The organism is Streptomyces sp. NPDC023541, assembly GCF_055559995.1.
On record NZ_JBVHJO010000005.1, the window covers coordinates 164,674 to 276,820 of the forward strand.

At 72.3% G+C, this 112,147-nt stretch carries 105 protein-coding genes, 1 pseudogene and 1 riboswitch (1 of these 107 cut by a window edge); of the genes and pseudogenes, 43 read left to right on the plus strand and 63 right to left on the minus strand.

What is annotated here, in order from left to right; genetic code table 11:
- The 3 genes from ACZ3X1_RS14285 to ACZ3X1_RS14295 all read left to right on the plus strand — a co-directional run.
- Positions 1-130: the final stretch of a ribonucleotide-diphosphate reductase subunit beta gene (locus ACZ3X1_RS14285; RefSeq protein ID WP_356812456.1), read on the plus strand. It extends 821 nt beyond the left edge of the window; 130 of the gene's 951 nt are visible here — the last part of the coding sequence; its start codon lies off the left edge, out of view; it ends in the stop codon at positions 128-130.
- An 84-nt stretch (positions 131-214) separates the two neighbouring features.
- On the plus strand, positions 215-460 hold the full coding sequence (locus tag ACZ3X1_RS14290; protein ID WP_356812455.1) for an acyl carrier protein: 246 nt from the start codon (positions 215-217) through the stop codon (positions 458-460).
- A 106-nt stretch (positions 461-566) separates the two neighbouring features.
- The gene (locus ACZ3X1_RS14295) at positions 567-1,796 is read left to right on the plus strand and encodes a cytochrome P450 (protein ID WP_390075641.1); all 1,230 of its coding nucleotides are present in this window, start codon (positions 567-569) and stop codon (positions 1,794-1,796) included.
- Between the two features lie 67 nt (positions 1,797-1,863).
- Here the strand turns inward: ACZ3X1_RS14295 and ACZ3X1_RS14300 are convergent, their stop codons facing one another.
- The 5 genes from ACZ3X1_RS14300 to ACZ3X1_RS14320 all read right to left on the minus strand — a co-directional run bounded on the left by ACZ3X1_RS14300 (position 1,864) and on the right by ACZ3X1_RS14320 (position 8,648).
- Positions 1,864-3,441 (minus strand): MFS transporter, encoded by a 1,578-nt coding sequence (locus tag ACZ3X1_RS14300; protein ID WP_467279850.1) that lies wholly within the window; start codon positions 3,439-3,441, stop codon positions 1,864-1,866.
- Positions 3,438-4,340 carry an ACP S-malonyltransferase gene (locus tag ACZ3X1_RS14305; protein WP_362625248.1) on the minus strand — a complete coding sequence of 301 codons (903 nt, stop codon included), beginning with the start codon at positions 4,338-4,340 and terminating at the stop codon, positions 3,438-3,440. The genes ACZ3X1_RS14300 and ACZ3X1_RS14305 overlap by 4 nt, the downstream gene beginning before the upstream one ends.
- Before the next feature lie 25 nt (positions 4,341-4,365).
- Positions 4,366-6,090 (minus strand): thiamine pyrophosphate-binding protein, encoded by a 1,725-nt coding sequence (locus ACZ3X1_RS14310; protein ID WP_467279852.1) that lies wholly within the window; start codon positions 6,088-6,090, stop codon positions 4,366-4,368.
- Entirely contained in the window at positions 6,087-7,328 is a 1,242-nt protein-coding gene (locus ACZ3X1_RS14315; RefSeq protein WP_356812449.1) for an aldehyde dehydrogenase family protein, read from the minus strand. Before ACZ3X1_RS14315 ends, ACZ3X1_RS14310 begins: the two co-directional genes overlap by 4 nt.
- Before the next feature lie 78 nt (positions 7,329-7,406).
- The gene (locus tag ACZ3X1_RS14320) at positions 7,407-8,648 is read right to left on the minus strand and encodes an MFS transporter (RefSeq protein WP_467279854.1); all 1,242 of its coding nucleotides are present in this window, start codon (positions 8,646-8,648) and stop codon (positions 7,407-7,409) included.
- Between the two features lie 169 nt (positions 8,649-8,817).
- Between ACZ3X1_RS14320 and ACZ3X1_RS14325 the strand changes: the two genes are divergently transcribed.
- Positions 8,818-10,086 (plus strand): helix-turn-helix domain-containing protein, encoded by a 1,269-nt coding sequence (locus ACZ3X1_RS14325; protein ID WP_390075652.1) that lies wholly within the window; start codon positions 8,818-8,820, stop codon positions 10,084-10,086.
- Here ACZ3X1_RS14325 and ACZ3X1_RS14330 read toward each other — a convergent pair.
- Positions 10,076-10,720 (minus strand): 4'-phosphopantetheinyl transferase family protein, encoded by a 645-nt coding sequence (locus ACZ3X1_RS14330; protein WP_467279857.1) that lies wholly within the window; start codon positions 10,718-10,720, stop codon positions 10,076-10,078. The genes ACZ3X1_RS14325 and ACZ3X1_RS14330 overlap by 11 nt on opposite strands.
- 1,144 nt (positions 10,721-11,864) lie before the next feature.
- Between ACZ3X1_RS14330 and ACZ3X1_RS14335 the strand changes: the two genes are divergently transcribed.
- Positions 11,865-13,628 (plus strand): acetyl/propionyl/methylcrotonyl-CoA carboxylase subunit alpha, encoded by a 1,764-nt coding sequence (locus tag ACZ3X1_RS14335; protein WP_467279859.1) that lies wholly within the window; start codon positions 11,865-11,867, stop codon positions 13,626-13,628.
- A 130-nt stretch (positions 13,629-13,758) separates the two neighbouring features.
- Here ACZ3X1_RS14335 and ACZ3X1_RS14340 read toward each other — a convergent pair whose 3' ends face one another.
- Positions 13,759-14,709: a DeoR/GlpR family DNA-binding transcription regulator gene (locus ACZ3X1_RS14340; RefSeq protein ID WP_356812444.1), complete on the minus strand. Its 951-nt coding sequence runs from the start codon at positions 14,707-14,709 to the stop codon at positions 13,759-13,761.
- A gap of 175 nt (positions 14,710-14,884) precedes the next feature.
- Positions 14,885-16,324 (minus strand): NAD(P)H-quinone dehydrogenase, encoded by a 1,440-nt coding sequence (locus ACZ3X1_RS14345; protein WP_467279862.1) that lies wholly within the window; start codon positions 16,322-16,324, stop codon positions 14,885-14,887.
- Between the two features lie 198 nt (positions 16,325-16,522).
- Here ACZ3X1_RS14345 and ACZ3X1_RS14350 point away from each other — a divergent pair, with 198 nt between their 5' ends.
- The 3 genes from ACZ3X1_RS14350 to ACZ3X1_RS14360 all read left to right on the plus strand — a co-directional run bounded on the left by ACZ3X1_RS14350 (position 16,523) and on the right by ACZ3X1_RS14360 (position 19,604).
- Positions 16,523-16,960 carry a gamma-glutamylcyclotransferase family protein gene (locus tag ACZ3X1_RS14350; RefSeq protein ID WP_356812442.1) on the plus strand — a complete coding sequence of 146 codons (438 nt, stop codon included), beginning with the start codon at positions 16,523-16,525 and terminating at the stop codon, positions 16,958-16,960.
- Positions 16,961-17,115: 155 nt separating this feature from the next.
- Entirely contained in the window at positions 17,116-17,922 is an 807-nt protein-coding gene (locus ACZ3X1_RS14355) for a purine-nucleoside phosphorylase (RefSeq protein WP_356812441.1), read from the plus strand.
- A 35-nt stretch (positions 17,923-17,957) separates the two neighbouring features.
- A complete protein-coding gene (locus tag ACZ3X1_RS14360; protein ID WP_467279866.1) occupies positions 17,958-19,604 on the plus strand; it encodes a phospho-sugar mutase in 1,647 nt (548 codons plus the stop codon).
- Between the two features lie 294 nt (positions 19,605-19,898).
- On the opposite strand, the gene ACZ3X1_RS14365 is transcribed toward ACZ3X1_RS14360, so the two are convergent.
- The 3 genes from ACZ3X1_RS14365 to afsQ1 are packed head-to-tail and all read right to left on the minus strand — an operon-like array spanning position 19,899 to position 22,700.
- Positions 19,899-20,546, minus strand: a complete 648-nt coding sequence (locus ACZ3X1_RS14365; RefSeq protein ID WP_356812489.1) for a hypothetical protein — start codon at positions 20,544-20,546, stop codon at positions 19,899-19,901.
- A complete protein-coding gene (locus ACZ3X1_RS14370; protein WP_356812439.1) occupies positions 20,539-22,026 on the minus strand; it encodes a sensor histidine kinase in 1,488 nt (495 codons plus the stop codon). The genes ACZ3X1_RS14365 and ACZ3X1_RS14370 overlap by 8 nt, the downstream gene beginning before the upstream one ends.
- Positions 22,023-22,700 (minus strand): two-component system response regulator AfsQ1, encoded by a 678-nt coding sequence (gene afsQ1, locus ACZ3X1_RS14375; protein WP_063754818.1) that lies wholly within the window; start codon positions 22,698-22,700, stop codon positions 22,023-22,025. Before afsQ1 ends, ACZ3X1_RS14370 begins: the two co-directional genes overlap by 4 nt.
- A gap of 200 nt (positions 22,701-22,900) precedes the next feature.
- Here afsQ1 and ACZ3X1_RS14380 point away from each other — a divergent pair, with 200 nt between their 5' ends.
- Positions 22,901-23,596 carry a SigE family RNA polymerase sigma factor gene (locus ACZ3X1_RS14380; RefSeq protein ID WP_356812438.1) on the plus strand — a complete coding sequence of 232 codons (696 nt, stop codon included), beginning with the start codon at positions 22,901-22,903 and terminating at the stop codon, positions 23,594-23,596.
- Between the two features lie 152 nt (positions 23,597-23,748).
- Here the strand turns inward: ACZ3X1_RS14380 and ACZ3X1_RS14385 are convergent, their stop codons facing one another.
- Positions 23,749-24,450 (minus strand): uridine kinase family protein, encoded by a 702-nt coding sequence (locus ACZ3X1_RS14385; RefSeq protein ID WP_467279874.1) that lies wholly within the window; start codon positions 24,448-24,450, stop codon positions 23,749-23,751.
- A 50-nt stretch (positions 24,451-24,500) separates the two neighbouring features.
- Between ACZ3X1_RS14385 and ACZ3X1_RS14390 the strand changes: the two genes are divergently transcribed.
- Complete coding sequence (locus tag ACZ3X1_RS14390) at positions 24,501-24,860, plus strand: hypothetical protein (RefSeq protein WP_356812437.1); 360 nt, start codon at positions 24,501-24,503, stop codon at positions 24,858-24,860.
- A 161-nt stretch (positions 24,861-25,021) separates the two neighbouring features.
- Here the strand turns inward: ACZ3X1_RS14390 and ACZ3X1_RS14395 are convergent, their stop codons facing one another.
- The 3 genes from ACZ3X1_RS14395 to deoC are packed head-to-tail and all read right to left on the minus strand — an operon-like array spanning position 25,022 to position 28,315.
- Positions 25,022-25,918, minus strand: a complete 897-nt coding sequence (locus ACZ3X1_RS14395) for an aldehyde dehydrogenase family protein (RefSeq protein WP_356812436.1) — start codon at positions 25,916-25,918, stop codon at positions 25,022-25,024.
- Positions 25,911-27,347 (minus strand): aldehyde dehydrogenase family protein, encoded by a 1,437-nt coding sequence (locus ACZ3X1_RS14400; RefSeq protein ID WP_362625233.1) that lies wholly within the window; start codon positions 27,345-27,347, stop codon positions 25,911-25,913. The genes ACZ3X1_RS14395 and ACZ3X1_RS14400 overlap by 8 nt, the downstream gene beginning before the upstream one ends.
- Before the next feature lie 5 nt (positions 27,348-27,352).
- Positions 27,353-28,315, minus strand: coding sequence for a deoxyribose-phosphate aldolase (deoC, locus tag ACZ3X1_RS14405; RefSeq protein ID WP_030964387.1), 963 nt, complete (start codon positions 28,313-28,315; stop codon positions 27,353-27,355).
- Positions 28,316-28,635: 320 nt separating this feature from the next.
- Here deoC and ACZ3X1_RS14410 point away from each other — a divergent pair, with 320 nt between their 5' ends.
- From ACZ3X1_RS14410 to ACZ3X1_RS14430, 5 genes are all read left to right on the plus strand, one after another.
- A complete protein-coding gene (locus ACZ3X1_RS14410; protein ID WP_467279879.1) occupies positions 28,636-29,343 on the plus strand; it encodes a hypothetical protein in 708 nt (235 codons plus the stop codon).
- Positions 29,344-29,421: 78 nt separating this feature from the next.
- Positions 29,422-30,039, plus strand: coding sequence for a class F sortase (locus ACZ3X1_RS14415; RefSeq protein WP_467279882.1), 618 nt, complete (start codon positions 29,422-29,424; stop codon positions 30,037-30,039).
- Positions 30,040-30,075: 36 nt separating this feature from the next.
- Positions 30,076-30,723, plus strand: a complete 648-nt coding sequence (locus tag ACZ3X1_RS14420) for a PH domain-containing protein (protein WP_356811408.1) — start codon at positions 30,076-30,078, stop codon at positions 30,721-30,723.
- A gap of 102 nt (positions 30,724-30,825) precedes the next feature.
- Positions 30,826-31,395, plus strand: a complete 570-nt coding sequence (locus ACZ3X1_RS14425) for a VanZ family protein (protein ID WP_467280048.1) — start codon at positions 30,826-30,828, stop codon at positions 31,393-31,395.
- A gap of 38 nt (positions 31,396-31,433) precedes the next feature.
- Positions 31,434-31,634 (plus strand): PspC domain-containing protein, encoded by a 201-nt coding sequence (locus ACZ3X1_RS14430; RefSeq protein ID WP_030851215.1) that lies wholly within the window; start codon positions 31,434-31,436, stop codon positions 31,632-31,634.
- A 9-nt stretch (positions 31,635-31,643) separates the two neighbouring features.
- Here ACZ3X1_RS14430 and ACZ3X1_RS14435 read toward each other — a convergent pair whose 3' ends face one another.
- From ACZ3X1_RS14435 to ACZ3X1_RS14445, 3 genes are all read right to left on the minus strand, one after another.
- Positions 31,644-32,411: a hypothetical protein gene (locus tag ACZ3X1_RS14435; RefSeq protein ID WP_362625225.1), complete on the minus strand. Its 768-nt coding sequence runs from the start codon at positions 32,409-32,411 to the stop codon at positions 31,644-31,646.
- A 127-nt stretch (positions 32,412-32,538) separates the two neighbouring features.
- Positions 32,539-32,787: a hypothetical protein gene (locus tag ACZ3X1_RS14440; protein WP_030964396.1), complete on the minus strand. Its 249-nt coding sequence runs from the start codon at positions 32,785-32,787 to the stop codon at positions 32,539-32,541.
- Positions 32,788-32,926: 139 nt separating this feature from the next.
- The gene (locus ACZ3X1_RS14445; protein WP_030663837.1) at positions 32,927-34,075 is read right to left on the minus strand and encodes an adenosine deaminase; all 1,149 of its coding nucleotides are present in this window, start codon (positions 34,073-34,075) and stop codon (positions 32,927-32,929) included.
- 113 nt (positions 34,076-34,188) lie between these two features.
- Here ACZ3X1_RS14445 and ACZ3X1_RS14450 point away from each other — a divergent pair, with 113 nt between their 5' ends.
- Entirely contained in the window at positions 34,189-34,923 is a 735-nt protein-coding gene (locus ACZ3X1_RS14450) for an alpha/beta hydrolase (RefSeq protein WP_390075664.1), read from the plus strand.
- A 105-nt stretch (positions 34,924-35,028) separates the two neighbouring features.
- Positions 35,029-35,397 (plus strand): cupin domain-containing protein, encoded by a 369-nt coding sequence (locus tag ACZ3X1_RS14455; protein ID WP_356811412.1) that lies wholly within the window; start codon positions 35,029-35,031, stop codon positions 35,395-35,397.
- A 269-nt stretch (positions 35,398-35,666) separates the two neighbouring features.
- Here the strand turns inward: ACZ3X1_RS14455 and ACZ3X1_RS14460 are convergent, their stop codons facing one another.
- Entirely contained in the window at positions 35,667-36,707 is a 1,041-nt protein-coding gene (locus ACZ3X1_RS14460) for a hypothetical protein (RefSeq protein WP_467280049.1), read from the minus strand.
- A gap of 92 nt (positions 36,708-36,799) precedes the next feature.
- The gene (locus tag ACZ3X1_RS14465; RefSeq protein ID WP_467279886.1) at positions 36,800-37,720 is read right to left on the minus strand and encodes a LysR family transcriptional regulator; all 921 of its coding nucleotides are present in this window, start codon (positions 37,718-37,720) and stop codon (positions 36,800-36,802) included.
- Positions 37,721-37,840: 120 nt separating this feature from the next.
- Here ACZ3X1_RS14465 and ACZ3X1_RS14470 point away from each other — a divergent pair, with 120 nt between their 5' ends.
- Positions 37,841-39,124, plus strand: a complete 1,284-nt coding sequence (locus tag ACZ3X1_RS14470) for an MFS transporter (protein WP_390075667.1) — start codon at positions 37,841-37,843, stop codon at positions 39,122-39,124.
- Positions 39,125-39,213: 89 nt separating this feature from the next.
- A complete protein-coding gene (locus tag ACZ3X1_RS14475; protein WP_356811415.1) occupies positions 39,214-39,927 on the plus strand; it encodes a L,D-transpeptidase family protein in 714 nt (237 codons plus the stop codon).
- A 2-nt stretch (positions 39,928-39,929) separates the two neighbouring features.
- Here ACZ3X1_RS14475 and ACZ3X1_RS14480 read toward each other — a convergent pair whose 3' ends face one another.
- A complete protein-coding gene (locus ACZ3X1_RS14480; protein ID WP_467279889.1) occupies positions 39,930-41,180 on the minus strand; it encodes an MFS transporter in 1,251 nt (416 codons plus the stop codon).
- Between the two features lie 293 nt (positions 41,181-41,473).
- Between ACZ3X1_RS14480 and ACZ3X1_RS14485 the strand changes: the two genes are divergently transcribed.
- Positions 41,474-42,484 (plus strand): sigma-70 family RNA polymerase sigma factor, encoded by a 1,011-nt coding sequence (locus ACZ3X1_RS14485; RefSeq protein ID WP_467279891.1) that lies wholly within the window; start codon positions 41,474-41,476, stop codon positions 42,482-42,484.
- Here ACZ3X1_RS14485 and ACZ3X1_RS14490 read toward each other — a convergent pair.
- From ACZ3X1_RS14490 to ACZ3X1_RS14555, 14 genes and pseudogenes are all read right to left on the minus strand, one after another.
- Positions 42,371-42,706 (minus strand): STAS domain-containing protein, encoded by a 336-nt coding sequence (locus ACZ3X1_RS14490; protein WP_467279895.1) that lies wholly within the window; start codon positions 42,704-42,706, stop codon positions 42,371-42,373. The genes ACZ3X1_RS14485 and ACZ3X1_RS14490 overlap by 114 nt on opposite strands.
- A 96-nt stretch (positions 42,707-42,802) precedes the next feature.
- Positions 42,803-43,201 (minus strand): Uma2 family endonuclease, encoded by a 399-nt coding sequence (locus ACZ3X1_RS14495; RefSeq protein WP_467279897.1) that lies wholly within the window; start codon positions 43,199-43,201, stop codon positions 42,803-42,805.
- A 15-nt stretch (positions 43,202-43,216) separates the two neighbouring features.
- Positions 43,217-43,393, minus strand: coding sequence for a hypothetical protein (locus ACZ3X1_RS14500; protein WP_467279899.1), 177 nt, complete (start codon positions 43,391-43,393; stop codon positions 43,217-43,219).
- A 97-nt stretch (positions 43,394-43,490) separates the two neighbouring features.
- Positions 43,491-44,768: a thymidine phosphorylase gene (locus tag ACZ3X1_RS14505; protein ID WP_467279901.1), complete on the minus strand. Its 1,278-nt coding sequence runs from the start codon at positions 44,766-44,768 to the stop codon at positions 43,491-43,493.
- 100 nt (positions 44,769-44,868) lie between these two features.
- The gene (locus ACZ3X1_RS14510) at positions 44,869-45,267 is read right to left on the minus strand and encodes a cytidine deaminase (protein WP_030764376.1); all 399 of its coding nucleotides are present in this window, start codon (positions 45,265-45,267) and stop codon (positions 44,869-44,871) included.
- Positions 45,264-46,526 carry an ABC transporter permease gene (locus ACZ3X1_RS14515; RefSeq protein ID WP_356811422.1) on the minus strand — a complete coding sequence of 421 codons (1,263 nt, stop codon included), beginning with the start codon at positions 46,524-46,526 and terminating at the stop codon, positions 45,264-45,266. The genes ACZ3X1_RS14510 and ACZ3X1_RS14515 overlap by 4 nt, the downstream gene beginning before the upstream one ends.
- Positions 46,523-47,638: an ABC transporter permease gene (locus ACZ3X1_RS14520; protein ID WP_030822807.1), complete on the minus strand. Its 1,116-nt coding sequence runs from the start codon at positions 47,636-47,638 to the stop codon at positions 46,523-46,525. Before ACZ3X1_RS14520 ends, ACZ3X1_RS14515 begins: the two co-directional genes overlap by 4 nt.
- Entirely contained in the window at positions 47,635-49,293 is a 1,659-nt protein-coding gene (locus ACZ3X1_RS14525; RefSeq protein WP_356811486.1) for an ABC transporter ATP-binding protein, read from the minus strand. Before ACZ3X1_RS14525 ends, ACZ3X1_RS14520 begins: the two co-directional genes overlap by 4 nt.
- 231 nt (positions 49,294-49,524) lie before the next feature.
- The gene (locus ACZ3X1_RS14530) at positions 49,525-50,583 is read right to left on the minus strand and encodes a BMP family lipoprotein (protein WP_467279904.1); all 1,059 of its coding nucleotides are present in this window, start codon (positions 50,581-50,583) and stop codon (positions 49,525-49,527) included.
- A 229-nt stretch (positions 50,584-50,812) separates the two neighbouring features.
- Positions 50,813-52,057, minus strand: coding sequence for an amidohydrolase (locus ACZ3X1_RS14535; RefSeq protein WP_356811487.1), 1,245 nt, complete (start codon positions 52,055-52,057; stop codon positions 50,813-50,815).
- Positions 52,058-52,193: 136 nt separating this feature from the next.
- Complete coding sequence (locus tag ACZ3X1_RS14540) at positions 52,194-53,387, minus strand: hypothetical protein (RefSeq protein ID WP_467279906.1); 1,194 nt, start codon at positions 53,385-53,387, stop codon at positions 52,194-52,196.
- Between the two features lie 208 nt (positions 53,388-53,595).
- Positions 53,596-54,504 carry an N-acetylneuraminate synthase family protein gene (locus ACZ3X1_RS14545; protein ID WP_362625338.1) on the minus strand — a complete coding sequence of 303 codons (909 nt, stop codon included), beginning with the start codon at positions 54,502-54,504 and terminating at the stop codon, positions 53,596-53,598.
- Between the two features lie 426 nt (positions 54,505-54,930).
- A pseudogene (locus ACZ3X1_RS14550) lies at positions 54,931-55,302 on the minus strand (acylneuraminate cytidylyltransferase family protein); the annotation flags it as partial.
- Positions 55,299-56,666, minus strand: coding sequence for a DUF6716 putative glycosyltransferase (locus ACZ3X1_RS14555; protein ID WP_467279908.1), 1,368 nt, complete (start codon positions 56,664-56,666; stop codon positions 55,299-55,301). The gene ACZ3X1_RS14555 and the pseudogene ACZ3X1_RS14550, both read right to left, overlap by 4 nt.
- Before the next feature lie 177 nt (positions 56,667-56,843).
- On the opposite strand from ACZ3X1_RS14555, the gene ACZ3X1_RS14560 reads away from it, so the two are divergent.
- Together ACZ3X1_RS14560 and ACZ3X1_RS14565 are read left to right on the plus strand one after the other, a co-directional pair.
- Positions 56,844-57,824: a glycosyltransferase family 2 protein gene (locus ACZ3X1_RS14560; protein WP_467279910.1), complete on the plus strand. Its 981-nt coding sequence runs from the start codon at positions 56,844-56,846 to the stop codon at positions 57,822-57,824.
- On the plus strand, positions 57,824-59,158 hold the full coding sequence (locus ACZ3X1_RS14565; RefSeq protein WP_467279912.1) for a polysialyltransferase family glycosyltransferase: 1,335 nt from the start codon (positions 57,824-57,826) through the stop codon (positions 59,156-59,158). The genes ACZ3X1_RS14560 and ACZ3X1_RS14565 overlap by 1 nt, the downstream gene beginning before the upstream one ends.
- 6 nt (positions 59,159-59,164) lie before the next feature.
- Here the strand turns inward: ACZ3X1_RS14565 and leuE are convergent, their stop codons facing one another.
- Both leuE and ACZ3X1_RS14575 read right to left on the minus strand, forming a co-directional pair.
- Entirely contained in the window at positions 59,165-59,818 is a 654-nt protein-coding gene (leuE, locus tag ACZ3X1_RS14570) for a leucine efflux protein LeuE (protein WP_467279915.1), read from the minus strand.
- Positions 59,819-59,863: 45 nt separating this feature from the next.
- Complete coding sequence (locus tag ACZ3X1_RS14575) at positions 59,864-61,444, minus strand: acyl-CoA mutase large subunit family protein (protein WP_467279917.1); 1,581 nt, start codon at positions 61,442-61,444, stop codon at positions 59,864-59,866.
- Between the two features lie 179 nt (positions 61,445-61,623).
- Here ACZ3X1_RS14575 and ACZ3X1_RS14580 point away from each other — a divergent pair, with 179 nt between their 5' ends.
- Positions 61,624-62,496, plus strand: coding sequence for a L,D-transpeptidase family protein (locus tag ACZ3X1_RS14580; protein WP_356811430.1), 873 nt, complete (start codon positions 61,624-61,626; stop codon positions 62,494-62,496).
- Between the two features lie 344 nt (positions 62,497-62,840).
- On the opposite strand, the gene ACZ3X1_RS14585 is transcribed toward ACZ3X1_RS14580, so the two are convergent.
- Both ACZ3X1_RS14585 and ACZ3X1_RS14590 read right to left on the minus strand, forming a co-directional pair.
- Positions 62,841-63,887 carry a hypothetical protein gene (locus tag ACZ3X1_RS14585; protein WP_467279919.1) on the minus strand — a complete coding sequence of 349 codons (1,047 nt, stop codon included), beginning with the start codon at positions 63,885-63,887 and terminating at the stop codon, positions 62,841-62,843.
- Positions 63,887-64,639: an RNA polymerase sigma factor gene (locus tag ACZ3X1_RS14590; RefSeq protein WP_467280050.1), complete on the minus strand. Its 753-nt coding sequence runs from the start codon at positions 64,637-64,639 to the stop codon at positions 63,887-63,889. Before ACZ3X1_RS14590 ends, ACZ3X1_RS14585 begins: the two co-directional genes overlap by 1 nt.
- Before the next feature lie 340 nt (positions 64,640-64,979).
- Here ACZ3X1_RS14590 and ACZ3X1_RS14595 point away from each other — a divergent pair, with 340 nt between their 5' ends.
- The 9 genes from ACZ3X1_RS14595 to ACZ3X1_RS14635 all read left to right on the plus strand — a co-directional run bounded on the left by ACZ3X1_RS14595 (position 64,980) and on the right by ACZ3X1_RS14635 (position 71,627).
- Positions 64,980-65,585, plus strand: coding sequence for a 2-oxo-4-hydroxy-4-carboxy-5-ureidoimidazoline decarboxylase (locus tag ACZ3X1_RS14595; RefSeq protein ID WP_467279921.1), 606 nt, complete (start codon positions 64,980-64,982; stop codon positions 65,583-65,585).
- Between the two features lie 152 nt (positions 65,586-65,737).
- Entirely contained in the window at positions 65,738-66,118 is a 381-nt protein-coding gene (sdhC, locus tag ACZ3X1_RS14600) for a succinate dehydrogenase, cytochrome b556 subunit (RefSeq protein WP_078628202.1), read from the plus strand.
- Positions 66,119-66,123: 5 nt separating this feature from the next.
- A complete protein-coding gene (locus ACZ3X1_RS14605; RefSeq protein WP_362625187.1) occupies positions 66,124-66,606 on the plus strand; it encodes a succinate dehydrogenase hydrophobic membrane anchor subunit in 483 nt (160 codons plus the stop codon).
- 23 nt (positions 66,607-66,629) lie between these two features.
- The gene (sdhA, locus tag ACZ3X1_RS14610; protein ID WP_356811433.1) at positions 66,630-68,384 is read left to right on the plus strand and encodes a succinate dehydrogenase flavoprotein subunit; all 1,755 of its coding nucleotides are present in this window, start codon (positions 66,630-66,632) and stop codon (positions 68,382-68,384) included.
- Positions 68,384-69,142: a succinate dehydrogenase iron-sulfur subunit gene (locus ACZ3X1_RS14615; protein ID WP_356811434.1), complete on the plus strand. Its 759-nt coding sequence runs from the start codon at positions 68,384-68,386 to the stop codon at positions 69,140-69,142. The genes sdhA and ACZ3X1_RS14615 overlap by 1 nt, the downstream gene beginning before the upstream one ends.
- A 182-nt stretch (positions 69,143-69,324) precedes the next feature.
- Positions 69,325-69,876, plus strand: coding sequence for a hypothetical protein (locus tag ACZ3X1_RS14620; RefSeq protein ID WP_356811435.1), 552 nt, complete (start codon positions 69,325-69,327; stop codon positions 69,874-69,876).
- Positions 69,877-70,032: 156 nt separating this feature from the next.
- Positions 70,033-70,437, plus strand: coding sequence for a hypothetical protein (locus ACZ3X1_RS14625; RefSeq protein ID WP_356811436.1), 405 nt, complete (start codon positions 70,033-70,035; stop codon positions 70,435-70,437).
- Positions 70,438-70,458: 21 nt separating this feature from the next.
- Positions 70,459-70,866 (plus strand): thiol-disulfide oxidoreductase DCC family protein, encoded by a 408-nt coding sequence (locus ACZ3X1_RS14630; protein ID WP_467279926.1) that lies wholly within the window; start codon positions 70,459-70,461, stop codon positions 70,864-70,866.
- A gap of 11 nt (positions 70,867-70,877) precedes the next feature.
- Positions 70,878-71,627, plus strand: coding sequence for a TetR family transcriptional regulator (locus ACZ3X1_RS14635; protein WP_356811439.1), 750 nt, complete (start codon positions 70,878-70,880; stop codon positions 71,625-71,627).
- 72 nt (positions 71,628-71,699) lie between these two features.
- On the opposite strand, the gene ACZ3X1_RS14640 is transcribed toward ACZ3X1_RS14635, so the two are convergent.
- Entirely contained in the window at positions 71,700-73,025 is a 1,326-nt protein-coding gene (locus ACZ3X1_RS14640) for a metallophosphoesterase (RefSeq protein WP_467280051.1), read from the minus strand.
- Between the two features lie 5 nt (positions 73,026-73,030).
- A complete protein-coding gene (locus ACZ3X1_RS14645; protein ID WP_356811440.1) occupies positions 73,031-73,300 on the minus strand; it encodes an SCO4848 family membrane protein in 270 nt (89 codons plus the stop codon).
- 178 nt (positions 73,301-73,478) lie between these two features.
- On the opposite strand from ACZ3X1_RS14645, the gene ACZ3X1_RS14650 reads away from it, so the two are divergent.
- Positions 73,479-74,672 carry a D-alanyl-D-alanine carboxypeptidase family protein gene (locus ACZ3X1_RS14650; protein ID WP_467280052.1) on the plus strand — a complete coding sequence of 398 codons (1,194 nt, stop codon included), beginning with the start codon at positions 73,479-73,481 and terminating at the stop codon, positions 74,670-74,672.
- Positions 74,673-74,839: 167 nt separating this feature from the next.
- On the opposite strand, the gene ACZ3X1_RS14655 is transcribed toward ACZ3X1_RS14650, so the two are convergent.
- The 4 genes from ACZ3X1_RS14655 to ACZ3X1_RS14670 form a co-directional block, all read right to left on the minus strand.
- Positions 74,840-75,769 carry a YihY/virulence factor BrkB family protein gene (locus tag ACZ3X1_RS14655; protein WP_467279930.1) on the minus strand — a complete coding sequence of 310 codons (930 nt, stop codon included), beginning with the start codon at positions 75,767-75,769 and terminating at the stop codon, positions 74,840-74,842.
- Positions 75,770-75,947: 178 nt separating this feature from the next.
- Positions 75,948-76,544, minus strand: a complete 597-nt coding sequence (locus ACZ3X1_RS14660; RefSeq protein WP_362625176.1) for a 2'-5' RNA ligase family protein — start codon at positions 76,542-76,544, stop codon at positions 75,948-75,950.
- A 97-nt stretch (positions 76,545-76,641) separates the two neighbouring features.
- A complete protein-coding gene (gene trpS, locus ACZ3X1_RS14665) occupies positions 76,642-77,655 on the minus strand; it encodes a tryptophan--tRNA ligase (protein WP_362625174.1) in 1,014 nt (337 codons plus the stop codon).
- Between the two features lie 183 nt (positions 77,656-77,838).
- Positions 77,839-79,107: a serine hydroxymethyltransferase gene (locus ACZ3X1_RS14670; RefSeq protein WP_467279934.1), complete on the minus strand. Its 1,269-nt coding sequence runs from the start codon at positions 79,105-79,107 to the stop codon at positions 77,839-77,841.
- A 34-nt stretch (positions 79,108-79,141) separates the two neighbouring features.
- Positions 79,142-79,232: riboswitch (ZMP/ZTP riboswitch) on the minus strand.
- Positions 79,233-79,454: 222 nt separating this feature from the next.
- Here ACZ3X1_RS14670 and rocD point away from each other — a divergent pair.
- Complete coding sequence (gene rocD, locus ACZ3X1_RS14675; RefSeq protein ID WP_467279935.1) at positions 79,455-80,660, plus strand: ornithine--oxo-acid transaminase; 1,206 nt, start codon at positions 79,455-79,457, stop codon at positions 80,658-80,660.
- Between the two features lie 19 nt (positions 80,661-80,679).
- Here the strand turns inward: rocD and ACZ3X1_RS14680 are convergent, their stop codons facing one another.
- Positions 80,680-81,882: a glutathionylspermidine synthase family protein gene (locus ACZ3X1_RS14680; protein ID WP_356811447.1), complete on the minus strand. Its 1,203-nt coding sequence runs from the start codon at positions 81,880-81,882 to the stop codon at positions 80,680-80,682.
- A gap of 8 nt (positions 81,883-81,890) precedes the next feature.
- Positions 81,891-82,193, minus strand: coding sequence for a hypothetical protein (locus ACZ3X1_RS14685; RefSeq protein ID WP_356811448.1), 303 nt, complete (start codon positions 82,191-82,193; stop codon positions 81,891-81,893).
- 104 nt (positions 82,194-82,297) lie between these two features.
- On the opposite strand from ACZ3X1_RS14685, the gene ACZ3X1_RS14690 reads away from it, so the two are divergent.
- Positions 82,298-83,146 (plus strand): DMT family protein, encoded by an 849-nt coding sequence (locus ACZ3X1_RS14690; RefSeq protein WP_362625169.1) that lies wholly within the window; start codon positions 82,298-82,300, stop codon positions 83,144-83,146.
- A gap of 144 nt (positions 83,147-83,290) precedes the next feature.
- Here ACZ3X1_RS14690 and pdxR read toward each other — a convergent pair whose 3' ends face one another.
- On the minus strand, positions 83,291-84,688 hold the full coding sequence (gene pdxR / locus ACZ3X1_RS14695; RefSeq protein ID WP_467279936.1) for a MocR-like pyridoxine biosynthesis transcription factor PdxR: 1,398 nt from the start codon (positions 84,686-84,688) through the stop codon (positions 83,291-83,293).
- Between the two features lie 47 nt (positions 84,689-84,735).
- On the opposite strand from pdxR, the gene ACZ3X1_RS14700 reads away from it, so the two are divergent.
- Positions 84,736-85,260 carry a carboxymuconolactone decarboxylase family protein gene (locus ACZ3X1_RS14700; protein ID WP_356811451.1) on the plus strand — a complete coding sequence of 175 codons (525 nt, stop codon included), beginning with the start codon at positions 84,736-84,738 and terminating at the stop codon, positions 85,258-85,260.
- Between the two features lie 150 nt (positions 85,261-85,410).
- On the opposite strand, the gene ACZ3X1_RS14705 is transcribed toward ACZ3X1_RS14700, so the two are convergent.
- From ACZ3X1_RS14705 to ACZ3X1_RS14730, 6 genes are all read right to left on the minus strand, one after another.
- Positions 85,411-86,313 carry a hypothetical protein gene (locus ACZ3X1_RS14705; RefSeq protein WP_467279937.1) on the minus strand — a complete coding sequence of 301 codons (903 nt, stop codon included), beginning with the start codon at positions 86,311-86,313 and terminating at the stop codon, positions 85,411-85,413.
- Between the two features lie 3 nt (positions 86,314-86,316).
- The gene (locus ACZ3X1_RS14710; RefSeq protein ID WP_362625163.1) at positions 86,317-86,700 is read right to left on the minus strand and encodes a hypothetical protein; all 384 of its coding nucleotides are present in this window, start codon (positions 86,698-86,700) and stop codon (positions 86,317-86,319) included.
- Positions 86,687-88,408 (minus strand): hypothetical protein, encoded by a 1,722-nt coding sequence (locus ACZ3X1_RS14715; protein WP_362625161.1) that lies wholly within the window; start codon positions 88,406-88,408, stop codon positions 86,687-86,689. Before ACZ3X1_RS14715 ends, ACZ3X1_RS14710 begins: the two co-directional genes overlap by 14 nt.
- A gap of 143 nt (positions 88,409-88,551) precedes the next feature.
- Entirely contained in the window at positions 88,552-89,541 is a 990-nt protein-coding gene (locus tag ACZ3X1_RS14720) for a malate dehydrogenase (RefSeq protein WP_356811455.1), read from the minus strand.
- A gap of 232 nt (positions 89,542-89,773) precedes the next feature.
- A complete protein-coding gene (locus ACZ3X1_RS14725; protein ID WP_356811456.1) occupies positions 89,774-90,211 on the minus strand; it encodes a DUF3017 domain-containing protein in 438 nt (145 codons plus the stop codon).
- On the minus strand, positions 90,201-91,061 hold the full coding sequence (locus tag ACZ3X1_RS14730) for a bifunctional methylenetetrahydrofolate dehydrogenase/methenyltetrahydrofolate cyclohydrolase (RefSeq protein ID WP_356811457.1): 861 nt from the start codon (positions 91,059-91,061) through the stop codon (positions 90,201-90,203). The genes ACZ3X1_RS14725 and ACZ3X1_RS14730 overlap by 11 nt, the downstream gene beginning before the upstream one ends.
- A gap of 246 nt (positions 91,062-91,307) precedes the next feature.
- Between ACZ3X1_RS14730 and ACZ3X1_RS14735 the strand changes: the two genes are divergently transcribed.
- Entirely contained in the window at positions 91,308-91,973 is a 666-nt protein-coding gene (locus ACZ3X1_RS14735; protein ID WP_356811458.1) for a hypothetical protein, read from the plus strand.
- Positions 91,974-92,056: 83 nt separating this feature from the next.
- Here ACZ3X1_RS14735 and purH read toward each other — a convergent pair whose 3' ends face one another.
- Complete coding sequence (purH, locus tag ACZ3X1_RS14740) at positions 92,057-93,652, minus strand: bifunctional phosphoribosylaminoimidazolecarboxamide formyltransferase/IMP cyclohydrolase (RefSeq protein ID WP_356811459.1); 1,596 nt, start codon at positions 93,650-93,652, stop codon at positions 92,057-92,059.
- A complete protein-coding gene (gene purN / locus ACZ3X1_RS14745) occupies positions 93,649-94,272 on the minus strand; it encodes a phosphoribosylglycinamide formyltransferase (protein ID WP_362625156.1) in 624 nt (207 codons plus the stop codon). The genes purH and purN overlap by 4 nt, the downstream gene beginning before the upstream one ends.
- A 243-nt stretch (positions 94,273-94,515) precedes the next feature.
- On the opposite strand from purN, the gene ACZ3X1_RS14750 reads away from it, so the two are divergent.
- Entirely contained in the window at positions 94,516-95,100 is a 585-nt protein-coding gene (locus ACZ3X1_RS14750; protein ID WP_356811461.1) for a hypothetical protein, read from the plus strand.
- A gap of 221 nt (positions 95,101-95,321) precedes the next feature.
- Here the strand turns inward: ACZ3X1_RS14750 and ACZ3X1_RS14755 are convergent, their stop codons facing one another.
- A complete protein-coding gene (locus ACZ3X1_RS14755) occupies positions 95,322-96,941 on the minus strand; it encodes a cell division protein PerM (RefSeq protein ID WP_467279938.1) in 1,620 nt (539 codons plus the stop codon).
- Positions 96,942-97,060: 119 nt separating this feature from the next.
- Between ACZ3X1_RS14755 and ACZ3X1_RS14760 the strand changes: the two genes are divergently transcribed.
- On the plus strand, positions 97,061-98,359 hold the full coding sequence (locus ACZ3X1_RS14760; protein WP_467279939.1) for a helix-turn-helix domain-containing protein: 1,299 nt from the start codon (positions 97,061-97,063) through the stop codon (positions 98,357-98,359).
- A gap of 77 nt (positions 98,360-98,436) precedes the next feature.
- Here ACZ3X1_RS14760 and sucD read toward each other — a convergent pair whose 3' ends face one another.
- The 5 genes from sucD to ACZ3X1_RS14785 all read right to left on the minus strand — a co-directional run bounded on the left by sucD (position 98,437) and on the right by ACZ3X1_RS14785 (position 105,524).
- Positions 98,437-99,327 carry a succinate--CoA ligase subunit alpha gene (gene sucD / locus ACZ3X1_RS14765; RefSeq protein ID WP_030659457.1) on the minus strand — a complete coding sequence of 297 codons (891 nt, stop codon included), beginning with the start codon at positions 99,325-99,327 and terminating at the stop codon, positions 98,437-98,439.
- 21 nt (positions 99,328-99,348) lie between these two features.
- On the minus strand, positions 99,349-100,527 hold the full coding sequence (gene sucC, locus ACZ3X1_RS14770) for an ADP-forming succinate--CoA ligase subunit beta (protein ID WP_030659459.1): 1,179 nt from the start codon (positions 100,525-100,527) through the stop codon (positions 99,349-99,351).
- 292 nt (positions 100,528-100,819) lie between these two features.
- Entirely contained in the window at positions 100,820-102,016 is a 1,197-nt protein-coding gene (locus tag ACZ3X1_RS14775; protein WP_467279940.1) for a VWA domain-containing protein, read from the minus strand.
- A gap of 119 nt (positions 102,017-102,135) precedes the next feature.
- Complete coding sequence (locus tag ACZ3X1_RS14780; RefSeq protein ID WP_467279941.1) at positions 102,136-104,421, minus strand: DUF5682 family protein; 2,286 nt, start codon at positions 104,419-104,421, stop codon at positions 102,136-102,138.
- Positions 104,418-105,524: an ATP-binding protein gene (locus ACZ3X1_RS14785; RefSeq protein ID WP_356811466.1), complete on the minus strand. Its 1,107-nt coding sequence runs from the start codon at positions 105,522-105,524 to the stop codon at positions 104,418-104,420. Before ACZ3X1_RS14785 ends, ACZ3X1_RS14780 begins: the two co-directional genes overlap by 4 nt.
- Positions 105,525-105,658: 134 nt before the next feature.
- Here ACZ3X1_RS14785 and ACZ3X1_RS14790 point away from each other — a divergent pair, with 134 nt between their 5' ends.
- Positions 105,659-107,002: an SWIM zinc finger family protein gene (locus ACZ3X1_RS14790; protein ID WP_467279942.1), complete on the plus strand. Its 1,344-nt coding sequence runs from the start codon at positions 105,659-105,661 to the stop codon at positions 107,000-107,002.
- Positions 107,003-107,267: 265 nt separating this feature from the next.
- The gene (locus ACZ3X1_RS14795) at positions 107,268-108,848 is read left to right on the plus strand and encodes a DUF5691 domain-containing protein (RefSeq protein WP_467279943.1); all 1,581 of its coding nucleotides are present in this window, start codon (positions 107,268-107,270) and stop codon (positions 108,846-108,848) included.
- A 139-nt stretch (positions 108,849-108,987) separates the two neighbouring features.
- Here ACZ3X1_RS14795 and ACZ3X1_RS14800 read toward each other — a convergent pair whose 3' ends face one another.
- On the minus strand, positions 108,988-109,389 hold the full coding sequence (locus tag ACZ3X1_RS14800; protein WP_030764263.1) for a cobalamin B12-binding domain-containing protein: 402 nt from the start codon (positions 109,387-109,389) through the stop codon (positions 108,988-108,990).
- 172 nt (positions 109,390-109,561) lie between these two features.
- On the opposite strand from ACZ3X1_RS14800, the gene ACZ3X1_RS14805 reads away from it, so the two are divergent.
- Complete coding sequence (locus ACZ3X1_RS14805; RefSeq protein ID WP_467279944.1) at positions 109,562-110,338, plus strand: esterase/lipase family protein; 777 nt, start codon at positions 109,562-109,564, stop codon at positions 110,336-110,338.
- Between the two features lie 164 nt (positions 110,339-110,502).
- The gene (locus tag ACZ3X1_RS14810) at positions 110,503-112,125 is read left to right on the plus strand and encodes a M23 family metallopeptidase (protein ID WP_467279945.1); all 1,623 of its coding nucleotides are present in this window, start codon (positions 110,503-110,505) and stop codon (positions 112,123-112,125) included.
- The last annotated feature ends 22 nt before the right edge of the window (positions 112,126-112,147 follow it).

The window sequence follows — 112,147 nt, forward strand, 5'->3', positions numbered from 1 at the left end:
GCTCACCATGAAGCAGCTCGGCATCGAGAGCCTGTACCGCCAACTGCGGCTCATCGGCATCGAGAAGAAGTTCGCCGACCACGTCGTCGACCTCTCCGCGCCGAAGCCGGCCGCCGAAGAGGACCGCTGAGCCGCCACCGCGCGCCGTCCACCGCCGCCCCGCGCTCCCCAGCCCTCACCGCCACATCCACACACCCCAAGAGAGGTAACCGCCATGACGCGTGAAGAAATCATCTCCGGCCTCGCCGAGATCCTGAACGAGGTCGCCGACGTGGAGCCGGCCGACGTGACCGAGGAGAAGTCCTTCATCGACGACCTCGACGTCGACTCCCTGGCGATGGTCGAGGTCATCGTCGCCGCCGAGGAGCGCTTCGGGGTGAGCCTGCCCGAGGAGGAGCTGAAGGAGCTCCGGCTGGTCTGCGACATCGTCATCCGGATCGAGAAGCAGCTGGCCGGCTGACTGCCCGTTCCTCCCGCCGCTGCTTCGGCCCGCCCCGACCCGGGCCGGAGCGGCGCATCCACCCACTTCCGGACTCGCCCGTACGAGCCCGGGGCCAGGAGGCACCATGAGCGACGACCGGGTCCAGGTACGCCGCGCCCTTCGCGCCCTGTTCAGCCCGCTCGGCTGCCCCGACCCCTACCCCCTCTACGCGGTGCTCCGCGAGCGGGCCCCCGTGGCCCGGCTGCCCGACGGGACCGTGGTCGTCACCCGCTACGCCGACTGCGACCGGGTGCTGCGCGATCCCCTCTTCCGGGTCGAGGACGACGAATGGATCGCCCGCACGTGGCCCGAGGGCCCCGAGCACCTGGCCGTCCACTCCCTCATGGGCGAGATGGTCAATCAGAACTCGCCCCACCACGAGCGGCTGCGGCGCCTGGTCAGCCGCGCCTTCACCCCGCGCCGCGTGGAGGGACTGCGGCCGGCGGTGGAACGGCTGACCGACGCCCTGCTGGAAGACCTCGCCGGACACGCCTCCACGGGCCCGGTCGACCTGATGGAACGGCTCGCCCTGCCGCTGCCCATCACCGTCATCGGGGAACTGCTCGGCATTCCCGAGGAGGACCGGGCCTGGTTCGGCCCGCGGGTACGGGACATCACCTCCGCCATCGAGCACAACCTCCTCGGCCCCGACCTGGAGCGCGCCGACGCGGCGACCGCCGAACTGTGGGACCGCCTGGGCGCGCTGGTGGCCGAGCGGCAGGCCGATCCGCGCGAGGACATGGTGAGCACGCTCATCGCGGTCCGCGACGCGGACGGCGACCGGCTCACCCACCGCGAACTGCTCGCCAACCTGGTCCTGCTGTACTCCGCGGGCTACGAGACGACGAGCAACCTCATCGGCAACGGCACGGCCACCCTCCTCGACCACCCCGGGCTCCTCGCCCGCCTGCGCGGTGAGCCGGACAACGTCGCCGCCTGGGTCGACGAGATGCTGCGCTTCACCCCGCCCATCCAGATCGCCTCGCGCTGGACCGGCGAGGACACCGAACTGAACGGCGTACGCATCGAGAAGGGGACCCAGGTCGTGGCCCTGCTCGCCGGGGCGAACCGCGACCCCGAGCGGTACGAGTCACCCGACACCTTCCTGCCGGGCCGGCCGGTGTCCGGCTCGCTCAGCTTCGGCGCGGGCGCGCACTACTGCCTGGGCGCCGCCCTCGCCAGGCTGGAGGCCCAGGTCGTCTTCCCCCGGCTGCTGGCCCGCTTCCCGCACATCGCCCGCGCCGGAACGGCGCTGGCCCGTACGCGCGTCACCTCGCTGCGCGGCTACGACCGGCTCCCGCTGGAGCTGAAGTGAGCCCGGACGGCCGCCGGCCCGGGGCGGCAAGCCCCGGGCCGACCACACGCGACGCCGTCCGGCGAAACTACGACTTCGCCTTCTTCTCCCGCGGCCAGATGGTGTAGGACCACGACCAGAGGGTGTCGATCACCCAGATGGTCAGCCAGATCCGGCCCAGCCAGACCAGCGGTCCGCGCTGGTCGTCGGGCACGCTGCCGTCCGTGATCTGCCATACGAGCCAACTGGAGTCCAGGGCCCACAGGACCAGCTGCCCCAGCGCGAACGCGGCCGTGTGGATGTACCAGTCCCGGCGCTCCTTGCGGGCGTGCTCCTTCGGCCCCAGGGCGGGCTCCGCCGAAGGCTGCGCCGGTTCCGGCTTACTCGTGTCCATGTCTTCTCCGTCCTCTGTCATGTGTACTGTCTCCGGCCCGGCCCCGGCCCCTGCTCCGGCCGGAGCCGCTGTCCCGGCCTTGTTCTCCTCCGGCGGCAGGCGCAGGACGCGGACCGCGAACGGCACCACGACCGCCCCCACCGCGGAGGTGGCGGCTGCCGCCGCGCAGGCGGCGACCCAGCCGAGTTCCTCGTAGAGCACCCCCATCACCAGCGGGCCGACCACCACACCGGCCAGGCGCGCGGTCTCGTAGAGGCCCATGCCCCGGCCGATCCGGCCTCCGGACGCGGCGGCCACCGTCGCCTGCTCCACGGGGATCTGCGCCGCGAAACAGGCGGCGGCCACGGTCCAGAACGCGGCGATCGCGAGCGGTGTGGAGACGACCGCCAGCCCGGCGGCGAACAGCGCGCCCGCCGCGAACGACGCGACCATGGTCGGGGTCCGGCCCAGCCGGCCGGTGAGGTGGTGGGCGTGCTCCGGGAGCAGCACGAACACCACGAAGCCGGGGGCGAAGACCAGCGCGATCGCGTTGGGCGACAGCCCCAGGTCCCCCTGCAGCCGCAGCAGCAACAGCATCCACAGCCCGGCCTCGGCGGCGGCCGTCACCGCGGACACCACCATCAGCGGCAGCAGCCGGCGCTCCGCCGTCCCGCGCCCCAGCGGCCCCTCCGCCTCCAGGGCCTCCGCGCCCGGTCGGGCCGGCGCTCTGCCCGGCCCGCGCAGCAGCAGGGCCATGGCCAGCACGCAGGCGGCGGCGCCCAGCCAGAACAGCACCGGGTAGCCGGTCCGTTCCAGCAGGGAGAACGCCACCAGGTATCCGACGAAAGCACCTTGGCCCTCCGCGGAGAGCAGCTTCCCGTAGGCGGCGGTGCCGTCGCCGTCCCGTGCCTCCTGCCCGGTCCAGGCCCGCAGGGCGACCCAGAACAGCGCGCCGCCCGCGCCGCCCAGTCCCGCGGCGGCGAAGGCCACCGGGAGGGAGTCGGCGAGCGCGTACCCCGCGAACGACAGGGCGTACAGGCCCGCGCCGGCCGCGGCCACCCGCCGCTGGTCGAAGCGGTCGGCCAGTTCCCCGGCCAGGGGGCGCACGATCAGCGACAGCACCGCCTCGAAGGCGATGAGGGCGCCCACCACGGACGCTCCGGCCTGCAACGTCGACCCGGCCCACAGCGGCAGCAGGAAGTCGAGCACCTCGGCCGGGGCGCTCGCGAACAGCGCCGCCGACAGGACCCGGCGCCCTGCCGGGTCCGTCGCCGTCTTCGTCCCGGCGCTCACGCTTCGAGCGCCGTCTTCGGGGTGATCACCCGGGTGGGGATGGACTTGTTGGTGATCCGCGCGAACATGTTGCGCGGGCCCGGGATCCACACCTCGTCGACCGCCGCCGCGTGCAGGCCCCGCAGGATGGTCTGCCAGTGCACGGGGGTGGTCCAGCCGTCCAGCAGGTCCTGCTTGATCTCCTCGGGGTCGGTCAGGAGCCGCCCGTCGACGTCGGACAGGACCGGTATCGCCGGGGCGTTCCACGGCACGGTGCCGTAGACCTCGTCGTGCAGGCGCTCGCGCAGCCCGGAGACGGCGGAGCAGTGCTCGGCGCGGTTCATCGTGTAGAAGGGGAAACCCCCCTCCTCGCGGACCCGCTGCTCGAAACGCTCCAGGGAGCGCAGCGACGCGGACACCGCGTGGACCTCCTCGTCCAGGACCACCGACAGCTCGATCCACTCACCGCGTGCGCGTGTCTCCTCGACCAGCCGTTGCACCGTGTCGTGCGGCAGCCGGTAGAAGAAGTGGCAGCCCATCGGCTCCTTCAGCGAGTCGAAGTAGTCCGTCTCGACGGCTACGCTGCGCCGGATCAGCTCCAGCGCGTCCGGGTAGGTCAGGGCACCGGCCCAGACGGCGGCCATGAAGGCGCCGAAGCTCTGCCCGCCGCAGACGGCGGGCCGGCCGCCGTGGCGGTCCTGCGCGCAGTCGGCGAGGGCGAGGGTGAGTGCCATGAACCCCGTCTCGAACACCTCCCACTCGTAGATCGACGCCTCGCGGTAGGCGTCGGCGAGGGAGTAGCCCAACACCTCGTCCGCCTCGGCGAACCTGCGTCTGGCGTGGTCGTTCGTGGTGACGAACTCGCTGATCGCGTCGAATCGGGTGGGAATGAGCCCGGGGAAGAAGAGCGCTACGGCCATTGCCTCATCCTTGTCTCGCAGTCGTTCATTCGTCCTCACGCAGCGGGAAGTCGCCGTTCGCCCCGGAGGTTCCCGGAGGGCTGTCGGCGAGGGACACCCCCACCTCGACCACCCCTGCTGTGTTGTTCTCCTCGCAGTACTGCCACGCCTTGAGGAGGACGCCGTGGAGATCGCCGGGGTTGTCGAGGCGCCAGTATCCGAGTCCGTACGCGTGGGCCAGGCCCTCGGATCCGGTCGGGCGGTCGGCGGTGAAGGCGAACCGCGAGCCGGTGCCCGACACCCGGTCCAGGTTGGTCTGGAGCCACCCGTAGCCGCCGTTGTCGAGGACCACGTACAGCACGGCCACGCCCGCGTCGGCGACGGTGGGCAGTTCGGAGCGGAAGAGGTTGAAGGCGCCGTCGCCGACCACGGCCACCACGGGCCGTCCCGGCTCGGCCAGGGCGACGCCCACGGCAGCCGCGGCGCCGAAGCCGAGCGGGGTCTGTTCGCTGGGCACGACGGACCCGCCGAGGGCCCCGCAGCTCCAGTGGGGGTAGAAGTACGACCACATGTCCTGCAGGCCGTTCTCCTGGACGAGGACGCGGGTCTCGGGAACGGCGTCGGCGAGGGCGGACAGCACGCGCGCCACCGGCACGCCCGCGGCCGGCCCGGCGGCGTCGGCCGCCGCGTCCGCGGCGGCCGCCCGCTCGGCCGCGCGTACGGCGTGGGCCTCCCGTACGGCACGGACCCGTCCGGTCCAGGCGGTGTCGGCCGCATGGCCGTCCAGCAGCCGCGACCAGGCCTCGACGGTCCGTCCGACATCACCCAGCACACCGGTGCCCGGCCTTCCGGTGACGAGGCTCTCCTCTCCCGTCACCACCTGGATCACCGGGAGCCCGGCGGCGTCCGGCCAGCCGAAGGTCGCCGTCTCCTCCAGCCGGCTGCCGAGCGCGATCACCAGGTCGGTCTCGCGCCACAGCCGGTCGGCGGGGGCCACGGTGTAGAGGCCCGACACTCCGCAGAAGAGCGGGTGGTCCTCGTCGACCGTGCCCCGGCCGGAGGCGGTGGTGAAGATTCCGGCGCCGAGCCGCTCGGCGAAGGCCTCCAACAGGCGGCCGGAGTTGCGGTGGCGGGCGCCGCCGCCGACCAGCAGCAGGGGCCGCCGGGCCGCGGCGACGGCGTCGGCGGTGGTCCGCAGGACGTCGGGGTCCGGGGTCTGCCGCTGCGGGGCTGCCTGCCGCCACGGGCCGACGCGGGTGACCGGTTCCCCGGCCGCCTGCTCCGCGATCTCGACGTACACGGGGCCGGGCGTGCCGTTGACGGCGATGGTGACCGCCTTCTCCAGTACGCCCGCCAGCCGGTCGGCGTGGTCCACCCGCGCCGCCCACTTGACGTACGGCCGCACCGCGGCGAGCTGGTCGAGCTCCTGGAAGGCCCCCGTACCCAGCCGGTCCAGGGCGGTCCCCCCGGCGATGAGGACGACGGGCGCGGCGGCGGAGGCCGCCTCCAGCACCCCCGTGAGGGTGTTGGTCAGGGCGGGGCCCTTGCCCACCGCGCAGATGCCGGGCCGCCCTGAGGCGAGGGCGTAACCGGTCGCCATGAACAGGGCGTTGCGCTGGTCGCGGCAGAGGACGAACCGGGTGTCGGTGCCCTCCAGGGCGGCCAGGAGGTCCATGTCGTCGCCGGGCAGGCCGAAGACAGCGCCGGTGCCGAGGTGGTGCAGATGGTCGGCGACGGCGTGCCAAGCGCTGGAATAGGTGCGGTCGTTCATCGGCCGGCCGCCGGGAGGTGCTCGGCGACTGCCTTGGAGACGAGGACCGGCTCGGTCCACATCTGCGTGCCGTCGGTGATGTAGTTGGCCATCCGCCCGTATCCGCCGAAGGGCGCGTTGCCGTCGTCGATGGACAGCAGGGTGGTGTCGACGGTGACGGTGGTGCGCCGGCGCAGGGCGTCGGCCAGGGCGGGTGCGTCGCCGTACACGCTGGATCCGAGGGCCCGTTCGGTGAACACCGCGGTGGTGAGGGTGGCCGCCAGGACCTCCGGGTCCCGGTAGCCGACGACGTTGAAGACAGGCGCGAAGAACTCCGGCACCGGGGTGCGCGGGGTCACCTCCTCGCCGACGACGACGGTGGGCTCCATCCGCCGCTCGCGGAAGTCGACATGACCGCCGTGGACGATGTTGCGGCGGTTGCGGGCCAGGAACTGGGCGGCCTCCTCCAGCGCGCCGTCGTAGAAGACGGGCCCGTAGTCGGCGTCCGGATCGGTGTAGGGCCCGTAGCGCAGGGCCTTGAGCTCGGTGACGAGAAGGTCGAGGAACTCGTCGAGCAGGTCCTCCTGGACGCAGAACAGGTCCGGGCCCAGGCAGTCCTGGCCGGCGTTGTGCATCCGGATCTCCACGGCGTCCCGAGCCGCCCTGGCGAGGTCGGCGCCCGGGGCGACGACGAAGGGGTTGACCCCGGAGCCGAGGAACAGGAACAGCTGGCCCGGGGACAGTTGGGGCCTGATCTGCTCGGCGTTGCGGTAGGCGCCGGTGAAGACGACGACGTCGGCCGGCCGGACGTGCTCACGCAGGAATTCGCGCTGGCTGGCATTGGTCAGTTCGATCGGCAGCCCGTGGTGCGCGGCGAGCAGCCGGTGCAGCCTGCCCATCTGGTCCTTGACCTGACTGGAGGGGCGGAAGACCAGCCGGTCCGCGTAGAGGGCGGGCACCAGCAGGTACAGGGCGTACGAGTACAGGACGACGTTGGACGGCATGTAGACCGCCAGTCGCGGGACCCGGCCCGGCCGGTACGTCTCGAACTCGGCGAGCGCGCCGTCGAGCGTGGCGATGGTCGCCTCGATCTCGTATCCGGCGGCGCGGTGCGTGGAGATCTCGCAGAGCAGGTCGTGGACGGCGCCGGGGTCGCCGGCCAGGAAGTCCCGGACGGCTCGGAGTGCCTCCAGGCGTCCGGGGTCGGGGACCTGCACCGGCTCGTCGAGAGCGGTCGGCCAGGCGGGAGCGGAGCTCATGTATCCCTCCTCGGGGCGGAGTCCATGGAGAGTCAGCGTCAACCCCTTGTCATTGATTGTCAAGTTCAGTCATGGTTGTCATGGCTGCTGGTCGGCCCGCATGCCCCGCAGCGCGGGCGCCGCCCAGCAGCAGCAGACCACCAGCAGGTAGGCGCAGGCGAGCGTGACGATCGTCGGGCGCAGGCCGGCGGCGCCCACGAGCACCACCGTCAGGGAGGCCCCGAGCGGAACGGCCACCAGCCCGGCCGTGTCGACCGCGGCCGTCACCCGCCCGTACTGCTCACGCGGAACGCTGCGCTGGAGCACACCGGTGCGAACCGGGCCCACCGGGGCGGCGAAGGCGCCGAGCAGCGCGAGCACCACGGCACCGACGGCGAGGGAGGGCAGGGCGGCGAGCGCGCCGATCGACAGGGCCACCGCGAAGCCCGAGCCGAGGTACACCCGGCGGGCTCCGAGCCGGTGCCCGGCGACGGCGTAGCCCACCGTGCCGGCCACCGCCCCCAGCCCGAAGGCGGTGAGCAGGACGCCCAGGCCCGCGGCGCTCCCCAGGTGCTGGTAGGCGTACGTCACCAGGACCACGCCGGCCAGTCCGCTGTCCAGGCCGTTGAAGGCGGTCCCGGACACGGCCATGGCCCGCAGCAGCCGGTGCTCGCGCAGTGTGCGCAGCCCCGAGCGCAACTCGGCCAGGTAGGTATCCGCAGCCCGTACGCCCCGGCTCCCGGCCCGGCCGGCCGCGATGCAGCCGAGGATCAGGGCCGCCGCCAGGAGGCAGGCCGCCGCGTCGATGAGCAGGACGTCGGCGACCCCGAGGAGGGCGACGGCGGCTCCCCCCAGGGGAGGCCCGCACAACTGGGCGACCTGGTGGACTCCGCTGAGCAGCGCGTTGCCCCGCTCCAGCGGCATGTCCGCATCCGCGGACAGCTCGGGCACCAGACCGGTGACGGCCGCGGAGGCGGGGATGTCCAGCACATTGGCGGCCACGACGAGTGCCGCGAGGACGGGGAAGTTCAGCATCTCCAGCGCGTGCACGACCGGAATGCACGCCGCTCCGATACCGCCGACCGCATAGGAGAGCACCGCCGTCGTCCGGAATCCCCAACGGTCCACCAGGGGGCCGGAAACGAATCCGACGGTTCCCGAGGCGACGGCACCCAGGGCGACGAGGATTCCGGTCTGCGCCACGCTGCCGGTCGTCTGCAGCACGAACCACGGGACGGCGACGACCATCATCGCCTCGCCGACCGAACTGACCGCCACGGCCCCCAGCAGGACATAGATGCCCCACCGGCGGCGGCGGCCTGGCCGTCCATCGATTGTCATGGGTATTGACTTTAACATGACTCGAATGTGACTACGTGAATACCCCAACAATGCGCAAAAATCGGCACGGGGGCATCACTCGTCCTTACGGAACGCGCCATGTCGGGTAGAATCTTTGTCACACTCCGTAAATATCCATCCGTCCTTCAACCACACAGCGAGCCGAACCTTGACGATCGAGCAGCCAGCATTCGGGAAACGCGTCCGGGAAAGCCGTCGCCTCCAGGGCCTGTCCCAGGGGGACCTCGCCGGCGAGGGCGTCTCGTCCAGCTACGTGTCGCTGGTGGAGAGCGGTCACCGGATCCCCAGCCTCAAGGCCGCCAAGGTCATTGCCGGGCGGCTCGGCGTGACGCTGGAGGAGCTGTGCGAGCCCGAGGCGCAGGACCGGCAGCGCACCCACCGGCTCCAGCTGGTCGGCCTGCTGGTGGCGGCCCGCTCCAGCCAGCTGGCCGGGGACTGGGCCGCGGCGCGGAGCCAGTTGGACGCCGTCGTCCGGCAGGCCGGCGACGGCGGGTTCGACGAGGTGCGCTGGGAGGCCCGCTGGGAACTGGCCACGGTGCTCGACCGCCTGGGCGCCGATGCGGAACGCGAGGCGACCCTGCTGGAGCTGCTGAACGACCCGATCACGACGGCCGCGCAGCTCATGCGCACCCGGGCGGCGATCGAACTCGCCGACCTCTACCGGCGTACGGGACGCCTGTCCGACGCCGTCACCTTCGCGGAGGAGGCCTCGGGCGCCGCGGCCGGCCTCGACGCGGGCCGGCCCGAACGCGTCCAGGCCCAGGTCGTGCTGCTGACGGCGTACGTGGAGAGCGGGGAGTGGCACCGCGCGAAGAGCCTCGGCGACGCCCTGCTCGACGAGGTGCCCGCGGTGGCGGCCCAGCCGTTGCGCGCGTGTGCGCTCTGGGCGGCGGCCGGCGCCCGCCACCTCGGCGGTGGCGGCGAGGCCCTCGGCCTGCTGGCCCGGGCGGACGAGCTGCTCGGCGGGGCGGAGGACGTCCGGCTGCGCCTCCGCCTGGACCGGGCCCGCGCCCTGCTGGCACTCGCCACCGGCGACGTGAGCGCCGAAGCCCTGCTGGAGCGGGTCCGGCGCGCGCAGGCGCTCGGCTCCGCGTCCACGGCCGCCACCTGGCTCGCGGCCCTGGAGGCACTGGCCGTCGTACGGTCCGCGGAGGCCTCCGCGGACGACGCTGCCGCGGCCGCCGAAGCGCTGGACCCCTCCGCGCTGGACCCGCTCGACCGGGCCCGGTGCACGGTGATCCGGGCCCGCGTCCGGCGCTCGGCGGATCAGGAGGAAGCAGCGGCCGCGGACCTCAGGGCGGCGGCCGCGGAGTACGAGAAGGCCGGCGCCGTCCGGCTCGCGATGGAGACGTGGCGGGAGCTGAGCGCCCCCGGCCACGTCACCGGCGTCGACCCGCACGCCGTGCTCATGCCGTAGCGGGCTCCGGACATCGCAGTCTCCGCAACACCGCCCGGCGGACGGGAGCGGAGGCCGCCACGGCCGCCACCGTTCCCGCTGCGGCGGGCAGATCCCGTACGTACGCGACGCCGCTCGTCCCCCACGGCCCCGAGGCGGGCAGCTCCACCCTGCCGTCCGGCCCGGCGGCCGACACGTCCACCTCGGCGGCGAGCGCGAAGGCTCCGCGTCCTGACAGGCGCAGCGCCGCCTCCTTGCGGGCCCACATCCGGGCCAGGACCAAGGGCCGCCGTCCGGCCGCCGCCTCCCCCGCGAAGGCGCGCTCCGTTCGGCTGAAGGGCAGCAGGGCCTCCGCCTCGACCGAGCCCCGGACGGTGACCGCGCTGAGCGCCACCGACAGCCCCCGGGCGAGAGCGACGAGCAGTCCTCCCTCGTCCCGGCACACCGCGAGCCCCCACGGTCCCGCGTCCCATCTCTGCCGCCCCAGGTCGTCCCGCGTGAGCCGGATGTCGTCCGGCGGCCGCATCAGCAGACGGGCGAGCAGGGCCCGGACGGTCCGGTCGTCCCCCGCGGAACCGTGGTGCGGCATGTCTTCCGCGGGAGGGAATTCGCTCCCGTTCAGCACCGAGAACACGTGGACCTCGCCCTCACCCACGTCGTACGGGCGGTCCGGCCACTGCCATTCCTCTGGTAAATCCGATCCCCGTGCAACCTTTTCAGGTTGATGTATGTCATAGAGAAGATCATCCCCCGGCAATTTTCCCTCACATCTTCATTTGCAGTCACCCGAGACCGGTGCGCACCGGCATCGGGGAATGAAATGGCTATTCATAGAAGCGCTCGGTCAAAGCGCTCTTTTATCAACCGCTCGGCACCGGAGCTCGAAGCACCGAGACGGGAGACGGCCTGCGGGACGCTCGGTCGGCTCGGCGCTGCGACCCCGCAGCCACTTGCCTCAGCACGTCGGACAGGGCACACGGAACAGCAAACCTAACCTGGCGCGTTCACTTCAGTCAACATCCACAAGGCCGATCTGACTCCGGCTGACCAGGGGTCATATTTCCTTGAAGGATTAACCGCTGACGGTCCGTCGACAGCTCCCGCTCCGGAAGGCCGGGGACCACCCAAAAGCCTGCTCCCGGCGCGCCGAATGACCGCCGAATCCCTCCATCGAACCTTCACATCCGCCCGCCCCTCGGGCGCGCGGGGCGCCGAGTGGCCTAAAACGCTCGCTCGCTTAGCGCGCGTCCGCACTTTCTGCCGATCAGGCCTCCGCCTTTGCGGCCGTGACGGGCCGCGACCGCGCGGTGACCGCGCCGCCCCGCAAGAAGAGGACTCACTCATTCCGCGATCGTGCGAGCGACCCCGTACTCGACTTCGCCCCGCGTCCCGGCGTCGACCGTCTGGAGTACACGCCCGGCGCGCTGCGCCCCGCCCGGTACCCGCGTGGGCCACATCGCTGTGGGTACGGTGTTGTCCCGGTAGGGCCGGGACGACTGGGCTGCTACCAATCAGTAAACAAGGGGACAACTCCGCTCACGACCGCAAAGAAAATGTGGGCCGTTCGTAGGGACTCGACAAAGAATCACCCGGGGCCGCTGACCGGGGAGACAGAGACCTTGGATACATGACGGGGTTACTGTGCAGTCGGGGATCCCCCTGACCTGGGGCGCCACAAGGGTTCTCCGGCGGAGCGGGCCTCGCATCACACTCTGTGTGGGCAAGGTCACCACCGGGGAAGGGTCGAAAGGCCGTGTGGGCTGTCCCTAAACTCAGCTTGTTTCAAGGAGGGAGCCATCGTGCGCAAGGTGCTCATCGCCAACCGTGGCGAAATCGCTGTCCGCGTTGCTCGGGCCTGCCGGGACGCCGGGATCGCGAGCGTAGCCGTCTACGCCGATCCGGACCGGGACGCTCTGCACGTCCGCGCGGCAGACGAAGCTTTCGCGTTGGGCGGTGACACCCCGGCCGCGAGCTACCTGGACATCTCCAAGGTCCTCCAGGCCGCCGCCGACTCGGGTGCGGACGCCATCCACCCCGGATACGGCTTCCTGTCCGAGAACGCCGACTTCGCCCAGGCCGTGCTCGACGCCGGTCTGACCTGGATCGGCCCGCCGCCGCAGGCCATCCGTGACCTCGGCGACAAGGTGGCCGCCCGTCACATCGCCCAGCGCGCCGGCGCGCCGCTGGTCGCCGGTACGCCGGACCCGGTCTCCGGGGCCGACGAGGTCGTCGCCTTCGCCAAGGAGCACGGCCTGCCGATCGCCATCAAGGCCGCCTTCGGCGGCGGCGGCCGCGGTCTGAAGGTCGCCCGCACCCTCGAAGAGGTGCCGGAGCTCTACGACTCCGCCGTCCGCGAGGCCGTCGCCGCCTTCGGCCGCGGCGAGTGCTTCGTCGAGCGCTACCTGGACAAGCCGCGCCACGTCGAGACCCAGTGCCTGGCCGACTCGCACGGCAACGTCGTCGTCGTCTCGACCCGTGACTGCTCCCTCCAGCGCCGCCACCAGAAGCTGGTGGAGGAGGCCCCGGCGCCGTTCCTGACCGAGGCTCAGAACGCGGAGCTGTACGCCGCTTCCAAGGCCATCCTGAAGGAGGCCGGCTACGTCGGCGCCGGCACGGTGGAGTTCCTCGTCTCCGCCGACGGCCTGATCTCCTTCCTGGAGGTCAACACCCGCCTGCAGGTCGAGCACCCGGTCACCGAAGAGGTCGCCGGCATCGACCTGGTCCGCGAGATGTTCCGCATCGCCGACGGCGAGGAGCTCGGCTACGGGGACCCGGTCCTGCGCGGCCACTCCATCGAGTTCCGCATCAACGGCGAGGACCCGGGCCGCGGCTTCCTCCCGGCGCCCGGCACGGTGACGAAGTTCGTCGCGCCGACCGGCCCGGGCGTCCGCCTCGACACGGGTGTCGAGTCCGGCTCCGTCATCGGCCCGGCCTGGGACTCTCTTCTGGCCAAGCTGATCGTCACCGGCGCCACCCGCGAGCAGGCGCTGCAGCGCGCTGCCCGCGCGCTCGCCGAGTTCGAGGTCGAGGGCATGGCCACGGCCATCCCGTTCCACCGTGCGGTCGTCACCGACCCCGCCTTCGCCCCCACCGACGGCAGCCCGTTCACCGTCTACACCCGCTGGATCGAGACGGAGTTCGTCAACGAGATCCCGGCGTTCACGGCTCCGGCCGCGGAGGACACCGAGGACGAGCCGGGCCGCGAGACGGTCGTCGTCGAGGTCGGCGGCAAGCGCCTGGAGGTCTCCCTCCCCTCGTCCCTGGGCATGACCCTGGCCCGTACGGCCGCCGCGGGCGGCGCGAAGCCGAAGCGCCGCGCGGCCAAGAAGTCCGGTCCGGCCGCATCCGGAGACACGCTCACCTCCCCCATGCAGGGCACGATCGTCAAGGTCGCCGTCGAGGAGGGCCAGCAGGTCACCGAGGGCGAACTGATCGTCGTACTGGAAGCGATGAAGATGGAGCAGCCGCTCAACGCGCACCGCTCCGGCACCATCGTGGGCCTCACCGCCGAGGTCGGGGCCTCGGTCACCTCCGGCGCCACGATCTGCGAGATCAAGGACTGACGTCCCGGACCGTGTCCGCGCACACGCGAAGGCCCCGCCCGGTCGAACCGGGCGGGGCCTTCGCGATTCGGGGCTCCAGGGAGCGTGCGTGCCAGGCTCCGCCGGCCAGGCGGGACTTCGACGACACGACCTAGCGGCGCCGCATGTCCGCGACCCGCGCCCGCTCCGCCTGCTGCTCCAGCATCCCGCCGGGCGCGCTGCGCAGCTGGGCCGTGGGGCCGCCGCGCCGCTGCACCGGGAGCGGCGAGTCCCGGCGCGGTCGGCGTCCCTGCATGCCGTCCACGCCGCCGGAGGCCGCGGGGCCGCCGGCCACGGTGATCTGGACGCCCTGGTCCGCCAGGGCCTGGAGCTCCGTCGCCGCCCGGTCGTCGTGCGGCGGGGGCTCGTCCGTGACCAGGCGGGTCATCACGTCCGTCGGCACCGTCTGGAACATGGTGTCGGTGCCGAGCTTCGTGTGGTCCGCCAGCACCACCACCTCCGCGGCCGCCTGTACCAGCGCCCGGTCCACGCTGGCGGACAGCATGTTGGACGTGGACAGCCCGCGCTCGGCGGTCAGGCCGCTCCCGGACAGGAAGGCCCGGGACACCCGCAGCCCCTGGAGGGACTGCTCGGCCCCGCTGCCCACGAGGGCGTAGTTGGACCCGCGCAGGGTGCCGCCCGTCATGACGACTTCGACCCGGTTGGCGTGGGCCAGCGCCTGGGCGACCAGGAGCGAGTTGGTCACGACGGTCAGGCCGGGCACCCGGGCGAGCCGGCGGGCCAGCTCCTGCGTCGTGGTGCCGGCGCCGACGACGACGGCCTCGCCCTCTTCCACGAGGCCGGCCGCGACATCGGCAATGGCGGTCTTCTCCGCCGTCGCGAGATGGGACTTTTGCGGAAAGCCGGACTCCCGCGTGAAACCGCCCGGCAAGACCGCACCGCCGTGTCGGCGGTCGAGGAGTCCTTCGGCCTCCAGTGCCCGCACGTCCCGCCGTACGGTCACTTCGGAGGTCTGGACGACGCGGGCGAGCTCCCGGAGCGACACCGCTCCGTTGGCCCGCACCATTTCGAGGATCAATTGGCGACGTTCTGCAGCGAACACGAAACTGACAGTAACCCCAACGACCGTCTGCTTTCAGCTCTTTGCGCCGGATTACCGAAGTTGTCCATAGAGCGGGGCGGCTGGTGGTATACGCAGCCCGAGACGTGGGTGAACGCCTCGCCGTGCGACCGCGCCCCGCCCCAAAGCCCTTGTGGCGTGCGGCGGTTGGCGGAGCCTACGCCTCCCCGCCGGTCTTCCGGGTGTGCAGCTGGCGGGCCACCTCGGCGATCGACCCCGACAGAGAGGGGTACACGGTGAACGCGTTTGCGATCTGCTCGACCGTCAGATTGTTGTCGACGGCGATCGAGATCGGGTGGATGAGCTCGCTCGCACGCGGGGAGACGACCACGCCGCCCACCACGATGCCGGTGCCCGGGCGGCAGAACATCTTCACGAAGCCGTCCCTGATGCCCTGCATCTTGGCGCGCGGGTTGCGCAGCAGGGGAAGCTTCACGACGCGGGCGTCGATCTTGCCGGCGTCGACGTCCGCCTGGGTGTAGCCGACGGTGGCGATCTCGGGGTCGGTGAAGACGTTCGAGGACACCGTCTTCAGGTTCAGCGGGGCCACCGCGTCGCCGAGGAAGTGGTACATCGCGATGCGCCCCTGCATGGCCGCGACGGACGCGAGCGCGAAGACGCCCGTGACGTCACCGGCGGCGTACACGCCCGGCGCGGAGGTGCGCGAGACCTTGTCGGTCCAGATGTGCCCGGAGTCCTTGAGCCGGACGCCGGACTCCTCCAGGTTCATGTTCTGCGTGTTCGGGACAGCGCCGACCGCCATCAGGCAGTGGCTGCCGGTCAGGACCCGGCCGTCGGAGAGGGTGACCTCGACCCGGTCGCCGACCCGCTTGGCGGACTCGGCGCGCGAGCGCCCGACGACGTTCATGCCGCGGCGCCGGAAGACGTCCTCCAGGACGGCGGCCGCGTCGGGGTCCTCGCCCGGCAGCACGCGGTCGCGGGAGGACACCAGGGTCACCCGGGAGCCGAGTGCCTGGTACGCGCCGGCGAACTCGGCGCCGGTCACACCGGAGCCGACCACGATGAGCTCCTCGGGGAGCTCCTCCAGGTCGTAGACCTGGGTCCAGTTCAGGATGCGCTCGCCGTCGGGCTGGGCGTCGGGGATCTCGCGGGGGGTGCCGCCGGTGGCGATGAGGACGGCGTCGGCCGTCAGGATCGTCTCGGTGCCGTCGGCGGCGGTGACGATGACGTCACGCGTGCCGTCGATGCCCTGCGGGCCGCCCAGCTTGCCGCGGCCGCGCATGACCTTGGCCCCGGCCCGGGTCACCGAGGCGGTGATGTCGTGCGACTGGGCGAGCGCGAGCCGCTTGACACGCCGGTTCACCTTGCCGAGATCCACGCCGACCACGCGCGCCGCCTGCTCGATGTGCGGGGTGTCGTCGGCGACGATGATCCCCAGCTCCTCGTAGGAGGAGTCGAAGGTGGTCATCACCTCGGCGGTTGCGATCAGGGTCTTGGAAGGTACGCAGTCGGTGAGGACCGAGGCCCCGCCCAGGCCGTCGCAGTCCACGACGGTCACCTCCGCGCCGAGCTGGGCACCGACCAGCGCTGCCTCATACCCGCCGGGTCCGCCGCCGATGATCACGATCCGGGTCACGAAAAGTCCGCCTCACGTCTACCCGGCCGGCTGCCGCCCCGGCCGGCGATCCGGGGGGTCTCCCCGGGGGATGCATTCCGTGCTCCATTGTCCCGCACGCTTCAAGGTGCTTCGCGCCCGGTCCCCGCCCGGGACTCCGTCCGGGTGTACCCCCGCCTGGCACACGTCCACGGCCGCCCCTCCCGTACCCTCGACCTCATGTCGCTCTACGCCGCGTACGCCGGCAACCTCGACCCGCGGCTGATGACGCGCCGCGCTCCCCATTCGCCGCTGCGCGGCACGGGCTGGATCAACGACTGGCGGCTGACCTTCGGCGGCGAGCAGATGGGCTGGGAGGGTTCCCTCGCCACGCTCGTCGAGGCGCCGCGCCACCAGGTCTTCGTCGCCCTCTACGACATCGCCCCGCTGGACGAGGACTCGATGGACCGCTGGGAGGGCGTCGGGCTCGACATCTACCGGCGCATGCGGATCCGGGTGCACACCCTGGAAGGCGACGAGGCCGCCTGGTGCTACGTGCTCAACGGCTACGAGGGCGGCCTGCCCTCGGCGCGCTACCTGGGCGAGATCGCCGACGCGGCCGAGTCCGCGGGCGCCCCGCACGACTACGTGATGGAGCTGCGCAAGCGCCCCTGCTGACCCCGGCAGGGGGCTCCCGCGACTGACGCCCGCCGGTCACCGCAGGTCACGGTGGGTCACCGCGGACATTTGGTCGGAAACGACAAGACAACGATCCGAGCATCGTGAGCTGTGCCATCTACGCGCGTAGGCAATGAGCGGCTACGCTCGTCTGCGTGAACGCATCTGTTACCGATCCCACCGCCGCCGCCGACGCCGCAGCCGCCCGCCTGCGGGAGCTCACCGGCGCCGAGACCCACGATGTCGCCCTCGTCATGGGCTCCGGCTGGGCCCCGGCCGCCGAGGCCCTGGGCGCCCCCGAGGCCGAGTTCCTCGTCACCGAGCTGCCCGGGTTCCCGCCGGCCGCCGTCGAAGGACACGGCGGCAAGATCCGCTCGTACAAGATCGGCGACAAGCGCGCGCTGGTCTTCCTCGGCCGCACCCACTACTACGAGGGCCGCGGCGTCGCCGCCGTCGCCCACGGTGTCCGCACCGCCGTCGCCGCGGGCTGCAAGACCGTCGTGCTGACCAACGGCTGCGGCGGTCTGCGTGAGGGCATGCAGCCCGGCCAGCCGGTCCTGATCAGCGACCACATCAACATGACGGCCACCTCGCCGATCATCGGCGCGAACTTCGTGGACCTGACGAACCTGTACTCGCCCGCGCTGCGCGCGCTGTGCAAGGAGATCGACCCCTCCCTGGAGGAGGGCGTCTACGTGCAGTTCCCCGGCCCGCACTACGAGACCCCGGCCGAGATCAACATGATCCGCGTGATGGGCGCCGACCTCGTCGGCATGTCCACCGTGCTGGAGGCCATCGCCGCCCGTGAGGCCGGCGCCGAGGTGCTCGGCATCTCCCTGGTCACGAACCTGGCGGCGGGCATCTCCGGCGAGCCGCTGAACCACGAAGAGGTCCTGCAGGCCGGCCGTGACTCGGCCGCGCGCATGGGCAAGCTGCTGACCCAGGTCCTCGCCCGCATCTGAGGCCCCGGGACCGTACGAGAGGTAAGGCGGAAGTAGTGCAGGAACAGGACGACCTGATCACCCGGGCGCAGGCCTGGCTGGCGGAGGACCCCGACCCGGAGACGGCGGCCGAGCTCGCCGCGCTCATCGGGGCGGGCGACACGGCGGAGCTGACCGACCGTTTCTCCGGCACCCTCCAGTTCGGCACCGCCGGACTGCGCGGTGAGATCGGCGCGGGCCCGATGCGGATGAACCGCAGCGTGGTCATCCGGGCCGCGGCGGGCCTCGCGGCCTACCTGAAGGCCCGGGGCCACGCCGGCGGCCTGGTCGTGGTCGGCTACGACGCCCGCTACAAGTCGGCCGACTTCGCCCGCGACACCGCGGCCGTCATGACCGGCGCAGGCCTGCGCGCGGCCGTCCTGCCCCGCCCGCTGCCCACGCCCGTCCTCGCGTACGCCATACGGCACCTGGGCGCCGTCGCCGGCGTCGAGGTGACCGCGAGCCACAACCCGCCCCGGGACAACGGCTACAAGGTCTACCTCGGCGACGGCTCGCAGATCGTCTCCCCGGCGGACGCGGAGATCGCGGCGGAGATCGCCCGCGTCGACACGCTCGCCTCGGTCCCCCGCCCGGAGTCCGGCTGGGAGGACCTCGGCGACGAGGTCCTGGAGGCCTACCTGGCCCGTACGGACGCCGTCCTGACCCCCGGCTCCCCCCGGGGCGTGCGGACCGTCTACACGGCCATGCACGGTGTCGGCAAGGACGTCGTCATGGCGGCCTTCGCCCGGCACGGCTTCCCGGAGCCGGTCCTGGTCGCCGAGCAGGCCGAACCGGACCCGGCCTTCCCGACGGTGGCGTTCCCCAACCCGGAGGAGCCGGGCGCGATGGACCTGGCCTTCGCCAGGGCCGCCGAGGTCCAGCCGGACATCGTGATCGCGAACGACCCCGACGCGGACCGTTGCGCGGTGGCCGTCCCCACCGCGGACGGCTGGCGGATGCTGCGCGGGGACGAGGTCGGCGCGCTGCTCGCGGCGCACCTGGTCCACAAGGGCGCGACCGGCGTCTTCGCGCAGTCCATCGTCTCCTCCAGCCTCCTGGGCCGGATCGCGGAGGCGGCGGGCGTCGGCCACGAGGAGACCCTGACGGGCTTCAAGTGGATCGCCCGCGTCGAGGGCCTGCGCTACGGCTACGAGGAGGCGCTCGGCTACTGCGTGGACCCCGAGGGCGTCCGCGACAAGGACGGCGTGACCGCCGCCCTGCTGGTCGCCGAACTGGCCTCCGAGCTCAAGGAGCAGGGCCGCACGCTGAGCGACCTGCTGGACGACCTGGCGATGGCCCACGGCCTGCACGCCACCGACCAGCTGTCGGTCCGCGTCTCGGACCTGTCGGTGATCGCCTCGGCCATGGCCGCGCTGCGGGCGGAGCCGCCGGTCTCGCTGGCGGGCCTGCGGGTGGTCTCGGCGGAGGACCTGGCGAAGGGCACGGAGTCGCTGCCGCCGACGGACGGCCTGCGCTACTACCTGGACGGCGCGTACAAGGCCCGCGTCATCTGCCGCCCGTCGGGCACGGAGCCCAAGCTGAAGTGCTACCTGGAGGTCGTCGTCCCGGTGGCCGAGGCCTCCGACCTCGCGGCCGCCCGCGTGACCGGCCAGGAAGTGCTGGACACGATCAAGAAGGACCTCGCGGCGGCGATGGGCCTCTGATTTTTTCGGCGCGCCGGACTCCGTCCGGCGGGACCTGTCCACCCGCTTTCCCCCGGCCCCCTGAGCCCCGGCTCAGGGGGCCGTCGGCGTACCGTGCCGCTGCGCGGAGCCCGCCCGCCGTTCCCCGGGCTCCGCCCGGCCCCGGTCCCCAACCGCCGGATGGGCTGAACTCCAGCCCCACCGGCGCTTGAGGCGCGGGGGCGGAGCCCCCGAAACCAGCCCGGCCGGCCTCTGAGGCGCGGGGCTCGGGGCGGAGCCCCCGCAACGGCGGCGCGCCCGGCAACAGGCGCAGCCTCAGCGTCCCGCGGAAGGTGACGGCGTCGGCCGGACGATCTCGCCCAGCGTCGGGACCGACTCCGGACGGGAGCGGACCGCCTCCGTGCACTCCCACGCCCGCGGCGGATCGGCGTCCGGTCCGCCCAGGACCACCGGACCCGGCCCCGCCGACACCGTCTCGCTGCCCGCCAGCGTGCACACGATCTGCGACAGCGCCACCGGCGGCAGGTCCTCCGGCTTGCGGCTGAGCCGCACCGTGCCCGCCGGGTCGCCCGCCTTCGGCGCGCCCGCCGTCAGCCCGGCCGGGACCCCGGTCGTGAAGCCGGCGTCCCGCTCCTCCGTGCTCGGCGTCCGCTCCAGCGCCTCCAGCAGCGCCTGCGCGGCCTGCACGGCGGGGTCCCGTACGGCGCTCTTCTCGGGCATCGGGACCAGTCGCTCCACGCCCACCAGCTGCGACCCGCAGACCAGCTCCACCGTGGCCGGGAAGCCCGGCGCGCCGCTCTGTCCGCCCGGCTGCGCGGGGGTGTCGCACGAGACGCGCGACGGCGCCGCGCCCACGTCCACGGGCACGGTCGTCGCCCGGATCCCGCAGCCCGACGTCGCGAGCAGCGCGATCCCGACGAGCGGGACCAGTACGGCCGGCACCGCCGGCAGGGCCCTACGCATCCAGGTCACCACTGATCGCCTTTCCCACGTCCACCGGCAGCCGGAGCGTGAACAGCGCCCCGCCGCCCGGCACGTTGGCCGCGGTGATGTCGCCGCCGTGGATGTGCGCGTTCTCCACGGCGATCGACAGACCGAGCCCGCTCCCGTCCGACTTCGGCCGCGACGCGCTCGCCTTGTAGAAGCGGTCGAAGACGTGCGGCAGGACCTCCTCGGGGATGCCCGGCCCGTTGTCCTGGACCGCGATCACCAGCCAGTCCCCCTCCACGGTCACCGACACCCGCACCGGCGAGCCGCCGTGCTTGAGCGCGTTGCCGATCAGGTTGGCGAGGATGACGTCGAGGCGGCGCGGGTCGAGCCGCACCGTGATGTCCCGTTCGGCGTCGAGTTCGACCGCGTCGAGCCAGGCCCGGGCGTCGATGCAGGCCGTGACCTGGTCGGCGACGTTGACGTCGTCCAGGACCAGCTTGGCCGTGCCCGCGTCGAAGCGGGTGACCTCCATCAGGTTCTCGACCAGGATGTTCAGGCGGCGGGTCTCGCTGACCACCAGGCCCACCGCCGGTGCGATCATCGGATCGAGGTCCTCGACCTCTTCCTCCAGCACCTCGGCGACCGCCGTCAGCGCCGTCAGCGGGGTGCGCAGCTCGTGCGACATGTCCGCGACGAAGCGCCGGCTGGCCTCCTCCCGCGCGCTCATGTCGGCGACCTTCTTCTCCAGCGCCTCGGCCGTCTTGTTGAAGGTGTGCGACAGGTCGGCGAGTTCGTCCGTGCCCGACACGTCGAGCCGGTGGTCCAGTTCGCCCTCGCCGAGCCGCCGTGCCGCGTCCCCGAGCCGCTGTACGGGCTTGAGCACGGTGCGGGCCGCGGCCTGCGCGAGCAGCGCGGATCCGAGCAGCGCGAGGCCGGTGGCGATGGTCAACGACCAGGCGAGCGCGTTCAGGTCGTCCCGCTCCTGGGCGAGGGACTTGTACATGTAGCCGGTCGGCCCGCCGCCCACGATCCGCGTGCCGCCGACCAGGTACGGGTTGCCGCGCGGCTTCGTCCGCTGCCAGTACACGTGGTATTCGGCGTCGTTGGCCGCGGTCGTCTTCTGCCGGTCGTTCACCGCGTTCTGCAGGGACTTCGGCACGTCCGCGAGGCGGAAGTTGTCGGGGCCGGCCGCGCCGTACATCTGGCGGCTGTCCTTGCCCTCCTGCACGAGCAGCACGCTGTAGCCGGGGCTGCTGCCCGCCATCAGCTCGGCGGTGCGCTGCAGCTCCTCGGGCGTGGGGTCGGCGGGCAGCGCGGCGGCACGGTTCTGCATCTCCTGCCGGAAGTCGCCCAGGGCGGCCTCCTGGACACGGGTGAGCACGGCCTCGCGGTTGAGCCAGTAGGCGATCCCGGACGCGGACACGGCGGCCGTCAGGGCGACCAGCGCGAAGACCACGAGGAGCCGCAGCCGCAGGCTGGTCCAGCGCCGGCCCGCGAGCAACGACCGGATCACTGCGGGGAGTCCAGGCGGTATCCGACGCCCCGGACCGTACGGATCAGGGTGGGCGAGGAGGGTACGTCCTCGACCTTGGCGCGCAGCCGCTGGACGCAGGCGTCCACGAGCCGCGAGTCGCCGAGGTAGTCGTGCTCCCAGACCAGGCGCAGCAGCTGCTGGCGGGACAGGGCCTGTCCGGGCCGGCGGCTCAGTTCGAGGAGCAGCCGCAGTTCGGTCGGCGTGAGCTGGAGGTCCTCGCCGTTCTTGGTCACCGTCATGGCGGCCCGGTCGATGACGAGGGAGCCGAAGCTCGCCGAGTCGCTCGACTCGCGTTCGCCGCGGCGCAGTACGGCCCGGATCCGGGCGTCGAGGACCCGCCCCTGGACGGGCTTGACCACGTAGTCGTCGGCTCCGGACTCCAGGCCGACGACCACGTCGATGTCGTCGCTGCGCGCGGTGAGCAGGATGATCGGCAGTTGGTCGGTGCGGCGGATCCGCCGGCACACCTCGAAACCGTCGATCCCGGGCAGCATCACGTCCAGCACGATCAGATCCGGCCGCTGCTCGCGGAGCAGTTTGAGGCCGTCCTCGCCCGTCGCCGCGGTGGCCACACGGTGGCCCTGGCGAGACAGGGAGAGTTCGAGGGCCGTGCGGATGGCGTCGTCGTCCTCGATCAGCAACAGGAAGGGCACGGGCTCATTCTGTCCCATAGCCCGTCGGGAGTTCGACCGTCAGGTGAACGAGATCCTGCGGGAGTCCGCCGAGGTCCTCCCGATGGTCGCTGTGACAGTGCTGTGACAGTCGACGGACACCCCGGTTAAGTCGGCCGGGCAGTCTTCTTGTCAACGCACAGCGATCCGAAGCAGAGACACTCCACGACGGGGGGCGCGAGATGAACACGCTGCACAGCACCAGCACCGGCGCGGTCGTCACGCGGCTGCACGATGTGAACCGCCGGGCGGGTGTCCGTACGGTGGCGGTCGCCCGGCCCCGGCCGGCCCACGTCGTAGCCATTGACGCAAACCAGTACCAGGCGGTTCCCGCCCAGCAGACCCCGTCCTCCACGTCGGAGGCGGAGTTCACCGCGTACGTCCAGGAGCGGCGGGCCGCCCTGTACGCGACGGCCTTCCACCTGACCGGTGACCGTTACGAGGCCGAGGACCTGCTGCAGAGCGCGCTGTTCTCCACGTACCGCGCCTGGGACCGGATCAGCGACAAGGCGGCGGTCGGCGGGTACCTGCGCCGCACCATGACGAACCTGCACATCAGCGCGTGGCGTCGGCGGAAGCTGAACGAGTACCCGACGGAGGAGCTGCCGGAGACGGCATCGGACACGGACGCGATGCGCGGTACGGAGCTGCGCGCGGTGCTGTGGCAGGCGCTGACCCGGATCCCGGAGCCGCAGCGCACGATGCTGGTGCTGCGCTACTACGAGGGCCGTACGGACCCGGAGATCGCGGAGATCCTCGGGATCAGCGTCGGCACGGTGAAGTCGAGCATCTGGCGCTCGCTGCGGCGCCTGCGGGAGGACGAGTCGCTGAGCTTCGGCCGCGACGAGGCGGAGTCCTTCGGGGAGCTGGTCGCGTAGCGCGACCCACACGGACCATCGGGCCGGGGGGCCCGTCCTGCGGGGGTGGGACGGGGGCCGTCGGGGGGAGAAGAGGCGGGATCGAGCGGCCGGGGGTCCGCCTGATCCCGCCTTTTCACGTCCGCGGTCAGTAGTTGACGGGGGCGTGTCGATCAGGCCGGGGTGGTCGTGCGGTGGCGGCCCGCGGCGGCCGCTGCCAGGCGGCCCAGGGCCTCGTCGCGGCCGCAGGCGTGTGCGCCCAGAGCGACGTGGCGGGCCACGATGCCGCGTTCGGCGCGCATCAGCCTCAGGCCCCTGCGCAGCAGGAACGGCACGGACTTGCGGCCCTCGCGCAGATCGCGGGCGAGCCGGCGGCGGAAGGTCGTCGAGGGGCGGCCGCGCAGGCAGATGGCGTCCGCGAGGAGACCGAGTTCCTGGCAGCGGGCGGCGACGTCCGCGGCGAAGATGCCCTCCGCGATGAACAGCGGGGTGCGGGCGATGTCGAGGGTGTCCCAGCCGGTGCGGGAGCTGGTGGCGATGTCGTACACCGGTACGTTCGTCCGGCCCGACGCGCACAGTTCGGCGATCGCGGCGACGGCCGTGTCGGCGTCCCACGACAGCGGGGAGTCCCAGTCGATGTCGGAGCTGCCCTCCACCAGCGGGAGGGTGGGGTCCTCGCCCTCCTTGTAGAAGTCGTCGAGGCGCAGCACGGGGAGCCCGGAGCGGGCGGCCAGGGAGGATTTGCCGGAGCCCGACGGACCGGTCAGCAGGACGACCCGGGTCGGAGAAGGAGAGGAAGAGCTCACGGGACACCAGTCTGAACCATTCCCCCGGGTAGGGGATCCTCCCGGTGACCGGTTGGTGTCCAGGAACACACCTCCACTACGCTGCGTGCGCACGCGACCACGACCACAGGCGGGATCCCATGGCACGTCACGCAGGCCGTCACGCAGGCCCTTCGGTACCGAACCGGCTCCGCGGCGCGGGGCTGACCCTCTCGATGGCCGGCGCCGCGCTGGCGATGGCCGCGGGCGGCGCCCAGGCCGGTGAGCTCGACGTCCCGGCCGCCGTGGCCGGCGTCACGGATCCGATCGCGAACCTCAAGGTGAACCCACTGGCCCACACCGGTGTGGACCCGCTGGACAACGGGGTCGCCACGAAGGTCGCGGACTTCCCGTCGGTGGGTACGACGGCGGTCACGGGGATCCTCACCCAGGGCCCGTCGGTGGGTGAACTGCCCACGGCTGCGGTCTCGTCCCTCCTGGGCCCCCTCGGCGCCCGCTGAGCCGTGCCCGGCCGTCGAACCGAGCCGTACACGGACGAAGGCCCCGGCAGCGCGGGGGACGCTGCCGGGGCCGGTCTCGCAGGGAGTGCGCCCAGGGTCGAATCCGCGAAGTCCCACCGCGCCCGCCCTGCGGGCGGCCAGCGCTGCTTCGCGGACGCTCCCTAGTAGGACGAGCCGCCCGCGCCCAGCGACCCGGTGGGGTGCCAGACGGTCTTGGTCTCCAGGAACGCCGTCATGCGCGACGTGCCCGGGTCGGCGCTCCAGTCGTCCACAGGCTGTGGACGCAGGACGCGCTTGAGGTTGTCGGCCGCCGCGATCTCCAGCTCCTTGGCCAGGGCCGGGCCGGCGCCGGCCAGGTCGATCGCGTTGACGTCCTGGTGGGACGCCAGGTGCGGGCCCATCTCGTCGGCCTTGCCGGACAGGATGTTGACCACGCCGCCCGGCAGGTCGGAGGTGGCGAGCACCTCGCCCAGGGAGAGGGCGGGCAGCGGGGACTTCTCGCTGGCGATGACCACGGCGGTGTTGCCCGTCGCGATCACCGGGGCGATCACGCAGACCAGGCCCAGGAACGAGGAGTCCTGCGGGGCCACGACCGTGACGACACCGGTCGGCTCCGGGGTGGAAAGGTTGAAGAACGGGCCCGCGACGGGGTTGGCCCCGCCCACGAGCTGGCCGATCTTGTCGGTCCAGCCCGCGTACCAGACCCAGCGGTCGACGGCCGCGTCGACGACGGCGGCCGCCTTCGACTTGGACAGGCCCTCGGCCTCGCCGACCTCGCGGACGAACTGCTCGCGGCGGCCTTCCAGCATCTCGGCGATGCGGTAGAGGATCTGGCCGCGGTTGTAGGCGGTCGCGCCGGACCAGCCGCCGAACGCCTTGCGGGCGGCGACGACCGCGTCACGGGCGTCCTTGCGGGAGGACAGCGGGGCGTTGGCCAGCCAGTTGCCCTTGGAGTCGCTCACCTCGTACACCCGGCCGCTCTCGGAGCGGGGGAACTTGCCCCCGACGTACAGCTTGTAGGTCTTGAAGACGCTCAGACGCGTCGACGACTCAGACATCGAGGTAGCCCTCCAGGCCGTGACGGCCGCCTTCGCGCCCGAAGCCCGACTCCTTGTAGCCGCCGAAGGGCGAGGTCGGGTCGAACTTGTTGAACGTGTTGGCCCAGACGACGCCGGCGCGGAGCTGGTTCGCGACCGCGAGGATGCGCGAGCCCTTCTCCGTCCAGATGCCGGCGGACAGGCCGTACTGGCTGTTGTTGGCCTTGGCGACGGCCTCGTCGGGCGTACGGAAGGTCAGCACGGACAGCACCGGGCCGAAGATCTCGTCGCGGGCGACGGTGTGCGCCTGGGTGACGTTCGTGAAGAGCGTCGGGGCGAACCAGTAGCCGGAGGACGGCAGCTCGCACGCCGGGGACCAGCGCTCGGCGCCCTCGGCCTCGCCGGTCTCCGCGAGCGCGGTGATCCGGGCGAGCTGTTCGGCGGAGTTGATCGCGCCGATGTCGGTGTTCTTGTCGAGCGGGTCGCCCAGGCGCAGGGTGGAGAGGCGGCGCTTGAGGGAGTCCAGCAGCTCGTCGTGGATCGACTCCTGGACCAGGAGGCGGGAGCCCGCGCAGCAGACCTGGCCCTGGTTGAAGAAGATGCCGTTGACGATGCCCTCGACGGCCTGGTCGACGGGGGCGTCGTCGAAGACGATGTTGGCGCCCTTGCCGCCCAGCTCCAGGGTGACCTTCTTGTCGGTGCCGGCGATCGAGCGGGCGATGGCCTTGCCGACCGCGGTCGAGCCGGTGAAGGCGACCTTGTTGACGTCCGGGTGCTCGACGAGGGCCGCGCCCGCGTCGCCGTATCCGGTGAGGATGTTGACGACGCCCTTGGGCAGGCCCGCCTGGCGGCAGATGTCCGCGAAGAAGAGTGCGGAGAGCGGGGTGGTCTCGGCGGGCTTCAGGACGACCGTGTTGCCGGTGGCGAGCGCCGGGGCGATCTTCCAGGCGAGCATCAGCAGCGGGAAGTTCCACGGGATGACCTGGCCGGCGACGCCGAGCGGGCGCGGGTTCGCGCCGTAGCCCGCGTGGTCGAGCTTGTCGGCCCAGCCCGCGTAGTAGAAGAAGTGCGCGGCGACCAGCGGGAGGTCCGCGTCGCGGGTCTCCTTGATCGGCTTGCCGTTGTCCAGGGTCTCCAGGACGGCGAGCTCGCGGCTGCGCTCCTGGATGATCCGGGCGATGCGGAAGAGGTACTTGGCACGCTCGGAGCCCGGCAGCGCGGACCACTTCTCGAAGGCCTTGCGGGCCGCCTTGACGGCGCGGTCCACGTCGGCGGCGCCGGCCTGGGCGACCTCCGACAGGACCTCCTCGCTGCTGGGCGAGACGGTCTTGAAGACCTTGCCGTCGGCGGCGTCGGTGAACTCGCCGTCGATGAAGAGCCCGTAGGAGGGGGCGATGTCGACGACCGAGCGGGACTCGGGAGCCGGTGCGTACTCGAAGAGGGATGCCATGGTGATCAGTCCACCGTCACGTAGTCGGGACCGGAGTAACGGCCGGTGCTCAGCTTCTGGCGCTGCATCAGCAGGTCGTTGAGCAGGCTGGAGGCGCCGAAACGGAACCAGGTGTTGCTCAGCCAGTCCTCGCCCACGGTCTCGTTGACCAGGACCAGGAACTTGATCGCGTCCTTGGTGGTGCGGATGCCGCCGGCCGGCTTCACGCCGATCTGGATTCCAGTCTGCGCCTTGAAGTCGCGGACGGCTTCGAGCATGAGCAGGGTGTTGGCGGGGGTGGCGTTGACGCCCACCTTGCCGGTCGACGTCTTGATGAAGTCGGCGCCCGCGAGCATGCCGATCCAGGAGGCGCGGCGGATGTTGTCGTAGGTCGACAGTTCGCCGGTCTCGAAGATGACCTTCAGGCGGGCGGCGCTGCCGTCGGGGCGGGCACAGGCCTCCTTGACGGCCTTGATCAGCTCGTACGTCTCCAGGTAGCGGCCGGCGAGGAAGGCGCCACGGTCGATGACCATGTCGATCTCGTCGGCGCCGGCGGCGACGGCGTCACGGGTGTCCGCGAGCTTGACGGGCAGCGCGGCGCGGCCGGCCGGGAAGGCGGTGGCGACGGAGGCGACCTTGACGTCGGCTCCGTTCAGCGCGGCCTTGGCGGTGGCCACCATGTCGGGGTAGACGCAGACGGCGGCCGTCATCGGGGTCGTGCGGTCGGTCGGGTCGGGATGGACGGCCTTGGCGGAGAGCGCCCGGACCTTGCCCGGGGTGTCCGCGCCTTCCAGCGTCGTAAGGTCGATCATCGAGATGGCCAGGTCGATGGCGTACGCCTTGGCCGTCGTCTTGATCGAACGGGTGCCGAGGGAGGCCGCGCGGGCCTCCAGGCCGACAGCGTCGACGCCGGGCAGCCCGTGCAGGAAGCGGCGCAGCGCACTGTCGGACGTCGTCACGTCAGCGAATGCGGTGAGGGTGGTGGGCATGGTCACCAGATGAGCATATCTACGCGCGTAGCGACCTGTCACCCCCCTCGCCCGGTTCTGGCCGGTCCGCTATGGAATCGACACCTGCGGCCCGGTGCCTCCGGGCATCGTGGCGCAGGGCGCTCCCCGACCCGCTCGCGGACCGCTGACCTCCACTTTTCCCTGTTGCACGGTGGTGACAGGAACCCCATCCTCCGGTCGAACAAGATCCATAGATTTCTCTTCAGCAGCCCGCCAGACCTCACCGGATGAAAGCCCGACAGAGAAAACGCGGCATGCGACTCTCCCACCCTTCCGCGACACAGCTTCCAGGAGTCGTTATGCGTTCCGCCCTCCGCGCCTCGATCGTCACCGCCGCCCTCGCCGGGGCCCTGCTCGCGCCGGCCGCGACCGCGTTCGCCGCCCCCGCCCCGCAGGCCGTCACCCCGGTGTCCGCGTCCGCCTCGCAGGGGGACCGCTTCGACGGTGAGACGGTGCTGGTCGGTCCGGGCCGGATCGCGGTGCTGCGCAACGACGTCGAGGGTCCCGAGATCTGGATCCGCGCCGTCGCCGCTGACTGGAAGCCGGCCGACGGCTGGGCGGGCCGGGTCCTGGCGAAGCTCGACAACGCGCACCTGCGCGAGGTGGTCGACGGCGTCGAGTACATCCTGGCCGACGCGGACAACGGCCGGTACGGCCTCAACGTGCACGTGCTGGGCGAAGGCGCCTCGGACGGCTTCCACCTGCTGCCGGAGGCGACCACCAAGCCCTCCGACAAGCCGGCCGCCAAGCCCTCGGCCGAGCCCACCGCCAAGGCCGCGGACAAGCCGGCCGCCAAGCCCTCCGCGACCGCCGGCAGCACTCCGAAGGCGCAGACCGTCGGCCAGACCTCCGTCGTCCCCCAGGGCGGCGTCGCCGCGGGCGCCGAGATCGCCACCGAGGACACCGACGACTCCACCACCGCCTACGCCGGCGCCGGCCTCGGTGCCGTCGTCGCCGGCCTGTGCGCGGCCTTCGTCTCCCGCCGCCGCGCCGGCACCCGGCGCTGACGCACCCTGAGCACCTCGTCCCTCCTTCCGGCGGACCACCGAACGGTGGTCCGCCGGACCCGTTTCCCGGAGCGCCCCATGGCCCATCGCGTACGTCCGCGCCCGCTGCTCGCCGCCGCCCTGATCTGCGCCGCCCTGACCGGCTGCGGCGCGGCCGGTTCCCACACGCCCCCGCCCGCGGGCGCCGCCCCGCCCGCCGTCATGCCCGCGACCGCCCCCGCGGCCCCCGCCCCGGCCGCCCCGCTGCCCGCCTCCGAGCCCGTGCGCGTGTCGATCCCCGCGGCCGGGGTGGACGCCTCACCGGTGCTGAGGCTGGGGCCGGCCGCCGACGGCACCGTCGAGGTCCCCTCCGTGGCGGACGGCGACAAGATCGGCTGGTACACGAAGGGCGTCACGCCCGGCGAGACCGGACCCGCCGTGCTGATCGGCCACTTCGACACCGCCCGCGGCCCGGCCGTGCTCAAGGACGTCTCGCGCGTCCGCACCGGCGAGGAGATCACGGTCTCGCGCGCCGACGGCAGCGCCGCCGTCTTCCGCGTCCGCGAGCTGGAGCAGGTCGCCAAGGACCGGTTCCCGACCGCCAAGGTGTACGGCGACACCACCCGTCCGGAGCTGCGCGTCATCACCTGCGGCGGCGAGATCACGGACGGCCGCCGCCCCGACAACATCATCCTGTACGCCGATCTCGTGCGCTGATACACCCCCGCGGCGCAGTGGGGCAGAATCGACCCCATGAGCAGCCAGCAGCCGACCGATGAACCGGTCTACGACGACCGGGTCTACCGCTCCTCCATGGGCGTCGTATCGGGGGTACTGCTGCTCGCGCTGACGGCGTGGCTCTGCGGGGACGCCGTGGTGCGCGGCTCCGGCAACACCCCCTGGATCGCGCTGGCGGTGGCGCTGTGCGTCGTACCGCTGATCGTGGCGTTCACGATCCGCCCGGCCGTCTTCGCCAACGACGACCGGATGCGCGTGCGGAACCCCTTCCGGATCATCGAGCTGCCGTGGGCCGCCGTGGACGCGGTGCGGTCCGGTTACTCGGCGGAGGTGCTGGCCGAGGGTTCGAAGTACCAGCTGTGGTCCGTGCCCGTCTCGCTGCGCGAGCGGAAGAAGGCCAACCGCCAGCGCCTTCGCCACGAGGGGCTGCGCGACCGGGAGGAGCGGTCCGCGGGGCGGCCCCCCGGCGAGAAGGCCCAGGTCCAGGCCGAGCCGATGCGGGCCAGTGCGGACCGGATCGTCGACGAGCTCCAGCGAATGGCCGAGCGCGGGGCCGAGCGGGCCGGCGCCCGGGGCAGCGTGCGCGTGCAGTGGTCGTACGAGATCATCGCGCCCGCCGTGGCCGGCGCGCTGCTGCTGATCGTCCTGCTCGCCACCCGCTGAGCGGGCCCGGGACCAGGACACTCCGGGGATCCGTGCCCGCTGCCACACCAGCGAGGCGGAACCGGGGCTGCCAGGTGGTGCGTCCTCGCAGGTGTGCAGCGTATTGAGGCCGACGGCAGCACCGCCGGCGCCACCGCGATCCCCCTCCGTCTCCGACTCCTGGCCGGGGTCCTGCTCGCCGCCCATCTCGTGGTCGTCGGCTGGCTGACCCTGCTGCCCCTCGACGTCCCCTGGGCCGCCGCCGGCAATCTGACCCCGTTGGAGGGGATCCGGGCCGACCTCGCCCTCGGGCCGCTGGAGGCCGCGCGGCGGATCGGGGAGGGGCTGGCGCTGCTGGCCCCGCTGGGGGTGCTGGTGCCGCTGGCCAGCGGACGGCTCCGGCTGTCGCGGCTGGCCGCGTGGTCCTCCCTGGTGCGGACCGCGGCCGCGGGCGCGCTGGTCTCGCTGAGCATCGAGATGCTCCAGAGCGGCGTCCCGGGCCAGGTCGTCGACGTGGACTCGGTGCTGCTGAACACCCTCGGCGTACTGATCGCGCACGCGGCCGTCGTACCGGCGCTGCGGGCCCGGCTGCGCCGCTCACATGCCGTTTATCAGGGGGACACCCCGAGGATTTCCAGGGTCGGGCTCGGCCCCTGGACCGACGTTCTGTCCGCGGTCCAGCGGGAGTATTGAGCCATCGCAAGAAAGCGGTCCCGACGAAGGAGAACCTCATGAGCGCCCTGGTCCGCCCCCGTGACGGCCGTTGGATCGGCGGAGTCTGCGCCGGACTCGCACGGCGTTTCGGAATGTCCGCGAACACGATGCGCGCCATATTCGCCGTCTCGTGCCTGCTGCCGGGCCCGCAGTTCCTGATCTACATCGCGCTGTGGGTGCTGCTGCCGAACGAGAAGTCCGCCTCGACCGCCTGGTAGTGGGGCCGCTCAGCCGGCCTTGCGGACCTTCTCCAGCTGCTTGTCGGTCACTTCCTGCGGCACCTGGGTCTTCTGCTGGGCCGCCGCCACATTGAGGGCCATCAGCCGCACGACGGTGTCCCCCTCGCGTACGACGACCAGGTGGACCTGTGCCGAGACGCCCTGGCCGGCCGCGGTCGTGGTCCAGCTGACGCTCTCGTCGCCGCTCGTGCGGTAGTCGGCGGCGCGGATCTCGCGGTAGCTGCCGGTCTGCTTGTCGACCGTGGCCGAGAAGCCCGTACCGCAGGCGGCGACGGCGGCCTTGAGCCGGGAGACCAGTGCCTTGGCGTCGCTCTCGGAGTAGGAGCTGACGGACGCGGAGACCGCGAGCCCCATCTGCTTCTGGGATCCGATGCCCCGGTTGACGGTCTCGCGCGCGGCGGGGTCCGGCTTGTCGCCCATGATGTCCGCCAGCGGCTGGCAGGCCTTCTTGTCGGCCTGCGGCTGGCCGTCCGGGGCGTTGGGGTTCTTCCCCTGGGCGGAGATCTGATAGCCGGGCAGGTCGCCCTGGGCGAGCGCGGACCGCTCCAGCTTGGTGCCACCGGCCTTCGGCGTGGCCGATCCCGCCGGGTCCGGGGACGCCGCGGGGGCGCCGGGCGCGCCGCCGGCGGTGCCCTCGGAGCTCTTGGGATCGGGGGACCTGCCCGTCGCGGGGGCCTCCGTACTGCTGCACCCCACCGCCGCGAACAGCAGGGCGGGGACCAGCGCGACCAGCGTCGCTCGTGCCTTCATGTGCATGACCGAGAACCTCATACCCAGTGCGTCGGCGGGCAGTTGGTGGGGATCGTGGCACACCGCACGGCGGCACACACACCTCGTCGAAGAGGCGTGCGACCGCCGTGCGTGCGTTCGCGTCGCGCCGACGTCAGCCGTTGAGGGCACCGGTGACCGGGCCCAGCAGACCGGTGACCGCGGCGGTGGGGTCGCTCGGCTGCCCCTCTTCGGCCTTCATCTGCTGCTGGCTGGTGACGCCCTCGAGCGCGCCGGTGGCGGTACCCAGCGCGTCGGTGATGCCGATGGCGGGAACGGCGGCGGAGGCGGTGCCGGCGGCGACGGCGGCGAGGGCGGCACCGACGGCGGCGGCACCGAGGAACTTGGCAGCTGACTGCTTCATGGAAGGTATTCCTTGCGACGGGGAATTGAGCGGCTCCGCAAACTAGTCACTTCAAACCCCGGCCCGCAAACATCCTTTAATACGAGAAAGCGCCCGGAAATTGCCTCTCCCGGGCGCTTTCAGTACGTCATGCCATGGCCTACGCCGAGACGGATCCGCTGGTGGAAGCAGTCTGCCGGAACAGCCACTCCGACTTCAGCTCCGCATAACCGGGCTTGATGACCTCGTTGATCATGGCCAGTCGTTCATCGAAAGGAATGAACGCGGACTTCATCGCATTGACGGTGAACCACTGCATGTCGTCGAGGGTGTAGCCGAAGGTGTCCACCAGGTGCTCGAACTCGCGGCTCATGCTGGTGCCACTCATCAGGCGGTTGTCGGTGTTGACCGTGAGCCTGAAGTGCAGCTTCCGCAGCAGGCCGATCGGGTGCTCGGCGTACGAGGCGGCCGCGGCCGTCTGCAGGTTCGAGGTCGGGCACATCTCCAGGGGGATGCGCTTGTCCCGGACGTAGCTGGCCAGGCGGCCCAGCGTGACCGAGCCGTCCTCGGCGACCTCGATGTCGTCGATGATCTTCACGCCGTGGCCGAGGCGGTCGGCACCGCACCACTGCAGGGCCTGCCAGATCGACGGGAGGCCGAAGGCCTCACCGGCGTGGATCGTGAAGTGGTTGTTCTCGCGCTTGAGGTACTCGAAGGCGTCGAGGTGGCGGGTGGGAGGGAACCCGGCCTCGGCGCCGGCGATGTCGAAGCCGACCACGCCGTTGTCGCGGTAGCGGTTGGCCAGCTCGGCGATCTCCAGAGCGCGGGCCGCGTGACGCATCGCGGTCAGCAGGGCGCCGACGCGGATGCGGTGGCCGTTGGCCTTGGCACGGCGCTCGCCCTCGCGGAAGCCGTCGTTCACGGCCTCCACGACCTCTTCGAGGGTCAGGCCGGCTTCGAGGTGCTGCTCGGGGGCGTAGCGGATCTCGGCGTACACGACGCCGTCCTCGGCCAGGTCCTCGGCGCACTCGGCGGCGACGCGGAAGAGGGCCGCCTTCGTCTGCATGACCGCGCAGGTGTGGGCGAACGTCTCCAGGTAGCGCGGGAGGGAGCCGGAGTCGGCGGCCTCGCGGAACCAGATGCCGAGCTTGTCGGCGTCGGTCTCGGGGAGGTTCTCATAGCCGACCTCGCGGGCCAGCTCGATGATGGTCCCGGGACGCAGTCCACCGTCGAGGTGATCGTGCAGGAGCACCTTCGGGGAACGACGGATCTGATCCGGGGTCGGCAGGTTGGGGGTCTCGCTCGTCATCTGCGCACTCTACTCCTACGCGCGTAGAGCGTCGTGTCCCCGGCGGGCGTCGATATGTAACAGAGACCGCGCGGACGGATGGCGTACACCCGAAGGTCTGAGACTGTTCCGCCATGGCACAGCATGCGCCGCCGGCGCGCGGGGCCCGCCTGGGGCGGGCGGCCGGCGCGAGAACCGGCTCGGGTCCGACGGAAAGCCCGGTCAACGGGGTGGTGCTCCTGCTACCCGGGGCGTCCAGATTCTCCCCCGGCCCCCTGCGGCCGCTCGCGCGGGCACTGGCCCGGGCCGGCGGTGGGGACGGCCTGGTCACGCACGCCGTCGTCCACGGCGGGGAGTCCTCGCGGGAGGAGCAGGCGCGGTGGGCGGCCGACGAGGCGGTGCGGCGGTACGGGGACGTGCCGGTGTGCCTGGCCGGCTACGACGCGGGAGGACTGGCCGCGCTGCGGGCGGCGGGGCACGGGGCCGTCAACTCGGTTCTGGCACTGGCTCCTTGCCTGGAGGGCGGAACGCCTGCCGACTCCCCTGAACCGGTGAGACACCTGTCGGGTCGGCAGGTGTTGATCGTGCACGGCACCAACGACGCGCGCAGCGACCCGGAGGTCTCCTTCCGGCTGGCGGAACGGGCGAAGAAGGCGAACCGTTCGACGTGCCGGTTCGAGGTGCACTCGGACGGCCACGGGCTGCGCGAGCACCAGGCGGAAGTGGTGGCGCTGGGCGTGGACTTCGTGCTGGGGGCGGTCTTCTCGGGCCGGTACTCGCGCCCCGTCACGGACGCCCTGGCCGCCCCGCCTCCGCTGGGCCTGAGGATGCCGCTGGCCTCGGGCTTCGGGAGGTCACTGCGGGGGTGAGGGCGGGGCGGAACCACGGCCGGGACGGGGCCGCAAGGCGGCCCGCGCGGCGTACCGTGAGAAGTGGACTCGGGGTGCCCGCTCCTCCCCCGGAGGCGATCGGCCATGGCAGCGATGGACCGCAGGAACTTCGACGAGCCGGACGAGAGCAGACCGTTCGTCGGCGGCATGGGCAGGCTGGACCTGGTGGACACGGGGGACGGCGCCGTCGGCCGGGCCGTCTTCCAGCCGGGCTGGAAGTGGTCGGAGCACATCAAGCCGCTGGCCGGGACGGAAAGCTGCCGGGCCGACCACACCGGGTACGTCGTGAGCGGCCGGATGAAGATCGTCACGGACGACGGGGAGAGTGCCGAGTTCGGTCCCGGCGACTACATGCGCGTGCACCCGGGGCACAACGCCTGGGTGGTGGGCGACGAGCCCTGCGTGACGCTGGACTGGACCGGCTTCTCCGACTACGCGAAGCCCTCCGGCTGACGGCTCGGCCGGCGACCCCGTGGCGCGGCGGCCGATGTGGTCTCGGTGGGCCCCGGTGGTCGCGGTGGGCTCCGGTGGTCGCGGTGGGCTCCGGTGGTCGTGCCGGTCCGTCCGCGCCCGCCGCTCCGCCCCCTCTCGGCCGGATGGCACGGACGGCCCGGCGCGATCGTGCTCCCCCTTCACGCCCGTCGCCACTGTGCCGCTCCGGCATCGCGGCGGCGGCCGGAGCAGCCGGACGCCCGCGAGCAGCGGAACTCTGCTGACTCGCCCTAGCGGGGCCCGCAGAACCTGTCGCGGTACGCGCGCAGCGCGGGCCTGCGGATGGCGGGCAGCCTTGCCAGGGTGTGCGAGAAGGCGTAGGGGTGGGGCAGGAAGGGCCGCCAGGGGTGGAGCGGCAGCGGATAGTCGTCGCGCAGGACCCCTTCCGGCAGTCTGCCGGTCGCCGGTGCCGGCGAGGTCTCCCCGGGGAGGGCGAGGTACGCCCATATCCCGATGTCCATGGGGACGACGGGGGCCGTTCCGTCCGGGGGCCGCCACGCCTCCCCCGTGAACGGATGGCGCGGGACGAGGAGGACGTCGGGGCCGGGCCGGAGCGGGGGCCTCCCCGGCCCGGCCAGGCCGAGGGCCATGGTGGGGGGCCCGGCGGGCATGTAGCCGGCGACGGCGTCGCCGAGCAGATCGGCGAGGGGACCCGCCAGCGCCACCGGGCGGGCGTCGCAGGCCACCACCAGGTGCGCGAGCGCCACGGTGACCGCGGCCTCCCAGCGGAAGCTCCAGGAACCGTCGAGTTCGACGGGTGCCACGGCGTACGACTCCAGATCCAGCTCGTCCCAGGCGGGGACCGGGACGGCCGGCAGGCCCGAGGGCGCGCGCCGCACGGCGTCGGGCTCCAGCCACACCGCCTGCCACAGCCCGCAGTCGTCCAGTCGGGTCGCGACCGCGCTCCCGCAGCCCGTGCAGGCGAGGTTGGGGCCGTCCCGGCCGTCCACGCCCATGCAGTACCCGTCGCACTTCTCGGGGATGAAGGCCATGCCCCGGGAGTCACCGGGTGCGATGACGATCCTGCCCCGCGGCCCGAACGACACGGAGTGCACCGGTGCGTAGATCCCCTGCCGGGCCGCCGGTTCGTCCCCCACCTCGTCCCAGAGCCGCCAGGGCTGTCCGGTCGGCAGGGGGTCGACGGCGTACGTCCCCGACTGCATCAGCGGGGGGTGCAACTGCTCCCACGCCCCGAAGTAGGTGTGGTCGGGGAGGGCGACCCGGGCGACCGGCGCCGTCAGTTCCGCACCGCAGCCGGCGCACACGAACACGTCCAAACAAGCTCCCCCTCGACCGGCGACCCCGGAATTGTCCGGGCCGGGCGGGGGAGGGGGCCACCGGTTTTCGGGCGGGGCGGCCAGGCTCACGCCACGGGGGGTTCCAGGTCCGGGATGAGGCGGCCGCGGCGGGACATCAGGAAGCGTTTGAACTCGGCGACCGGCGGGGTGTCGGGGTGGCCGTCGAGCCAGGCGACGCCGATCTCCCGGAGGGCGCGCGGGGCGGTGACCGTCAGCTCGACCACCCCGGGCCGTGCCACGGCGGGGGGCGGCAGCAGGGCCACGCCGAGGCCGGCGGCGACCAGGCCGCGCAGGGTCTCGGCCTCCTCGCCCTCGAAGGCGACGCGCGGGGTGAAGCCGGCTTCCGCGCACAGGTCGTCGGTGATGCGGCGCAGGCCGTAGCCGGCCTCCAGGGTGACGAAGGTTTCCTCCGCGGCCTCGGCGAGGCGGATGCGCTTGCGGCCGGCGAGGCGGTGGTCGTCGGGGACGACCAGCCGCAGACGCTGTTCGTCGAGGCGGCGGGCGACGAGGTCGGGGGCGTCCGGGAGCGGCGAGGTGAGGCAGAGGTCGAGTTCGCCGGCGCGCAGCTTCTCCAGCATGGCCTCGCCGTAGTTCTGGACCAGGGAGAAGCGCACGCGCGGGTGGTCGGCGCGGAAGGCGCGGATGAGGCCGGGTACGGTCTCGGGGCCGAGGGTGTGCAGGAAGCCGAAGGCGACCTTGCCGTAAGCCGGGTCGGCGTCCTGTTGGACGGACTCGGCGGCGCGGGCGATGCCGTCCAGCGCCTGTTCGGCGGAGGCCAGGAAGGTGCGGCCCGCCGTGGTGAGGGCGACGGTGCGGCCTTTGCGGGCGAACAGCGAGACGCCCAGGTCCTGTTCGAGGCGGACCATGGCCCGGGACAGCGTGGACTGCGGTACGCCCAGCTCCTGGGCGGCGCGGGTGACGTGCTCGTGCCGGGCGACCGCGACGAAATGCGCCAGCCGGGGAGCGAGCAGAGTTGTCACTGCCATGTCTTCTACGTAACGGTTCGTCGACATCCGCAGTCCTGACCTCGGCTGATGCTGCAGTGGATCGATTATCGCGATTCTGTGCATTGGACGCATGAAAAACACCGGCCTACCGTCGAAGACATGCCTCCCGTTCATACCGGGGCACCCGTCATCCCGGGTGCCTCTACCGCGTCGTCCCCCGCACCGGAAGCCCACTCCCCCGGCCGCCCCGGTTACCGCCGGATGAGCCTCGCGCTCTTCGCCGCGGGACTGGCGACCTTCGCCCTCCTCTACTCCACCCAGGCGCTGCTGCCCGCGATCTCCGACGACCTCGGGGTGACGGCGGGTCAGGCCAGCTGGACGGTGTCCGCGGCGACCGGCGCCCTCGCGCTGTTCGTCCTGCCGCTGAGCGCCCTGTCCGAGCGGTTCGGCCGCACCCGGACGATGACCTGGTCGATGGCGGTCGCCGTCGGCGTGGCGCTCCTCGTCCCCTTCGCCCCGAACCTGGAGTGGCTGGTGGTGCTGCGCGCCGTGCAGGGTGCGGCGATCGCCGGAATTCCGGCCTCCGCGATGGCGTACCTGGCGGAGGAGGTGCGGCCCCGAGCCCTGGTGGCCGCGATCGGCCTGTTCGTTGCGGGGAACTCCATCGGCGGGATGAGCGGCCGCCTCGTCACCGGCTGGGCGGCGCAGTCGGGAGGCTGGCGGACGGGCCTGGCGGCCGTCGCCGTGATGGCGCTGGTCTGCGCGGTGACCTTCCTGGTGCTGCTGCCGCGCGCACGGTTCTTCCGCCCGGCGTCGCTGAACCCGCGCGCGGTGGGCCGTACCGTCGCGGGCCACCTGCGCGACCCGCTGCTGCTGCGGCTGTACGGGATCGGCGCGCTGTTCATGACGGTCTTCGGAGCGGTCTACACCGTGATCGGCTACCGCCTGGTGGACGAGCCGTTCTCGCTCGGCCAGGGCGTGATCGGCTCGATCTTCCTGATCTACCTGGTCGGTACGGTGTCCTCCGCGGCCGCCGGCAAGCTGGTGGCCCGTACCGGACGGCGCGGCGCGCTGTACCTGGCCGTGACCACCACGGCGCTGGGGCTGCTGCTGTCGCTGTCGGACTCCCTGGTGACGGTCGTGCTGGGGCTGGTCCTGATCACGGCGGGCTTCTTCGCGGGGCACGCGGTGGCCTCGGCCGCGGTGAGCCGGACGGCGCAGACGGGCCGGGCGCAGGCCTCCGCGCTCTACCAGTCGGCGTACTACCTCGGCTCCAGCGCGGGCGGCACCCTCGGCGCCCTGGCCTACCACGAGGCCGGCTGGGCGGCCACGGTCGGCATCGCGCTGCTCGCGGTGCTCGGCGTCGTGTCGATCACCCTGTACGGGACCCACGCGGCCCGCGCGCAGCGGCGCGTACCGGCTTCCGCGGCAGGCGCGCGCTGACGGGACTTCGCTTCCGTCGGAGGCAACCCCTGCTCGTTTTCCGGGCATTCAACACGGAGAACGCAGTGCGGTGAGCAGGGGAGGACCGGATGGGGACGCGAAGGACACGCGGGCGAGCGGGTCGGCGGGCGGCGGTGTGGGGCGGGGCGGCGGCGCTGGCGCTGCCGCTGGTGGCGGTCGCGGGGGGCGGTACGGCAGAGGCCGCCTCCTGCAACCGGTCCACCGGGCCGTACCAGCGCCAGGTCGAGCAGTTCCTGGGGCGGCCCGTGGACGGCAGGCAGTCGGCGGCGGACTGCACCGCCGTCAGGGCGTTCCAGACGAAGCACGCGATCAGCCCGGCCCAGGGCTACGCCGGGCCGCTGACCTGGCAGGTGATGAGCACGATGCTGGCCCAGCGGGCCGCCGGCAGTGCCCCGAACAGGGCCGGTGAGTGCCCGGTGAACCGGGGGCGGATCGCCTGCGTGGACCTGACACGGCAGCTGAGCTGGATCCAGGACGGCGCCGCCCTGAGGTACGGCCCCGTCCCGGTGCGCACCGGCAAGGACGGTACGGAGACCCGGACCGGCCTGAAGAAGATCTCGCACCGCAGCATCGACCACTGGTCGACGCTCTACAACGTATCGATGCCGTACGCGCAGTTCTTCGACGGCGGCATCGCCTTCCACTCGACGGCCAAGAGCATGTGGAACCCGCCCGGTTCGGGCGGCTGCGTGAACATGCGGGCCGCCGATGCCGAGGCGTACTGGAACCTGCTCGGGAAGGGTGAGGACGTCTACGTGTACGGACGCAAGCCGGGCACGTAGCCTCAGGCGGATGCGGGGGCCGCGGCCGGGGCGGGTGTCCCGGCCAGGAGGTCCAACCGCCCCAGGCTGGCGCGGCGTTGTACGAGGGAGAGGCCCGCCACCGCCGCTCCGAGGGCGATCCACCCGGCCGGGCCGGCCGCCATCACCGCGCCGGTGAGCAGCAGCGGTCCGGCGGACTTCTGGACGGACTGGGCCATGCCTGCCACGCCGAGGTACGAGGCGCGCGCCTTGGGGGGCGCGAGGTAGACGGCGAGCTCCCAGGAGCTCACCGAGCGCATCAGCTCGGCCGCGGTGGCCAGCACCGCCGCGGCGAGCAGGGCGACCGAGGCGGTCCAGACGCCGCCGCCGGTGGAGGCGGCCAGCAGGACGCAGCACAGCAGCGTGGTCAGCCCGTACAGGGCGACGGCTCCCGCCGCCTGGCGGGGGCCCCGGACCTTCGCGGAGACGCGCAGCTGGAGGACGACGACGAGCACGGTGTTGACGACCAGGAAGGCCGGGATCAGCTCGTGCGGCGCCGTGGTGTGGCCGACCAGCCACAGCGGGATGCCGATGCCCAGGATCGAGTCGTCGAGGTTCATCGGGATGTCCAGCAGGACGAAGCGGAGGTAGCCGCGGTCCCGCCAGGGCCCCGGCCCGCCGGCCGCGGCGGCGGGGCCCTCCGCCGGGGCGGCGGACGCGGCGGAGGCGGCGGACGCGGCGGACGCGGCGACGAGTCCGCGGCCGCGCGGTTCCCGGGTGCGCCGGACCAGGGCGGCGGCCACGAGGAACGACAGCGCGTTGGCCAGGATGAGCACGTGGTAGGCGCCCCGGGTGCCGACGGCGAGGCCGATGGCGGCCAGGCCCGCCCCGAGCGCGTAGCCGGCGTTCGCCGAACTGCGCGACAGTGCTTGGTAGGTGGCGCGCCGCTCGCCCGCGACCCGTGTGGCGAAGAGCATCTCCAGGGTCTTGGCCGCCCGGTCTCCCAGGTGGGTGACGGCCACCACGGGCAGCAACAGCGCGAAGTCGGTGACCACGAACAGCAGGCAGAGCGTGAGCAGGCGCAGCAGGTGGGCGCCGATCAGCAGGGAGCGCACCGGGAAGCGGTCGGCGAGGTGGCCCGCCAGGGGCGATCCGGCGATGCCCGCCACGCCGGACGCGCCCAGCAGGATGCCGAGCTGCCCGGCGTCGAGTCCGACGACGAAGGTGAAGTAGAGGACGCAGGCCGCGGCCCAGACGCCGGTGCCGGCGCGGTCCAGGAGCTGGGCGAGGAGCATGATCCGCGCGTCGCGGCCCCCGGGCGGCCGTCGCAATTGCGCCAGCAGGCCGGGTTTCCGTTCGCCCCGCCGCCGTTCCTTCCGGATCTCCGCGCCGCGCCGCATTCCAGGCCTCCCCGCCCGCCGTCGAAGTATCTCAACATCGAGATACAGGGGAAGCCTGCACCACATAAATCTTGACGTCAAGATACTTGATATCGATAGACCTGGGTCGCTGCGGGCTTCGGGCTGCCGTTGTCAGACCCCTCCGGTAGGTTCCGAAGTAGCCACGAACGTCAGGGGGATGGACCGACATGAGCGACCTCGCGACCACGAGCGGCGACCTCGATGCGGCGATGGACCGGTACCGCGTGGAGCTCACCGGCTACTGCTACCGGATGCTCGGTTCCGCCTTCGACGCCGAGGACGCCGTGCAGGACACCTACATCCGCGCCTGGCGCAGCCACGACAAGTTCGAGGGCCGCTCCTCGCTGCGGTCGTGGCTCTACCGGATCGCCACCAACGTCTGCCTGGACCTGCTGAACGCCGGGAACAAGCGGGCCCGCCCCATGGACCTGACCGCCCCGCAGCACCAGTCCTCCGCCGTGCTCAACCAGCGGCCCGAGGTGACCTGGCTGGAGCCCGTCCCCGACGGCCGGGTGCTGCCGCAGACCGCGGACCCGGCGGAGACGGCGCTGGCGAAGGAATCCGTACGGCTCGCCTTCGTCGCGGCGCTCCAGCACCTGCCGGCCAAACAGCGCGCGGTGCTCATCCTGCGCGAGGTACTGGCCTGGAAGGCGGACGAGGTCGCACAGCTGCTGGCCACCACGGTGGCGTCGGTGAACAGCGCGCTCCAGCGGGCGCGGGCCACGCTCGCCGGGCAGCGGCTGCGCGAGAGCGAGTCGGCCGACCCGTTGAACGCGGAGCAGGCGAAGCTGCTGGAGCAGTACCTCTCCGCCTTCGAGTCCTACGACATCTCGCGCCTCACGACGCTCCTGCACGAGGACGCCGTCCTGTCCATGCCTCCGTTCGACCTGTGGCTGCAGGGCAAGGCGGACATCGCGGCGTGGCACCTCAACCAGGGCATCGGCTGCAAGGGTTCCCGCCTCGTCCCGACGACCGCGAACGGCATGCCGGCCTTCGGCCAGTACCGCCCGCGCGAGGACGGCGGGCCCGGGCACACCCCGTGGGCGCTGCAGGTGCTGGAGGTCTCAGGGGGCAGGATCGTCGGCCTCAACGCCTTCCTGGACACGGCCCGGTGGTTCCCGCTCTTCGGCCTCCCCGAGCAGCTCGACGAGTCCTACGAGGTCCAGCAGGGCGCGTAGCCCGTCCCCGGCACCGATCACCCGCAGCGGCCGTCCCCTCGCCGTCAGCCGCAGCCGTGCCAGCGCCTCCACATGGGCCAGCCCCGGTTCGGTGACGGCGCGCGCGTCGCACACCACCGCGCGCGCCCCGTCCTCGTACAGGCGGGCCAGGCGCGCGCACAGCAGTACGGCGTCACGCGCGGTCGGGTCGGGTCCGGGCAGCACGAGTCGGGTGGTCTCCACGAGGTGATGACTCCCGGGCCCGCCGGAACTCATCGGCACGGCCGGACAGTGACGGGGTGCACCACGACCGGGCGGGGCCCTGCCGGTGCTCCGGGTTCAGGGGCGGGGGAAGGCGGAGGTGTCGATCGCCACGGCGAAGGGCTCCGGAAGCTTGAGGGTCTCGCCGAACTTGCCCGACCACAGCAGGCGGTACGTACCGTTCGCGGGCTCGCCGTACAGGTGGATCGCGGGTTCTCCGGTCGCGTGCGGATCGATGAGCAGATACAGCGGGATACCGGCGGTGGCATAACCGTGGAGCTTGGCGACGCGGTCGTTGACCGCGTTCGACTTCGAGGTGATCTCGACGACGAATTCGGCGGCGGCCCCCGGCACGGAGTTGGCGTCCTCCAGGACCACCTCGTCGGAGGCGACGACCAGGTCCGGAATGAAGAGCCCGCTACGGGACGGAACCGCCACGTTGAGGGTCTGGTAGATCTCACAACCCTCCGGCAGCAAGGGCGTCAGAGCCCGCTACACCTTGACGGCGATGTAGTTGTGGTGGTTGCCGGGCGGTGGTGCCACGGTGATGATCCCCGCGATGATCTCCACCCTGCAGCCCTCGGGCCAGTCCGTCTCCTCCCAGAGGCGGACGAGGCCCTCCCAGCTGTCGCCGCCCCGCGGCTCCTGCTGGACGGTGAGTGCGCTCATGGTGTGCTCCTCAATCGGTTCGTCACCGATCCCAGCATGTCGAAACGGGACCGGCGGGGGTCCACCGGTCCCGTTCACCCGTAAGGGAAGCCGCAGGTCAGGCGATGCGGTCCAGGACGATCGGCGTGGCGGTGAAGGCCGTGCCCGCCGCGGCGATGTCGAAGGCGCCCTCCAGCGCCGCCAGGGCGTAGTCGAACTTCTCGGGGGTGTCCGTGTGCAGGGTCATCAGCGGCTGGCCGGCCGTGACGGTGTCGCCCGGCTTCGCGTGCAGCTCGATGCCGGCGCCCGCCTGCACCGGGTCCTCCTTGCGGGCGCGGCCCGCGCCGAGGCGCCACGCGCCGACGCCGACGCCGTACGCGTCCAGGCGGGTCAGGACGCCTGACTCGGGGGCGGTGACGACGTGCTGCTCGCGGGCCACCGGGAGGGTCGCGTCCGGGTCACCGCCCTGGGCGGCGATCATCCGCCGCCAGTGGTCCATCGCGGAGCCGTCGGCCAGGGCCTTCGCCGGGTCGGCGTCCTTGATGCCCGCCGCGTCCAGCATCTCCTTGGCCAGCGCGATGGTCAGCTCGACGACGTCGGCGGGGCCGCCGCCGGCGAGGACCTCGACCGACTCGCGGACTTCGAGGGCGTTGCCGGCGGTCAGGCCGAGCGGGGTGGACATGTCGGTGAGCAGTGCGACGGTCTTGACGCCCGAGTCGGTGCCGAGGCCGACCATGGTGCGGGCCAGCTCGCGGGCGTCCTCGATGTTCTTCATGAAGGCGCCGGTGCCGACCTTGACGTCCAGGACGAGCGAGCCCGTGCCCTCGGCGATCTTCTTCGACATGATCGAGGAGGCGATGAGCGGGATCGCCTCGACCGTGCCGGTGACGTCGCGCAGCGCGTAAAGCTTCTTGTCGGCCGGTGCCAGGCCGTCGCCCGCCGCGCAGATGACCGCGCCGGTGGTGTCGAGGACGTGCATCATCTCGTCGTTGGAGAGCAGCGCGCGCCAGCCGGGGATGGACTCCAGCTTGTCGAGGGTGCCGCCGGTGTGGCCGAGGCCTCGGCCCGACAGCTGCGGCACGGCCGCGCCGCACGCGGCGACGAGCGGGGCCAGCGGAAGGGTGATCTTGTCTCCGACGCCACCCGTGGAGTGCTTGTCGGCGGTCGGACGGGACAGCGCGTCGAAGTTCATGCGCTCGCCGGAGGCGATCATCGCCGCGGTCCAGCGGGCGATCTCGGTCCGGTTCATGCCGTTGAGCAGGATGGCCATGGCCAGCGCGGACATCTGCTCGTCGGCCACGACACCGCGGGTGTAGGCGTCGATGACCCAGTCGATCTGCTCGGGGCTCAGCTCACCGCGGTCCCGCTTGGTCCGGATGACGGAGATGACGTCCATGAGGTGCTTCCTTCTACGCGCATAGAGAGAGGAGAGAGGGGTTCGGGGAAAGGAAGTGCGACGGCCCTCCGCCCGGCAGGGCGAAGGGCCGTCGGCACGGCTATCTCAGGTGGTCGGGCCCGAAGGCCTGCGGCAGCATCGCCGCGAGCGGCAGGACCCCGTCCGGGGTCTCCACCAGCAGCTCGTCGCCGCCGAACTCGTACAGCAGCTGGCGGCAGCGTCCGCACGGGACGAGGATCTCGCCCTTGCCGTCCACGCACGTGAAGTGCGTGAGGCGGCCGCCGCCCGTGGCCTGGAGGGAGGAGACCAGGCCGCACTCGGCGCACAGGCCCAGCCCGTAGCTCGCGTTCTCGACGTTGCAGCCGGTCACGATGCGGCCGTCGTCCACGAGGGCGGCGACCCCGACCGGGAAGCCCGAGTACGGGGCGTACGCCCGGGTCATCGCGTCCCGGGCGTGCGTCCGCAGGACGTCCCAGTCCACCGCGGGCTCCGCGGTCACTTGCCCTGGCCCTTGCGGTACGGCATGCCGTCCGCCTTGGGCATCCGCAGGCGCTGCGCCGACAGGGCGAGCACGAGCAGCGTGGTCAGGTACGGGGCCGCGTCGACGAACTGGCTCGGCACCGCGTCGGTCAGCGCGTACCAGAGGAACAGCAGCACGGCGAAGGCCGCCGAGATGCCGGCCTGGATGTACTTCTTCTTGTAGAGCTGCCAGACGCACACCATGACCAGCAGGATCGCGATCAGCAGCAGCATCGCGTGGACGTTCTCGGCGCCACCGCGCAGCTTGAGGCTGTCGATGAAGCCGAACAGGCCCGCGCCCAGGGCCATGCCGCCCGGCATCCAGTTACCGAAGATCATCGCGGCGAGACCGATGTAGCCGCGGCCGCCGGTCTGGCCCTCCTGGTAGATGGGGCTGGCGACCTCGGACAGGTACACGCCGCCGAGGCCCGCGAGGGCGCCGGAGACGATCACGGCGATGTACTTGTACTTGTAGACGTTGACGCCGAGGGACTCGGCCGCGATCGGGTTCTCACCGCAGGAGCGCAGGCGCAGACCGAAGGAGGTCCGCCACAGCACCCACCAGGTGGCGGGGATCAGCAGCAGGGCCACGATGGTCAGCAGCGAGATCTCGGTGATCAGGCCGCCGATGACGCCGGCGAGGTCCGAGACGAAGAACCAGTGCTTGGCCTGGAGGTCGGCCATCCAGTCCGAGAGCCCCGGAATGGTGATCTTGGCGATCGGCTCGACCTGCGGGGACTGCTTGGAGGAGCCGCCCGGCGCCTCGGCGAACGTGAAGTTCGAGAGGTACTGGGTGAAGCCCAGCGCGAGGATGTTGACGGCCACACCCGAGACGATGTGGTTCACGTTGAAGGTGACCGTGATGATCGCGTGCAGCAGGCCGCCGACGGCGCCGCCGGCGATGCCGACGAGCACACCGGTCCACGGGCCCCACTGGTAGCCCGCCCAGGCACCGAACCAGGTGCCGAGGATCATCATGCCTTCGAGGCCGATGTTGACCACGCCCGCGCGCTCGGCCCACAGACCGCCGAGACCGGCGAGACCGATCGGCACGGCGAGGGAGAGGGCGCCGGAGACCTGGCCGATGGAGGTCAGGTCGTCGGCGCCGGAGATCACGCGGACCAGCGAGACCAGCGCGAGGCCGCCCGCGATGATCAGCAGGATCCACGGCAGGGTGAGCTTCTTGCGGCCGCCCGGGGCGGGCGCCGCCTTCTTCGTGGAAACGGTGCTGGCGCTCACGCCGCGACCTCCTTCTCGGTCTTCATGGCGTGGCCCGCGGCCAGCTCCTCGCCGACCTTCTGCTGCTGGCGCCGGATGCCGTAGCGGCGGATGAGCTCGTACGAGACGACCACCGCGATCACGATCAGGCCCTTCATGATCGTGCCGATCTCCTTGGCGTAGCCGGCCGTGTCGAGGCCGGCGGACGCCTTGTCGATGAAGGCCATCAGGAGGGCGGCGAAGAAGATGCCGACGGGGCTGTTGCGGCCGAGCAGGGCGATGGTGATGCCGGTGAAGCCGACACCCACGGGGAAGACGAGGGTGTACGTGTGGCTCTCGCCGAGCAGCACCGGCATGCCGGACAGGCCGGCGACGGCGCCGGAGATGAGCATCGCGGTGATGATCATCTTCTTGGAGTCGACACCGGAGGCCGCGGCGGCGGACTCGCTCGCGCCGCTGGCGCGCAGGTCGAAGCCGAAGCGGGTGCGGTTGAGCACGAACCAGTAGACGACGCCGAGGGCGAAGGCGATGAAGGTGAAGCCGTAGATCTCGCCCGAGTCCCCCATGGAGAGGGCCGGGAACCAGCCCGACTGGGCGATCTCGCCGGTGGTGAGGTCGTTGGAGCCCTCCACCTGCACGCCGAGGTTCTTCGGCAGGATCAGCCAGGCGATGAGGCTCGTGGCGATGGCGTTGAGCATGATCGTCGAGACGACCTCGCTCACGCCGCGCTTGGCCTTGAGGACACCCGCGATACCGGCCCAGAAGGCACCGGTCAGCATCGCGACGACCACGATCAGCAGGATGTGCAGCGGGCCGGGCAGCGCGATGGCGCCGCCGACCACGGCGGAGATCATCGCGGCGAGGCGGTACTGGCCGTCGACGCCGATGTTGAAGAGGTTCATCCGGAAGCCGATGGCGACGGCCAGGGCTGCCAGGTAGTAGGTGCCGGCCTGGTTGACGATGAGGATCTGGACGTCCTCGTAGCCACCGTTCTCGACCATGATGCGCAGCGGCTCGATCGGGTTGATGCCCGTCGCCGCCAGCACGATCATGGTCAGCACGAAGGCGCTGACCAGCGCGAGCAGGGGCCCGGCGATGGCGAGCAGCAGCCGGTCCTTGTCGAATTTCTTCATCGGGCCTCGTCCTCCGTCGTGTCACCGTCGGCAGCGGCGGAGTGGTTGTCGGTTGCTTCCAGGTGCCCCGAGGCGGCGCCCGTCATGGCGGTGCCGAGCTCCTCGGGGGTGACGGTCGCCGGGTCGGCGTCGGCGACCAGGCGGCCGCGGTAGATCACACGCAGGGTGTCGGACAGGCCGATGAGCTCGTCCAGGTCGGCGGAGATCAGCAGCACGGCCAGGCCCTCGCGGCGGGCCTCGCGGATCGCGTCCCAGATCTGCGCCTGCGCGCCGACGTCCACACCGCGCGTGGGGTGGGCGGCGATGAGGAACTTCGGGTTGTGGCTCATCTCGCGGCCGACGATCAGCTTCTGCTGGTTGCCGCCGGAGAGCGAGGCCGCGGTGACGTCGATGCCGGGCGTGCGCACGTCGTACTCGCGCACGATCCGCTCGGTGTCCTTGCGGGCCGCCTTCGGGTCGAGGATGCCGTTCTTGGAGTTGGGCGCCTCGGTGACGTGGCCGAGGATGCGGTTCTCCCAGAGGGGGGACTCCAGCAGCAGGCCGTGGCGGTGGCGGTCCTCGGGGATGTAGCCGATGCCGCCCTCACGGCGCTTGCGCACCGACATCTTGGTGATGTCCGCGCCGTCCAGGGTGATGACGCCCGCGTCGGGGGCCATCATGCCCATGAGGGCCTCGATCAGCTCCGTCTGGCCGTTGCCCTCGACACCTGCGATGCCGAGGATCTCGCCCTTGTGGATCGTGAGGCTGACGTCGTCCAGCAGGAGACGGCCGGCCTCGACGCTCTCGTGGGCCGCGGAGTCCGCGGGGGCCGCGGGCACCAGGACCTCCGGCTCGGCGACGACGGCGTCGCCGGCGGCGACGGTCAGCCCGGTCACCTGGAGCATCGGGACGGTCGTGACGGTCGACTCGCGGGTCTCGGGCGAGGGCAGCTCCGCACCGACCATCAGCTCGGCGAGCTGCTTGGGGGTGGCGGTCTTCGGGTCGGCGGTGCCGACCGTGGTGCCGCGCCGGATGACGGTGATGTCGTCGGCGACCTTCAGCACCTCGCCCAGTTTGTGCGAGATGAAGATGACGGTCAGGCCCTCGGACTTGAGCTCGCGCAGGTTGTCGAAGAGGGCGTCCACCTCCTGCGGCACGAGCACTGCGGTCGGCTCGTCGAGGATGAGGATCTTCGCGCCGCGGTAGAGGACCTTGAGGATCTCCACGCGCTGGCGGTCGGCGACGCCGAGGTCCTCGACGAGGGCGTCGGGGCGCACCCCGAGGCCGTACGCGTCCGAGATCTCCATGATCTTCTTGCGGGCCTTGGCGCCGATGCCGTACAGCTTCTCGCCGCCGAGAACGACGTTCTCCAGGACGGTGAGGTTGTCGGCGAGCATGAAGTGCTGGTGCACCATGCCGATGCCACGGGCGATGGCGTCGCCGGGCGTGTTGAAGGCGACCTGTTCCCCGTCGATGGCGATGGTGCCCTCGTCCGGCTTCTGCATGCCGTAGAGGATCTTCATCAGAGTCGACTTGCCGGCGCCGTTCTCACCGATCAGGGCGTGGACCGTGCCCTTGCGGACGGTGATCGCGATGTCCTTGTTGGCGACGACGCCGGGGAAGCGCTTTGTGATGCCGTGCAGTTCTACGGCGGGGGGCGGGCTGGACGCGTTGATGACGCACTCTCCTTGGCGCGAAAGGAGCGGAAGGCAGGGGGGACAGGGCGGGGAGTGAAAGTATCGCGTCCACGATGCTTCTACGCGCGTAGCACTGTCGGAAGTGAAAACTCGCGGCCAGTACGGCCACTTGGTCACAGACTAGTGATCACAGAACGTGGCTCGGGGCCCGGGAGCGATGTCGACCGCTTCCCGGACCCCGGAGACCAGGACTACACGTCAGGGACTGCCTTACGGGGCGGTCTTGACGGTGATCTTCTTGGCGATGATGTCGGCCTTGGCCTTCTCCACCGCGGCGATGACGTCGGTCATCTCCTTGTACTTCGGGTTGGAGTCGGCCAGGCCGACGCCGTCCTTGTCCAGGCCGTAGCGGATCTCACCGGTGGTGGGCTTGCCGTCCTCGACCGACTTGATCAGGTTGAAGACGGAGTCCGAGACGTCCTTGGTGACCGAGGTCAGGATGGAGTCCTTGTACTTCGCCAGACCGGCCTGGTTGTACTGGTCGGAGTCGACGCCGATGGCCCACTTGCCCTTGGCGGAAGCGGCCTCGATGGCGCCGGAGCCGGCGAGGCCGGCGGCGGCGTAGATCACGTCGGCGCCCGCGTCGAGCTGGCCCTGCGCGGCGGCCTTGCCCAGGTCGGGCTTGGCAAAACCGTCGAAGTTCGGCGGCTGGGTCAGGTACGCGGAGAGCACCTTGGCGTTCGGGTTGGTGTCCTTGACGCCCTGGGCGAAGCCCGCCTCGAACTTCTTGATCAGCGGGACCTCGACACCGCCGATGAAGCCGACCGTGCCGCTCTTGGACGCCTTGGCGGCGGCGACGCCGGCCAGGTAGGAGCCCTGCTCCTCGTTGAAGACCATGTTGGCGACGTTCGGGCCGGTCACCGAGGTGTCGTCGATGATGCCGAACGTGGTGTTCGGGAACTTCGGCGCGACCTTCTTGATGGCCGGGGCGTAGGCGAAGCCGACGCCGATGACCGGGTTGTTGCCCTTGCGGGCGAGCTCGGTGAGGCGCTGGACCTTGTCGGCCTCGCCCTCGCCGTCGGTGGGCTCCGCCTCGGCGCCCTTGATCTTCAGGTCGGTCTCGGCCTTCTTCAGACCGGCGTAGGCGGCGTCGTTGAACGACTGGTCGCCGCGGCCACCGATGTCGTACGCGATGGCTGCGGACTTCTGACCCGACTCCGAGGGGGAGGAGGAGGCGTCAGAGGACTTCTTTCCGCCACAGGCGGTGGCCGAGAGGGCCAGCGCCGCGGACGCGATGCCCACGGTGGCGATCCTGGTGATCCGGCGCAAGGGGAGGCTCCTTCAAAACCTGACCGAAGCGCCACGACCGGCGCTGGTTTCGCGGCGATCGTAACGCGCGTAGATGTCAGTTAAAGGCCCGTTCATGAGTCGTTATCGGATCGTCGCGAACCGGACAGTGACCGATCGGTAACTGCCAGGACGTCCAGCCCTTGTGTACCAAGGGCTGGACACGCCCGCCGGGAGGCTCGCCGATGTTGTAAGCAGTCCGGCCGGATCGCTACCTGGAGGGCGGCGTGCGGCGGCCGTCGATCAGTGCGGCGGCCGTGAAGAACTCGACCCCGACGGCGATCGCGTCCTCGTCCACGTCGAAGTCCCCGCGGTGCAGGTCGCGCTTGGCGGTGTCGCCCGGCGTGCGGACCCCGAGGCGGGCCATGGCGCCCGGCACGTGTTCCAGGTACCAGGAGAAGTCCTCCCCGCCCAGGCTCTGCTCGGTGTCCTCGACCGACTCGGCGCCGCGCCGGGCCCCCATCGCCTCGCGCAGCAGTTCCGTGATCACCGGGTCGTTGACCACCGGCGGCACCCCGCGCACGTGGTTGATCTCGAACTTGGCCCCGTGCATGGTCGCGATCTCGTCGATCGCCGCGTGGATCATGTCCGGCGCCTCGTGCCAGGCGGCCAGGTCCAGGCACCGTACGGTTCCGGACAGCTCGGCGTGCATCGGGATCACGTTGCAGGCGTGCCCGGACTCGATCCGGCCCCAGGTGACCGACATGCCGGAACGGGCGTCCATCCGGCGGGCGAGCAGCGCGGGGGCGTCGACGGCCACGCGGGCGGCGGCCGTCACCAGGTCGGTGGTCAGGTGCGGCCGGGCGGTGTGCCCGCCGGATCCGGTGAGGCTGACCTCCAGCCGGTCGCAGGCGGAGGTGATGGGGCCGGGCCGCAGTCCGATCCGCCCGGTATCGACCCGGGGGTCGCAGTGGACGGCGACGATCCGGCCCACGCCGTCCAGCACCCCGGATTCGATGGCGTCGGTGGCGCCGCCGGGCAGCACCTCCTCGGCGGGCTGGAAGAGCAGCCGTACGGGCCGGGGCAGGAGACCCTGGCGGTCGAGCTCGGCGAGGACGAGGCCGGCGCCGAGGACGACGGCGGTGTGCACGTCGTGGCCGCAGGCGTGGGCGCGGTCCGGGGAGGTCGAGCGGTACGAGACGTGCGTTTTGGCGTCCGGGATGGGCAGGGCGTCGATGTCCGCGCGAAGGGCCAGCATCGGCCGGCCTCCGTCCCAGGTGCCCACGTCACAGATCAGGCCGGTGCCGGACTTCAGGACCCGTGGTCGCAGGCCGGCTTCCTCAAGCCTGGCCTTGATCGCCGCGGTGGTGCGGAATTCCTGGTGTCCGAGCTCCGGGTGCATGTGCAAGTCCCGGCGGAAGGCGATCAGTTCGGTGCGCAGGTGGTCCGGAAGTTTGCCGGGCAGCTCGGGCCGGTCGGACGCGACGGGCTGGAGGGTCTGGGACTCGCGGGACATCAACTGGTTCACCCGTTGAAGGGTAGGCGCACGGATGGGTCAACTGACCGGGGATCACGAAAGTTCATGCCGTTAGGGGAAAGAAACACCGCCTCTGGACGCATGACCGGGTTGACGCGGGGGTAAACTCGCGCGCTCATCCGGCCGTGGGCGCCGCCTGTGCGGGCAGTCTGTGCACATCACGAGCGGTGTCGGTGACCCCCGCGAGGAAGCTGCGCGCGCGGGGGGACGCGGAGCCGGTGAGCCAGGCCGGGTCGACGTCGCACACGGCGACGGTGACACCGGTACCGGTCAGGGCGTAGGGCAGCGTGTGGACGACCGTGGACGGAAAGCTGAGGACCGTCCGGCCGACGGGACCACGACGCGCGATCAGCTCCAGCGGCAGGTCCGGGCGTACGATCTGCAGCCCGGTCGCCCGGCTCAGCGCGCGCAGTTTCTCCGGGGACTCGCGGCGGTGCGCGAAGTAGCGGGTGGCGCCGTGCTCCAGGGTGAGGGAGCGGACCGCGTCCAGGTAGCGGTCCGGGTCCACCACGCCGGTCTCGACGAGCGAGGTGCCGACCAGGTCGGTGCCCTTGGTGAGGCGGGGCGGGCCGAAGCGGGCGCGGGTCCAGGCGAACTCGTTGGGCCGCAGCGCCATCCCGCCGTGCGGGGCGACCGGCATGGAGGTGAACACCTCGACGCGGTGTGCCCGCCCCGGCTCCGGGTGGGCGCCGGCGCCGGACCGGTCCGGGACGAAGCGGCGCCGAGCGGCCGCGGAGACGGGCGCGTACGCCAGCTCGCGGACGCGGCCCGGCAGCCCGCCGCCGCCGACCCGGTGCCAGCGCACGAGGCGTTCGCCGCGGGCGGTCTGCGCGACGAACTCCATGGTGGCGGTGCCGTCGTCGACCACGACGAGCTCCTCGGCGCGCACCAGGGTGAGCAGGAGCTGGACGTAGCGGGAGAAGGGGTCGCCGACGACGACGGTGCGCGCCGCGCGGACGTCGCGTGCCAGGGCGGCGAGCGCCTTCACCGGGGCGAGCCGGCTGCCGCGCGCCTCCTGCCACCGCACCTCGCACCCCTCGTCCCGGGCCAGTGCCGCCATCCGGCGCAGCTGGCCGCGGGACATGGGGTCGGTGGGCGGCAGCACCACGATCCGCACGGGTTCGAGCGCGCCCGCCGGGCGCGGGCCGGGCTCCGCCCGCGCGTTCCGCCCGGCGCGGCGCGGGCGCTGGCTCGGGACGCCGAACAGCGGTCTGCCGGGCGCGGCGGCGCGCGCGTACGCCCACTCCAGCACGTTGAGGAGTTGGACCGGGCTCTCGACGAGCGCCAGGGTGGAGGCGGAGGTGCTCACACGTACTCCTTTGTCTGGGGGCCCGGCAGGATCCGGAAGAGACGGCCTGAGGGCTGTCCCGTAATCCCCGGTGGATCAGGCGCGGCGTCAGATGCGGTGCACCGCAAGGCGGAGAGCGTCCTGATACCGGGCGTGTCCGGGCGTTCCGACAACGCGGCGAGGTGCCGTGGCTGCCGTCGTGCGCCCGCCGGGGATTACGGGACAGCCCTCAGACGGGAGCGAGCTCGCCGCGGACGCGGCGGAGCTTCCTCATGGGGCCGAGCTCGGACTCGTAGACGCGCTTGACCCCGTCGCCGAGGGCGGTCTCGATGGTGCGGATGTCGCGGACCAGGCGGGCCAGGCCTCCCGGCTCGACGGAGGCGGCCTGGTCTGAGCCCCACATCGCGCGGTCGAGGGTGATGTGGCGCTCGACGAAGGTGGCGCCGAGTGCGACGGCGGCGAGGGTGGTCTGCAGGCCCGTCTCGTGGCCGGAGTAGCCGATCGGGACGTTGGGGTACTCGTCGCGCAGGGTGTTGATGACCCGCAGGTTGAGCTCCTCGGCCTTGGCCGGGTACGTCGAAGTGGCGTGGCAGAGGAGGATGTTGGCACTGCCGAGCACCTCGACGGCGTGGCGGATCTGGTGCGGGGTGGACATGCCGGTGGACAGCACGACGGTGCGGCCGGTGGCGCGCAGGGCGCGCAGCAGTTCGTCGTCGGTGAGGGAGGCGGAGGCCACCTTGTGGGCGGGGACGTCGAACTTCTCCAGGAAGGCGACGGCCTCGGTGTCCCACGGGGAGGCGAACCAGTCGATGCCGCGCTTGGCGCAGTGCTCGTCGACGGCGCGGTACTCGTCCTCACCGAACTCGACGCGGTGGCGGTAGTCGATGTAGGTCATCCGGCCCCAGGGGGTGTCGCGCTCGATGTCCCACTGGTCGCGCGGGGTGCAGATCTCCGGGGTGCGCTTCTGGAACTTCACGGCGTCGCAGCCCGCTTCGGCGGCGGCGTCGATGAGGGCGAAGGCGTTGCCGAGGTCGCCGTTGTGGTTGATGCCGATCTCGCCGACGACGTAGACGGGGCGGCCGGGGCCGGCGGTGCGCGCTCCGAAGGTGCGCAGGCGCGGGTCGGGGTGGGAGGTCATGGCAGTGGGCGTCCTTCGGTGCGGGGGTGTACGGGGTGTGGGCTGCGGGTCGGGGTCCGGGGCGGTGTGCGCGTCGGCCCGCGGGGCTGCGGGGGCGCCGGGGCGCGGGTCGAGCAGCGGGTCGAGGAGCGGGGCGAGCAGCCGGGCGCGGGCCAGGTCGTGCGGGTCGTCGATCTCCAGGACCCGGGCGGGGTCGGTGGGGACGGGCAGGGTGCGGCCGAAGAAGCGGTGGCGGGCGGTGCGGAAGCCGGCGGCGTCCATGGCGTAGGCGGCGCCGGTCTCCAGCAGGTCCTGCGGCCGGTCCTGGCGGCGGGGCCGGTACGCGGGCTCGTGGTTGACCCCGGTCCCGTGGCCGTCGGGGTCGTCGCGCCAGAGGAAGCCGTGGAAGGAGGCCGCGGTCAGGGCCGAGTCGGCGGCCCCGGTGGTGACGGCCACGGCGACCGACTCGACGTCGGAGGCGGCGAGGAAGGGGCTGGTGCACTGGACGAGGAGGACCACGTCCACGGTGAGCGAGTGCAGTTCCTCGAAGGCGGCGAGCGCGTGCAGGACGGCCGCCTCGCTGCTCGCGGTGTCGCCGGAGAGGGCGGTGGGGCGGGCGATCACGTCGGCGCCCGCGGCGCGGGCGGCCTCGGCGATGGCCTCGGAGTCGGTGGAGACGACCACGTCGGTGACGCTCGGCGCGGCCCGGCACGCCAGGACGGCGCGGGCGACGAGCGGGGTGCCGGCGACGTCGGCGAGGTTCTTGCCGGGGACCCCCTTGGAGCCGCCGCGGGCGGGGATGACGGCGAGGACCCTCACAGCTCCCCCAGCCTTCGGATCACCGGGGCGACGCGCTGCACCCCGTGGCGGTACGCCCCGCGGGCGGCCTCGCGCAGGTGGGCGCGGAGCCGGCGGCGCAGCCGGGACTCCCCCGCCTCCGGCCGTGCGGCGCCGGGCAGCGGGGTGCCGTCCGGTGCGAGGCGGTGCCGGGCGAGGACGCCGGGGAGGTATCCGGGCGCCGTGGTGGGCGTGTAGTAGGGGGCGGGCGGGGGCAGCCGGGCCGCGGCCAGCAGTCCGGCGACCTTGGCCCGGGCGACGGCGTAGGCGTCACCGTCCGCGGCCGTTCCCGCCGCGGCCTCCGGGGCCTCCGGGGCCGGGCCGGCCGGGACCGGGGTACCGGTCGGCCGTACACCGTGGGCGGCGAGCCAGACCGGGTCGCCCTCGGGCAGCAGCCCGGAGTCGAGCTGGTCCCAGGAGGCCAGGCACCCGGAGCCCAGGAAGTGGTGGTTGCCGAGGGCCTCGCGGATGCCTAGGTCGGTGAGGACCGCCGTCGGTACGGAGCGGTGCAGGGACTCCAGGGCGGCCGTGGAGGAGACGGTGACCAGCAGGTCGGTGCCGTCCAGCACCTCGCTCATGTTCCCGTACACCAGCCGGCAGTTGGCGGGCAGTCCGCCCGGGACGCGCTCGGCGAGCCGCTGGTAGGGCTGCTCCTCCAGGTGCGTGGTGTGCTCCCCGGGCTTGCTGCGCAGTTTGACCAGCACCTCGCGTTCGGGGTGCAGCCGGGCGTGGCGGGCCGCGCGTTCCAGCAGGTAGGCGCGGTCGGCGCGGTTGTCGGGTACGGAGGGCTGTACGGCGAAGACCACCGTGGGGGCCCGGCGCCCGGCCGGCTCGTACGGCGCCCCGCCCAAGAAGGGCAGCGCGGTCTCGGTGACGGCGCCGGCGTCCGCGCCGACCCCCTCGTACACGGCGCGGAAGCGCTCCGCGTCGTGGCGGGAGTTGGCGAGGACGAGGTCGGCCCCGTGCCGCAGCAGCAGCCCGTCGGCGAGCTTCTCGTACACGACTCCGACGTAGCCGGTGACGAGGACGGGGCGCCTGGCGGGAGCCGGCCACAGGGCGCGGGCGCCGTGCAGGACCGCTTGGACGGCCCCGCCGACGAGCGCGAGGACGACCACGTCGTAGTGCTCGCGTCCGATCTCGGCGAGGAACTCGGCGCAGGTCACCTCGGCCAGCCGGTCGGCCCGCACCCCCACCTCGCCGAGCTGGCGCGCGGTGGGCGTGGCACGGCCGCGCAGCAGGTATCCGGTGAGCCGGTGGTCGGGCACGAGACGGCGGGCGGTCGATGCGCCCCATTTCCATCTCGTGTCGGAATCGGCGAGTACGGCGACGCGTTTGCGTTCTGGCACGCGGCAGAAGCTATTGCGCAATTTCGGTGATCGGCCCAACGAACGCACAACAGCTGGTTAACAACGCATCGACTGGATGCGAAAGCGCACGGGTTAACCCGCCCGCCCCGCGCCGTTCACGTGAAATCCGCACCCGGGCCACAGCGAATGCCGGGCGGGCGTCCTAATGTCTCGCGGGTGCCCAAGCTCTCTGTCGTCGTGCCGTTCTTCAACGTGCAGACATACGCACCGGACGCCCTGAAGAGTCTCGAACTGAACGCCCGGGAGGATTTCGAGTTCCTGCTCGTCGACGACTGCTCGACGGACCGGACGCCCGACCTGCTGGAACGGGCGGCGCGCGAGCTGCCGGGGGCGGTGCACCTCAGACACGAGCGCAACGGCGGCCTGGCCACCGCACGGAACACCGGGCTGGAGGCGGCCCGCGGCGAGTACCTCGCCTTCCTGGACGGGGACGACTGGCTGGCCCCCGGCCACCTCGCCCGGATGCTTGCCGCCATAGAGTCCCTGAGCTGCGATTTCATCCGCACCGACCATGTGCGCTGCACGGGCCGGACGCGGAGCGTGCAGCGCGTCCCCTTCGGTCCGCAGTCCGTCGTCGCCGATCCGCGCGGCGCGATCCTGCCCGCCGACCGGGCGACCGCGGTGGACTATCCGTACGCCTGGGCCGGCATGTACCACCGGCGGCTGCTGGACCGCGGCCTGCTGCACTTCACCGACGGGCTGCGCACGGCGGAGGACCGGCCGTGGATCTGGCGGCTGCACCGGGAGGCCGGGTCCTTCGCGGCGGTCGGACTGCCGGGGGTCTTCTACCGGCGCGGGGTTTCCACCTCGTTGACGCAGATCAAGGACGAACGGCAGCTCGATTTCATCCGGGCATTCGACCAGGTCCTCGCCGACGTCGACACCGACCGGGAATCCGATCTCCTGCTCCCGAAATCCATCCGAACGTATTGCGCAATCATCGCGCACCATTTCGGGTCCATCGAAAGGTACGAACCGGCCGTGGCCAAGAAACTCCGCCTCATGAGCGCGGCCGCGCTCGGCCGCATGCCCCAGGACGTGCTGGACCAGGTGCTGGACTCCATGGACGTCGAGCGCTCCACGGTCCTGCGCCGCCTGCGCGGCAGCCGCCGCACCCCGTCGGGGGCGACCGCCTGATGCTCACGCAGATCTTCCTGGCCTCCACCCTCTACGGTGCGGCCACGCTCGCGGCGGGTGTCGACGCGGGCTGCTTCCCGCCCGCGGGCCGCCGGATCCTGCTCACCAGCAACCACGCCGTCACCGCCGAGGTGACCCCGGGAGTGGCGGGCATGCCGGGCTTCGCCGCCCTGCGCACCCGCTTCGACGAGGTGCTCGACTGGAACGCCGTGATCGAGCCGCAGCACCCGAGCACCTGGGCCCCGCGCGCCGAGGACGTCCCGATCTGGGAGCGGCAGCTGCGCACCCTGTGGGGCCTCGGCGAGGACCGGGTCGAGCTGGTCGTGGAGTCCCTCCAGGTGCCCCCCGCCCAGTCCCTGTGCCGGCTCTTCCCGGGCGCGGCGGTCGACGTCTACGCCGACGGGCTGATGAGCTACGGCCCCACCCGCTTCCGCCTCGACCCGCAGCTCGGGATGCGCGTACGGCGGGTGCTCCACCTGGACCTGGTGCCCGGCCTGAAGCCGCTGCTGCTGACGGAGTTCGGGGCGCGGCTGGAGCTGGTGCCCGCGGAGTCCTTCCTGAGGGTCCTCGCGGAGCTCCCCCCGCACGGTACGGACCTGGACGGCGTCGGGAAGTCTCCGGCCCTGCTGCTGGGCCAGTACCTCTCGGCGCTCGACCTGATGACCGCGGACGAGGAGGAGGAGCTGCACGCCTCGATGGTCCGGGGCGCCTTCGCCCTCGGCCACCGGGAGCTGGTCTTCAAGCCCCACCCCAGCGCGCCGGCCGAGTACGCCCACCGGGCCGCGGCGGAAGCCGAACGGCTCGGCGCCCGGCTCACCGTGGCCGGCAGCCCGGTGCCGGCCGAGACGCTCTACGGGCGGCTGCGCCCGGCGCTGGTCGTCGGCTGCTTCTCCACGGGCCTGCTGACCGCCGCGACGCTGTACGGTCTGCCCGTCGCGCGCACCGGCACCGGGGCCGTGCTGGCCCGCCTGGCCCCGTACCAGAACAGCAACCGGGTACCGCTGGCACTGGTGGACTCGCTACTGCCGGACCTGGCGGACCCGGAGGCGGTCCGCGCGTGGACGCCCGCGTCCGTCGGGCGGGCGGGAGCGGAGCGGGCCGGGCTGCTGACGGCCGTCGGGTTCACGATGCAGCCGCAGATCCTGGCCGCCCACCGGGCCGCGGCCGAGGCGTACCTGGCCGCGCATCTGACGCCCGCCACCCGGCGGTACTTCACGCGGCGCCGGCTGACGACGCTGGGCCTGCCGGGCGGCATCCCCGCCCGGTTGTCGTTCCTGCCGCGCAGCCGGACGGTGCGGCGCATGGCCCGGACCCTGCGCCGCGTCGCCGGCTGAGGGGTCTCAGCCGGCGGCCAGTTTGGCCGCGAAGCCCAGGAACAGCACGCCCGCGGCCGAGGTCGCCCCGGCCGACAGCCGCTTGCGGCGGCGGAAGGCCTCCGAGAGGCGGGTGCCGCCGAATATCAGCAGCGTCAGGTAGAGGAAGCTGCCGGTCTGCAGCAGCCCGCCGAGGACCAGGAACGACAGTGCCGGGTAGGCGTAGGACGGCTCCACGAACTGCACGAAGAAGGACATCAGGAAGAGGATGGCCTTCGGGTTGAGGAGGCTGATCAGCAGGGCACGGCGGTAGGGCCGCTCGTTCCCGGCCGGGTCGGCGGGGCCGGCGTCTGCCCGCGCCCCGTCCCGGTCCTGGCGCGTGCGCCACAGCGCCCAGGCGCCCCGCATCATCCCGACGGCCAGCCAGGCCAGGTACCCGGCGCCGAGGAATTTCACCACGGTGAAGACCAGCGGGCTCGCCCGGAGCAGCGCCCCGGCGCCCACCGCGGTCAGCGCCATCAGCACGGCGTCACCGGTGAACACCCCGGCGGCGGCCTTGTAGCCCGTGCGCACACCGCGGCGGGCGGCGACGGACAACACGTAGAGCGAGTTCGGTCCCGGCAACAGAATGATCAGGACGAGGCCGGCGAGGTACGTCGGCAGATCGGTGACACCCAGCATGGGCAGGAGTGTCCCATGAGGACACACCTGACAGTCGAATGGGTTTCACCATGTGGAACCGCTGGGCTCGTACGTCCCCCACACCTCCCGCAGCGCCCCGCACACCTCGCCCACCGTGGCCCGCGCGCGCAGCGCCTCCTTCATCGGGTACAGAACGTTCTGCGTGCCCGCGGCCGCCTCCCGCAGTGCCCCGAGCGCCGCCGCCACCGCCGCCCCGTCGCGCTCCGCCCGCAGTCGCGCCAGCGCCGCGCGCTGCCGCTCCTCGATCGCGGGGTCCACGCGCAGCGGCTCGTACGGCTCCTCGCGCTCCAGCGCGAAGCGGTTGACGCCGACGACCACCCGCTCGCCGCTGTCGGTCTCCCGTGCGATGCGGTAGGCGTTCCGCTCGATCTCCGCCTTCTGGAAGCCGGCCTCGATCGCGGCCACCGCCCCGCCCTGCTCCTCGACCCGCCGCATCAGCGCCATGGCCGCCGCCTCCAGTTCGTCCGTCATCCGCTCCACCGCGTACGACCCGGCGAAGGGGTCCACGGTGTGGGGTACGTCCGTTTCGTACGCGAGGACCTGCTGGGTGCGCAGCGCGAGGCGGGCCGACTTCTCCGTGGGCAGTGCGATCGCCTCGTCGAAGGAGTTGGTGTGCAGTGACTGCGTGCCGCCCAGCACGGCGGCGAGTGCCTGCACGGCGACGCGTACGAGGTTCAGTTCGGGCTGCTGCGCGGTGAGCTGGACCCCGGCGGTCTGGGTGTGGAAGCGCAGCATCATCGACTTCGCATCCCGCGCCCCGAACTCCTCGCGCATGACGCGGGCCCAGATCCGCCGGGCGGCACGGAACTTCGCGACCTCCTCCAGCAGGGTGGTGCGGGCGACGAAGAAGAAGGACAGCCGGGGCGCGAACTCGTCGACCGCCATCCCGGCCGCGAGGGCGGTACGGACGTAGGCGATGCCGTCGGCGAGGGTGAAGGCCACCTCCTGCGCGGGCGAGGCCCCCGCTTCGGCCATGTGGTAGCCGGAGATGGAGATGGTGTTCCACCGGGGGATCTCGGCCCGGCAGTAGCGGAAGGTGTCGGCCGTCAGCCGCAGCGAGGGGCCGGGCGGGAAGATGTACGTCCCCCGGGCGATGTACTCCTTCAGGACGTCGTTCTGGATCGTCCCCGTCAGCTGCGTGCCCGGGATGCCCTGTTCCTCCGCGACCAGCTGGTAGAGCAGCAGGAGCAGCGCCGCGGGCGCGTTGATCGTCATGGAGGTGGAGACCCGGTCGAGGGGGATCTGGTCGAACAGCGTCCGCATGTCGTCGAGCGAGTCGACGGCGACCCCGACCTTGCCGACCTCGCCGTGGGCGAGGGGCGCGTCGGAGTCGTGGCCCATCTGGGTCGGCAGGTCGAAGGCGACGGACAGCCCGGTGCCACCGCCCGCGATGAGCTGCCGGTAGCGGGCGTTGGACTCGGTGGCCGTGCCGAAACCGGCGTACTGCCGCATCGTCCACGGCCGACCGGTGTACATGTTCGCATAAATCCCTCGGGTGTAGGGGAAGTCCCCAGGTGCACCCAATTGGACCTCGGGGTCCCATTCCGTCAGATCGCCCGGGCCGTAGACCGGTTCGATCGGGATTCCGCTCTCCGTGCTTGCCATGTGACGAAGTCCTCCGTAGAGCAACCGGGCCCGGGGCTGATACAACCTTGCCCGCGCGTCGCTTCGTCAGGCTGCGGACGGTTGCTGGTCACAATGGCGCAACATCCCGGGACCCTGTGCAACTCTCCACGCGCGCCAGGCATCACCTAGATACACGACGTAGAAACCGGGGGACTGCAATGCAGCGCCAGAGAGTCATAATCCGCACGATCGGGGTGGCCACCGCCGTCGCGCTCGCCGCGACCGCCTGCGGTCCGCAGAAGACGGAGTCGGCCGGCTCCTCCTCCGCGGCACCGTCAACGCCCACGGCGGGCGCCACCCCCGAAGCCTCTCCGACCGCCGACAACAAGCCCGGTGAGCCCTCGCCGTCGGCCTCGGCGTCCGCCTCTGCCTCCCCGTCGGCCTCGCCTTCGCCCTCGGTGAAGCAGATCATGGCCAACGGCGACGAGAGCGAGCAGGTCCGCGAGCTGCAGGCCCGTCTGAAGCAGCTCAAGCTGATGACGGTGGCGCCGACCGGTTTCTACGGCTCGAAGACCACGGCCGCGGTGAAGTCCTTCCAGTCGAAGAACGGTCTGGACGCGACCGGCGGGGTCGACGAGAAGACCTGGAAGAAGATCCAGAACTCCAGCAAGAAGCCCACCGCCGACGAGCTGCGCCCGCCGACCGTCAACGAGGTCGCCGCACCGGACCCGCGCTGCATGACGGGCCGCGTCATGTGCATCAGCAAGGAGAGCCGCACCCTCGCCTGGATGATCGACGGCAAGGTCATCTCGACGATGGACGTGCGCTTCGGCTCGGAGAACACCCCGACCCGAGAGGGCGTGTTCAACGTGGGCTGGAAGGCCAAGGAGTGGACGTCGACGATCTACCACACGCCGATGCCGTACGCGATGTTCTTCAGCGGCGGCCAGGCGGTGCACTACTCCGCGGACTTCGCTGCCCGCGGCTACGCCGGCGCCTCGCACGGCTGCGTGAACGTCCGGGACAAGGGCAAGCTGTCGAAGCTCTTCGACGACGTGCAGGTGGGCGACAAGGTCGTCGTCTACTGGTGAGCCTGCAAAGGGTGACGCCGGGGGCCCGGGATCCGGGCCCCGACCAGGCCCCGACCGCACCGCCGGGCCCGACCGCGCAGCCGGCCCCGGGCCGGGGAAACACATCAGGCCGTCCCTTCCGCGACCCGCCGTAGCGGCGTGTCGCGGAACGGACGGCCTGTCCCGTTGAACGGGTCGAAGTAAAGGGCGCGGGCAGGGCCGGGGGAACGTGCCCCGCCCGCGCCGGTTGCGCAGAGCCCAGGGGTACGGGGGGAACCCCGGCTCATGCGCGGCCGATGACCAGTCGGCTCGATAAGTACTGCGTCACCGGTTCGAAAAGTGTTACAGGCGGGTCAGCGCACGTTTCAGCGGACCGCGCGCAGGGGCGTGGAGCCCTGCGGGACCGCCGGTGACATCGACGGCGCCCGGAGCGTCCCGCCCTCCAGCGGGGCGTCGCGGCGCTTGGTGCCGTCGGACTCCCCGTCCAGCACCGTGGCGCAGTAGGCCGGGATCCGAAGGAGCCCGTCGGCCAGACGCGAGAGCCGCTCGCGCCGGTCGTCGTTGAGGCGGCCCTTGCGGTACTCCTGGCAGAGGTCCGCCTTGAGGCGGCTGTCCTGCTCGCGCTGGCGGTCCTTGGCGAGTTCCCCGGCGCCCAGGGTGTCGCGGCTGCCTTCGAGGTCGCCCGGACCGCTGCGGTCGTCCTGGCCGTCCTTGCCCGCGCCGCCGGTCGTGGTGGTGCCCGCGGAGGCGTCGGGGCCCGCCACGGTGCCGGGTGTCGTACGCCCGTCCGGGCCCGGCGACGGCGCCACGGGGGCGAACGCCGGGTTCGAGCCGTCCGGCAGCGGGGTGGGCAGCAGCTTCGGAGCGAGGGTCGGGGCGCTGGTGCCGACGCCCGGGACCGGGCTCTCGCCGGCGCTGACGGACATCGCCGGCCCGGGTCCGGCGGTGTCGTGCCGGGACCGGTCCAGCAGCCCGGCGCCGGCCGCCGCGGCCAGTCCGCCGGCGGCGACGCTCGCGAGGGCCGCGGCCAGGCCGAAGCCCACGGTCCGGGCCCGCCGGCGGGCGGGCGCGGGCGCGGGGATGACATGGCCGAGGTCGACCAGGGGTTCACCGGACCCGTCGGCCGCGGACGGCACGGCGGCGGGGCGCACGGCAGTGGGGCGCACGGCAGTGGGGCGCACGGCGCCGCGCGCCGCGCGGTAGGCGTCCACCGCCGCGCCCTCGCCGGGCAGTTCCGTGCCCGTGGGCGCCGGCACCGCCATCGCGGCCAGAGCGTCCAGGGCGGCCCGCAGCCGGGCGGCCTCCATCGCGGCACGCGTGTCGGCGGCCGGCCCCGCAGGTTCCGTCGGTCCGCCGCGCAGGAATGCTTCCGCCGCGGCCTCGTCCAGCCACCTGTCGCGCTCGTCGGCCATCACATGTCCTTCTGCGTCCGCCAACGTGAATGCGTCACACCGGTTTGTTCCGCGTAGCTCCCGCCCCGGCCACGCTGTGCGGGTACGGCGTCGAGATCCCTCCCGCCCCCGCCGTCCCACGCATGGCCATCGGCATTATGGCCGACCGTGACGCCCGCCTTGTCGCCGGTGCCCGGACCGGCCTCGAAGCCGCTGTCCGCGCCCTGCGCGGCGAGCAGTTCCGCCAGCTTCTTCAGTCCGCGGTGCGCGGCGGTGCGGACGGCGCCGGGCCGCTTGCCCAGGGTCTCGGCCGCGCTCTTGGCGTCGAGGCCGACCACCACCCGCAGCACGACGGCCTCGGCCTGGTCCTGGGGCAGCTGGGCTATGAGCGCCATGGTGCGCCCGGTGTCGAGGGACTCCATCGCCGCGCCGGCCGTGTCGCACTCGGCGGCCCAGCTCGTCAGCTCGGTGTCGTCGCCGCCGATGACGGGCCGGCGGCCGCGCATGCGTATGTGGTCCAGGGCCCGGTTGCGGGCGATCCGGGCGGCCCAGCCGCGGAAGCGGTCGGCGTCGCCGGTGAAGGAGTCGAGGTCGCGGGCTATCTGCAGCCAGGCCTCGGAGGTCACGTCCTCGGCGTCGCCGTCCCCGACGAGCGTGCGTACGTAACCGAGCAGGCGTGGGTGCACGGCGCGGTACACAGCACGGAACGCGTTCTCGTCGCCGTCCTGTGCCGCGAGCACCGCGGCGGTCAGCTCCGCGTCGTCCCCCAGCAAAGTCCCCAACCCGTTCACTGTCCTGTACGTGTGGCGCAAATCAGCACGTTACGGCCTTCAAGCACCTCTCGTCCACGAGTGATACAACGTGCAACCAATCCTGCGCGGAGCGAGGTGTGACACAAAACGCACCCCTGGCGCTGACAGGGGTACGGGCTTGTCGCACGAGCCCGTGACGGATGGCGGCCGGGGCCTCTCCTGTGGGGGGTGGCGGCCTCGGTCGCCCTCCCCCTTTCGGGCATCCCACCATGCCTGTCCGTGGCGCTCACGTCATCCTTTCGGTTCACTTCCGGGTGAAATCCCCGCATGGGTACGACACACCGCGCCCTGCGTCGATAGCGTGGCGGGACACCCGCGCCACGCCCCGAGGAGCCCCCCGCTGTCCAGCCACCTTCCGGCACAGGCCCGCGGCTGCCCCGACCCGGCCCACGGCCCCGGACTGGCGCGGTTCAACGCCCTGTCCCCCGGGGCCGCCCGGGCGGTCCTCCTGCACTGCTGCGGAAGCCGCCGCTGGGCGCACCGGGTGGCGGCACACCGCCCCTACCCCGACGCGGGTGCCCTGCTCGCCGCCGCGGACGAGGCCTCGTACGACCTCTCGCAGACCGATCTGACCGAGGCGCTGGCCGCGGAGCACTCGGCCGAGCTGGACCACGGGGCGTCCTACGCGGCGCTGCTGGCGCTCGACGCGGCCCACGCGGAGTACGAACGCAAGTTCGGCCACGCCTTCGTGATCTGCCTGGACGGGCACCCGCCGGAGGAGCAGGCCGACCAGCTGCTGGAGGCGATCCGCCGGCGGATGGGGCACGAGGTGGACGAGGAGCGCTCGCTCTCCGCGGACGAGCTGCGCCGTGTCGCGCAGTCCCGGCTCCTGGACGTGACGCGCCGACTGACCCGCTCCGACGGGGCCCCTACGGTCGAAACCGGGCTATTCGCCCCTGTGGGATAGCCCGTACGTGCCTGTTTGATCACACAGCCGGACCCCGGGCGAGGGAACCGACAACTCGTCGCTACGATGTCCGGGGCCGGTGGACCGTACCCGGCCGGGCCCGACCGACAAAGAAGCCGGCTGGCCCCCGCCCCGCTTCCGGAGGGTTTTCCGTGCCGGCTGGAACGTTGTACCGCGGCCGGGAAGGAATGTGGTCCTGGGTGGCTCATCGAGTCACCGGCGTCCTCATCTTCTTCTTCCTGTTCGTACACGTCCTCGACACCGCTCTCGTCCGCGTCTCACCCGAGGCGTACGACGATGTCGTGGCTACCTACAAGACTCCGATCGTCGCGCTGCTGGAGTACGGCCTCGTCGCCGCAATCCTGTTCCACGCGCTCAACGGTCTCCGTGTCATCGCCGTGGACTTCTGGTCCAAGGGCCCGCGCCACCAGAAGACGATGCTCTGGTGGGTCGTGGGCATCTGGGTCGTGCTGATGGTCGGGGCCCTCTACCCCGTACTCGGCCACGCAGCCGCTGAACTGTTCGGGAAGTGACGCGCATGTCCTCTGACACTTCTTCCGCCAAGGCCATCGGCGACGTGGAGGGTGTTTCCCTCTACGACGTGGACAACCCCGCGCCCTACATCGAGGCGCCGCGCAAGCGCACGGGCAAGACGCCCCGCTCGACCCGCGGCAACTTCGAGATGGTCGCGTGGCTCTTCATGCGCCTCTCGGGCATCGTGCTCGTCGTCCTCGTCATCGGCCACCTGCTGATCCAGCTGGTGCTCGACGGCGGCGTCTCCAAGATCGGCTTCGCCTTCGTGGCCGGCCGCTGGGCGTCCCCGTTCTGGCAGGTCTGGGACCTGCTGATGCTGTGGCTGGCGATGCTGCACGGCGCCAACGGCCTGCGTACCGTCATCAACGACTACGCGGAGCGTGCCAACACGCGGCTGTGGCTGAAGGGCCTGCTCTACACCGCCACGGTGTTCACCATCCTTCTGGGCACGCTGGTGATCTTCACCTTCGACCCGAACATCCGCTAGGCAACGGGGCTGAGGCGAAACCAATGAAGATCCACAAGTACGACACCGTCATCGTCGGCGCAGGTGGCGCCGGCATGCGCGCCGCCATCGAGGCGACCAAGCGCAGCCGCACCGCGGTGCTGACGAAGCTCTACCCCACCCGCTCCCACACGGGCGCCGCGCAGGGCGGCATGGCCGCAGCGCTGGCGAACGTGGAGGAGGACAACTGGGAGTGGCACACCTTCGACACGGTCAAGGGCGGTGACTACCTGGTCGACCAGGACGCCGCCGAGATCCTGGCGAAGGAGGCCATCGACGCGGTCCTCGACCTGGAGAAGATGGGCCTGCCGTTCAACCGCACCCCGGACGGCACCATCGACCAGCGCCGCTTCGGCGGCCACTCGCGCAACCACGGCGAGGCACCGGTCCGCCGGTCCTGCTACGCCGCGGACCGCACCGGTCACATGATCCTCCAGACGCTGTACCAGAACTGCGTCAAGGAGGGCGTGGAGTTCTTCAACGAGTTCTACGTCCTGGACCAGCTCCTGGTCGAGGAGGACGGCGTCAAGAAGTCGGCCGGTGTGGTCGCGTACGAGCTCGCCACCGGCGAGATCCACGTGTTCCAGGCCAAGGCCGTCATCTACGCCTCCGGCGGCACCGGCAAGTTCTTCAAGGTGACCTCCAACGCGCACACCCTCACGGGTGACGGCCAGGCGGCCTGCTACCGCCGCGGCCTGCCGCTGGAGGACATGGAGTTCTTCCAGTTCCACCCGACGGGCATCTGGCGCATGGGCATCCTGCTGACGGAGGGCGCCCGCGGTGAGGGCGGCATCCTCCGCAACAAGGACGGCGAGCGCTTCATGGAGAAGTACGCGCCGGTCATGAAGGACCTCGCGTCCCGTGACGTCGTCTCGCGCTCCATCTACACCGAGATCCGTGAGGGCCGCGGCTGCGGTCCGGCCGGTGACCACGTGTACCTGGACCTCACGCACCTCCCGCCGGAGCAGCTCGACGCCAAGCTCCCGGACATCACCGAGTTCGCGCGCACCTACCTGGGCATCGAGCCGTACACGGACCCGATTCCGATCCAGCCCACCGCGCACTACGCCATGGGCGGCATCCCGACCAACGTCGAGGGTGAGGTCCTGGCGGACAACACCACCGTCGTCCCGGGCCTGTACGCGGCCGGCGAGGTCGCGTGCGTGTCGGTGCACGGCGCGAACCGCCTGGGCACCAACTCGCTGCTGGACATCAACGTCTTCGGCAAGCGCTCCGGTATCGCCGCCGCCAAGTACGCGCAGGAGAACGACTACGTCGAGCTCCCCGAGAACCCGGCGCAGCAGGTGGTCGACCTCGTCGAGCACCTGCGCAACTCCACGGGCAAGGAGCGGGTCGCCGACCTGCGCCTGGAGCTCCAGGAGACGATGGACGCGTGCGTGATGGTGTTCCGCACGGAGCAGACCATCAAGACCGCGGTCGAGAAGATCGCGGAGCTGCGCGAGCGCTACAAGAACGTGTCCGTCCAGGACAAGGGCAAGCGCTTCAACACGGACCTCCTGGAGGCCATCGAGCTGGGCAACCTGCTCGACCTGGCCGAGGTCATGGCCGTGTCCGCCCTGGCGCGCAAGGAGTCCCGCGGCGGTCACTACCGCGAGGACTACCCCAACCGCGACGACGTCAACTTCATGCGCCACACCATGGCGTACCGCGAGGTCGGAGCCGACGGCTCGGACTCGGTCCGGCTCGACTACAAGCCGGTCGTCACGACCCGCTACCAGCCGATGGAGCGTAAGTACTGATGGCTACCCCCACCCTGGACAAGACGGAAGAGGCGTCCGCGGCCTCCCCGTACATCACGGTCACCTTCCGGATCCGCCGCTTCAACCCCGAGATCTCGGACGAGGCGCAGTGGCAGGACTTCCAGATCGAGATCGACCCGAAGGAGCGCGTGCTCGACGGTCTCCACAAGATCAAGTGGGACCTGGACGGCACGCTGACCTTCCGCCGCTCGTGCGCGCACGGCATCTGCGGCTCGGACGCGATGCGGATCAACGGCAAGAACAGGCTCGCCTGCAAGACGCTGATCAAGGACATCAACCCCGAGAAGCCGATCACCGTCGAGGCCATAAAGGGCCTCACGGTGATGAAGGACCTCGTCGTCGACATGGAGCCCTTCTTCCAGGCGTACCGGGACGTCATGCCGTTCCTGGTCACCAAGGGCAACGAGCCGACGCGCGAGCGCCTGCAGTCCGCCGAGGACCGCGAGCGCTTCGACGACACCACCAAGTGCATCCTGTGCGCCGCGTGCACGTCCTCGTGCCCGGTGTTCTGGAACGACGGCCAGTACTTCGGCCCGGCGGCGATCGTCAACGCGCACCGCTTCATCTTCGACTCGCGTGACGAGGCCGGCGAGCAGCGGCTGGAGATCCTGAACGACAAGGACGGCGTGTGGCGCTGCCGCACGACCTTCAACTGCACCGACGCGTGCCCGCGCGGCATCGAGGTCACCAAGGCGATCCAGGAAGTCAAGCGTGCGCTGATCACGCGCCGCTTCTGACCTCCCGGTCCCTGCCCGTACGAGGGCCCCGTCCCCGGTCGTCCGGGGGCGGGGCCCTCGTGCGTCGCGGGCGAGGCCGACAGCGGCGGTTCAGCCGGCTGGTCGGGCGGTCCTCCGGCCGGGGCCACCGAGCTGCTGAACCCGGGATACACGGCGGGGGTGCCTGTGGAAGGATCGGCCGTATGAGCGAGCAGCAGCCGAACCCGTACACGAGCGATCCCGCCGGTCAGGGCGGCCCGCCCGGCGTCCCCGGCCAGGGCGACTACAAGTGGGGTCCCGGCGAAGCCAGTTACGGATACCCCCAGCCCTACCCGGCGGCCCCGGCGTACCAGCCGACCATCGGCGGCGCGGGCATGTCCGTCCCCGGCGGATACCCCGCCGCGCCGGTCGGCGGCGCCGGCTTCGCCCTCGGCGACATCACGATCGCCGGCGATCAGATCATCACCCCGTCGGGCCCCATGCCGCTCAGGGGCGCGATGTGGAACGCGACCGACTTCTCGCGCACCGAGGAGAAGATCCCGCCCCACGCCATCGTGCTGGCGATCGTCTTCTTCCTGTTCTGCCTGCTCGGCCTGCTCTTCCTCCTGATGAAGGAGAAGACCACCACCGGCTACATCCAGGTCACGGTGACCAGTGGCGGCCGCCACCACTCCACGATGATCCCGGCGGTGGACGTGAACACCTACCACTGGGTGATGTCGCAGCTCAACCACGCGCGTGCGCTCAGCATGTGAGGGTCACGCGCGACGCTTCGGGCCCCGGCCTCACGGCCGGGGCCCGCGCGCGTTCCCGGGACGTCCGACGCGAGCGGACACTCGCTTGAACTTGTTCAAAAAAGGCCCTAGAGTCATCGACGTCAGCGTTTGAACACGTTCAAGGGGGCTGAGGCTGTGGACCTCACCGTGGTCGCATACGTCATCTACCTGCTCATCAGCATCGGCCTCACCGTCTGGGTGGCGCGCACGCTCAGCCGCAACGGCCGCGTCTTCATCGGCGACGTCCTCCAGGGCAACGAGAAGCTCGCGGACGCCGTCAACCAGCTGCTCGTGGTCGGCTTCTACCTCGTCAACATCGGGTTCGTGACCCTCTACCTGCGCTCGGGCGAGGAGGTCGACACCGCCCGCGCCCTCTTCGAGGCGCTCTCGGTCAAGCTCGGCGTCGTCCTGCTGGTCCTGGGCGTCATGCACCTCGGCAACGTATGGGCGCTGAACAGGATGCGCCGCCGGGGCATCATGGAGCGCCAGCAGACCCCGCCCGTCGCCCCGCAGGGGTGGACCGCGCCGGTCGGGGCCTGAGCCGTGGCGCACACCGGGGCCGTGCGGCACCTGACCGTCCTCTACGACGCCGACTGCCCGCTGTGCGTGCACATCCGGCACTGGCTGCTCGCGCAGCGCCGGCTCCTCCCGATCACCCTGGTCCCCGCCGCGTCCTGGGAGGCGCGGCGGCGGTTCCCGCGGCTCGACCACGCCTCGACGCTCCGGGAGATCACCGCCGTGGGGGACTCCGGGCAGGTGTGGACCGGGACCGACGCCTTCATCGTGTGCCTGTGGGCACTGGTCGAACACCGGCCGAAGGCGAACTGGCTGGCGACGCCGGCCGGCCGCCCGTTCGCCCGGGCCGCCATGTTCACGGCCTCCGCGTGGCGGCAGGCCGTGCGCACCGACGGGCAGTCCGGGGCCGTCGGGGGACCGGCCTGTGACGACCAGTGCCCCGCCCCCCGATAGGCTCATACACCGTGACTGATCAGAAGGCTCCCAAGAGCGAGCAGACCCGCACGCTCATCCTCGAAACCGCGCTCCGCCTCTTCCAGGAGCGCGGCTTCGACAAGACGACCATGCGGGGCATCGCGAAGGAAGCCGGTGTCTCGGTCGGCAACGCCTACTACTACTTCGAGTCGAAGGAACACCTGGTCCAGGGCTTCTACGACCGGATCAGCGCCGCCCACCAGGCGGCGGTCCGGCCCATCCTGGACAACGAGACCGACCTGCAGAAGCGGCTCGCGGGCGTACTGACGAGCTGGCTGGACATCGGCGCCCCGTACCACGAGTTCGCCTCTCAGTTCTTCAAGAACGCGGCGGACCCCGAAAGTCCGCTGAGCCCCTTCTCACCGGAGTCGGAACCGGCGCGCAAGGCCGCGATCGACATCCACCGCGAGGTGCTGGCGGGTGCGAAGACCAAGGTGCCGGCCGAGCTGGCCGACGTACTGCCGGAATTGATGTGGCTCTCGCAGATGGGCCTGGTCCTGTACTGGGTCTTCGACCGCTCCCCGGACAGCGAGAAGTCGCGGCGGCTCGCCGAACGCGGCGCGCAGCTCACGACGCGGGGCATCGTGCTGGCCCGCTTCCGCGTGCTGCGGCCACTGGTGCGCGAGGTCCACGAGCTGTTCGCGGACTTCCTGCCGGGCATGGCCCAGACGGCGGCCGGCCGGCGCAAGGCCTCGGACCCGCAGCCCTCATCCGATGAGAACCGGTCGAGCTCCCATTGACGGATGTCCCCTCACGGAATATCAGCCGCCGGAAGTTCGGTTCGTGCGCGGCCGGTTGGCGATCGGGGCGGGTCAGGCCTGGTACGAGGCGAGTTCGACGACTGTGATGTCGGACGGCGCGCCGACGCGGACCGGCGGCCCCCAGGCACCGGCCCCGCGGGAGACGTAGAGCTGGGTGTCGCCGTAGCGCTCCAGCCCGGCGACGGTGGGGTTGGCGAGTTCGGCGAGGAAGTTGCCGGGCCAGAGCTGCCCGCCATGGGTGTGTCCGGAGAGCTGCAGGTCGACGCCGTGCCGGACGGCGTCGTGGATGACCACCGGCTGGTGGGCGAGGAGGACGGCGGCCCGAGTCCGGTCGCGGTCGCCGAGGGCGGCCTGGAAGTCGGGGCCGCTCTCCTCCCGCTCCCCCTGGATGTCGTTGACGCCCGCGAGGTCGAAGTGCGGCAGGGCGCGTCGGGCGTTCTCCAGCGGGGTCAGGCCGAGCTCGCGGACGTGTTCGACCCACTGCTCGGCGCCGGAGAAGTACTCGTGGTTGCCGGTGACGAAGAAGGAGCCGTGGCGGGCGGTCAGCCCGCGCAGCGGCTCCGCCGCCGGCCCGAGGTCGGGGACGCTGCCGTCGACGAGGTCGCCGACGATGGCGATGAGGTCGGGCTGGGTGCGGTTGACCGTGTCGACGATGCGCTGGGCATGGGCGCGCCCGAGCACCGGGCCGAGGTGGACGTCGCTGACGACGGCGATCCGGAAGCCGTGGGCCGCGCGCGGCAGTTTGGCCAGGGGGACCTGGACGCGCCGCACACCGGGCCCGCGCAGCACTCCGTACGCGCCGTTGCCGACGGTGCCGAGGGCGACGGCGGCGGCCGCGCCGCCCACCGTGCGCGCGACGAAGGTGCGCCGGCTGAGGCCGCCGCCCGGTGCCGCCGGGACCGCTCCCCGGGGCGCGCCGTCCGCGGCCAGCACCGCGCCGGGCTCCGCCCCGGCCCCGGCGGAGGACGACGACGCGGTGGCCGTGGCCGTGCCGGATTCGGCGGTGGCGGACGAAGGAGCGCAATGCGCCGACGGAGGTGCCGCTACCGCCCCGGAGGGGTCGCGGTGGGCCAGACGGCGGAGCAACAGCGCGCGGATCGGCTCTGCGACCAGCATCGTCAGGGTCAGGTACAGGAGCACCGCGAGCCACAGGTACCCCGGCCAGGACACCGTCTGCTGAAACCAGAAGGGCGCCCCGGCCCGGCCCGCGGTCAGGGCGGCCACGGACAGGAGGGGCAGGGCGATGGTCAACGCGGTGCCGACGCGGCGGGGCAGGCCGCCGGGGGCGGTGGTGTCACGGACCAGCCGGATCCACAGCCAGCGGTGCACCGCGACCAGCAGGGCGCAGACCGCCAGTGCGACCAGCGCGAAGATCACGATCGTCATGCCGCACCGCCCTCGGCGCCGGAACGTGATCCGCGCCGCAGCGCCAGGACCCCACGCAACCCGATCACCCCGACCGCCGTCCCCAGGAGAAAGGACGACACCGCGAGCGCCAGGTGGACCCAGAAGTAGGCAGTGGGGTCGCCCGCGGTGTCGAAGGCCAGGCCACTGCCGTTCTTCCACAGGTTCCGGACGAAAGACACCCAGATGAACCAGGTCCACACTCCGAAGGCGAGCAGGAACCAGGAAGCGGCACGGCTGAGTTTCATGTCCTCAGTATCGGTTTCCTCCCCGGGACGGACGCGCCGGGGTGGGCTGTCCCGGGGTTGGTTGCCGCGAACGGGCCGGTCCGCGACGCCGTCCAGCTCATCGGGATGTACTTTCACCTGCGTGTCTGCCAAGACGACCGCTCTGACGGTCCTCATCGCCGCATTGCTGGTGCCCACCATGCTGGTGGCGCCCGCGGACGCCGCGCCGACCCCGCCGGCCGACGGGAAGGGCGGGGCCGCCAAGGCTCCGGCAGCGCCCGCACCACCCGCGTCGATGTCCACGGTCGGCGGGTCCCTGCTCGGCCAGCCCGGGACGCAGGTGAACCTGCTGCCCGGCGCGCCCGCCCTGCCGACCAACCTCACCGGCCGGTCGTGGATCGTGGCGGACGCCGAGTCCGGCGAGGTCCTGGCGGCGTACAACGCGCACTGGCGGCTGCCCCCCGCCTCCACGATGAAGATGCTCTTCGCGGACACCCTGCTGCCGGGCCTGCCCAAGGAGCAGGTCCACAAGGTCACCGACCAGGACATGGACGGCGTGGGCCCGGGCAGCAGCCTGGTCGGGGTCAAGGAGGACCACGAGTACTCCGTCCACGACCTGTGGCTGGGGGTGTTCCTGCGGTCGGGGAACGACGCCGTGCACGTGCTTGCGGCCATGAACGGCGGCGTCGAGAAGACCGTCAAGGACATGCAGGCCCACGCGGAGGAGCTCCAGGCGCTGGACACCCACGTGGTGTCGCCCGACGGGTACGACGCCCCGGGCCAGGTGTCGAGCGCGTACGACCTCACATTGATCGCCCGCTCCGGACTGCAGAAGCAGGACTTCCGGGAGTACTGCGGCACGGCGAGCGCGAAGTTCCCCGGCCTGCAGGAGCCGGGTAAGCCGCGGGACTACTTCGAGATCCAGAACACCAACCGGCTGATGACGGGCGTGGGCGGCATCTCTCCGTACAAGGGCATCGCCGGGGTGAAGAACGGCAACACGACCATGGCGGGCTCCACCTTCACGGGCGCGGCGCAGCAGGGCTCCCGGAAGCTGCTGGTCACCGTGATGAACCCGGGTGCGGGCGGCGCGAACTCGGTCTACGAGGAAACCGCCGCGCTCTTCGACTGGGGCTTCGCCGCGGCCGGGAAGGTCAAGCCGGTGGGTGAGCTGGTGCCGCCGAAGAGCGCGGACACCTCCCCGCACGGCTCGCCCGCCCAGTCGCACGAGAACAACGCGTCGGGACACGGCGTGGGCCCGGCCGGCGGTGTCAGCACCGCGCTGGGCGTCGCGGGCGGTGCGCTCGCCGTCCTGGCGGGCGGCGCCTTCGTGGTCAACCGCCGCTGGCCCCGCGGCCGGCGCAGCCTGGGCCACGACGAGGAGCTCGTCTAGGAGGTTCCGGCCCGGACAGGAGCAGTGCGGCGGCGGTCGTGGTCAGGAAATCGCGCGTACGGCGGGAGACGGACATGAGCGCTCCAGGGGCGGCCCGGCCGATCGGTCCCGTGCCACGGGTTCACCCGAACGGGTTCTCCGAGCCCGCACCCGGGGTTTCGCGCACCTCACCGCCCGGCGGCCGACTCCTGCTCCGCCGGCGGGGGAGCCTCGGCGCCGTCACCGTCCGACTCCCCCTCGCCGTCCCCGTCGCCGCGGGTGGCCGTCCAGGCGGAGATGTACAGCAGCAGCTTCGCCATGAAGTTGATCCAGAGCAGCAGGGCGATCGGCACGCCGAAGGCGCCGTACATGCTCTTGGCGGCGACCTCGCGCATGTAGCCGCTGAGGAGCAGCTTCAGCAGCTCGAAGCCGGCGGCGCCGATCAGCGCCGCCTCGATCAGGCGGCGCCTGGGCGGTTCGACGCCGGGGAGCAGGGTCAGGAGGTAGAGCAGCACCAGGAAGGCGGCCACCACGCCGACGAGGAAGGCGAAGGCGCGCAGCAGCGCGCCGCCCGGGCCCTCGCGCGGGATGCCCAGCAGGTCGGCGGACTTCCCGACCGCGCTGGACCCGAGGATCGAGGCCGCCGCCGAGACCAGGCCCACTGCGCCGAGGCCGAGCAGGACGAGCCCGTCCTTGCCCTTGCGGACGATGGGGTTCCCCTCGTCCTCGTCGTCCTTCTCCCACACCGCGCGCAGGCAGTCCCGCATCGAGCCCACCCAGCCGATGCCGGTGAAGAGGAGGAGGGCGCCGGCGACGAGGCCGATCGTGGCGGCGTTCGCGACGAGTCCCCCGATGTCGAGCTGGTCGGAGATGCCGGGGACCTGTTCGGCGAAGGCCTTCTCCAGCTTGTCCAGCTGCTCGTCGCTGAGCAGCGCCGCCCCGACCGCCGCGGCCACGGCGATCAGGGGGAAGAGCGCGAGGAAGCTGATGAAGGTGATCGCGGCGGCGAGCCGGGTCCAGTGCACGCGGTCGAGGCGTTCGTAGGAGCGCCACGCGTGCGTCTTCATGAGACGACCCGCCAGCGGCCCGACCACCGGGAGTTTCGTCAGCCAGTCCATGGGGTCACCGTAAATGAGACGCCGGAAATAGCCGGGATTGTCGGTTTCAGGGACTACGGTCGTCGATTGTGACTTTTCGCCCAGCGCCCTCGACGGGGCGTCCGTTCCACACCCTGGTCCTGCGGAGGCTGAGGTTCCGTGCCCGGCGCACCGCCCGGCTGACCCTGCGCCCGCTCCGTCAGGAAGGCCGTACGGTTGCCCCGGCGGACTGGTCCACGGGAGAACCCGGCTGCGCCGGAACGCCTATGGGCCCCTTCCCGAACGGGTATTCGCGCAGCTTGCGCCAGACCCCGTCGGAGCCCTGCTCGTAGAGGGCGAACCCGGCGCAGACCCATTCGGCGGCGTACTCGGCCAGCGTGGTGAACGCCAGGTCCATCGCCTCTTCGGAGATTCCGTGGGCGACGGTGACGTGCGGGTGGTACGGGAAGGCCAGCTCGCGGCTGAGCGGCCCGGAGGGGTCGCGGACCTCGCCCTGGAGCCGGGTGCAGCCCGCGGCACCCTCGGCGATCCGGACGAAGACGACCGGCGAGACGGGCCGGAAGGTTCCCGTCCCCTCCAGCCGCATCGGGAAGGCGCGGAAGGCGGCCGCCACCTGGGTCAGGTGGGCCCGGATCGCCGGGAGCCGGTCCGCCTCCACCTCGGTCGGCGGTACGAGGGTGACGTGCGTGGGGATGCCGTGCGCGGCGGCGTCCCCGAAGCCCGCGCGCAGCTCTTGGAGCTGGCTGCCGTACGGCTCCGGGACCGCGATCGAAACGCCGAGCGTTACGGTCCCCACGAATCTCTCCTCCGCTTGTCCCTGTGGACTCCTGCCGCCCCAGTGTGCGGCCAGGACCCCTCTTCGTGCCAGAGCCGTCTTTCCGTAGGTGCGTTCGTCAGTGCTTGGCGGGCAGCAGACCCAGCCGGTCGTACGCCTGCGCGAGGGTCTCCGCGGCCACCGCGCGGGCCTTCTCCGCGCCCTTGGCCAGGATGGAGTCCAGGGTCTCCGGGTCGTCCAGGTACTCCTGGGTGCGCTGCTTGAAGGGTGTGACGAAATCGACCATCACGCCGGCCAGGTCCGTCTTCAGCGCGCCGTAGCCCTTGCCGGCGTACTTCTCCTCCAGGGCGGGGATCGACTCACCCGTGAGGGTGGAGTAGATCGTGAGCAGATTGCTGACGCCGGGCTTCTTCTCGGTGTCGAACCGGATCTCGGCCTCGGTGTCGGTGACCGCGCTCTTGATCTTCTTCTCGGTGACCTTGGCCTCGTCGAGGAGGTTGATCAGGCCCTTCGGGGACGACGCCGACTTCGACATCTTGATCGCCGGGTCCTGGAGGTCGTAGATCTTCGCGACCTCCTTGACGATGTGGGCCGCCGGGAGGGTGAAGGTCCGGCCGAAGCGGCCGTTGAAGCGCTCGGCCAGGTCGCGGGTCAGCTCGATGTGCTGGCGCTGGTCCTCGCCGACCGGGACGGCGTTCGCCTGGTACAGCAGGATGTCGGCGACCTGGAGGATCGGGTACGTGAAGAGGCCGACGCTGGCGCTGTTGACGCCGCCCTTGGCGGACTTGTCCTTGAACTGCGTCATCCGGCTGGCCTCACCGAAACCGGTGATGCAGTTCATCACCCAGCCGAGCTGCGCGTGCTCGGGGACGTGGCTCTGGATGAAGAGCGTGCAGCGCTCCGGGTCCAGGCCGGCGGCGAGCAGCTGCGCGGCGGAGAGGCGGGTGTTCGCGCGCAGGTCCTTCGGATCCTGGGGCATGGTGATCGCGTGCAGGTCGACGACCATGTAGAACGCGTCGTGCGTCTCCTGGAGGGCGACGTACTGGCGGATGGCTCCGAGGTAGTTCCCGAGGTGGAACGAACCGGAGGTGGGCTGGATGCCGGAGAGCGCGCGAGGACGATCAGAAGCCATGGCCCCATTCTCTCAGGTGCGGGACGGGCTCGTGCCCGCCGTCGGCCGGTTCCGTCCCCTGCGCGATGCCCGTGGCCGCTGCCCACACCCGCGCCTCAATCGCCGGCGGGGCCGGATTTTCAGCCCGCAGGCGATTGCGGCGCGGGGGCCGGGGGCGGAGCCCCCGGCAGTGGTGCCGCAGGACTACGACAGCGGCAGGCCCGGGGCCGGGAAGGCGGCCATGAGGTCGGCGACCTCCGCGCGGATCGTGGCGAGGGCCGGCTCGTCGCCCTTGGCCGCCGCGTCCACGCTGCGGGCGATCCAGTCGGCGACCACCGGCATGTGCTCCGTGGTCAGCCCCCGGGACGTCAGCGACGGCGTGCCGATCCGCACCCCCGAGGGATCGAACGGCTTGCGCGGGTCGAACGGCACCGTGTTGTAGTTCACGACGATGCCCGCCCGGTCCAGCGCCTTGGCCGCGACCTTGCCCGGCACCTCCTTGCCCGTCAGGTCGATCAGGATCAGGTGGTTGTCCGTACCGCCCGACACCAGGTCGAAGCCCCGCTCCAGCAGTGCCGCGGCCAGCGCCTTGGCGTTGGCCACGACGGCGTGCGCGTACCGGACGAAGGACGGCTGCGCCGCCTCGTGCAGCGCCACCGCGATGCCCGCCGTCGTCTGGTTGTGCGGGCCGCCCTGCAGACCGGGGAAGACGGCCTTGTCGATCGCCTTCACGTGCTCCTCGCGGCACATCAGCATCGCGCCGCGCGGACCGCGCAGGGTCTTGTGGGTCGTGGTGGAGATGACGTCCACGTGGCCGGCCGGAGACGGGTGCGCGCCGCCCGCGATCAGGCCGGCGATGTGGGCGACGTCCGCGACCAGGACCGAGCCCGCCTCGCGCGCGATCTCCGCGAAGGCGGCGAAGTCGATGGTCCTCGGCAGGGCCGTGCCACCGCAGAAGATCACCTTGGGCCGCTCGGCGAGGGCCAGCTCGCGCACGGCCTCGTAGTCGATCAGTCCCGTGTCGGTGCGGACGCCGTACTGCACGCCGCGGAACCACGAGCCCGTCGCCGAGACGCCCCAGCCGTGCGTCAGGTGGCCGCCCATCGGCAGCGCCATGCCCATGACCGTGTCGCCGGGCTGCGCGAAGGCCAGGTACACGGCCAGGTTGGCCGGGGAGCCGGAGTACGGCTGCACGTTGGCGTGGTCCACCCCGAACAGGCCCTTGGCCCGCTCGATCGCGAGGGCCTCGACCCGGTCGATGTTCTGCTGGCCCTCGTAGTAGCGGCGGCCGGGGTAGCCCTCGCTGTACTTGTTCTGCAGCACGGTGCCGGAGGCTTCGAGGACGGCCGCGGACACGTAGTTCTCGCTGGGGATCAGGCGCAGCGTCTCCGCCTGGAGGACTTCCTCCGCGGCGACGTAGGACGCCAGTTCGGGATCGGTCGCGGACAGGGCGGGATGGCGGCTCGCGGACATGGCGGGCTCCTCCGGGGTCGATGTGATCGGTACCCCGCGAGGCCCAGGCGAGCGGCCCTGTATGCGGTCGAGCGCGCACGACTCCCCCGGAGTTGGTTCTCCGTACGCCAGTCGCCGTGCGTACCGAACACCCTAGATGAGCCAGTCCGCAGTGTCGCCTGCGGGGAGGGGGCATGCACGCACATCTGCCGCGTTCGCCCGCGGTGGCCCCGCCCGGCCACCGCGGACTCACTCACCCGGCGGGCGCGCCGCGGAACAGGTTTCTGCGTCCGGGATACGAGCGACGATAAGAAGGTGACGCCACCCTCGTCACCGCTTCACCGGCCAGACGGACGATCGGAGACCCCGTGTCGACAACAGCTGATGCCATCCGCTCCGCCGACGCGCACAGCGCGCACAACTACCACCCGCTGCCCGTCGTCGTCGCGTCCGCGGAAGGCGCGTGGATGACCGACGTGGAAGGCCGCAGGTACCTCGACATGCTCGCCGGGTACTCGGCGCTCAACTTCGGGCACGGCAACCGCCGTCTGATCGACGCCGCACGGGACCAGCTGGAGCGGGTCACGCTCACCTCGCGCGCCTTCCACCACGACCGTTTCGCCGACTTCTGCACCGAACTCGCCGCGCTGTGCGGCAAGGAGATGGTGCTGCCCATGAACACGGGTGCGGAGGCGGTGGAGACGGCGGTGAAGACCGCCCGCAAGTGGGGCTACGAGGTCAAGGGCGTCCCGGACGGCCACGCCAAGATCGTGGTGGCCGCCGACAACTTCCACGGGCGGACCACGACGATCGTCTCCTTCTCGACGGACCACGAGGCACGCGACCACTTCGGCCCGTACACGCCCGGCTTCGAGATCGTCCCGTACGGGGACCTCACCGCGCTGTCCCACGCCGTCACGGAGAACACCGTGGCCGTGCTGCTGGAGCCGATCCAGGGCGAGGCGGGGGTGCTGGTGCCGCCCGCCGGATACCTGAGCGGCGTACGGGAACTGACCCGCGAGCGGAACGTGCTCTTCATGGCGGACGAGATCCAGTCGGGGCTCGGCCGGACCGGGAAGACCTTCGCCTGCGAGCACGAGGGCGTCGTCCCCGACGTCTACATCCTCGGCAAGGCGCTCGGCGGCGGTGTCGTGCCGGTGTCGGCGGTGGTCGCCGACCGGGACGTGCTGGGGGTGTTCGGGGCCGGCCAGCACGGGTCCACCTTCGGCGGGAACCCCCTCGCGTGCGCCGTCGCGCTGGAGGTGATCGCGATGCTGCGGACCGGCGAGTACCAGCAGCGGGCCACCGAACTGGGCGACCACCTCCACCGCGAGCTGGGCATGCTCGTCGGCGGGGGCGCCGTCACCGCCGTGCGCGGCCGCGGCCTGTGGGCGGGCGTCGACCTCCACCCCTCCCGCGGAACGGGCCGGGAGATCTCCGAGAAGATGATGGAGCGGGGCGTGCTCGTGAAGGACACCCACGGGTCGACGATCCGGATCGCCCCCCCGCTGGTGATCGGCAAGGAGGACCTGGACTGGGGGCTGGAACAGCTCCGGTCGGTGCTGTCGGCGTAGCGGGCCGGCCGACCCGCCCTCAGAGGATGACGTGGGGCAGGAAGCGGGCGTACTCGTCCGTGACCGGCCCCGCCGATTCGCGGATCCCGAGCCCCGCCGCCTCGTCCTCGACGACCCACGCGCCGAGCACCACCCGGTTGCCGTCGAAGTCGGGCAGCGGGGCCAGCCCCTGGAAGCAGTACCGCTCGCCCGGCTCCGGTACGAACGGCTGCCCGTCCGGGCCCGGCTCGTGCAGGGTGACGCCGGCGCCCTCACGGCCGAGGAGGGGCTTGGCCACGTACCCGGCCGAACCGGGCTCCGCCAGCTCGCGCGGGCCGTCGAGGTAGGCGGGCAGCAGGTTCGGGTGTTCCGGGAAGAGCTCCCACAGGATCGCGAGCAGCGCCTTGTTGGAGAGCAGCATCTTCCACAGCGGTTCGATCCAGCAGGTGGTGCCGGAGCCGCCGCCGTGGTCGTAGGTGCCGAGGACCTGCGGGCCGAACTCGTCCGTGGCCAGCCACTCCCACGGGTAGAGCTTGAAGCAGCTGCGGATGAAGCGGAGCTTCTCGTCGACGAACCGGCCGGACAGGCTGTCCCAGCCGATCTGCTCGACGGACAGGGCGTGGGTCTCCAGGCCGGCCTGGTCCGCGGTCTCCTGGAGGTAGGCGACCGTCATCAGGTCCTCGCCGAGCTCGTCGGTCTCGGAGTGCGCGAAGTGCAGCGGGCCGGGCGCCAGCAGCTCCGCCTGGCGGCGCCAGGCGTCGACGAGGCGCTCGTGGAGGGAGTTCCACTGGTCGGCGCCGGGAAAGCGTTCCTCCATCCAGAACCACTGCGGGCTGGCCGCCTCCACGAGGGAGGTGGGGGTGTCCGCGTTGTACTCCAGCATCTTGGCCGGGCTGCCGCTGCCGTCGTAGCGCAGGTCGAAACGGCCGTAGAGGGAGGGCTGTTCGGCGCGCCGCCGCCAGGACTCGGCGATCAGCGCGGCCAGCTTGGGGTCGGTGATGCCGAGATCGGCGAAGCGGTCGTGCTCGACGATGTGCGCGGCTGCGGCCAGGCACATGGCGTGCAGTTCCTCGACGACGTTCTCCAGGGCCTCGACCTCGGGGAGCGAGAAGGAGTAGTAGGCGCTCTCGTCCCAGTAGGGGCGCAGGGAGTCGTCGGGGTAGCGGGTCAGGGGGTAGATCAGCCCCTGCTCCTCGACCGTCTTCTGCCAGCCGGGGCGGGGCTCGATGGTGTGCCGCTGCATCGTCTCGGTCAGCCGCCGCTGGAGCCGGAGCTGGAGTGGCCGCCGATGCCGTTGCGGGTGACGGCGGACTTGTCGAAGCTGCCGCCGGAGACCTTGCCGGCGGCCACGTGGCCGCCGTAGTAGTAGGCGCCGGTGCCGCCGCTCTTGCACTCCTTGTTGTTCAGGTGCTCCAGCGTGGAACGGGAGGCGCAGCGGCGGTCCGGTTCGTCGCTGCTGCCGCAGGCCACGAGGGTGGCCGCGAGCAGGCCCATGCCTCCGAGGGCGACGGCTCCGGAGCGCATCCGGCGCTGATTGGTGCTGCTGCTGTCCATGTCTGCTGCTCCCCCTGGGGCCTGGCGTGCTCCCGACAGACTAGAACGGGCTCCCCGGCCAATGGAATCCGGCCGCCGTGAGATCCGTGACCTAGAGTCAGTTCGTGCTGATTGGGATGATTTGCGCGCTGGGTGCGGCGGTGTGCTTCGGCACGGCGTCCGTTCTGCAGGCCGTCGCGACGCGGGCGGTGGAGCCGGGCAGCGGGTCCGGGGTGGACGCGGCGCTGTTCCTGCGGGCCGCGCGGCAGTGGCGCTACGTCCTGGGCCTCGGCCTGGACGCGGCCGGATTCGTACTGCAGATCATCGCGCTCCGGCACGTGCCGATCTACGTGGTCGGGGCCGCGCTGGCCGCCAGCCTGGCGGTGACGGCGGTGGTCGCGTCGAGGCTGATGGCGGTGCGGCTGTCCCCGGCGGAGTGGTCCGCGGTGGGCGTGGTGTGCGCGGGGCTGCTGATGCTGGGCCTCTCCGCGGGGGAGGAGGGCGCCGGGACCGGTTCGCTCGCACTGAAGCTGGGGCTGCTGGGCGTGGCGGTGCTGGTGCTGCTGGTCGGGGCGGTCGCGGGCGGGCTGCCGGACGGGCCGCGGGCACTGGTCCTCGGTCTGGGGTCGGGCACGGGCTTCGGCGTGGTGGAGGTCTCGGTGCGGCTCATCGACTCGGTGTGGGACTTCGCCGACCCGGCCCTGTACGCGCTGCTGCTGGGCGGCGCGGCGGGGTTCCTGCTCCTGACCTCGGCGCTGGCGCGCGGCTCGGTGACGGTCGCGACGGCCGGCCTGGTGCTCGGCGAGACGGTCGGCCCGGCGGTGGTGGGCGTGGTCTGGCTCGGCGACCGCACCCGGGAGGGCCTGACGTGGCTGGCGGTGACGGGCTTCGCGGTGGCCGTCGCCGGCTCCCTGGCGCTCTCCCGCTTCGGCGAACCGAAGTCGCCACCGGCCCCAGCACCACCACTTGCCTGAGCGGAGCCCGGTTTCCCGCCCACCGCACCGTTGCGGGGGCGCTGCCCCCGAGCCCGCGGTCCTGGCAGAGCAGCCCCGCCGGCGTGTGAGTCGCGGGGGTCCGGGGGGGGCGGCGCCCCGCCGGCGGCTGCGCGCCCCGCAGGGTCACGGCAGCGAGGCGGCGAGCGCCGCGAGCGTCGGCGACCACGCACTGTCCGACGGTGTCCCGTAGCCGACGACCAGCGCGTCCCGCGGCGCGACCTCCGCCTGCGGGTGGCGGAAGGCGGAGAGGCCGTGCAGGGCCAGGTCCTGCCAGGCCGCCGACTGCAGCACCGACCGCTCCGTGCCCGCCGGGAGGTCCAGCACCGCGTGCAGGCCCGCCGCGATCCCCGAGACCCCCACCACCCGGCCGGCCACCGCCGCCACCAGCTCGTCCCGCCGCCGCCGGTAGCGCAGCCGCATGCCGCGCACGTGCCGGTCGTACGCCCCGGATCGGATGAACTCCGCCAGCGTGAGCTGGTCCACCGCGCTGGAGGTCCAGTCCGTGTACCCCTTCGCCGCGGTGACCTCCTCCAGCAGGCACGGCGGGACCACCATCCAGCCGATCCGCAGCCCCGGGGCGAGGGACTTGCTGGCCGTGCCGAGGTACACCACCCGGTCCGGGTCCAGGCCCTGCAGGGCCCCCACCGGCTGCCGGTCGTAGCGGAACTCGCCGTCGTAGTCGTCCTCCAGGATCAGCCCGCCGGTGGTCCGGGCCCAGTCGACCGCGGCCGCGCGGCGGGCCGGGGTCAGGGCCGCGCCCGTCGGGAACTGGTGGGCCGGGGTCAGCAGCACCGCGCCCGCCGCCGCGGTCAGCTCGCCCGTACGGGCCCCCTCGCCGTCGACCCCGAGCGGCCCGGTCCGCAGCCCCGCCCGCACCAGCACGTCCCGGTGGAAGTCCAGTCCGTACCCCTCCACGGCCACCTCCCGTACCCGCCGCCCCCGCAGCACCGCCGCGAGCAGCTGCAGCCCGTGCAGGAAGCCCGCACACAGAACGATCCGGTCCGGGTCCGCGTACACCCCGCGCGCCCGCGCCAGGTAACCCGCCAGCGCCTGCCGCAGCTCGACGCGGCCGCGCCCGTCGGTCGCGTAGCCGAAGGCCTCGTTCGGGGCGGCGGTCAGCGCCCGCCGGGCCGCCGACAGCCAGGCCGCGCGCGGGAAGCCGCCCAGGTCCGGGGTGCCGGGGATCAGGCTGTACGCGGGCCCGCTCCGCGCGGGGCGGCGTACGGGGACGGCCGCCGCGGCCCGGCGCGGGCGGGCCCGTTCGGCGACCCGGGTGCCGGAGCCCTGCCGAGCCGTGAGCCAGCCCTCCGCGACGAGCTCGGCATACGCCTCGGCGACCGTGTTCCGGGCGATGCCCAGGTCCGCCGCGAGGGTCCGGGAGGACGGCAGCCGGGTGCCGGCCGCCAGCCGTCCGCTGCGCGCGGCCTCCCGCAGCGCCTCGGTGAGCCCGGCCCGAAGGCCGCGCCCGGCAGAGAGGTCCAGATGCAGGTCGGCTCCGAAAGTGGCCCAAGGATCCGTCATGGACATGGACCATATCGGCGGGCCGCCTCGCTCCTAGTGTGGATCACATGACGACCACCGCAGAGAACCGGCAGACCCACTCGCCCACCCACGACCACGCCCCCGAGCACACCCCGCGCATGCACATGGCGAAGCTCGCCCCCGAGGTCTACAAGGCCGTCCTGGCCCTGGAAATCGCCGCCCGCAAGGGACTGGAGCCGTCCCTGGTGGAGCTGGTCAAGATCCGGGCCTCCCAGGTCAACCACTGCGCCTTCTGCCTCGACATGCACACCAAGGACGCGATCGCCGCCGGTGAGAGCATCGAGCGGATCGTGCAGCTGGGCGCCTGGGAGGAGTCGCGGCACTTCTACACGGAGAAGGAACTCGCCGCGATCGAGTTCACCGAGGCCGTCACGGTCCTGACGGACGGCTTCGTGCCCGACGAGGTGTACGCGAAGGCCGCGGCGCACTTCGAGGAGCGCGAGCTGGCCCAGCTGATCGCCGTCATCGCGACGATCAACGTGTGGAACCGCATCGGTGTCACCACGCGCATGGTGCCGGGCCACTACAAGCCGGGCATGTACAAGAGCTGACCCGACCCGGCCGGGCGCGGGCGGCCCGGCCGGGCACGGGCGAACCGGCCGGGCACGGGCGAACCGGCCGGGCACGGGCGAACCGGCCGGGCACGGGCGAACCGGCCGGGCCGGCCCGTCAGCCCGTCAGCCCGTCAGCCCGTCAGCCCGTCAGCCCGTCGGGCGGAACGCCGCCAGCGCCGCCGCGTGGTGGTCCTGCGTGACCTGCCACTCGGCGACCGGGCCCGCCGTCAGCAGCGCCCACTTGGTGCCGTCCGCCGCGAGGAAGACCCGTTCGACGCCGCGCCGCACCCCGCGCGACTCCTCGCTGTCGTACTGGTAGACGAGTTCGGCCGCGCTCGGGCTGCCGGACACCGGGCCGACGCTGATCTCCTCGTATCCCCGGGTGCCGCCCCGCAGGTAAGTGGAGGCCTGCTTGACCGCTTGGAGCGGGCTGAGCTCCGGCTCCGACACCCGGAACACCTGGATCAGAGCGCTCCGGTCGGCCGAGCGGTAGAACACCCCCTCCTTGAGCTCCTCGCGCGCCCAGCCCGCCGGGACGGCGATGGTGAAGCCCGCCGCGTCCTGCTTCGTCTCGTGGGCTCCCGCGCCGGGGCCGGTGGCGGTGGGGCTCGGGGTGGGCGTCCGGGTCGGTCCGCCGCCGGTGGACGGGACGCCGGTGGCCGTGGACGGGCCGCCGGACACCGTCGGCGCGCCCGAGGTCACCGTCCCGTTCTTCTCCCCCGCGCGGTCCGCGTCGCCCGTGTCCCGGGCCACGAACCACACGGCGGCCGCACCGATCGCGACGGAGGCGACGGCGATGCCCGCCGTCGCCGGGGTCAGCCACCGGCCGCGCGGCCCGTCGGCGGTCCCGTGGCCGGGCTGCGGCGGCGCGGGCGGAGGCCCGTACGGAGGCGTGGGCGCGGTCGGCGGCTGCGGCGGGAGCGGCGGCAGGCCCTGGACGCCACCCGGCGGGGCCCCCGCCGGGGGCCCCGCCGGCGCCTGGTCGACCACCCAGCGCTGTGCCTGCGCGTCCCAGCGGCGCGGGCCGGACGGCGGCTGTGCCGGAGCCACGTATCAGCCCCCCAGCGCGCCGAGCAGGCTGCCCAGGGCAGCGGCCGCGCTCACCGACTCCACCAGCGGGGCCCACCGCTCCAGCGCCTCGCGCAGCCGGGTGACCAGGCCGGGCCGGATCTCCTCGGTGCCCTCCAGCTGCTCGGCGACCCCGTCCAGTTCGGCGTCGAGCGCGGTCCGGTCGGCGCCGCGCGGTGCCTCCCGCACGAGGGCCTGGCGCAGGGCGAGCACCGCCTCCAGCAGCTCCGCCGCGCCGGGCGCGTCCGCTCCCGTACCGCCCTGGTGGACGGTGTTGGTGTTGCCCGAACCGCCGATGCTGAACGCGCTGTCGTGGACGCTGCCGATCCGCACGGCGGGCTCGTGTGCGCCCCCGTCACCTGTTGCCATGGCTCCCCCTGTGTGTGCTGTTGTGGTTCCCGCTGCCGCCGAAGCTGGCAGCGCTGTCGTGCATCGACCCGATGTACGTGCCGCCCGCGCCGACGTAGACGTCGGCGCGCCGCGCGAACGCCTCGGTGTGCCAGCCGGCTTCGTCCAGCACCACGGTAATGCCGGCGACGATCCGGTCCTGAATGGTCTTCAGGTACCGGTCGAGGTCCATGAGGTGGAACAGCGATCCGTTGTCCTGCGCGGCGAGTTCGCGCACCGACGCCCGCGGCCCCTCCGGGCGGGCCCCGCCGTTGCCGGCGGTGGCGATCCGCCACCAGCTCGCGATGCCGCGGCCCAGGGTGACGAGGGCGGCCGTGAAGGAGGCGGGCGTGTGCCGCAGGGCCCAGACGGCCTTCCCGAACCGGCTGTTGTTCAGGTAGCGGTGGGCGTCAGCGTCCGCGTTGTGGAAGGCGACGTGGACGGGCAGCAGCACGTGCGGCGCCACCTCCACCATCATCATCCCGCCCTGGGTGTGGACCCGTACGAACACGGTGACGACGAGGTTCTCGTCCCAGCCGCCGACCCGGACGCGCAGGAAGTACCGGCGGCGCTCGCCGCCCTCCTCGATCGCGGCGGCCCGGTGCGCCTCGAAGTCGGCCCGCAGGTGCGGGCCTTCGTCGCGGTGGTCCAGCCCTCCGCCCGGCAGGAACACACAGCTGTCCACGACCAGCTCGCGCATGCGGTCCAGGACGGCGGCCTCGGCCTGCGGGGACCCGTGCTGCGACGGCACCCGCAGCCGCTCCAGCAGCGGCACGATCCGCTCCACGATGCGGGCGTTGGTGAGCGGCTCCGGTTCGCGGCCGGCTTCGAGGTCCTCGCGGGCGCGCAGCTCGAAGGACACCTGCCAGGGGCGGTACGCCTCACCGGCCCCGACGAACGGGTCGTTGATGTCGTACATGATCATCGGCGCGTGCTGCTCGTGCAGGATGCGCTGCCGTACGCGGGCGAACCGTACGCCTTGCTCCGCTTCCGCCGGGTCGGCGGAGCGGTGGGCGTAGCGCTCCCGGTTGAGGTCGGTGGCGATGGTCCGGGCGACGTGGCCGCGCTGGAGTCCTACGACGGTGACGACCGCGGCGAAGACCGCCGGGACCCATCCGAGGACGAAGCCGGCCGCCGGGCCGCCGATGCCCTGCGAGAAGAGCAGCGCGCCGAGGCCGATGGGGCCCTCGTCCTCGTCGCCGAAGGCGCCGAGGAGGGCCAGCCAGATGCCGAGGACGAGGACGACGATGACGGCGAGGTTCCACCAGGCGTAGATCCGCACGACGAGGGCCAGCAGGCGCGGCAGCAGCCCGGACCGGGCCCTGAGCCAGCCGGCGAGGCTCAGCAGCAGGAAGGGGAAGAGGACCACCACGAGGGCGCCCCCGGTGAGGAGGGACCCCGCGAACCAGGCGCCGAGTATGCCGACCGCCCAGCCGATTTCGGCGCGACGGGCGCGCAGGGCGTGGGCGAGGACGCGCGAGGCGTCGAAGCCGTAGGAGGGCGCGACGATGCGCTCCTCGTGGACGTACAGCTCCTCGATGACGCGGTCGCGGTACCCGGCGTCGAGGTAGGTGCCCGCGCACAGGAACCGGCCGGCCTCGCTGACCGCGGGGTCGACGGGGGGACGGCCGGTGCGGGGGTCGTCCGGCGGGGCGCCTGTGTACTGGCGGGGAATCGGGCTCTCGGTCACCGACCGACCTTAGATTTCCCTTACAACTTGCGACAGGCGGAATCACGCCAAAGCGCCCCGGCCTGTGGGGGCCGGGGCGCTTGGGGTCGTGCTCCTCGCCGAGGTGGCGCCGGTGTCCGCGCTCCTCGGTGGGGAATTACGGATCAGATCAGGCCGAGCTCGCGGACCGCGTCGCGTTCCTCCGACAGCTCCTGGACGGAGGCGTCGATGCGGGCGCGGGAGAACTCGTTGACGTCCAGGCCCTGGACGATCTCGTACTTGCCGTCCTTGCAGGTGACGGGGAAGGAGGAGATAAGACCCTGCGGGACGCCGTAGGAGCCGTCCGACGGAATGCCCATCGAGGTCCAGTCGCCCTCGGCGGTGCCGTTGACCCAGGTGTGCACGTGGTCGATGGCGGCGTTGGCGGCCGAGGCGGCGGAGGACGCGCCACGGGCCTCGATGATCGCGGCGCCGCGCTTGGCGACGGTCGGGATGAAGGTGTCGGCGAGCCACGCCTGGTCGTTCACGACCTCGGCGGCGTTCTTGCCGGCGATCTCCGCGTGGAAGATGTCCGGGTACTGGGTCGCCGAGTGGTTGCCCCAGATCGTCAGGCGCTTGATGTCGGAGACGGCGGCACCGGTCTTGGCGGCCAGCTGCGAGATCGCGCGGTTGTGGTCCAGGCGGGTCATCGCGGTGAAGCGCTCGGCCGGTACGTCCGGGGCGGCGGCCTGCGCGATGAGCGCGTTGGTGTTGGCCGGGTTGCCCACGACGAGAACCTTGATGTCGTCCGCGGCGTGCGCGTTGATGGCCTGGCCCTGCGGCTTGAAGATGCCGCCGTTGGCGGCGAGCAGGTCGCCGCGCTCCATGCCCTTGGTGCGCGGGCGGGCGCCCACGAGCAGCGCGACGTTGGCACCCTCGAAGCCCTTGTTCGGGTCGTCGAAGATGTCGATGCCGGCGAGCAGCGGGAAGGCGCAGTCGTCGAGCTCCATGGCGGTGCCCTCGGCGGCCTTCATGCCCTGGGGGATCTCCAGGAGGCGGAGCTTGACCGGCACGTCGGCGCCGAGCAGGTGACCGGACGCGATACGGAAGAGCAGCGCGTAGCCGATCTGGCCGGCGGCGCCGGTGACGGTGACATTCACAGGAGTGCGGGTCATGGCCTTCTCCGTTAGACAGCTGGCGGTGGGGCGTCCCTGCCCCATGTGCTGGAGGACGCCGCTCCCCTGTAAATCTTGACGTGAAGAGACATCCGCGGTCAGGCTATCCGACCCGGGCGCGGCCCAACCCCCGGGTCCCTGTGGTGCGCGGCACACGCGCCCCGGCGTTTCGAAGGCTCAGCCGGTTCCCGGGCTTCCGTTCGACCGGGAGGGTCCGCTCCGTCCGGCGCGCTCAGCGCACGGTGAAGCGGACAGCGCTCTCCAGGAACGGGATCTCCAGCAGCGGCCTGGGCTCCATCACCAGCGCCAGCAGCGTGATCGCCACGCCCAGCACCCCGTAGGTGATCATGTCCGTGAAGCGGGACCGCACCGCGAGCATTCCCACCGAGGGCAGCACGCGCCGCAGCACCGACGCCGCGATCAGGGCCACGCCGATCACCAGGCAACCGAACCGGGCCTGCCCGAGCGCCGTGGCCAGCAGCCCCACCGCGGTCGCGGCGAGCACGCTGAGCATCGGCCACTGCCGGGCGGGCGTGGACACGGCTCCCGGGACGGCGCGGCCGCTGCCCTCGGGGCGGGCCGTGTCCCGCGTGATGGACGGGAAGCGGCGGGACTTCGCCGCGCCCCTCCCGCTCCCGTTCACGTGCTCGGCGCCCGGTTCAGCCCGCACGGCCGGTCCGCTCCGCCGCCTCGACGACGTTGACGAGCAGCTGGGCGCGGGTCATCGGGCCGACGCCGCCCGGGTTCGGCGAGATCCACGCGGCGACCTCGGCGACGCCGGGGTGCACGTCGCCGACGATCTTCCCGGCTTCGTCGCGGCTGACGCCCACGTCGAGCACGGCCGCGCCCGGCTTGACGTCCTCGGGCTTGACCAGGTGCGGGACTCCGGCCGCGGCGACGACGATGTCCGCCTGGCGCAGCAGCCCGGAGAGGTCGCGCGTACCGGTGTGGCACAGCGTCACGGTGGCGTTCTCGGACTTGCGGGTCAGCAGCAGGCCGATGGACCGCCCGACGGTGATCCCGCGGCCGAGCACGACGACGTGCGCCCCGTTGATCTCGACGCCGTGGTGGCGCAGAAGTTCGACGATCCCGTAGGGGGTGCAGGGCAGCGGGCCCGGCTCGTTCAGCACGAGCCGGCCCAGGGAGGTGGGGTGCAGGCCGTCGGCGTCCTTCAGCGGGTCCATCAGCTCCAGGACCCGGTTGGTGTCGATGCCCTTGGGGAGCGGGAGTTGCACGATGTAGCCCGTGCACTGCGGGTTGGCGTTGAGCTCCCGCACGACCTCCTCGATGTCCTCCTGGGAGGCCGTGGCGGGCAGTTCGCGCTGGATGGAGGCGATGCCGACCTCGGCGCAGTCCTTGTGCTTGCCGTTGACGTACCAGCGGCTGCCCGGATCGTCGCCGACCAGCAGGGTGCCGAGGCCGGGGGTGATGCCCCGGGCCTTCAGTGCCGCCACGCGGGCGGTCAGTTCGGACTTGATCGCGGCCGCGGTGGCCTTGCCATCGAGAATCTGGGCGGTCATGCCCCCATCCTCCCGGATGAGGTGGCCCTGGTTCCAGTCAAGGCGCTCGCAGGACCTCAGGGTTCATTGCACTTGCACAACAAGTGACCGTCCGTATGCCAACCGGCTGGACAAGGCCTCGCCGGTCGGACCACGATGAAAAGGACTGAGTGCCGCGGGCAGTGCCGGGGGGCGGACCGCACCGTGCAGGATTCCTCCGCGCTTCATTGCCGTGCGTCCCCGCACTTCCACGGAGGAACACCCCAGATGAGTTTCGGCGACCCGCACAATCCGTACGGACAGCAGCCGGCGCAGGGCCAGCCCGGTTACGGCTACCCGCAGCAGGCCCCGCAGGGCATCCCTCCGCAGGGCGGCTACGCCTACCCGCAGCAGGCCCCCCAGGGATACCCCGGCGGCCCCGCCGGCTACCCGGGCGGTCCGGGCGGCTACCCGGGGGCGCACATGGAGATGCCCGGCGGCGCGAAGGCGGCCCGCGTGATCCTCTTCATCCTGAGCAGCCTGCAGGCGCTGTTCGGCCTGCTCATCATCATCGGCGGCGCCGTCTTCGCCTCTGCCTTCTCAGGGTCCTCCAGCTCCTCGGCGCAGGACGTGGGGACCGCCGTCAGCGTCGGCTTCGTCATCGGCGGCCTCTTCCTGATCGGCGTGGCCCTGTGGCCGTTCCTGACAGCGGTCAAGATGGGCAAGGGCCGCAACGGCGTGCGCGTGTCCGGCATCGTCTACGGCTCCCTGCAGACCTTCTTCGCCGGACTCAGCCTGCTCGTCAACGTGGCGGCCCTCGGTGCGAGCGAGCAGTCGTCGGGCGGACCCACCGCCATCGTCCTGCTGCCCGCCGTGGTCTCCCTCGCCCTCGGCCTCACGATCGTCATCGGACTGGCGAAGGCCGGTGACTACTTCAAGCGCCCGAGCTACTGACCCGCTCGTCCGCAGAACCGGCGAAGGCCGCGACCCGCAGTGCGGGTCGCGGCCTTCGCCGTGTCGGGGGAGCCGGACTCAGGTCAGTGGAAGAAGTGCCGGGTGCCGGTGAAGTACATCGTCACGCCGGCCTTCTGCGCGGCCTCGACGACCTGCTCGTCACGGACCGAACCGCCGGGCTGGACGACGGCCTTGATGCCGGCGGCCGTCAGGATCTCCAGCCCGTCCGGGAAGGGGAAGAAGGCGTCGGACGCGGCGTACGAGCCCTGCGCGCGCTCGGCGCCGGCCCGCTCGACGGCGAGCTTCGCCGAGTCGACACGGTTGACCTGGCCCATGCCGACACCGACCGAGGCGCCGTCCTTGGCGAGCAGGATTGCGTTCGACTTGACGGCCCGGCAGGCACGCCACGCGAAGGCCAGCTCGGCGAGCTCGGCCGGGGACAGGGCGTCGCCGGTGGCCAGGGTCCAGTTGGCCGGGTCGTCGCCCTCGGCCTGGAAGAGGTCCGACTGCTGCAGCAGCGCGCCGCCGGAGACGGGCTTGAGGTCGCCCGGCTGGTGCGGGGTGCCGTCGACCTTCAGGACACGGATGTTCTTCTTCTTGGCGAGGATCTCGACCGCGCCGTCCTCGTAGCCGGGGGCGGCGATGACCTCGGTGAAGATCTCCGCGACCTGCTCGGCCAGCTCGACGGTCACCGGACGGTTGACGGCGATGACGCCGCCGAACGCCGACAGCGGGTCGCAGGCGTGCGCCTTGCGGTGGGCGGCTGCGACGTCCGCGCCCACCGCGATGCCGCACGGGTTGGCGTGCTTGATGATCGCGACGCACGGCTCTTCGTGGTCGTAGGCGGCGCGGCGCGCGGCCTCGGTGTCCACGTAGTTGTTGAAGGACATCTCCTTGCCGTGCAGCTGCTCGGCGTTGGCCAGCCCGCCCGGCTGCCCGTCCGTGTAGAGGGCGGCGGCCTGGTGCGGGTTCTCGCCGTAGCGCAGGGTCGACTTGCGCTCCCAGGCGCCGGCGAGGAACTCGGGCAGCGCGCCCTCCTCGCCCTCCGGGGCGTACGCGTTCGTGAACCAGGAGGCGACGGCCACGTCGTAGGCGGCGGTGTGCTGGAAGGCCTCGGCCGCCAGCCGCTTGCGCGCGGTGAGGTCGAATCCGCCGCCCTGGGCCGCGGCGATGACGTCGGCGTAGCGCGCGGGGCTGGTGACCACGGAGACCGACGGGTGGTTCTTGGCGGCGGCGCGGACCATCGAGGGGCCGCCGATGTCGATCTGCTCGACGCACTCGTCGGGAGTGGCACCCGACCGGACGGTGGCCTGGAACGGGTACAGGTTGACGACGACGAGGTCGAAGGGCTCGACGCCCAGCTCGGCGAGCTGGCTGCGGTGGTCCTCCAGGCGCAGGTCGGCCAGGATGCCGGCGTGCACGCGCGGGTGCAGGGTCTTGACCCGGCCGTCCAGGCACTCGGGGAAGCCGGTCAGCTCCTCCACCTTGGTGACGGGCACCCCGGCGGCGGCGATCTTCGAGGCGGTGGAGCCGGTGGAGACGAGCGCGACGCCCGCCCCGTGCAGGCCGCGGGCCAGCTCTTCCAGTCCCGTCTTGTCGTAGACGCTGATGAGCGCACGCCGGATCGGCCGCCGGGTCGTGGTCGGGTCGTTGCTCGCTGCGGTGTCTGCGGCGGTCACTGGATTGTTACCTTTCGTCCCTCAATGCGGTAGCCGTGCCGGGCCAGGCGCCCCACGACCTCGACGAGCAGCTTTCGCTCGACTTCCTTGATGCGCTCGTGAAGAGCGGCTTCGTCGTCCTCGTCCCGGACCTCGACCACACCCTGGGCGATGATCGGACCGGTGTCCACGCCGCTGTCCACGAAGTGGACCGTGCAGCCGGTGACCTTCGCGCCGTAGGCGAGCGCGTCCCGTACGCCGTGGGCTCCCGGGAATGCGGGGAGGAGGGCGGGGTGGGTGTTGACGAACCGGCCGCCGAAGCGGTCGATGAACTCCTTGCCCACGATCTTCATGAAACCGGCCGACACGACGAGGTCGGGGGCGTACGCGTCGGTCGCCGCGGTGAGGGCGGCGTCCCACTCGACGCGGCTCCCGAAGTCCTTCACCGGGCAGACGAAGGTGGGGATCCCGGCCTTCTCCGCCCGCTCCAGGCCGGCGATGTTCGCGCGGTCGGCTCCCACGGCGACGACTTCGGCACCGAAGCCCTCGGCTCCGCCGGGATGGGCGTCGATGGCGTCGAGCAGGGCCTGGAGGTTGGTGCCGGACCCTGAGACCAGCACGACCAGGCGGGAGGCGGCCATGGGAGGCCCTTTCTCACGGAATTGCGGTGTTCGTCTTTGTGTGGTCATACAAAACTTCGGGGTACCGATATACGGGGGACCATACGAAGCCGCCGACCGCCTGCAACGATACCGGCACACCGGACGGCCCCCGAGGGACGGGGGGACGGGCGGGCGGTAGCGTCTGGCCTACAAGCCGCAAACTGGCCCACCTCGCCTCGATGTCCTCGCGACGTCCACGACACAGGGGAAGTAACACACCCGATGCCGGACCGCCGTCAGCCCGACTCCCCCACCGACGACAACCCCTTCGCGGCCCCGCCGGAAGGCCGGCCCGACCAGCCGTGGCAGCCGCGCACCGGCGGTGACGGCGGGAACGGCGACGGGGACGGCCCGGGGGACTCGGGCGGGCAACGGGGGCCGGGGCGCTGGGACCCGACGGACCCGATCCAGCGCCGCGCCCGGTACGCGCTGCTGGCGGGCATGTGGGGCTTCTTCTTCGGGATCTTCGGGATCCCCTCGGTCGGCCTGCTGCTGGGCGCGCTCGCCCTGTACTGGGGGATCAGCGCGCTGCGCGGCAAGCCGGCGGCGGCGACCGGCGAGCCGGGCGCCCCGACGGGCCTGGAGGCCCTCGGCCCGGCGGCCCGCCCCCAGCGCACGGCGGCGGTGAGCGGCCTGGTCACCGCCTCACTGGCGATCCTGCTGGCCATGAGCTCGTACGCGCTGCAGCTCGCGTACAAGGACTTCTACGTGTGCCGCGACGACGCCCTCACCAAGTCGGCGGAACTCCAGTGCAACACCCTCCTGCCGAGCAACTTCGTCGGCGAGGTCCTGAAGGTCCGCCAGTAACGCCGCCCGAAGCGCCGGCGCCCACCCACTCAGCCCCGCCCCGCCGACCCACCAGCCCCGCCGGCGCTTGAGGCGCGGGGCCCAGGGCGAGGCCCACTCTTTTCAGCCCCGCCGACCCGCCCAGTCCGGCCGACCCGCCCAGCCCCGCCGGCGCTTGAGACGCGGGGGCCCGGGGGCAGCGCCCCCGCCACGGTGCCGCACCCGGCAGGACACCGCGCGGGCTACGCGGACGGCTTCCGCCGGGCCAGCACCCGCACTCCGGCCACGGACGGAACCGGCGCAACGGCCGGCACCGGCGGGGCCACCGGGGCCGGCCCCAGATCCAGCCCCGCCACCACGGTCACCGTCCGCCGAGCCACCCGTACCCGTACGGCAGGCTCCGAAGCCACCTCAACCAGCGGAACCGGCGGAACCGGCGGAACCGGCGGAGCCACCGGCTCGGGCGGGATCTCCGGCACCAGCGTCCCCGACGCCTTCCGCATCAGCTCCCACCGAAGCTCCCGCACCCCGCTGTCGTGCCACCCACCGTCCACCGGAACATCCGCGTCCGCGTCCGCATCCGCGTCCGCCCCCACCGCGCCCGGACCGGCCGCCGGGCGGTAGCGCCACGCGTGCACCCCCACCGCCACCGGCACGGCCAGAACCAGCGTCCACGCGAAGGCCGCCGCCCCCGTGGCCCACCACACCGGACCGAACTCGGCCAGCCGCCGCGAGCCCAGCGGCCCCGCCGAGACCGCCGCGAGCCCGGCCATCGCCAGGCCGCACACCACCGCCCCGAGGGCCGCCGTCAGCGCGGTCTCCCCGTACGAGACCTCGCGCGCCCGGCGTACCGCGAACCAGCCCACCGCCAGCCCGGCGACCACCGGCACCCCGGCGGCCGCCCAGGTCAGCGGGGTGCCCGGGCCCGCGGCCGGGAGCGCCTCCAGCAGCGGGAACCGGGGCAGCGCGGGCGCGCCCGCCGAGCCGAGCGGGGTGGCCGTCACCCCGGCGCCGAGGGCGAACCCGGGACCGAGGGCGTAGGCCGCTCCCCAGACCATGGCGTTCGGAATCAGCGCGAGCGCGAGCAGCAGGACCGCGAACCGGCCGGACCACACCTCGGTCAGCGACAGGAACGAGGCCTGGACCTGCGACCCGTGCCAGGCGAGCGAGGCGCCGACGAGCAGCGCCCCGCCGCCCAGGAGCACCAGGGCCCCGCCCGCGCCCGCCCGCAGCGCCAGCGCGTACCTGGGGCGCACGAACCCCCTCCGTACGCCCCCCGGCAGCCAGTTCGGCAGCGGTCCGAGCGGACGCCCCTTGGCTCCCCACACACCACCGGCCGCGGCCGGCACGGCGACCAGCGGGACGTGCCAGGCGGCGCTGATCGGATCGGCCGGCATCGGGCCCCCGGCGGCGTACACCGTGGCAAGAGCCCCGACGGCGAGGTATCCGCAGAGCACGGCCGAGAACACGGCCGTCGCGGGCAGCACCTCCTCGTCGTCCTCGTCGCAGGCGCCGCCCAGCCGCGCGGCCCGCCGCATGAGCAGCACGGGCAGAGCGACGAGCAGCAGGGGCGTCACACCAACGGGTGCCGGGACGCCGGAAAGGGTCTCGTACCTCACCAGTTCGGTCCCGTGGGCGAGCAGCCACAGCCCGGCGGCGAGGTGCAGGGCCCCGCCCGGGCCGCTGTCCGGATAGGGGGAACTGATCCACAGGACGATGACGAGCACGGCGAGGAAGCCGAGCCCGAGTCCGGCCGCCACGGCACCGCCCACTACGCATGCGGCGGCGGCCGGTGAACGCCGCCGCGCACCGGCTCTCGGGGCCGCCGACAACCGGGTCTCGCGTTCGGTCACTTGGGTCACCCCGCCATGGTGCCAACGACACGCGCTATGGGCGGGTAACAGGCGAATGTCCGTGGTGTCGCCCAATATACGTTTATGTACTTTTTCGCTCAGGGCTGCCGGGTCGCGGGGAGTGCGGCATGACACGGAACGTCGAGGGCCTGCCCGCCCCGAACGAGCGCCGAAGACTGCGCGAAGCTGCGGAACTGACACTCCATGAGGTCGCCACCGCGGTCGGCGTCAACGCGGCGACGGTGCGCTCCTGGGAGTCCGGGCGCACCACCCCGCGCGGCCGCAAGCTCGACGCGTACGCGCGCTTCCTGGCCTGCCTCCCCGAACTGGAGGTGGCGGCGGACGCGACCGGTCCGCCGGGCCGCGCCGACCCGGCGGACCCGGCCGCCCCGGCCGACCCGGTCCTGGTGGCGGTCGCGCCCGGGGCCGAGGCCGGGACCGAGGCCGGGGCCGGGGCCGGGGCCGGGGCCGAACGCGTCCCGGAGGCTCCTGACGGGCCCACAGGTTTCGACGGGCCCGTCGAAACCGCCGCCGTGGCCGACGCGGGCAGCCCCGGCGGCACCTGGACCGCGCCCGCCGCCAGGCCGGCCACCCGGCCCGACGTACGCGCCGTCACCGATCCGGCCGAGGCCTTCGACACCCTCTACGACCTGGCCGCGCCCGCCCTCGCCCGGCAGGCCTACCTGCTCACCGGCCGCCGCGCGCTCGCCCTGGAAGCCGTGGACCGGGCCTTCACCCGGGCCTGGGGCCAGTGGCCCGAGGTGGCCACCGACCCGGACCCGGTGGGCTGGGTGCGCACGATCGTGCACGAGTACGCGCTCTCCCCCTGGCACCGGTTCCGGCGCTCCCACCGCCGGCCCGACCGGCCCCCGGCCGACCCCGCCGACCGGATCCTGCTCGACGCCCTGCTCGCCCTGCCCCGGATCCACCGCCGCACCGTCCTGCTCTACGACGGCATCGGCCTCGACCTGCCCGACACCGCCGCCGAGACGGAGGCCACCACTCCCGCCACCGGCAACCGCATCCTCAACGCGCACGCCGACCTCGCCGCCCGGGTACCCGAACTGGCCGACGTACCGGTCGAGAAGCAGTCCGCGGCGCTGCGGGAGCGGCTCACCGTGCTGCGGCCGCCGTTCTCCCTCGACCCGCGCCCGGCGGCGGCGGTCCGCGGCGGCGGTGAGCGGCGCACACGGCAGTGGACCCGGGCCACCCTGGGGCTGACCGCGATGATCACGGCCGCCACCGCCTACACGGCGGCGACCGCGCCCACCCGGTACGATCCCCCGCTCGCCCCCGGTGAGAGCGTGTCCGGGGTGCCGCCGCTCAGCGGCCCGCAGCAGCTCACCGAACGGAGCAGGGAACTCCACGACAAGCTCCGCGCGGACCCGCAGGCGGGTCCGGCGCGCGTCGCCCCGCGGCTCGACTGAGACGACGTACGCGAAAGGGCGTGGCCCGCACCCCGAGGAGGGTGCGGGCCACGCCCTTTCGGCCGTACGGCCGGTGCCTACTGAGCGGCGTTCAGGATCGCGCGCGCGAGCTGGGCGGTCTCGGTCGGCGTCTTGCCGACCTTGACGCCGGCGGCCTCGAGGGCCTCCTTCTTGGCCTGCGCGGTGCCGGAGGAGCCGGAGACGATGGCGCCGGCGTGGCCCATGGTCTTGCCCTCGGGGGCGGTGAAGCCCGCGACGTAGCCGACGACCGGCTTGGTGACGTTCTTCGCGATGAAGTCCGCCGCACGCTCCTCGGCGTCGCCGCCGATCTCGCCGATCATGACGATCAGCTCGGTCTCCGGGTCGGCCTCGAAGGCCTCCAGGGCGTCGATGTGCGTGGTGCCGATGACCGGGTCGCCACCGATGCCGACGGCGGAGGTGAAGCCGATGTCACGCAGCTCGTACATCATCTGGTAGGTCAGCGTGCCGGACTTCGAAACGAGACCGATCTTGCCGGGCTTGGTGATGTCGCCCGGGATGATGCCGGCGTTGGACTGGCCGGGGGTGATCAGACCCGGGCAGTTCGGGCCGATGATGCGGGTCTTGTTGCCCTTGGCGGTCGCGTACGCCCAGAAGGCGGCGGAGTCGTGCACCGCGATGCCCTCGGTGATGACGACGGCCAGCGGGATCTCGGCGTCGATGGCCTCGACGACGGCGGCCTTGGCGAAGGCCGGCGGGACGAAGAGGACGGAGACGTTGGCGCCCGTCTTCTCCATCGCCTCGGCGACGGAACCGAAGACCGGGACCTCGGTGCCGTCGAAGTCGACGGTGGTGCCGGCCTTGCGCGGGTTCACGCCGCCGACGATGTTGGTGCCGTCAGCCAGCATCAGCTTGGTGTGCTTCATGCCCGTGGCACCGGTCATGCCCTGGACGATGACCTTGCTGTCCTTGTTGAGGAAGATAGCCATGTGAGTCTGTGACCTCTGCCCTTACTTCGCAGCCGCGAGCTCGGCGGCCTTGTCGGCCGCGCCGTCCATGGTGTCCACGCGCTGCACCAGCGGGTGGTTGGCGTCCGAGAGGATCTTGCGACCCAGCTCGGCGTTGTTGCCGTCGAGACGGACGACGAGCGGCTTGGTGACCGCCTCGCCCTTCTCCTCCAGCAGGGCCAGCGCCTGGACGATGCCGTTGGCGACCTCGTCGCAGGCGGTGATGCCACCGAAGACGTTGACGAAGACGGACTTGACGTCCGGGTCGCCGAGGATGATCTCGAGACCGTTGGCCATGACGGCGGCGGAGGCGCCACCGCCGATGTCCAGGAAGTTGGCGGGCTTGACGCCACCGTGGTTCTCACCGGCGTAGGCGACGACGTCCAGGGTGCTCATGACGAGACCCGCGCCGTTGCCGATGATGCCGACCTCACCGTCGAGCTTGACGTAGTTGAGGTTCTTCGCCTTGGCGGCGGCCTCGAGCGGGTTCGCGGCGGCGTGGTCCACGAACTCCTCGTGACCCGGCTGGCGGAACTCGGCGTTCTCGTCGAGGGAGACCTTGCCGTCGAGGGCGATGACCTCGCCGGAGGCGACCTTCGCGAGCGGGTTGACCTCGACCAGGAGCGCGTCCTCGGCAATGAAGGTGTCCCACAGGGTCACGAGGACCTCGGCGACCTTCTCGGCGACCTCGGCCGGGAACTGCGCCAGCGCCACGATCTCGCGGGCCTTCTCGATGGTCACGCCCTCGTTGGCGTTCACCGGGACCTTGGCGAGCTTCTCCGGGGTCTCCTCGGCGACCTGCTCGATGTCCATGCCGCCCGCGACCGACGCCATGGCGAGGAAGGTGCGGTTGGTGCGGTCGAGGAGGTACGAGACGTAGTACTCCTCGAGGATCTCGGGTGCGGTCTCCGCGATCATCACCTTGTGGACCGTGTGGCCCTTGATGTCCATGCCCAGGATGTCCGTCGCGCGGGCGACGGCCTCGTCCGGGGTGGCGGCCAGCTTCACGCCGCCGGCCTTGCCGCGGCCGCCGACCTTCACCTGCGCCTTGACGACCGACTTGCCGCCCAGCCGCTCGGTGGCCTCGCGAGCCGCCTCAGGCGTGTCGATGACTTCACCGGCCAGCACCGGTACACCGTGCTTGGCGAAGAGGTCCCTCGCCTGGTACTCGAACAGGTCCACGCGCGTCCGTCCCTTGTCTTTTTTAAAGATTCGCAGTGATTCGCGGTTGTCTGCTATCTGCGTGGGCGTGCCGCGGAGGGCAACGTGACGGCGCTGTCACAAGGAAGGCGCACACGGTGACCGTGGACGCGGCATGTCCGTCCGGCAGGTTATCCCCGTGGGGCGCGCCTCCCTAAATCGCAGATCACACCTGAGCGGTGATACCTGTCACAGAACACCTCACGGTTGAACTGGAAATTCGTGTGATCGGCCCCTTCACACGGGGCGCAGGGGCGGGCGTGTCGGAGGTTCGTCAGGGGGTCGGCAGGGGCCGCTTCTCCAGCGCCGCGGCCATCACCTCCGGGAACAGGTCGGGGGTGCAGGCGAAGGCCGGCGCACCGAGCGCGGCGAGGGCCGCGGCGTGCTCGCGGTCGTAGGCCGGGGCACCCTCGTCGGACAGCGCCAGCAGGGTCACGAATTCGACGCCCGCCCCCTTCATGGCGGCCACGCGCCCCAGCATCTCGTTGCGAATGCCGCCCTCGTAGAGATCACTGATGAGGACGACGACCGTGTCGGCGGGTCGGGTGATCTTCGACTGGCAGTAGGCGAGTGCGCGGTTGATGTCGGTGCCGCCGCCCAGCTGGGTGCCGAAGAGGACGTCGACCGGGTCGTCGAGCTGGTCGGTCAGGTCGACGACGGCGGTGTCGAACACGACCAGGCGGGTGGCGATCGAGCGCATCGAGGCGAGGACCGCGCCGAAGACGGAGGCGTAGACGACGGAGGCGGCCATCGAACCCGACTGGTCGATGCAGAGGATCACCTCCTTTTTCACCGATTGCGCCGCCCGGCCGTATCCGATCAGCCGCTCGGGGACGACGGTGCCGTACTCGGGCAGGTAGTTCTTCAGGTTGGCCCGGATCGTGCGGTCCCAGTCGATGTCGCGGTGGCGGGGGCGGCTGATCCGGGCGGAGCGGTCGAGCGCTCCGGTGAGGGTGGCCCGGGTGCGGGTCGCGAGCCGCTTCTCCAGCTGTTCGACCACCTTGCGGACCACGGCCCGCGCCGTCTCCTTCGTCGTCTCGGGCATCGCCTTGTTCAGGGAGAGCAGGGTGCCGACCAGGTGGACGTCCGGTTCGACGGCCTCCAGCATTTCCGGCTCCAGCAGCAGGGCGGACAGCCCGAGCCGCTCGATCGCGTCGCGCTGCATCACCTGGACCACCGAGCTGGGGAAGTACGTCCTGATGTCCCCGAGCCAGCGGGCCACGTTCGGCGCGGAGCCGCCGAGTCCGGCCGAGCGCGGCGCCCCCGAGGTCCTGCGCGGACCCCCTTCGCCGCCTCCGCCGTACAGGGCGCCGAGCGCGGCGTCCATCGCCGCGTCCCGCCCGGTCAGCGCGTGCCCGGTCCCGTCCGCGTCTCCCCCGCCGAGCACCATCCGCCACCGCCGCGACCGCTCGCCTCCGGCGGGGTCCGCGGTGTCCTGTGCCGCCGCCACGCTCATGTCCGTACCGCTCATCCGTCCGTCCCCCTGCACTCGTCGTACGTGTCGCTCTTCGATTCGGCGCAGCCATCCGGCCCCGCCGGCGTTCGAGGCGCGGGGGTGCGGGGGCAGATCCCCGCACCGGCGCCGCACCCTCAGGCGGCAACCCCGTCGGGAGACGCCAGCAGCATCCGGACCAGCTCCGTCACCGCGTCCGCCCGCTCCCGGTCGAGCTCCGGGGCGAAGCCCTCGGGAGCGTCACCCGTCGACTGCGCCGACGACGGGCGACCGGGGCCGCGCCGGACCAGCTCGCCCAGGCTCCTCCTGACCCCCGGCTCGTACGCCCCGAACGTCCGCCTCAGCAGCGGCAGCACGTCGGTGAAGGCGCGCTCCGGGATCCCCACCAGCCAGGTGTCGATCAGGCCCAGCAGCCGGTCGTCGTGGACCAGCAGGGTGCCGCCGCCCGAACTCCCGCCCGCGAAGCCCTCGATCCAGCCCGCCGCGTCGGCGGGCGAGGCCGCCGGGGACAGCGCGAGCCCCATCAGCCGGGCTGTCTCCGCGGCCTCCAGCCGCCCGTCGTCGAGGAGGAGCCTGGCCGCCCTGCCACGGATGACGCCCGGCACGGCGTCCCGGTCGGCCAGCGTCCGCAGCACCGCGGACCAGCGCTCCCGCAGCCCGTCGTCGGCGTCCGCCAGCAGGCCGACCGCTCCGTGCACGCCGTCCACGTGGCCGCGCAGCTCCGCCGCCGCGTCGGCGTCCAGACCGGCCACGCAGGCCGGCGGGAGCGCGACGCATATCCGCTCGGCGAGCCCGGCCGCGACCGCGCCGAGCGCCGTCGCGTCGGTGCCCCGCACGTCCCCGTACCGCAGGGAACGGGCGAGCGCCGGGAGGGCCTTCGCGAGCCGTGAGACGTCGGTGTCCAGCGCGGCGCGGTCCGCGAGGGCCCGCAGTACGGCCGGCAGCGCCTCGGACAGTCCGGCGAGGAGGCACCTTTCGGCCAGCGCCGTCACCTCGCCCAGCTCCTCGGCGACCGCGGCGTCCGCCTCCGCCTTGGCGGTGGCCGCGGCGAGGACGGTGGTGCCCCAGATCCCGGCCTCGGCCACCCGTACGGACAGTTCCGGCTCCCAGCGCAGCCGCCAGGTCTCCCGGAAGGTTCCGGTGCTGCTCCGGGAGGCGGTGGAGGTGCCCCAGCCGATGCCGAGCAGCCGCAGCCGGTGCAGCAGCAGGGACTTTCCCGCGTCGGTGTCCTTGCGCAGGTCGAGTTCCAGCTCGCGTTCCTGCGCCTCCGCCTTGAGCCGCAAGGAGCGCTGCTGCCGCGTCAGGTCCCGCTGGAGCGGGACGACGGGAGCCCCGTCCGGGACCTCGCCGAGCACGTCGCCGACGACGAGGCGGTCCTCGATGAGCGCGAGCGGTATGTCGGAGCCGTCGCACATCACCGCCCGGACCGATTCCAGGGTCTCCGTCAGGCCGGGCAGGGGCCGTCCCCGCATCGCGGCCAGGGTCTCGGCGAGCCGGACCGCTTCGATGACGTGCGCCGAGGACACCTGCCGGTCCTCCTCGCGCAGCAGGCCGGCGACCTTGGTCAGCCACCGCTCGACGGGCCGGTCCCGGGCGGAGAAGAGGTGGGCGTACCAGCCGGGCGAGGTGATCCCCGCTCCGTACCCGCCGGCCCGGGCGAGCCGGCGGTGGGTCCACGGCACCCAGGTGGTCTCCACCTTGACCTTCGGCAGCCCGGTCAGCAGCGCCTTGTCGGCGGCCACGGTGGTCTTCGCCCGCAGCGCCGGGACGTGCCAGGCGCCGCACACCACGGCGTACCCGTCGCCGAACTCGCGGCGGGCGGCCCGCATCCGCTGGCGCATGTACGCCTCGCGGACCAGGTCGCGGTGGTGGCCGCCGTCGCCGTAGGCCTCGCGCAGGGCGGCCATGGCCTCCCCGAGCGCCTCGAACGCGGCGAGCGCCTCCTCGCCCGCGCCGCCGGCCCCGCGGTGCTCGACGACGTCCTCCCACCAGCGCTCGGGGTCGTCGTACCCGGCGGTCTCGGCGAGCACCGCGAGCGGGTCCAGCCTGACCGCGTCGGGCTCGGCGCGGTCCGCGTCCGGCTCCCCGGCGCCGGCCAGCGAGTGGGCGGCGGGCAGGTCCATGAACCGGACCGGTACGCCCGCCTCCTGTGCCCAGCGGATCGCGACCCACTCCGGGGAGAAGTCGGCGAGAGGCCAGAAGGCGGCCCGGCCCGGGTCGTCCGCGGCGTGCGCGAGCAGCGCCACGGGCGGCCGCATGCCGGGGTCGGCGGCCAGGTCGAGCAGGGCGTCCCCCTCGGGCGGTCCCTCGATCAGCACGGCCGCCGGGCGGGCCCCGTCCAGGGCGGCCCGGATCGCGCGGGCCGATCCGGGCCCGTGGTGGCGCACGCCGAGGAGCAGCGGGCCCTGGCGGGCGGTGCTCATACCGTCACCTCCCGGCAGGCCCGGTAGAAGTCCTTCCAGCCGTCGCGCTCGCGGACCACGGCCTCCAGGTACTCCTGCCAGACGACCTTGTCGGCCGCCGGGTCGCGGACGACGGCGCCGAGGATCCCGGCGGCCACGTCGGAGGGGCGCAGGACGCCGTCCCCGAAGTGGGCGGCCAGCGCGAGGCCGTTGGTGACGACGGAGATGGCCTCGGCGGTGGAGAGCGTGCCGCTGGGCGACTTCACCTTCGTCCGGCCGTCGTCGGTGACGCCGTCGCGCAGCTCGCGGAAGACGGTGACGACGCGGCGGATCTCCTCCAGGCCCTCGGGCGCGGCCGGCAGGTCGAGGGCGCGGCCCATCTGGTCGACGCGGCGGGCCACGATGTCGACCTCGGCGTCCGCGGTGGCGGGCAGCGGCAGGACGACGGTGTTGAAGCGGCGGCGCAGCGCGCTGGAGAGCTCGTTGACCCCGCGGTCGCGGTCGTTGGCGGTGGCGATGAGATTGAAGCCGCGGACGGCCTGGACCTCTTCGCCGAGTTCCGGTATCGGCAGGGTCTTCTCGGACAGGACGGTGATGAGCGTGTCCTGGACGTCGGCGGGGATGCGGGTGAGCTCCTCGACGCGGGCGGTCATGCCGTCGGCCATGGCCCGCATGACGGGGCTGGGGACGAGGGCTTCGCGGCTGGGGCCGTGGGCGAGGAGCCGGGCGTAGTTCCAGCCGTACCGGATGGCCTCCTCAGGGGTGCCGGCGGTGCCCTGGACGAGGAGGGTGGAGTCGCCGCTGACGGCGGCCGCGAGGTGTTCGGACACCCAGGTCTTGGCGGTGCCGGGAACGCCGAGCAGGAGCAGGGCGCGGTCGGTGGCCAGGGTGGTGACCGCGACTTCGACGATCCGGCGCGGGCCGACGTACTTGGGTGTGATCACCGTGCCGTCGTCGAGGGTGCCGCCGAGCAGGTAGGTGGCGACGGCCCACGGGGAGAGCTTCCAGCGGGTCGGGCGGGGCCTGTCGTCGGCGGCCGCCAGGGCTTTCAGTTCGTGCGCGAAGGCGTCTTCGGCGTGCGGTCGCAGCGCCTCGGCGCCGATGCCGTTCTCGGGCTTGCTCATGGTCCCCCTCCAATGCTCCGCAGCCGCTCCCGACTGCTGTTCCCACGGTGCACCACGCCACTGACAACGCCCGTCATCCATCACGTTGTTGCAGGTCAGAGCGATTGTCAGAGGGAGTCTCTACGGTGGTTCACATGACTGAGCAGGGGGTCCGCTGGACGGCGGAACAGGTACTGGCTCTGGCTCCTGACGATGCCTCACGCAAAGCGGGCGGCAGACTCGGCGGGGCGGGGCCGTGGTCACAGATCGGAGGTTCCGCTTCCGGTTCTGTATGGGGGTTGTGCAAGGGCAGCGGGAGCAATCCGTACCGGACGGTCGTCGACCTGACGGGACCGGCCTACAAGTGCTCCTGCCCGAGCCGGAAGTTCCCGTGCAAGCACGCGCTGGGGCTGCTCCTGCTCTGGTCCGCCGAGGGGGTCGGCGAGCCCGGGGAGGCGCCGGACTGGGCCGCGCAGTGGCTGGCCGACCGTGTCGCCAAGGCCGCGCGGACGGCGGCCGGGGCGACCGGGCCGGTGGACGAGGAGGGGGCCCGGCGCCGGGCCGAGCGGCGGGCTGCGCGCGTCGGGGCGGGCGTGACCGAGCTGGAACAGCGGCTGGCCGACCTTGTGCGCGGCGGCCTCGCGGGCCAGGAGCACGCGGGGTACGCGGCGTGGGAGGAGACCGCCGCCCGGATGGTGGATGCCCAGGCGCCCGGACTGGCCGGGCGCGTAAGGGAGTTGGGGACGATACCCAGTTGCGGCCCCGGCTGGCCCGCCCGGATGCTGGAGGAGGCGGCGCTGCTGCACCTGCTGGACCGGGCCTGGATGGGGGTGACGGGGCTTCCTGACCAGTTGGCGGCGACCGTGCGCAGCCGGATGGGACTGCCGGCCTCCGGGGAGGGGGAGGCCGTACGGGACCGCTGGCTGGTGCTCGCCCAGTACGACTCGGTGTCGCCGGACGGCAGGCTCACCACCCGCCGCATATGGCTGCGCGGGCTGACGGGGGGACGGCCCGCGCTGGTGCTGGACTTCGGACCGCCCGGGCGGCCGCCGGGGCTGGCTCTGCCGGTGGGGCTGGTGCTGGAGGCGGAGATGCGCTTCCGGCCCGGCTCGGCGGGGCTGCGGCCGGACCTCGGGGAGAGGTTCGCGGCGGCCGCGCCGTGCACAGAGGTGCCGGCCGGGGTGGGCGCTCGGGCGGCCCTGGAGGCCTACGGGGCGGCACTGCGGGAGGACCCGTGGCTGGAGTCCTGGCCGGTGGTGCTCGGTCCGGTGGTTCCGATACCGGGAGAGCCCGGCTGGCAGCTGGCGGACGCGGAGGGCGCCTCCGCCCTGCCGGTGCCCCTCACCGGGACGGGGAGCCGCTCCCGCGGAGGGCTGTGGCAGCTGGCCGCGTTGTCGGGCGGGGGCCCGGTGACGGTCTTCGGCGAGTGCGGCCACCGCGGGTTCACCCCGCTGACGGCATGGCAGCCCGGCTCGTCCGAGCCGGTCGCCCTGTCGTAGGGCGGACACCCCTGGCGGGGTGGGGAACGACCACGGCATCGCAGGGGGCCTGGGGGGTCCTGTGCCGTCACGCGAGGACGGCCGGGAGAGGTGCGGCGCCGGGGGGCGCCGCAGACGCAACGACGAGAAGCCGGGGGGCTTTCATGAACGACAACCACGCCAGTTGACCGAAGCCGCACGAGACACAGACAGCTCCGGTCCCGCGGAGGGGGCGGGACCGGGGCACCGGACACGACCGAGGACGAGCAGCGAGGGAGGGGCACCGATGGGCGAGGGTGACGAGGGGTACGGGGAGTGGCAGGAGCTGGTCGGCGCCGCGCTGCTGGGCACCGACCGGCGCCGGGGCGGGGGCCCGGCCGGCTCGCCGGAGGCACTGCTGGACGCGGCGGCGGTGCACGTTGTCCGCCGCCGGGCCGGGTTGCGGCCGGCGGGGGCGCGACCGCGCCCGCAGCCCGCACCCCGCGACCCCCGGCCGGCACCTCCGGAGGCAGCGAGCCACCGGCTCGCGCAACTGCTGGCGGGCCGCAGCGGCCCGGTGAACGGGGGCGGGCGGCGCGGGTCCGCCCCGGACCTGACCGAGCTGCTCCCGCAGTGGCTGGCCGCGGCCGGACGGCACGGCTACCGCGCGCCCGACGCGCTCGTACCGGCACTGCTGGACGCCGCCCGGGCCCGTACCGACCTGCGCCCGCACGCCCTGGCGCTGGCCGGGACGCGGGGGCTGTGGCTGGCTCGGATGAATCCCGACTGGCGGTTCGCCCTGCGCGGCGGGGCGGGCGGCGGGGAACTGCCGGACGTGACCGACCCCTCCGCGGTGGAACGTCTCTGGGAGGAAGGGCTGTTCGCGGAACGGGTGGCGCTGCTGGGCGCCGTACGGGCCCACGAGCCGGCGGCGGCGCCGCGGCTGCTGGAGACCACGTGGGCGAGCGAACGGGCCGAGGACCGGCTGATGTTCCTCGATTCGCTGAGGGCGGGGCTGTCCCTGGAGGACGAGTCCTTCCTCGAGGCGGCGCTGGGCGACCGCAGCCGCAACGTACGAGCGACCGCGGCCGAACTGCTGTCCGCGCTGCCGCAGTCGGCGCTGGCGGGACGAATGGCCGAGCGGGCCCTGGCCTGCGTGGGCCCGGAGGGGGTGACCCCGCCGGCCGAGTGCGATGCGGGGATGCTCCGCGACGGGGTGGTCAAGCGGCCGCCCGCCGGACGCGGAGAGCGTGCCTGGTGGCTCGGCCAACTGGTCGAGGCGGCGCCGCTGTCGTGCTGGCGGGAGCGGTTCGGGGGCCTCGGCCCTGCGGAGGTGGTCGCCCTGCCGGTGGCCGCGGCCGAGGGCTGGGCGGAGGAACTGCACGCCGCGTGGTGCCGGGCGGCGGTGCGCCAGCGGGACCCGGAATGGTCACGGGCCCTGCTCGGCCCGGCGTCGGCACCTCCCGCGGCGGGTCCTGGCACGGCCTCCCTCGCGGAGCGGGCCAAACTGCTGGAGACCCTGCCCGACGCGGAACGGGCCGAATGGGTCGCACAGTTCATACGGGCCCACGGGCTCTCCGAAGCGTTCCAGCTGCTCGGGGTGTGCGTGGTGCCGTGGGCGGGCGCACTGGGCCGGGCGGTGGTGGACGCGCTGGACATCGCCCGCGAGGCGGGCAGCTACCCGTGGAGCTTCAGCGGGGTGATGGGCCTGGCCGAGCGCTGCCTCGACCCCGTCGAGGCCGGCCGGCTGGAGGCCCTGACCGCCGCCGCGGAGGAGCCGCCGGACGCGTCCCCGGGCGCGGTGGCCTACTGGGCGGAGGCCTTCCAGCGGCTGGTGGCCACGCTCCGGCTGCGCGCGGCGATGCTGTCGGAACTGACCCCGGCCTGATCCTTCCCGGGTGGGATGGCTGATCCGGTGCGGTGCGGCAGGGCACCGGCCCCGGCCTTCCACCCCGCCGGGCGCCGCCCGGCCCCGCCCTCGAACGACGGCGGGGCCGCAGTGGCGCGACAGCGCCGGAAGAGTGGGGTTACTGACGGACGTGGGCGTTGACCCAGTCCACGATGGAGGTCGTCGTCGCGCCCGGGGTGAAGATCTCGGCCACGCCCTTCTCCTTGAGGGGGGCGATGTCGTCCTCCGGGATGATGCCGCCGCCGAAGACCTTGATGTCCTCGGCGTCGCGCTCCTTGAGGAGCTCCAGCACGCGCACGAAGAGCGTGTTGTGGGCGCCCGAGAGGATCGAGAGGCCGATCGCGTCGGCGTCCTCCTGGATCGCGGTGTCCACGATCTGCTCGGGGGTCTGGTGGAGGCCGGTGTAGATGACCTCCATGCCCGCGTCCCGCAGCGCCCGCGCGATCACCTTGGCCCCGCGGTCGTGGCCGTCGAGACCCGGCTTGGCCACCACCACACGGATCGGACCGGTCACACCCATCGCACTGCCTCCCGAGTGAACGAACGTTAAGTACAGCATCGCGCACGCTGCCGTTTCGCGGTCAAGCACGAGGGGGAAATCACACGTGGGACGGCATTGCGCCACCGTGCCGCCAGCCGCACGGCACGGTGGCGCGGCGGCCGCCGCCCCAGAGGATCACAGGAGGCCGTCGATGGGTCTGTCCTTACCCGTCCCCTTGTCCGGCGCCGCGCTGCGGGCCGGCGCGCTGGAGGTCGCCGTTCTCGGCGGCCACCTCCTGCTGTACCCCACTGGGGTGTGCCAGGAGAAGACCGTCCCCGTCCGGGCCACGACACGCCCGCCCGCCCTGCTCCTCCACGGGTTCACCGACAACCGCTCCGTCTTCGTCCTGCTGCGCCGCGCCCTCACGGCCGGCGGACTGCGGCACGTGGAGGCGTACAACTACTCGCCCCTCACGCTCGACCTGCGCGTCATCGCCCACCACCTCGCCCGGCGGGTCGAACAGCTGTGCGAGCGCACCGGACAGGAGCAGGTCGACCTCGTCGGGCACAGCCTGGGTGGCCTGGTCGGCCGGTACTACGTCCAGCGCCTCGGCGGCGACACCCGCGTCCGCACACTCGTCACGCTCGGCACCCCGCATTCCGGCACGCGCGTCGCCCCCTTCATGGACGCGCACCCCCTGGTCCGGCAGATGCGCCCGGACTCCGAGGTGCTGGCCGAACTGGCGGCGCCGTCGCCCGGCTGCGCCACCCGCTGCGTGGCGTTCTGGAGCGAGTTCGACACGCTGATGGCCCCGGTCGGCAGCGCACGGATCGAACACCCCGACCTGTGTGTGGAAAACGTGCAGGTCGTGGGCATCGGCCACCTCGCCCTGCCGGCACACCCCGCGGTCATCGCGGCAGTCGCCCGCGCCCTCGACGGCCCCGCACCCACCGCCATCACGGGGCCGGACGCCGCATCCGTCGCCTGACCGTTGAGCGGCCAAAACTCGAACAGATTTCGAACTCAAGGCCAAGGCTGCGTCTTTCGGCGACCGAAAGACGGCCGAATGCCCGGTTCCGCTGATCTGGGGACCCGGCGAAGATTGTCGTTGCGAGTAACCGCCGGGTACAGTCACGCCACTGCTCTCCTCCGGTGAACTTCGAGTTCCCGGCCACCCAGGCCCCCACTGCCGAGGCGAAAGAGAAGTTGGTGAACGACCGCCCCTCGTCGGGCCAGTACCCGGATGCCGGGTATGACGGCCTTTCCACCACCGCTTTCGCTGGTGGCTCGCCCTATGTTTCCTACGAAACGCAGGGCCAAGGGGTCAACTACGCCGCCTACGGCTCCTACGAGACCGGCGCGTACGACACCACCGCGTGGACCTCGCAGGACCCCTACCTGTCCACGATCCCGGCGCAGTCCGCACCCGAGGACACCACCGGGAGCTGGGACGCGAGCGCCTGGAGCGCGGCGGGGGCGGGCACGGACCACTCCGGCTACACCGCCTACCCGTCGGCCTCCTTCGGCTACGACGCCTCCGCCGAGCAGACCGGCCACTGGTCGGTGCCGGGCTTCGGCACCACCGGTACCGAGACCGGCGCCTACGACGCGACCGCCTGGAACACCGTCACGCAGACCCCGGCGCAGCCCGAGGCCGACTACGCCTACGACTACCAGCCCGCGCAGCAGGACTACGCGTACGGCACGACCTCCCTCGGCACCGACGGCTACGCCCATGAGGTCCACGAGGTCCACGACACCGGGGCCGACAACACCTACAGCGAGACCGCCGTCTTCGAGGTGCTCGGCGACGAGGCGACCGAGGCGACCGGGGTGCCCGAGGGCCCCGGAGCCCACGAGGCGTACGAGCTGCCCGAGGTCCACGAACTGCACGGCGTCCACGACATGCCCACCCAGGCGATGCCGGTGACCTCCGCGCCTCGCGCCTCGCGCCGCAACGCCGCCAAGGGCAACGCCGCCAAGGGCAACGCCGCCAAGGCGAACGCCAAGACGGCCGGCACGAAGGCGGCCGGCAGCCGCCGGCGCACCCCGGCGAAGCGTTCCGCCTTGCTGACCGTGGCCGTTCCCTCCGCCTGCGTGATGGGTGTCGCGGGCGTCGCGGCCGCCTCCGTCGGCGGGCTCACCGGTACGGACAAGCCCGGCGAGGACACCACCACGATGGCCGCGCCCGACCCGGCCTCGGTGAAGCCGGTCGCCGCGAACACCAAGCTCGACACCCAACTGGTCGCGCTCAGCGCCGACGCGGGCGACTTCGCGGACCGCGCGAGCCGCACGCAGGAGCGCATCGATCTGCGCGAACGCCAGGAAGAGGAAAAGAAGAAGAAGGCCGAGGAGGCCGCGGCCAAGGAGGCCGCCCGCCCCAAGTTCGCCGTCCCGGTGAGCCAGCACGGCCTGAGCGCCAGCTTCGGTCAGGCCGGCGGCATGTGGATGTCGGTGCACACCGGCATCGACTTCCCGGTGTCCTACGGGACCCCGGTCATGGCGGCCACCGACGGCATCGTGCGCACCCAGTACAACAGCGCCTACGGGAACATGGCCATAGTGACCGCGCCCGACGGCACGGAGACCTGGTACTGCCACCTCAGCTCCACCAAGATCCGCGGCGGCAAGGTCAAGGCGGGCGACGTCATCGCCTACTCGGGCAACTCCGGCAACTCCACCGGCCCGCACCTCCACTTCGAGGTCCGGCCCGGCGGCGGCTCCGCGATCGACCCCCTGGCCTGGCTCCGCAGTCACGGCCTCGACCCGAGGTAACCGCCTCGGCCCCACAGGCTCC

Excerpts from the sequence above, each read along its gene's own strand:
- ACZ3X1_RS14290 (WP_356812455.1), top strand. The coding sequence starts at position 215 with ATGACGCGTGAAGAAATCATCTCCGGCCTCGCCGAGATCCTGAACGAG.
- ACZ3X1_RS14295 (WP_390075641.1), top strand. The coding sequence starts at position 567 with ATGAGCGACGACCGGGTCCAGGTACGCCGCGCCCTTCGCGCCCTGTTC.
- ACZ3X1_RS14305 (WP_362625248.1), bottom strand. The coding sequence starts at position 4,340 with ATGGCCGTAGCGCTCTTCTTCCCCGGGCTCATTCCCACCCGATTCGAC.
- ACZ3X1_RS14310 (WP_467279852.1), bottom strand. The coding sequence starts at position 6,090 with ATGAACGACCGCACCTATTCCAGCGCTTGGCACGCCGTCGCCGACCAT.
- ACZ3X1_RS14315 (WP_356812449.1), bottom strand. The coding sequence starts at position 7,328 with ATGAGCTCCGCTCCCGCCTGGCCGACCGCTCTCGACGAGCCGGTGCAG.
- ACZ3X1_RS14320 (WP_467279854.1), bottom strand. The coding sequence starts at position 8,648 with ATGACAATCGATGGACGGCCAGGCCGCCGCCGCCGGTGGGGCATCTAT.
- ACZ3X1_RS14350 (WP_356812442.1), top strand. The coding sequence starts at position 16,523 with ATGTCGCTCTACGCCGCGTACGCCGGCAACCTCGACCCGCGGCTGATG.
- ACZ3X1_RS14365 (WP_356812489.1), bottom strand. The coding sequence starts at position 20,546 with ATGCGTAGGGCCCTGCCGGCGGTGCCGGCCGTACTGGTCCCGCTCGTC.
- ACZ3X1_RS14380 (WP_356812438.1), top strand. The coding sequence starts at position 22,901 with ATGAACACGCTGCACAGCACCAGCACCGGCGCGGTCGTCACGCGGCTG.
- ACZ3X1_RS14390 (WP_356812437.1), top strand. The coding sequence starts at position 24,501 with ATGGCACGTCACGCAGGCCGTCACGCAGGCCCTTCGGTACCGAACCGG.
- ACZ3X1_RS14395 (WP_356812436.1), bottom strand. The coding sequence starts at position 25,918 with ATGTCTGAGTCGTCGACGCGTCTGAGCGTCTTCAAGACCTACAAGCTG.
- ACZ3X1_RS14400 (WP_362625233.1), bottom strand. The coding sequence starts at position 27,347 with ATGGCATCCCTCTTCGAGTACGCACCGGCTCCCGAGTCCCGCTCGGTC.
- deoC (WP_030964387.1), bottom strand. The coding sequence starts at position 28,315 with ATGCCCACCACCCTCACCGCATTCGCTGACGTGACGACGTCCGACAGT.
- ACZ3X1_RS14410 (WP_467279879.1), top strand. The coding sequence starts at position 28,636 with ATGCGTTCCGCCCTCCGCGCCTCGATCGTCACCGCCGCCCTCGCCGGG.
- ACZ3X1_RS14415 (WP_467279882.1), top strand. The coding sequence starts at position 29,422 with ATGGCCCATCGCGTACGTCCGCGCCCGCTGCTCGCCGCCGCCCTGATC.
- ACZ3X1_RS14420 (WP_356811408.1), top strand. The coding sequence starts at position 30,076 with ATGAGCAGCCAGCAGCCGACCGATGAACCGGTCTACGACGACCGGGTC.
- ACZ3X1_RS14430 (WP_030851215.1), top strand. The coding sequence starts at position 31,434 with ATGAGCGCCCTGGTCCGCCCCCGTGACGGCCGTTGGATCGGCGGAGTC.
- ACZ3X1_RS14435 (WP_362625225.1), bottom strand. The coding sequence starts at position 32,411 with ATGCACATGAAGGCACGAGCGACGCTGGTCGCGCTGGTCCCCGCCCTG.
- ACZ3X1_RS14440 (WP_030964396.1), bottom strand. The coding sequence starts at position 32,787 with ATGAAGCAGTCAGCTGCCAAGTTCCTCGGTGCCGCCGCCGTCGGTGCC.
- ACZ3X1_RS14445 (WP_030663837.1), bottom strand. The coding sequence starts at position 34,075 with ATGACGAGCGAGACCCCCAACCTGCCGACCCCGGATCAGATCCGTCGT.
- ACZ3X1_RS14450 (WP_390075664.1), top strand. The coding sequence starts at position 34,189 with ATGGCACAGCATGCGCCGCCGGCGCGCGGGGCCCGCCTGGGGCGGGCG.
- ACZ3X1_RS14455 (WP_356811412.1), top strand. The coding sequence starts at position 35,029 with ATGGCAGCGATGGACCGCAGGAACTTCGACGAGCCGGACGAGAGCAGA.
- ACZ3X1_RS14465 (WP_467279886.1), bottom strand. The coding sequence starts at position 37,720 with ATGGCAGTGACAACTCTGCTCGCTCCCCGGCTGGCGCATTTCGTCGCG.
- ACZ3X1_RS14470 (WP_390075667.1), top strand. The coding sequence starts at position 37,841 with ATGCCTCCCGTTCATACCGGGGCACCCGTCATCCCGGGTGCCTCTACC.
- ACZ3X1_RS14475 (WP_356811415.1), top strand. The coding sequence starts at position 39,214 with ATGGGGACGCGAAGGACACGCGGGCGAGCGGGTCGGCGGGCGGCGGTG.
- ACZ3X1_RS14480 (WP_467279889.1), bottom strand. The coding sequence starts at position 41,180 with ATGCTCCTCGCCCAGCTCCTGGACCGCGCCGGCACCGGCGTCTGGGCC.
- ACZ3X1_RS14485 (WP_467279891.1), top strand. The coding sequence starts at position 41,474 with ATGAGCGACCTCGCGACCACGAGCGGCGACCTCGATGCGGCGATGGAC.
- ACZ3X1_RS14500 (WP_467279899.1), bottom strand. The coding sequence starts at position 43,393 with ATGAGCGCACTCACCGTCCAGCAGGAGCCGCGGGGCGGCGACAGCTGG.
- ACZ3X1_RS14505 (WP_467279901.1), bottom strand. The coding sequence starts at position 44,768 with ATGGACGTCATCTCCGTCATCCGGACCAAGCGGGACCGCGGTGAGCTG.
- ACZ3X1_RS14520 (WP_030822807.1), bottom strand. The coding sequence starts at position 47,638 with ATGAAGAAATTCGACAAGGACCGGCTGCTGCTCGCCATCGCCGGGCCC.
- ACZ3X1_RS14535 (WP_356811487.1), bottom strand. The coding sequence starts at position 52,057 with ATGTCCCGCGAGTCCCAGACCCTCCAGCCCGTCGCGTCCGACCGGCCC.
- ACZ3X1_RS14545 (WP_362625338.1), bottom strand. The coding sequence starts at position 54,504 with ATGACCTCCCACCCCGACCCGCGCCTGCGCACCTTCGGAGCGCGCACC.
- ACZ3X1_RS14565 (WP_467279912.1), top strand. The coding sequence starts at position 57,824 with ATGCTCACGCAGATCTTCCTGGCCTCCACCCTCTACGGTGCGGCCACG.
- leuE (WP_467279915.1), bottom strand. The coding sequence starts at position 59,818 with ATGCTGGGTGTCACCGATCTGCCGACGTACCTCGCCGGCCTCGTCCTG.
- ACZ3X1_RS14575 (WP_467279917.1), bottom strand. The coding sequence starts at position 61,444 with ATGGCAAGCACGGAGAGCGGAATCCCGATCGAACCGGTCTACGGCCCG.
- ACZ3X1_RS14580 (WP_356811430.1), top strand. The coding sequence starts at position 61,624 with ATGCAGCGCCAGAGAGTCATAATCCGCACGATCGGGGTGGCCACCGCC.
- ACZ3X1_RS14585 (WP_467279919.1), bottom strand. The coding sequence starts at position 63,887 with ATGGCCGACGAGCGCGACAGGTGGCTGGACGAGGCCGCGGCGGAAGCA.
- ACZ3X1_RS14605 (WP_362625187.1), top strand. The coding sequence starts at position 66,124 with ATGTCCTCTGACACTTCTTCCGCCAAGGCCATCGGCGACGTGGAGGGT.
- sdhA (WP_356811433.1), top strand. The coding sequence starts at position 66,630 with ATGAAGATCCACAAGTACGACACCGTCATCGTCGGCGCAGGTGGCGCC.
- ACZ3X1_RS14615 (WP_356811434.1), top strand. The coding sequence starts at position 68,384 with ATGGCTACCCCCACCCTGGACAAGACGGAAGAGGCGTCCGCGGCCTCC.
- ACZ3X1_RS14620 (WP_356811435.1), top strand. The coding sequence starts at position 69,325 with ATGAGCGAGCAGCAGCCGAACCCGTACACGAGCGATCCCGCCGGTCAG.
- ACZ3X1_RS14645 (WP_356811440.1), bottom strand. The coding sequence starts at position 73,300 with ATGAAACTCAGCCGTGCCGCTTCCTGGTTCCTGCTCGCCTTCGGAGTG.
- ACZ3X1_RS14650 (WP_467280052.1), top strand. The coding sequence starts at position 73,479 with ATGCTGGTGGCGCCCGCGGACGCCGCGCCGACCCCGCCGGCCGACGGG.
- ACZ3X1_RS14655 (WP_467279930.1), bottom strand. The coding sequence starts at position 75,769 with ATGGACTGGCTGACGAAACTCCCGGTGGTCGGGCCGCTGGCGGGTCGT.
- trpS (WP_362625174.1), bottom strand. The coding sequence starts at position 77,655 with ATGGCTTCTGATCGTCCTCGCGCGCTCTCCGGCATCCAGCCCACCTCC.
- ACZ3X1_RS14670 (WP_467279934.1), bottom strand. The coding sequence starts at position 79,107 with ATGTCCGCGAGCCGCCATCCCGCCCTGTCCGCGACCGATCCCGAACTG.
- ACZ3X1_RS14680 (WP_356811447.1), bottom strand. The coding sequence starts at position 81,882 with ATGCAGCGGCACACCATCGAGCCCCGCCCCGGCTGGCAGAAGACGGTC.
- ACZ3X1_RS14685 (WP_356811448.1), bottom strand. The coding sequence starts at position 82,193 with ATGGACAGCAGCAGCACCAATCAGCGCCGGATGCGCTCCGGAGCCGTC.
- pdxR (WP_467279936.1), bottom strand. The coding sequence starts at position 84,688 with ATGACGGATCCTTGGGCCACTTTCGGAGCCGACCTGCATCTGGACCTC.
- ACZ3X1_RS14700 (WP_356811451.1), top strand. The coding sequence starts at position 84,736 with ATGACGACCACCGCAGAGAACCGGCAGACCCACTCGCCCACCCACGAC.
- ACZ3X1_RS14710 (WP_362625163.1), bottom strand. The coding sequence starts at position 86,700 with ATGGCAACAGGTGACGGGGGCGCACACGAGCCCGCCGTGCGGATCGGC.
- ACZ3X1_RS14720 (WP_356811455.1), bottom strand. The coding sequence starts at position 89,541 with ATGACCCGCACTCCTGTGAATGTCACCGTCACCGGCGCCGCCGGCCAG.
- ACZ3X1_RS14730 (WP_356811457.1), bottom strand. The coding sequence starts at position 91,061 with ATGACCGCCCAGATTCTCGATGGCAAGGCCACCGCGGCCGCGATCAAG.
- ACZ3X1_RS14735 (WP_356811458.1), top strand. The coding sequence starts at position 91,308 with ATGAGTTTCGGCGACCCGCACAATCCGTACGGACAGCAGCCGGCGCAG.
- purN (WP_362625156.1), bottom strand. The coding sequence starts at position 94,272 with ATGGCCGCCTCCCGCCTGGTCGTGCTGGTCTCAGGGTCCGGCACCAAC.
- ACZ3X1_RS14750 (WP_356811461.1), top strand. The coding sequence starts at position 94,516 with ATGCCGGACCGCCGTCAGCCCGACTCCCCCACCGACGACAACCCCTTC.
- ACZ3X1_RS14760 (WP_467279939.1), top strand. The coding sequence starts at position 97,061 with ATGACACGGAACGTCGAGGGCCTGCCCGCCCCGAACGAGCGCCGAAGA.
- sucD (WP_030659457.1), bottom strand. The coding sequence starts at position 99,327 with ATGGCTATCTTCCTCAACAAGGACAGCAAGGTCATCGTCCAGGGCATG.
- ACZ3X1_RS14775 (WP_467279940.1), bottom strand. The coding sequence starts at position 102,016 with ATGAGCGGTACGGACATGAGCGTGGCGGCGGCACAGGACACCGCGGAC.
- ACZ3X1_RS14780 (WP_467279941.1), bottom strand. The coding sequence starts at position 104,421 with ATGAGCACCGCCCGCCAGGGCCCGCTGCTCCTCGGCGTGCGCCACCAC.
- ACZ3X1_RS14785 (WP_356811466.1), bottom strand. The coding sequence starts at position 105,524 with ATGAGCAAGCCCGAGAACGGCATCGGCGCCGAGGCGCTGCGACCGCAC.
- ACZ3X1_RS14790 (WP_467279942.1), top strand. The coding sequence starts at position 105,659 with ATGACTGAGCAGGGGGTCCGCTGGACGGCGGAACAGGTACTGGCTCTG.
- ACZ3X1_RS14795 (WP_467279943.1), top strand. The coding sequence starts at position 107,268 with ATGGGCGAGGGTGACGAGGGGTACGGGGAGTGGCAGGAGCTGGTCGGC.
- ACZ3X1_RS14800 (WP_030764263.1), bottom strand. The coding sequence starts at position 109,389 with ATGGGTGTGACCGGTCCGATCCGTGTGGTGGTGGCCAAGCCGGGTCTC.
- ACZ3X1_RS14805 (WP_467279944.1), top strand. The coding sequence starts at position 109,562 with ATGGGTCTGTCCTTACCCGTCCCCTTGTCCGGCGCCGCGCTGCGGGCC.